Raw genomic sequence first — 113,007 nt, 5'->3', positions numbered from 1 at the left:
CCGGCAGAAAGCTGCCTGATCAACCGCTTTCCACTTTGGACGACATGTACATCAACCCCGGCGTAGCCTGACCGGGGCTTCACCGAAAGCTCTTGAAAACGCCCTCGAAAATGCCGCGGCGGATGAAAATCCGGTCCGCCCGGCAATGTCGGCCATGGCCACTCTGGTGTCGATCACCAGCCGCCGCGCAGCGCCCAGGCGCAGCCTGAGATAGTAGGCGCCGGGCGTCTCGCCGATCGACTTGCGGAAGATGCTCTCCAGTGTCCGTGCCGTCACCCCGGCGCGCTTTGCCACGGCGGCGACCGTCAACGGCTGGTCGACATGCGCTTCCATCAGCCGGATGGCTTGCGCCAGGCGCGGATCATAGCCGTCTAGCCGGCCAAGCGAGACCAGGGGCTGAGCGTCGGTGGCCGCACGGGCCTGATCGTAGATGAAGACGCTGGCCACATCGAGCGCCACGGCCATGCCGAGGCGGGTGCGAACGAGGTGCAGCATCAGGTCGAAGGTGGGCGAGGCGCCACCGGAGGTGAAGACCGGCCCGTCGATGACGTAACGGTCCGGGCGGACGTCGACGCCCGGAAAGGCCGACGAGAAATCTTCCATGTCTTCCCAATGGGTCGTGGCGCTGCGGCCTTCGAGCAAGCCGGCCCGCGCGACCAGCCATGTACCGGCCTCGACGCCGCCGCAGGCGCGCGCCGAACGGGCGGCGCGGCGCAGGCCCGAGAGCAGAGCCGACGTCGCATAATTCTGCGTGCCGAAACCGGCGACGACGACAAGAACGTCGGTCGGTTCGGCCGCGTCGAAGCGGCCGCTGACCGCCACTGGCAGGCCGCAAGTGGTGACCGGCGCCTCGCCGGTTACGGAAACCAGCTTGAAATCGAACAATGTCTCGCCGGAGATGCGGTTGGCGGCGCGCAGCGGGTCGACCGCCGAGGCCACGCACATGATGGACGAGCCGGAAAACACCAGCATCGTCACCTTGAGCGGCAGACGCTCGGCGCGAAAGATCGTCAGTTTTTCGCCTTTAGTCATGGAAGCTTCGTAAAACGCAAAGCAGTTTTCGGCAAGTCGGGCGATGCTTGGCGCCTGTTTCGACTGGGAGGAGAGTTCCATGCCGCTTGCGATGAACCGTGAGGTTTTCATTACCTGTGCCGTGACCGGGTCCGGCGGCACGCAGGACCGCAGCCCGCATGTGCCGCGCTCGCCCAAAGAGATCGCTGATTCGGCCATCGACGCGGCCAAGGCGGGGGCGGCGATCGTGCATTGCCATGTGCGCGATCCCGAGACCGGCAAGCCCAGGCGCGACGTTCATCTCTACCGCGAGGTGACCGAGCGCATCCGCGAGGCAGACGTCGACGTGGTGCTGAACCTTACCGCCGGCATGGGTGGAGACATGGTGTTCGGCTCGCCCGAAGCGCCGCTGCCGCTGAATGAAAAGGGCACCGACATGGGCGGCGCCACCAACCGCATGGAGCATGTGCGCCAGTGCCTGCCGGAGATCTGCACGTTGGACTGCGGCACCATGAACTTCGCCGAGGCCGACTATGTCATGACCAACACACCCGGCATGCTGCGCGCCATGGGCGGCATGATGACCGCGCTCGGCGTCAAGCCGGAGATCGAGGCCTTTGATACCGGTCATCTCTGGTTCGCCAAGCAACTGGTCGAGGAGAAAGTGCTGAAGCCGGATGCGCTGGTGCAGCTCTGCATGGGCGTGCCGTGGGGGGCGCCAGACGACCTCAACACTTTCATGGCGATGGTCAACAACGTGCCGTCGACATGGAGCTGGTCGGCCTTTTCGATCGGCCGCAACCAGATGGCCTATGCCGCCGCCGCGGTGCTGGCCGGCGGCAATGTCCGCGTTGGGTTGGAAGACAATCTCTGGCTCGACAAGGGCGTGCTGGCCACCAATGCGCAACTGGTCGAACGCGCGGCCAGCATCGTTACCAATCTCGGCGCCAGGATTCTCGGCCCGGAAGAGGTGCGCAAGAAGCTGAACCTGACCAAGCGGGCGCCACTAGCGGCATGAATTATTCGCAGGGAGGGTCGATATGGCTACCGTAAAATTCACGGCGATGAAGGATGGCGACAGGGAAGACTACGAATTCCTGACCGCGCACGAGATCGACTATGCAGCCAGGACCGGCGAGCGGCTGCTCGACGCGCTGGTGCAGCTCGACGAGGGCCTGTCGGGCTACAAGATCACCCGGCTCGGCCATTCGCTGCAGGCGGCGACGCGCGCCTGGCGTGATGGCGCCGACACCGACTGGATCGCCTGCGCGCTGCTGCACGACATCGGCGACATCTACGCGCCCTACAATCACGACGAATATGCCGCGTCGATCCTGAAACCCTTCGTGCGCGAGCAATGCACCTGGGTGGTGGAAAAGCACGGCGATTTCCAGCGCCTTTATTACGCCCATCATCTCGGCGGCAATCGCCACGCGCGCGACCGCTTCGCCGGCCATGCCTATTTCGACGATTGCGACCAGTTTTGCGAACGCTGGGACCAGTCGAGCTTCGACCCCGACTACGAGACGCTGCCGATCGAGTTCTTCCGGCCCTTCGCGCTCGAAGTCTTTGCCCGCAAGGCCTACGACCCATCGGTGATCCGTACGGGCGAGCGCGTGCCTCTGACGGATCCACAAACAGCCAGCAAAAGAACCGGAGCCTGACAATGAGCATCATCAACAAGGCGGCCGCCATCGGCGGCGGTGTCATCGGCGCCGGCTGGGTGGCGCGGCTGCTCCTCAACGGCATCGACGTGTCGATCTTCGATCCCGATCCCGAGGCCTCGCGCAAGGTCTCAGAAGTGATGAGGGGCGCGCGCCGCGCCTACAAGCAGATGGTTCCGGGCGGCCTGCCGAAAGAAGGCAGACTGACCTTCGCCAAGACCATTGCCGACGCGGTGGCCGACGCCGATTTCATCCAGGAAAGCGTGCCGGAACGGCTCGACCTCAAGCACAAGGTGCTGGCCGAGATCGACACTCACGCGCCGGCCAACGCCATCGTCGGCTCGTCCACATCAGGCATCAAGCCGACCGACATGCAGATTGCGATGAAGAAGCATCCGGAGCGGCTGGTCGTCGGCCACCCGTTCAACCCGGTCTATCTCCTGCCGCTGGTCGAGATCGTCGGCGGCGACCAGACCTTTCCGGAGGCGATCGAGGTTGCCCGGGAAATCTATGCCTCGATCGGCATGAAGCCTGTCGTCATCCGCAAGGAAATCGAGGCCTTCGTCGGCGACCGCCTGCTGGAAGCCGCCTGGCGCGAGGCGCTGTGGCTGATCAAGGACGGCATCTGCACCGTCGAGGAACTGGACGACATCATGCGCTATGGCTTCGGCCTGCGCTGGGCACAGATGGGCATGTTCCAGGTCTATCGCGTCGCCGGCGGCGAAGCCGGCATGCGCCACTTCATGGCGCAGTTCGGCCCCTGCCTGAAATGGCCGTGGACCAAGCTGATGGACGTACCGGAGTTCAACGACGAACTGGTCGACCTGATCGCCACGCAGTCGGACGACCAGGCGCATGGCCTGTCGATCCGCGAACTGGAAAAGATCCGCGACGACAATCTGGTCGCCATCATGGATGCGCTCTCGAAGCAGAACAAGGGCAAGGGCTGGGGAGCCGGCGCCCTGCACAGGGACTATACGAAGCAGTTGGCCAAGCTGGCGGCGAAAAAGCCGGCCGCCTCCAAGGCGGCCGAGAAGGCGAAGGCATCGAAGCCGGTGAAGAAAGCCGAAAACCCGAAGAAAAAGAAGAAAGGCTGAGACCATGGATTTCGGTCTGTCGGAGGAACAAAAGCTCATTGTCGAGACGACGCGCGCCTTCGTCGAGAATGAGCTTTACCCCCATGAGCGCGAGGTCGAGCGCACCGGCGTGCTGCGCCGCGAATTGATCGAGGAGCTGAAGGCCAAGGCGATCGAAGCCGGTCTCTATGCCGCCAACATGCCGGCCGATGTCGGCGGCGCGGGGCTCGATACGGTGACCTGGCTGCTTTACGAGAAGGAACTCGGCCGCGCCAACTACGCGCTGCACTGGACCTGCGTCGCGCGCCCCTCCAACATCCTTTTGGCCGGCACGCCGGAGCAGCGCGAAAAATATCTGTTCCCGTGCATCCGTGGCGAGAAATGGGATTGCCTGGCTATGACCGAGCCGGGCGCCGGCTCCGATCTGCGCGGCATGAAGGCGACCGCCGTGCAGGACGGCGACGACTGGGTATTGAACGGCACCAAGCACTTTATCTCCCACGCCGACCTCGCCGACTTTGCCATTGTCTTCATGGCCTCGGGCGAAGAGGATTCGCCGCGCGGCAAACGCAAGAAGATCACCGCCTTCTTCGTCGACAAGGGCACCAAGGGCTTCACGGTGCGCGACGGCTACCGCAACGTCTCGCATCGCGGCTACACCAACGCCATCCTCGAATTCGACGATTGCCGCCTTCCGGCAAGCCAGGTGTTGGGTGAAGTCCACAAGGGTTTCGACGTCGCCAATTCCTGGCTCGGCGCCACCCGCCTGCAGGTCGGCGCCACCTGCCTCGGCCGTGCCGAGCGGGCGCTTGGCCATGCGGTCGAGTACGCCGCGCAGCGTCAGCAATTCGGCCAGCAGATCGGCAAGTTCCAGGGCGTGTCGTTCAAGCTCGCCGACATGGCAACCGAACTCAAGGCCGCGGACCTGATGGTGTTCGAAGCCGGCTGGAAGTACGATCAGGGCACCGTCACCGACCAGGACATGGCCATGGCCAAGCTGAAGGCCACAGAAATGCTGGCTTACGTCGCCGACGAAGCGATCCAGATCCATGGCGGCATGGGGCTGATGGACGACCTGCCGCTGGAGCGCATCTGGCGCGACGCCCGGGTCGAGCGCATCTGGGAAGGCACGTCGGAAATCCAGCGCCACATCATTTCGCGGGCGCTGCTGCGCCCGTTCGGGGCCTGATCCATGCACAAACTTGAACGCCTTCTGCGCCCTAAATCGATCGCCGTGTTCGGCGGCGCGCAGGCCGCCGCGGTCGTGGCACAGTCGATCAAGATGGGCTTTGCCGGCGAGATCTGGCCGGTGCACCCGAGCAAGGAAGAGGTCGCCGGCCGCAAGGCCTATCGTTCGATCGCCGATCTGCCCGGCGCGCCGGACGCCGCCTTTGTCGGCGTCAACCGACACCTTACCATCGACGTGATCAAGGCCCTGGCCGAACGCGGCGCCGGCGGGGCCGTCTGCTTTGCCGCCGGTTTCCTCGAAACCGAAGCCTATGACGCGGATGGCGAGCGCCTGCAGGCCGAACTCGTCGCCGCCGCCGGCGAGATGCCGATCATCGGGCCGAACTGTTACGGCCTGATCAACTATGCCGACGGCGCGCTTTTGTGGCCCGACCAGCATGGCGGCATAAGATTGGCCGACGGCGGCAAAGGGGTGGCCATTATTACCCAGTCGTCCAACATCGCCATCAACATGACGATGCAGAAGCGCGGCCTGCCGATCGCCTTCCTGATGACCGCCGGCAACCAGGCGCAGACCGGCCTCTCCGAAATGGCGCTCGGCCTGATCGAGGACGAGCGCGTCACCTCGCTCGGCCTGCACATCGAGGCTTTCGATTCGGTAGCCGGCTTCGAGCGGCTGGCGGCACGGGCGAGGGAATTGAAAAAGCCGATCATCGCCATGAAGGTCGGCCGCTCCGAACAGGCCAGGCAAGCGACCGTCTCGCACACCGCGTCGCTCGCCGGCTCGGACGCAGCGTCCGGGGCCTTCCTGAAACGGCTCGGCATCGCGCGCGTCGATTCCATCCCCGCCTTCATCGAGGCGCTGAAGCTGCTGCATGTCACCGGTCCGCTGCCCGGCTACAGCCTGTCATCGATGAGCTGTTCGGGCGGCGAGGCTTCGGTCATGGCCGACAGCGCCGAAGGCCGCTGGGTCAACTTCCCGGTGCTGACGGAAGAACACCGTGCCCACGTCAAGTCGACGCTCGGGCCGCTGGTCGCGCTCGCCAATCCATTGGACTATCACACCTTCATCTGGAACAACGAGCCGGCGATGACCGCCACCTTCACCGCCATGGTGTCGGGCGGCTTCGACCTCAACATGCTGGTACTCGACTTTCCGCGCCCGGACCGCTGCTCGGTGACCGACTGGTGGGCGACGCTGCGCGCCTTCGAATCGGCGCTCAAGACCAACAAGGCACATGGCGCGATCGTCTCGTCGCTGCCCGAGAACCTGCCCGAGGAATACACCGCCGAGCTGATGGCGCGGGGCATGGTGCCGCTGTTCGGCATTTCCGAAGCGATGGATGCCGCCCAGGCGGCCGCCTTCATCGGCTGGGCCTGGCGCGAGCCGCAGGCGCAGCCGGTCGACACCTCAGCTTCCGGCGCTGCCGGCGGCGAGCATGTCACGCCTGACGAGGCGCAAGCCAAGGCGCGGCTGATCAAGGCCGGGCTGCCGGTGCCCAAGGGCGAGCGCGCCGACAGTGCCGTCGAGGCGGTGATCTCGTCCATGGCGCTCGGCTTCCCGGTGGCGCTGAAGGCCCTGGGTGTCACCCACAAATCCGAGGTCGGCGCTGTCAGGCTCAACCTCAGGGACGCCGAAACCGTCAGCACCGCCGCGCACCACCTTTTGCCGCTCGGCACCGGCCTTTATGTCGAGCGCATGGTGCGCGACGGCGTCGCCGAGCTGATCGTCGGCTTCACCCGCGATCCGATGTTCGGCGCTGTCATGACGCTGGGCACCGGCGGCGTGCTGGTCGAATTGCTGCGCGACAGCGTCACCTTGATGCTGCCGGCGACCCGCGACGACATCGAGGCAGCACTTCGCGGTCTCAAACTGTTCCCGCTGCTCGAAGGCTATCGCGGTCGGCCGAAGGCCGACGTCCAAGCTGCCATCGACGCCATCGCGGGCATTGCTGCCTTCGTGCAGACGAATGCCGGCGAGATCGAGGAACTCGACATCAATCCGCTGATCGTCTGCAGCGAGGGCAAGGGCGCCTGGATCGCCGATGCGCTTTTGGTGCTGGGAGAGAACAAGAATGCCTGACGTCGTTTCGACCCGCCGTGAAGGCTCGATCCTCGAGGTCACGCTCGATCGGCCCAAGGCCAACGCCATCGACCTGAAGACCTCTCGGCTGATGGGCGAGACCTTCAAGGCGTTTCGCGACGACCCCGGCTTGCGCGTCGCCATCGTCAAGACCGCCGGCGACAAGTTCTTCTGCGCCGGCTGGGACCTGAAGGCCGCCGCCGGCGGCGACGCCGTCGACGGCGACTATGGCGTCGGCGGCTTTGCCGGGCTGCAGGAACTGCGCGACTTGAACAAGCCTGTCATCGCCTGCGTAAACGGCATGGCGGTGGGGGGCGGCTTCGAGCTGGCGCTGTCCTGCGATCTCATCTACGCCTCCGATCACTCCTCCTTCGCATTGCCCGAGATCCGCGCCGGCACGCTTGCCGACGCCGCGACCATCAAGCTGCCGAAGCGCATTCCCTATCATGTCGCCATGGACCTTTTGCTCACTGGCCGCTGGATGGACGTTGCCGAGGCGCATCGCTGGGGCCTGGTCAACGAGGTGCTGCCGAAGGAGAAGCTGGAGGACCGCGTCTGGGAGATCGCCCGCCTGCTCGCCAGCGGCCCGCCGCTTGTCTTCGCCGCGATCAAGGAAACCGCGCGGGTGGCCGAAGCGCTGACTTTCCAGGACGCGATGAACAGGGTGACGCGCCGGCAGTTGCCGACGGTCGATGCGCTGTACGGTTCCGAGGACAATATGGAAGGGTTCCGTGCTTTTGCGGAGAAGCGGGAACCGGTGTGGAAGGGGAAGTGACTCTGCGGAAATGACAGCGCGAGGCACCCCCCTCTGGCCTGCCGGCCATCTCCCCCGCAAGGGGGGAGATTGGATGTCATTTCCGCTTTCGCTAATCGTCAACGCTGCAAGAAGGGCGATACCGATTGAACTGCCAATCTCCCCCCTTGCGGGGGAGATGTCCGGCAGGACAGAGGGGGGTGCCTGGGCTCGCCGTTCACAGTCGGCGCGGCCATGACCGACTACAGCAAACTTATCGATGCCGAGACCCGGGCCTTCATCGAGCGGACCAATTCCTATTACCCGCCGGATACGATCGACTACACGATTGTCGAGCAGCGCGAGATCTATGACCGCATGTGCCGGGAGTTCTTTGCCGGCTATCCCGAGGGGGTGACAGCGGAGACCACCGCTATTGCCGCACAGGCGTGCAATATCCCGATCCGCATCTATCGCAGCGCCCCGCAGGCAGCGGCGACGGTGCTCTATTGCCACGGCGGCGGGTTCATCCTTGGCGGGCTCGGCAGCCATGACGACGTTTGCGCCGAGCTTTGCGGCCGCACCGGCTATGACGTCGTCTCGGTCGACTACCGGCTGGCGCCGGAGCATCTGCATCCGGCCGCGTTTGACGATGCGATGAACGCCTTCGAGTGGGCGGCAGCCACCCGCGATCATCCCGTCCTGCTCTGCGGCGACAGCGCCGGTGGCAATCTCTGCGCCGCAGTCAGCCATGCGACGCGCGGCCATGCGAAGAAACCGATCGGGCAGGTGCTGATCTATCCCGGGCTCGGCGGCGACCGTTCGCGTGGCTCCTATCTGAAGCATGCCGAAGCGCCTATGCTGACCACGCGCGACCTCGAATTCTACAAGCACATCCGTACCGGCGGCGTGGACCAGACCGGCGACATCACGCTTCAGCCGCTGGCCGACGCCGATTTCGCCAACCTGCCGCCGACCGTGCTGATCACCGCCGAGTGCGATCCGCTGTCGTCGGACGGCGAGGCCTATCGCGACCGCATCGTGGCGGGCGGCGGGCGAGCCACTTGGTTCGAGGAAAAAGGGCTTGTGCACGGCTATCTCAGGGCGAGGCACACGGTCGGCCGCGCCCGCGCCAGCTTTACCCGCATCGTCGAGGCGGTGTCGGCGCTCGGCAAAAGCGAGTGGATCTGGTGAGGGCCTCCTCGCATGACAATCGACAGAAGATGATCAACCCAGCGACTGCCAAGCCGTTCGGCGCTCAGCCTACCGAACGAGCCGCCGCCCGGCCGGCGCTGCGGCCGGAGAAGATACAGCCGCCCAGGAACGTGCCTTCGAGCGCCGCATAGCCATGCACGCCGCCGCCGCCGAAACCGGCGGCTTCGCCGACCGCATAGAGGCCCTGAACCGGCTCGCCATCGCTCCCCAGCACGCGGCTTTCGAGATCGGTCTGCAGGCCACCCAGCGTCTTGCGGGTCAGGATGTTGAGGCGAACCGCGATCAGCGGGCCGTTCGCGGGATCGAGCATCTTGTGCGGCCTGGCCGTGCGGATCAGCCGGTCGCCGAGATAGGCCCGCGCTCCGCGCAGCGCGGTGACCTGCATGTCCTTGGAGAAGGGATTGTCGAGTTGCCGGTCGCGGGCGCGGATCTCGCGCTCGACATGGGCGACGTCGAGCAGCGGTTCGCCGCCGGCCAGCTTGTTCATGCGCGCCACCAGATCGGGCAGTTCGGCCTCGATGATGAAATCCTCGCCCTTCTCCATGAACGCCTTGACCGGGCCCGGAATGCCCGACGTGGCGCGGCCGAGCACCTGGCGCCAGCTCTTGCCGGTCAGGTCCGGGTTCTGCTCGGAGCCCGAGAGCGCGAACTCCTTCTGGATGATTTTTTTGGTCAGGATGAACCAGGAATAATCGAACCCGGTGCTCGTGATGTGGCTGAGCGTGCCGAGCGTGTCGAAACCGGGGTAAAGCGGCACCGGCAGGCGCTTGCCCCTGGCGTCGAGCCACAGCGACGACGGACCGGGCAGGATGCGGATGGCATGATCGGTCCAGATCGGCGCCCAGTTCCTGATGCCCTCGACATAGTGCCACATGCGGTCGCGATTGATGACGCTGCCGCCGGCCTGTTCCGTGATCGCCAGCATGCGGCCGTCGACATGGTCGGGCACGCCGGTGATCATGCACTTCGGCGCCGCGCCCAGACGCTTCGGCCAGTTTTCCCGGACCAGCTGGTGGTTGCCGCCGATGCCGCCGGAGGCGACGATCACGGCCTGCGCATGAACCTCGAAATCACCTGATATCTCACGCGAACTCTTGTGGCCGCGCTCGACGGTGCTTGGTTGCAGGATGTCGCCGCGCACCCCGTCGATCCTCGTGCCGGTGCGGATCAATTCGTTGACGCGGTGGCGGAACTTGAAGCGGATCAGTCCCTTCTTCTCGGCTTCGCGGACGCGCAGCACGAAGGGCTCGAGCACGCCGGGACCGGTGCCCCAGGTGATGTGAAAGCGGGGCACGGAATTGCCATGGCCAATGGCATTGCCGCCGCCGCGCTCGGCCCAGCCGACCACGGGAAAGAATTTCATCCCGCGCTCCAGCAGCCAGGAGCGCTTCTCGCCGGCGGCGAAGCCGACGTAGGCCTCGGCCCATTTGCGCGGCCAGTGATCCTCCGGCCGGTCGAAAGCGGCGGTGCCCAGCCAGTCCTCGAGCGCCAGCTCGTGCGAATCGCGGATGCGCATGCGCCGCTGCTCGGGCGAATCGACGAGGAACAGACCGCCGAACGACCAGAAGGCCTGGCCGCCCAGCGACTGCTCCGGTTCCTGGTCGACGATGACGATCTTCTTGCCGGCCTCGGCCAGTTCGGCGGCGGCGACCAGCCCGGCAAGGCCGGCGCCGACAATGATGACATCCGCGTCGTCAGCCAATTTCCCCTCCCGTTAGCTGGCTACCGTATGAATCTCGAACCGGAATATATTAATGATGGTCAGACCGCCTCCCAGCCATCCTTGCCGCCGGCGCGGAAGATGGCGTCGATGACCTTCTGGTTGAGCACGGATTCCTCCAGCGTGAAGACGCGCTCCTTACCGCCCTGGGCCGCCCGCGCGAAGGTCTCGACCTCGAGCCGGTACTGCTGCGTACCGGGAAAGCGGAACACCTGCGCCTCCGTGTGGTTCTGATTGTGCAACTCGACGCGGTGGTGATCGTAGAGCCCGGCATTGAACGGCGAGAACACCTCGATGAACCCGTTCTCGCCATGGAATACCATCACCTGGCGCGCGGCCATCTGGGTCGAGAGATAGAAGGACAGTTCGAAGTCGCCGAAATCGGCGCGGATCGAGGAATAGATGTCGGTGCCGAATTTTTTGTCGCGCTCGATCGTCGCCTGCACGCGCAGCGGCTCCTTGCCGGTGGAAAAGCGCGTCGACACGGTCGGGTAGACGCCGATGTCGGGCAGCGCGCCGCCGCCAAGGTCGAGCTGGTTGCGCATGTTGTTGGGATCGACATTGTAATAGGAGAACGCGCCCTGCACATGGCGCAGCCGGCCGATGACGCCGCTGGCGATCAGGTCGCGCACCTTGATCCATTGCGGATGGTAGACGACCATGAAGGCTTCGCAGACCAACACCTTGCTGGCATCGCGCAGCTTGATCAGCGGCGGAATGTCCTTGGCGTCGAGCGCCAACGGCTTTTCGACCAGCACATGTTTTCCCGCCTGAATGGCCTTGGCCGTCCATTCGACATGCTGCGATGTCGGCAGCGGGATATAGACGCCGTCGACCTCGTTCGAGGCGAGCAACTCCTCATAGGAACCGAAAGCATGCGGCGCGCCGAAGCGATCGGCCAACCCACGGGCCTTCGACTGATCGCGGCTGGCGATTGCGGACAGCACGCCATTTTCCGCCTCCACGATCGCAGGTAAAAGCTGCTCGCGACCGATCTTGGCCGTCGATAACACACCCCATCGGAACATCAGGCTTCTCCTCTCGATTACAGGCGAGGAGGTTTGCCTGAAATCGGGGCAAAAGCCAATGCGGGGGCCAAGTTCCTCGCCCCACGAGCGGGGAGCGATGGCTCAACCCCTCTTCCCCGTCAGCCTCATGTCGAAACCGACGACGTTGGAATAGATCGGCGTGCCGACATCCATTCCGTAGCGCGACCGCAGCACCTTGCCGGTGACGTGGAACCCGATCGTGCCGGACTTCAGGCCATCGAGCTCGGCGGTGAACTTTTCCGCAAACGTCTTGCCGCGCGCCGTCAGCCGGCCGGTGACAAGCGCCGTCGTATCGCCGGTGCGGGTCACGCTGGTCGAGCGGAACTGGATTTCGGGGCTGTTGGCCGCATCGAACACGGCGTCTGAACGCAGGAAAGCGTCGATGCGGCCCTGGCCGGTGCCGACGCTTTCGGGAAAAATGGTGAGGTTGACCTTCGAGCGGCTGACGTCGTCATTGTCGATGCGGATCGTGCCCTTGAAGTGAGCAAACGCACCATCGAAACCGCCGCCGCCGGCCTTGCCGATGGTGAAGCGGATCGAGGAGTCAGCCTGGCTGATCGTGTAACTGCCGGCGGCATCATCGAGGACAACTGCTGCCCAGACAGGCACGGCAAGGCAAGCGGCAAGGGCCGCCGATCCGAGGAGTCGCGCATACATGAGATTATTTCCTTCTTCGGAGGCAACGCTCTTCGCGTCCTCGCTTACAAACGAGGCCGAACCCCGTTCTATTCCCCGCCTGAGGAAGGCGTGACGATGCGTGTAAGCACATTGTCCCTCAGTCGGAAATGATGGCGCAGTGCCGCCGTGACATGCAGCGCCACAAGTGCTGCGCCGGCATAGGCAAGGTACCAGTGCGCTGCCGCCCAAAAACTCTCGGCGGCATCGGATTCCGCAAGCGGCAGGTTGGGCATCACGAACAGGTTGAACGGCATGCTTGGAATTTCCAGCGTCGAGACCGAAACCAGCGCCCAGCCGGACAGAGGCAAAGCGATCTGGAAGGCATAGAGCGCCAGGTGAGCGAGCGGCGCCGCCCGGCGCTCCAGGGATCCGACCGAGGATGGCAAGGCCGGCGCGGCATTGCCGAGCCGCCAGGCGATGCGCAGGATGATCAGGCCGAGCAGCAGGAAGCCCAGCGATTTGTGCAGCTGGATGAGCTCGAAAGCCGTGCGCTGGCTGCTGATGCGGACCATCGCGAAACCGAGCGCGAACTGGCCGATGAAGGCAAGGCCGATCAGCCAATGAAGCAGGATTGCCGCCCAACCGTAGCGGGTCGGGGTATTTATGATCGAAGCTCGCATGGAAGGTGAACGAATGTCGCGTCGGCTTTCTTCCACCCTCCCACAAGGGAGAGGGCAGCCTATCCGCTCACCCTGAAGAAATCGATGAAGGCCCTGAGCGCAGGCCGCATCTGGCGGCGACTCGGATAGTAGACGAAGAAACCCTCGAAGGACGGACACCAATCCTCCAGCACGCGGATCAGCCGGCCATCGCGGAGCGGCTCGCGGACATAATCCTCGAAGACGAAGGCAAGCCCGGCCCCGTCGACCGCCGCCTGGGCGATCAGATGGTCTTCGTCGAGAATCAATGGTCCTTGCGCGGCAATCTCGATCTCCTCGCCATCCCTGGCGAATTCCCAGCGGTAGAGGATGCCGCTGGAGAAGCGGAAGCGGATGCAGCGATGGTCGGACAGGTCACGCGGGTGGCGAGGCCTCGGCATGGTGTCGAAATAGGAGGGCGAGCCGACCACGGCGCCGCGGATATCGGGCCCGATGCGCAGCGCGATCATGTCGCGCTGCAGGCTTTCGCCAAGCCGCACGCCGGCGTCGAAACCGCCTTCCACGACGTCGGTGAAGCGGTCCTCGATGACGATCTCCAGCACGATATCGGGGTAAGCCGCGGCAAAGGCGCCGAGCCGCGGGGTCAGCACCAGATGGGCTGCCGTGCGCGGCACGCTGAGCCGCAGATTGCCGGCCGGCCGGTCGCGCGCCTCGACCGCCGTCTCCAGTGCCAGGTCGATCTCCGACAGCGCCGGCCGCAATCGTTCCAGCAACCGCGCGCCCTCTTCGGTCGGGGCAACGCTGCGGGTGCTGCGTGCCAACAGCCGCACGCCAAGCCGCGCCTCAAGGCTGGACACGGCATGGCTGACCGCCGACGGCGCGATCGCCAGTTCCCTGGCCGCGCCGCGAAAGCTGCCGCATTGGGCAACAGTTGCCAGCACCGCAAGCTGTGAAAGATGTGCTCGGTTCATTGATCTATTTTCTAGAACGCCCCGTGCACAGATCAGCCGATTATCGAACATAAGGCAAGGCGCTATTTCCTGGGCATCGCAACAAGGAGACGCGTGATGAAAACCCGCAAACTCGGTACTGAACTGGAAGTTTTCCCGGTCGGCCTCGGCTGCATGGGCATGAGCTTTGGCTATGGGGGCCAGCCGGAAGCCGAGGCGATCGCCACCTTGCGCCGCGCCGTCGAGATCGGCGTCAATTTCTTCGACACGGCAGAGGTCTACGGGCCCTACGAGAACGAGATCCTGCTCGGCAAGGCGCTGAAGCCGGTGCGCGATCAGGTGACGATCGCAACCAAGTTCGGCTTCAAAATCCTGGAGGAAGGCACCGGCACCGATCGCATGGCGGGCGTCGACAGCCGCCCCGAACACGTCAAGGCCGTCGCAGAGGCGTCACTGAAGCGGCTGGGCACCGACGTGATCGATCTCTATTACCAGCACCGCGTCGACCCGAACGTGCCGATCGAGGACACGGTCGGCGCCATGGCCGAGCTGGTGCGCGAGGGCAAGGTGCGCGCGCTCGGCCTTTCGGAAGCGAGTGCCGCCACCATCCGCCGGGCGCATGCCGTGCATCCGATCGCGGCCGTCCAGAGCGAATATTCGCTGTGGAGCCGTGACCCCGAAGACGAGGTGTTCGCCGTCTGCCGCGAACTCGGCATCGGTTTCGTTCCCTATAGCCCGCTCGGCCGTGGCCTCTTGACCGGCACGATCGCCAAGCCCGAAACGCTTGATGACGACGACTGGCGCCGCACCTTGCCGCGCTTTCAGGCCGACGCCATGGAAGCCAATGCCAAGGTCGTGGCCACGCTGGAAAAACTGGCGACCGAAAAGGGAGTGACCTCGGCACAGCTGGCGCTCGCCTGGGTACTGCACCAGGACGATTTCATTGTCCCCATCCCGGGCGCCCGAAAGATCCGCCATCTCGAGCAGAACACGGCGGCGGCTGATATCGAGCTGAGTGCCGCAGAGGTACAGACCATCGGCGATGCACTGTCGCCTGATAAGGTCATGGGCAAGCGCTACACAGAGGAGCTGCTGGCGCTGGTGAATGGGTGATTGGCAATCCCAAGAGAACCGAAAAGGGGTGCTCCTGCCCCCCTTTTCGATGCCGCGCGGCATAAAAGATTGCCAGACGCCCGCGTGAAACACCCCCCTCTGTCCTACCGGACATCTCCCCCGCAAGGGGGGAGATTGGCAGCTTCGCTGTCTCGTCTACCTTATGCCGTCTGTAATTCGCGAAAGCGGATCAGAGCCGATCTCCCCCCTTGCGGGGGAGATGGCCGGCAGGCCAGAGGGGGGTGTCTCGCACCCGCATTTCCTACCATGGCACGACCGTAACCTCCGGCCAGTTCTCCCGCGCCCGCTGGCCCTTCGCCTCATGCGTCCGCTGATTGTCCATCGCTCGGTTCGGCGTGACGCGGAACGAGAAGACGTCGTCGAGACCGAACGGCGCCAGCAGTTCCAGTTGACAATCCGCGTCGTATCGCACCCCGACCGCATGTGTCTTCGACGCAAAAAACCGGACCGACTCGCTCGAACTCGTGTAGCGCGGACAGGGCCGCCCGAACTTCTGCGGGTACCACAAATGCACCCGCGCTTGGTTGCGCACCTCGACCGGCAGGGGCAGCCCCTGGAAATGCTTCGCCGCCCGGCGGATGACGGCGTCCTCGGCCTCGTAGGACAGGTCGCTATCGTCGAAATAGAACAGGTCGACATCCTTGATGCCATAACCCGACGGCTTCCCCGTCAGATGGTTCCAGACCGAGTTATAGAGCACGCCGGAGACCGCCAGCCAGTCCGGAAGATCGAGCGTGCGGGCACATACCAGCGCTTGGCGCACGAGCGCATCCGACAGCAGGATGTCGAGAAACGCAGCGCGTTGTGCTTCGAACGGGAGCCCGGAATAGTGCAAATGGTCCATCGCCCTTTGGAGGGCGATTCGCCGTGCTCCCGCAATCCCGGAAAGAGGCTATGCCCTGAGCACGCCTCCAGTCTGCTTGCCGACATTCTCGACGACGCGCCTGGCCAACGCCTCGAAATCCTCGTCGGTCAGCGTCTTCTCGACCGGCTGGATCGACACTTCGATGGCGATGGACTTCTTGCCCTCGCCGAGCGCCGCACCTTCGAAAACATCAAAGACCGAGACGCCGGTGACCAGCTTCTTGTCCGCGGCGAGCGCCGCGCGTACCAGCGTGCCGGCCTCGACCGCCTTGTCGACGACGAAGGCGAAGTCGCGCTTCACCGCCTGGAAGGCGGAGAGATCCAGCCTGGGCTTGGTTTTCGTCGGCTTTGCCTTGGGCTCGGGCACGGCATCGACATACACTTCGAAGCCGCAGAGCGGGCCGGAGACGTCGAGCCCTTCCAGCGTTTTTGGATGAAATTCACCGAACGTGCCGAGCACCGTCTTCGGTCCGAGCTTGATCGTTCCGGAACGACCAGGATGGTACCAGGACGGGCCGCCGGCCTCGATCTGCAGCCGCTCGACCGGCGCGCCGCAGGCTTCGAGTGCGGCGATGGCATCAGCCTTGGCGTCGAACACGCCGACCGGACCGGAATTGCCAGCCCAGTTGCGGCCGGAACCGTCGAGCTTGGCGGTGCCGCGCCGCACGCCGGCGGCAACGCGCCGTTGCTGGTCGGCGCCGTCGCCCTCATAGGTGCCGGAGACCTCGAACAACGCCACGTCGCCAATGCCCTTGTCGGCATTGCGCTGGGCGGCTGCGATCAGGCCGGGCAGCAGCGAGGGCCGCATGTCGGACATGTCGGCGGCGATCGGGTTGGCGAGCTTGAGCGAAGCCTGCCCGCCGCCGAATAGTTCGGCGTGCCTGGCGGGGATGAACGACCAGGTGACTGCCTCCATCATGCCGCGCACGGCCAGCGCCCGCTTGGCCGCGCGGGTGCGGATCTGCAGCGTCGTCAGGATCTTGCCGTTGACCGCGTCATGCGCGCCGAGCGGCTGCGAAGCGATGTTGTCGACGCCGTGGATGCGCATCACCTCCTCGACCAGGTCGGCCTTGCCGTCGACATCGGGACGCCAGGACGGCACGGCGATTTCGACGACATCGCCCGAACCCTCAGGCTTGAAGCCGAGGCGCGTGAGAATATCGAGGCTTTCCGCCGTCGGCACTTCTATGCCGGTCAGCCGCTTCACTTCCGACAGCGGGAAGGAGACGATCTTGGGCTGATGGCCGGCATAGCCGGCCACCTCGATTTCCGTCGGCGTGCCGCCGCAGAAATCAAGCACCAGCCGGGTCGCAAGCTCAACGCCCGGCACCATGAATTCGGGGTCGACCCCGCGCTCGAAACGATAGCGGGCATCGGTGATGATGCCGAGCGCGCGCCCGGTGCGGGCCGTGGTGATCGGGTCCCAGAGTGCGGATTCGATCAGCACGTCGGTCGTGTTCTCGTCGCAGCCGGAACGCTCGCCGCCCATGATGCCGGCGATCGATTCCACGCCATTGTCATCGGCGATGACGCACATCTCCGGCGTCAACGTGTATTCGCGGCCGTCGAGCGCCAGTACCTTTTCGCCATCCCTGGCGCGACGCACGACAAGATTGCCGGCGACCTTGCCGGCATCGAAGACATGCAGCGGCCTGCCACGATCGAAGGTGACGTAGTTGGTGATATCGACCAGCGCGCTGATGGGCCTCAGCCCAATGGCGATCAGCCGCTGCTGGAGCCATTTCGGGGACGGGCCGTTCTTGACGCCGCTGACCAGATTGAGCGCGAAGCCGGGGCAGAGTTCCGGCGCTTCGATCGTCACCTTGACGGGGCACATTCCATTGCCGACATGCGGCATGATCGCGCCGCCGACGAGGCGGCCGAGACCGCTCGCCGCGAGATCCCGGGCGATGCCGTAAACGCTGGTGGCATCAGGCCGGTTTGGCGTCAGATTGATCTCGATGACCGGATCGTCGAGATGCGCGTAAGCGGCGAAGCTGGTGCCGACCGGCGCATCTTCGGGCAGGTCGATGATGCCGTTGTGCTCGTCGGAAAGTTCCAGCTCGCGCTCGGAACACATCATGCCGTGGCTTTCGACGCCCCTGATCTTGCCAACCGTCAGCGTCACATCGATGCCGGGCACATAAGTGCCGGGCGCGGCGAAGGCGCCGATCATGCCCGCCCGCGCATTGGGTGCGCCACAGACGACCTGCACCGGCGGCTTGCCGTCGCCGGTGTCGACGGTCAGCACCCGCAGCCGGTCGGCGTCGGGATGCTGCACCGCCGTCAGCACCCTGGCGATGACGAAGGGCTTCAGGCTCGCCTTGTCGTCGACATGCTCGACCTCGAGGCCGATCGAGGTCAGCCGCTCGACGATCTCGCCGAGCGAGGCGTCGGTCTCGAGATGATCCTTGAGCCAGGAGAGGGTGAATTTCATGATGCTGTTCCGTCTGGTCTTTTGACGCTTGTTTTCAGATGTCTCGGCAGGTCGTCGGACATGTGCAGGAAGGGAAGCTGCTCGCTGAGATAGGCATGCAGCGTCGGCTTGAAATCGGCCGGAATGTCCATGGCGCCGAGCATGAAATAGATGTCGTCCTCCAGCCGCTCGTCGACATAGGCGATGGGTGAGCCGCAGACGCCGCAGAACGAGCGCGTCACCGGCCCGTTCTCGAACATCTTCAGCGCCTTGCCGGTGAACGCGACCTGGCCGGCAGGGAAGCCGACAAAGGCCGACACCGGCGCGCCGGTCGCCCGCCGGCAATCGCCGCAATGACAATAACTGACGTGGTGCGGTTCGACTGACGCCTCGAACCGCACGGCGCCGCAGCGGCAGCCGCCGGCGTGGGGCGCTGTCATGCGCTCAGGCCTCCGAACAGCGTCGGCATGTCGAGCGGCCGGAAGCCGTAATGCGACAGCCAGCGCACATCGGCGTCGAAGAAGGCGCGCAGGTCCGGCATGCCGTATTTCAGCATGGCGATGCGGTCGATGCCCATGCCCCAGGCAAAGCCCTGATATTCATCGGGATCGAGCCCGCCAGCGCGCAGAACGTTGGGGTGCACCATGCCGCAGCCAAGGATCTCCATCCAGTCCGAGCCTTCGCCGAAGCGCACCTCGCCTGGCCGCGAGCGGTCGCACTGGATATCGACCTCGAGGCTTGGCTCGGTGAACGGGAAGAAGGACGGCCGGAAGCGCATCTTGACCGACGGCACCTCGAAAAAGGCCTTGCAGAACTCTTCCAGCACCCACTTCATGTTGGCGACGTTGGCCGATTTGTCGATCACCAGCCCTTCGACCTGATGGAACATCGGCGAGTGGGTGGCGTCGGAATCCTGCCGGTAGGTCTTGCCCGGAATGACGATGCGGATCGGCGGCTTCTGCTTCTCCATGGTGCGGATCTGCACCGGCGAGGTGTGGGTGCGCAGAAGCTTGCGCTCGCCCTTCTCGTCCGGCTGGAAGAAGAAGGTGTCATGCATCTCGCGCGCCGGATGGCCTTCCGGGAAATTCAGCGCGGTGAAATTGTAATAGTCGGTCTCGATGTCGGGCCCTTCGGCGATGGCGAAGCCGAGATCGCCGAAGATCGCCGCGATCTCGTCGATGACCTGGCTGATCGGATGAATGCGGCCGCGCTCGGCCGGCGACTGCCGCACCGGCAGCGTCACGTCGACCTTCTCCGCGGCGAGGCGGGCAGTGATGGCAACATCCCTGAGTTCCGCCTTGCGCGCGGTGAGCGCATCGGTGACGCGGTTCTTGAGGCCGTTGATGGCGGGGCCTTTGACCTGGCGCTCCTCAGCGCTCATCGAGCCGAGCGTCTTCAGCATTTCCGAGATCGACCCCTTCTTGCCAAGGGCTGCCACGCGCACGGCTTCTATCGCGGCCTCGTCAGCAGCCGACGCTATGTCGGCGAGCAGCGAAGCTTCCAGGCTTTCAAGATTTCCAGCGGTGGCGTTCACGGCGAAACTCTCTCGATCGGGCAACCCACCATCACCGGGCGTGTCACCAATTTGGTTACATCAGGCATAAGAAAAACCCGCGCCAGCCGTGCCAGCGCGGGTTCCCCAAATCAGAATTTCGAATGCTTGGGAAGCGCTGGTCTTAGGCGACAGCGCTTTCAAAAGCATTCGGGGTGGTGTTCTTGAGGTACTCAAGAGCAACCTTGGCCTTGGCCACGAGCGCGGCGAAAGCCTGCGGCTCGTGGATGGCCATATCCGACAGGATCTTGCGATCGATCTCGATGCCAGCCTTGTTGAGGCCGTCGATGAAACGGCCATAGGTCAGGCCGTGCTCGTGCGTCGCGGCGTTGATGCGCTGGATCCACAGCGCGCGGAACGAGCGCTTGCGGTTCTTGCGGTCGCGATAGGCGTATTGCAGCGACTTTTCCACCGCCTGCTTGGCGATGCGGATGGTGTTCTTGCGGCGGCCGTAGAAGCCTTTCGCGGCTTTCAGGACCTTCTTGTGCTTGGCGTGCGAGGTGACGCCTCTTTTTACGCGTGCCATGTCATGATCTCCTTAAAAGCAATTCCAGGAAAAGTGCCTTGCGGTTTTCCGTTCGGAATTGCGTAAAACAAATTCGTGTTCGGCCGAATGCTCAGAGGCCGTTCGGCAGAAAATTCTTGATGACCTTCTTGCCGTCCGGTTCAGCCAGAACCATCGTGCCGCGGGCATTTCGAATGAACTTGTTGGAACGCTTGATCATGCCGTGACGCTTGCCGGCCGCAGCCGACAGGACTTTACCCGTACCGGTGATCTTGAACCGCTTTTTGGCGGCCGATTTGGTCTTCATCTTGGGCATTTTGCTACTCCGTATTGTGGCGCACCATCGCGCTTCTTGTTCGCTTCGGGCCGACCAAAGCCCGAAAAGCAAATGAAACCGCCACGGCATGCCCTGCCGGGCGGTTTTCTTGGAACGGCGGTCCTATACGTCAAAGCAGGCGACTGTGCAACACCCACCGCGCCGCGCGTTTCCCCGAACGCCGGGATGCGGCGCCCGGTCCTTCTTCAAGGGAGCGTAAACAACACCGGCAGCATACCCGACTGCTGGGCGCCGTCGATCAGTTCGAAGGCCGGCAGCGCGATGAGGAACACCAGGCCGTCGAGAAGCGTGGTCAACAGCAGGCGCGGCTTGAAGCTGCCGGTGTCGCCTTCCTGGTAGAGGGAAAGCTTCGGAAAGAATCGCGGCACTCTTGCCAGATAGGCCTGATAGGGCTCGCCGAGCGTTTCCTTAAGGAATTTCTCCTCGCGCAGGATGACGATATGGAAGGCGCCCGCACACAGGACAGCGAACAGAATGATGCCGGAGAACGAGCCGATCTGCGCGCCGACGCCGGCCGCGGCCACAGTCGAGAACACATAGAGCGGGTTGCGGGTGATCGAATAAGGCCCGCCCGTCACAACTTCGGAAGATTTGCGCCCACCTATGTAGAGCGTCGACCAAAGGCGACCGCAGATACCTAGGAAAATCAGCAGCACGCCGAACATCTCGATCGTTTCATGCATCGCCGTATCAGGCGGAAAGCTCGATTGCCCGAACAGCAGGGCTGCGAACAGCACCACCACAAGCACGGCAAGCACCAGCCTGCGCGTGCGCTGGTAGCTACCCAGCCCGTATTTGAGTTTTTTGTCCAAGGGAGGAATCCGATCGTCGAGAACTTAGCCGGCGACCGCAGCTATGGCCGAGAAATGGGCGTCCCGCCGATCGCCGGGACGCCCTGTAGCACAATTCAGGCGGAATTGGAGCGCGTCGGTCGCGCTAACCTTATCGTGATCTAGCGCGGCGCCAGCACCATCATCATCTGGCGGCCTTCGAGCTTCGGCTCCGCTTCCACCTTGGCGATGGTAGCCACTTCCTCACGCACCTTGTTCAGAAGCTGCATGCCGAGCTCCATATGCGCCATCTCGCGGCCACGGAAGCGCAATGTCAGCTTGACCTTGTCGCCTTCCTCGAAGAAGCGGCGCACCGCCTTCATCTTGGTCTCGTAGTCGTGGCTGTCGATGTTCGGGCGCATCTTGATCTCCTTGATCTCGATGACCTTCTGGTTCTTGCGCGCCTCGGCCGCCTTCTTCTGGTTGGCGTATTTCAACTTGCCGAGATCGAGGATTTTTACGACGGGCGGCTGCGCGTTGGGCGATATCTCGACGAGATCGAGCCCTGCCTCTTCGGCGAGCAGCAATGCGTCGTTGATGGAAACATCGCCACGGTTCTGGCCTTCGGCGTCGATAAGCTGGACCCGGGGAACCCGGATGTCACGATTGGAGCGCGGCCCATCCTTGGTCGGCGCCGCTGCTTTGAAAGGTCTGCGAATGGTCGTGGTCTCCTTGGCCGTTTCGTTCTGGATTTGCAGGTGTTGATATGTGGACGCGCCAATGTGGTGAGCGCGCGGGCGGAGTCAATAGCACAGCATTGACAGAAAATCACCTGATCGCTGCCTGCGGCAAACAAAGAAAGATGGCGAGCACTTTTCGCCACACCACTGGCTGTGTCACAAGACCCTGCGCCGAAAGTCGGCGTGAGGAAAAAGCCATGACTGCCCCTGTCTTTCTGGATGTCGACGGATCGAGCATCGCGGTGCGCCATATTGCGGGCGCGACGCCTGGCGTCGTCTGGCTCGGCGGCTACAAGTCGGACATGCTGGGCACGAAGGCTGAAGCGCTTTCGGACTGGGCGGCAAAAGACGGCCGCGCCTTCCTGCGTCATGACTATTCCGGACACGGCGAATCCGGCGGCGCCTTTGCCGACGGCACGATCTCAAAATGGCTTTCGCAAAGCCTGGCCGTGTTCCGGCATTTCACCAGCGGCAGCCAGATCCTGGTCGGCTCGTCGATGGGCGCCTGGATCGCCCTGCGCATGGTGCAGGAATTGCGCAAGGCAGGCGACGCAAGCGTCGTCGGTCTGGTGCTTCTAGCACCGGCGCCGGATTTTACCGCAGAACTGGTCGAACCGGTGCTGACCAAAGCGCAGAAGCGCGACCTTGCCAAAAAAGGCTTCTTCGAGGAGCCGTCGGACTATTCCACCGAGCCCTACATCTACACGCGCGCGCTGATCGAGGATGGGCGCGACAACCTGGTCATGACAGGCCCGCTCGACACGCACTGCCCCGTACACGTCTTGCAGGGCCTGGCCGATCGGGACGTGCCGTCGAGCCATGCGCTGAAGCTGGTCAGCCTGCTGCCGGCCGACGATGTCACGCTGTCGCTGATCCCGGACGGCGACCACCGGCTGTCGCGGCCGCAGGATCTCGACATCCTGGTGCGGGCGGTCGGCGACATGGCTGCGCGGGGCAAGTGACGATGCGCCTTTCCATCCCGATCTCAGCCTTTGTCGCGGCCATCGTCGGTTTCGGCGGCACGCTGGCCATTGTCATTGCCGCCGCCCACGCGGTTGGCGCGACGCAAATCCAGACGGCGAGTTGGGTGACCACGATCTGCCTGGCCATGGCGGTCGAAAGCCTGTGGCTGTCCTGGCGAACGAAAATGCCAGTCATCACCGCCTGGTCGACGCCGGGCCTGGCGCTGATGGCGGCGTCGAGTGGTTTTTCGATCGGCGAGGCCGTCGCCGCCTTCATCGTTACCGGCATTCTTTTGGTCGCCACCGGGCTGTTCCGGCCGCTGACGAAACTGATCTCGGGGATACCGCCCTCGGTCGCTTCAGGAATGCTGGCCGGCATTGTCGTCACCTTCGCGCTCAATGCGGTCAAAACTGTTCCCGCCGATCCCTGGCTGATCCTGCCGTTGATCGCCGCCTTCTTCGTCATCCGCCTGTTCAATCCGGCGCTGTCGGTGCTGGCAGTGCTGGTCGGCGGCGGTCTCGCCGCGTTTCTCACCGGCCGCGTCGGCGGTTTGCCCACTCCTGAACTATCGACGCTCACTGTGATTGCGCCTGTGTTCACCGCCAAGGCGATAATCGGCCTGGCAGTACCGCTCTACCTGGTCACCATGGCTTCGCAGAACCTGTCGGGCCTCGCCGTGCTGCGTGCCGCCGGCTACCATCCGGAACCCGGTCCGCTGATCGGCATCACCGGCCTGTTTTCGCTACTTTCGGCGCCGTTCGGCGGCTCGACCACCAATCTGGCGGCAATTTCGGCGGCTATCTGCACCGGACCCGACGTTCATCCAGACCCAACGGAGCGCTGGAAGACAGGGCCGTTCTATGCCCTTGCCTATCTGATCTTCGCGATTTTCGGCGCCTCCCTGGTGGCGATCTTCGCCGTCCTGCCGCAGAGCCTGATCGTGCTGGTTGCGGGTCTTGCGCTGATGGCCTCGCTGGCCAACGCGCTGGCGATCGCGCTCAAGGACGAAAGCGAGCGCATGGCCGCCACCGTCACTTTTGTCGTCACCGCCTCCGGGCTGACCTTGTTCGGCGTCGGCGCCGCATTCTGGGGACTGATTGCCGGGCTGGTCGTGCTTTTCCTCGATATGCTCAAAAAGCGATAATCATTTCAGCAGCTTGTCCGGTTTTAGCCGACATTGTCTTGAATCGCCGTTTTTGCCTTCCCATTTCGATTCCACGCAGCCGGTCCTGGCTGTCTCCAACCGAAGGAATGGGAGAAAATGAACACATCTGCATTGATCCGCCCGGCCTGGACGCCGGCAACCATCGCGTTGATGGTGATCGGCTTCATGGTGTTCTGGCCGCTCGGCTTCGCCATGCTCGCCTACATCATCTGGGGCGACCGGCTCGAGGGCTTCAAGCGTGATGTCAACCGCGCGACCGACGGCATCTTCGCCGGCTGCCGCCGCGGTTCCGACAAAGCCGCGCGCTGGGGCCACGGCTCCGCCCGGACCGGCAACGTCGCGTTTGACGACTGGCGCGAAAAGGAGCTTGAACGCCTGGCCGAGGAACGCCGCAAGCTCGACGACATGTTGACCGAGTTCGACGACTACGCCCGCGAATTGCGTCGCGCCAAGGACCAGGACGAGTTCGATCGCTTCATGGCGAACCGCAACAAGTCGACCGCTCCGGCAAAGAGCGACCCGAGCACAGGCACGACCCCCACCAAGCGTGGCAAAGGCTCGAACCTGCTTGACGACTGAGGCTGAGCGACAGGCCCGATCGTGAAAAAACGGCGTCGCGCGAGCGGCGCCGTTTCTTTTTTGTTCTATTCGTTTTTCTCGAATCGCGTATCGTCCGGCCATGACCCTCGGATTCTTCCGCAATCTGACGAAGCCCAAGCCCACGCCTGTCGTGGAGCGAGAATACTGCGTTGCCGGCCGCACGCTGCCGCTCAAGATCGTCGAGAGCGCCAGGGCGCGGCGTCTGACGCTGCGCATCGATTCCAGCGGCCAGGGCCTGCGTATCACCGTGCCGCCGGGCCTGCGCCGCGGCGAGGTGGAGCGGTTCCTCGATCGTCATCAGGACTGGCTGGAGCAGCGGCTGGCCAAGGTGCCGACACGGCCGCAGGTACGGCCAGGCATCAAGATACCAATCCGCGGCGTGCCGCACCGCATCGTGCATGAGCCGTCAAGGCGCGGCACCGTCACCGTGTCGCGCGACGAACGCGGCCCGCTGCTGATCGTGCATGGCGAGCGCATCCACCTGCCGCGCCGCATCGCCGATTTTTTGAAGCGCGAGGCCAAGAAGGAGATCGAGAAGCTGGTGGCCAGGCACACCGAAGCGCTTGGCAAGCGCGCCAAGGCGATCCGCTACAAGGATACGTCCAGCCGCTGGGGCTCGTGCACCTCCGAAGGCAATTTGTCCTTTTCCTGGCGCATCATGATGGCGCCGCCGCCCGTCATCAACTACCTCGTCGCGCATGAAGTAGCGCATCTGAAAGAGATGAACCACGGCCCGAAATTCTGGAAATTGTGCGAAAAGCTCTGCCCCGACACCGACCGCTGCAAGGACTGGCTGAAGCGCAATGGCGGGGCCTTGCAGGCGATCGTTTTCGAGTAGCGCAATGAAGCGTCGTACGGCGCCAGAAAATAAGCTTTTCCGCGGTGATGCTTCACACCTCCGGTCCCGCCAGCGTCTACGTTCTTACTGGGCGCACGAACTCAATCGTCATTCGCGGCGTTCAACTCTTCAGGCCGCAGCCCCTCTTCGCTATGATGCGGCCACGGTAAAAAATTCCGATCGAAGGCGTCGGTGTCGAAATAATCGAGCGCCCGATGCGCCTCGGCGCCGTTGAAGGCGGCCTTGTCCATCAAATGCGCGATCACCTCGCGCGCCTGCGCGATCTTCTGCCTGAGTTCGGCAACGGTTCTGTCAGTCATGATGTTCTCCCGCCTTGCATGCTTTCCCATGATAGGTAGCGCCTTTGGCCCTGCCGGCAAACAACATGCTTTTTCTCGACTCTGCCTCGATTTCATGTCAATTCCCGCGCCATGGCACTCGACGTCAAAATCTGCGGCTTGAAGACCGACCAGGCAATGGCCGCGGCGCTGGCCGGCGGCGCCAGCCATGTCGGCTTCATTTTCTTTGCCAAGAGCCCGCGTTACATCGAACCGGCTGCAGCCGGGCGGTTGCGCGAAGCGGCGCGCGGCAAGGCTTTGGCGGTTGCCGTTACCGTCGACGCCAACGACACCTTCCTGGACGACATCATCGACAGCATGCGCCCGGACATGCTGCAGCTGCACGGCTCGGAAACGCCCGAACGGGTGGCCGAACTGAAAGCCCGCTATGACCTGCCGGTCATGAAGGCGCTGCCGCTCAGCGAAGCCGCCGATCTCGAGCGCATCAAACCGTTCGTCGGGGTCGCGGACCGGTTCCTGTTCGACGCCAAGCCGCCGAAGGGCTCCGAGTTGCCGGGCGGCAATGGCGTTGCGTTCGACTGGCGCATCCTGACCGGCCTTGACGCCGGGCTCGATTACATGCTTTCCGGTGGGCTCAACGCCGCCAATATCGGCGATGCCCTTCGGCTTGCCAGCCCGCCCGGAATTGATATTTCCTCCGGCGTGGAAAGCGCGCCGGGCATCAAGGATCCGGCGCTGATCGAGCAGTTTTTCCGGGCCGTCAAGGCAGCGCGAGACGACCGCGCCGCCTGACCGGCTCAAACCCGAGCATGTCCCGAAAGTGGAAAACGGTTTTCGACAGGACATGCTTAAGAAAATCGAGATGCCAGGAGATCGGCGATGAACAAGCCGGCGACACTCAATTCCTTCCGCACCGGACCCGACGAACAGGGCATGTTCGGCATTTTCGGCGGTCGTTTCGTGGCCGAAACGCTGATGCCGCTGATCCTCGACCTCGAACGGCACTGGAACGAGGTCAAGGACGATCCGGATTTCAGGGCCGAGCTCACCGACCTTTCGACCCACTATGCGGGGCGGCCGTCGAAACTCTATTTCGCCGATGGCCTGACGAAATATCTTCGTGAAGTTTCCTCGGCGAAGGGCCTCGGGGGCGGTGCAAAAGTCTATTTCAAGCGCGAGGACCTGAACCATACCGGTTCGCACAAGATCAACAATTGCCTCGGCCAGATCCTGCTGGCCAAGCGCATGGGCAAGACGCGCATCATCGCCGAGACCGGGGCCGGCCAGCACGGCGTGGCGTCGGCCACGGTCGCTGCCCGTTTCGGCTTTCCCTGCGTCGTCTACATGGGTGCCACGGACGTTGCCCGCCAAAGCCCCAATGTCTTTCGCATGAAGCTGCTTGGCGCCGAAGTGCGGCCGGTGACCGCTGGCCACGGCACGCTGAAGGACGCCATGAACGAGGCGCTGCGCGACTGGGTGACCAATGTCGAGGACACTTATTACCTGATCGGCACCGCCGCCGGCCCGCACCCCTATCCGGAGCTGGTGCGCGACTTCCAGTCGGTGATCGGTTCGGAGGCGCGCGCTCAGATCCTCGAGCAGGAAGGCCGGTTGCCCGACACCATCATCGCCGCCGTCGGCGGCGGCTCCAACGCCATCGGCCTGTTCCATCCGTTCCTCGACGACAAGGATGTCCGCATCATCGGCATCGAGGCCGGCGGGCGTGGCCTCGACGGCATCGAGCACTGCGCCTCGATGAACGCCGGCGCGCCGGGCGTGCTGCATGGCAACCGCACCTATCTCCTGCAAAATGCCGACGGCCAGATCATGGACGGCCATTCGATCTCGGCCGGCCTCGATTACCCCGGCGTCGGCCCGGAGCATTCCTGGCTGCGCGACTCTGGCCGCGTCGAATATGTGCCGATCCTCGACGACGAGGCGCTGGAGGCCTTCAAGCTGACCACACGCGTCGAAGGCATCATCCCGGCGCTCGAATCGGCGCACGCCATCGCCCATGCGGTGAAGATCGTGCCCGCCATGGACAAGGACCAGATCGTCATCGTCAACCTGTCCGGCCGCGGCGACAAGGACGTGCATACGGTGGCTTCGATGCTGGGCATGGAGATCTGATCATGGTGACCCGCATCGATCGCCGCATGGCAAAGCTCAAGAACGAAGGCCGCCCGGCGCTCGTCACCTATTTCATGGGCGGCGACCCGGACTATCAGACCTCGCTGTCGATCATGAAGGCGCTGCCAACGGCCGGCGCGGACATCATCGAACTCGGCATGCCGTTCTCCGATCCGATGGCCGATGGCCCGGCGATCCAGGCCGCGGGCTTGCGGGCGCTGAAAGGCGGCCAGACGCTGGTCAAGACGCTCAAGATGGCGGCTGACTTCCGCACCGGCGACAATGAGACGCCGATCGTTCTGATGGGATACTACAACCCGATCTACATCTACGGCGTCGACCGCTTTCTCAAGGACGCATTGGCCAGCGGCATCGACGGGCTGATCGTCGTCGACCTGCCGCCGGAGATGGACGAGGAGCTGTGCATCCCGGCGCTGAAAGCCGGCATCAACTTCATCCGGCTGGCGACGCCGACCACCGACGACAAGCGCCTGCCCAAGGTGCTGCAGAACACGTCCGGCTTCGTCTATTACGTGTCGATGACCGGCATCACCGGTTCCGCGCTGGCCGACACCGGCAAGGTGGCTGCGGCGGTCAAGCGCATCAAGGGCCATACCGATCTGCCCGTCTGCGTCGGCTTCGGCGTCAAGACCGCCGAACAGGCGCGCGTCATCGGCGCCAATGCCGACGGCGTCGTCGTCGGCACCGCGATCGTCAATGCGGTCGCGAATGTGCTGGGGCCGAAGGGCGAAAAGACCGCCGACCCGGCCGAGGCCGTCGCCACGCTGGTCAGCGGCCTCGCGCAGGGCGTGCGGTTGGCCCGCCTTGCTGCCGCCGAATAGTTTTCCTACCTCAGGTCTTGTGCACGTCGCCATCCCGGGCGGCATGCGCTGGATCGGTTTGCCGTTTCACGGAAACGCCGAACCGCTCTATCTTTTTGCTTTATCGCAATTCCGGTCGGAAAACCGGTTCACACTTTTCCTGGAATTGCTCTAACTCTTCGTCAGGACAGGAGCCGAAGCGATGAACTGGATCACCAACTACGTTCGCCCGAAGATCAATTCGATGCTCGGCCGGCGCACCGACATGCCCGAGAACCTGTGGATCAAGGATCCCGAGACCGGGGAGATGGTGTTCCACAAGGATCTGGAATCCAACCAGTTCGTCATCCCGTCTTCGGGCCATCACATGAAGATCTCGGCCAAGGAGCGGCTGAAATACTTCCTCGACGACGGCAAATACGAACAGCTCGAAAATCCCAAGGTCATGCTGGACCCGCTGAAGTTCCGCGACGAGAAGCGCTACACCGACCGGTTGAAGGACGCCAAGGCCAAGACCGGCCTGGAAGATGCCATCGTCAACGCGCTGGGCACCGTAGAAGGCCTGCCGGTGGTGGTGACGGTGCAGGATTTTGCCTTCATGGGCGGTTCGCTCGGCATGGCCGCGGGCGACGCCATCGTTCATGCCTTCGAGGTGGCCGTGCAGCGCAAGCGGCCGCTGATCCTGTTTGCCGCTTCCGGCGGCGCGCGCATGCAGGAAGGCATCCTGTCGCTGATGCAATTGCCGCGCACCACGGTCGGCGTCGACCGGCTGAAGGAAGCCGGCCTTCCCTACATCGTCGTGCTGACCAATCCGACGACCGGCGGCGTCACTGCCTCCTACGCCATGCTGGGCGACGTGCATATAGCCGAGCCCGGCGCACTGATCGGCTTCGCCGGACCGCGTGTCATCGAGCAGACCATCCGGGAAAAACTGCCGGACGGCTTCCAGCGCTCCGAATATCTGATGGAGCACGGCATGGTCGACATGGTGGTGTCGCGACTGGAGATGCGCCGGACCATCGCGCGGCTCTTGAAGATGCTGCTCAAGATGCCGGAAGAGCACAAGCCCCTGGAGCCGGAAATCCTGCCGCCGGCGGTGGTCGCGACGGAAGCACGGCCGCAGGCCTGACGCGACACTCTTTGCCGCGAACCGCGATTGCGCGCGATCCATCGCGCGCTTAGGACTCCTACATGACCACGCTTGCCGCCGACCGTGAAATCGAAGCGCTGATGGCGCTTCACCCGAAAGGCTTCGACCTTTCGCTCGACCGCATTTCACGGCTGCTGGAGCGGCTGGGCAATCCTCAGGACTTGCTGCCGCCGGTGATCCACATCGCCGGTACCAACGGCAAGGGCTCCTGCGCCGCCTTCTCGCGGGCGCTTCTGGAAGCGTCCGGCCGGCTCGTGCACGTGCACACCTCGCCGCATCTGGTCAGCTGGCACGAGCGCTACCGGCTGGCGGCCGATGGCGGCGGCAGGTTGGTCGAGGACGATATCTTCGCCGAGGCCATCGCCCGCGTCGCCAAGGCCAATGGCGGCGAGAAGATCACCGTTTTCGAGATCCTCACCGCCGTCACCTTCATCCTGTTTTCGGAGCATCCGGCCGATGCCGCCATCGTCGAGGTCGGTCTCGGCGGCCGCTTCGACGCCACCAATGTCATCGCCAGGCCGGCTGTCTCGGTGATCATGCCGGTGTCGATGGACCACGAAGCCTATCTCGGCGACCGCGTCGAACTGATCGCGGCCGAGAAGGCCGGCATCATCAAGCGCGGCTGCCCGGTGGTCATCGGGGCGCAGGAAACCGAGGCGGCGCAGCAGGTGCTGATCGAAACCGCCGAGCGGCTCGGCTGCCCGACCCTGATCTATGGACAGGATTTCCTCGCCTTCGAGGAGAACGGCCGCATGGTCTATCAGGACGATGATGGCTTGATGGATCTGCCGCCGCCGCGGCTGCCCGGGCGCCACCAGTTCGCCAACGCGGCCGCCGCGATCGCCGCCGTCAAGGCAGCCGGCTTCGAGATCAGCCACCGTGCCGCCGAGAAGGCGATGACCACTGTCGCCTGGCCGGGGCGGATGCAGAAGCTGTCGCAAGGCAGGCTGACGGAACTGGCGCCGAAGGGCGCCGACATCTGGCTCGACGGCGGCCACAATCCGGGCGCCGGCGTGGTCGTCGCCGAAGCGCTGGCCGAACAGGAAGAGAAGAACCCCAGGCCGCTTTTTCTCATCTCCGGCATGATCAACACCAAGGACCAGAGCGGCTATTTCCGCGCCTTCAATGGCCTCGCCCGGCACGTCTATACCGTGCCGGTGAGCCTGAGCGACGCCAGCGTGCCGAACGACGAACTGGCGGCCCGCGCCACGGAGGCCGGGCTTACGGCCGAGCCGGTGAGTTCCGTCGCCAGCGCGCTGATGTTGCTGCGCGACACCTGGGACGGCCCGCCGCCGCGAATCCTGATCGGCGGCTCGCTCTATCTGGCTGGCGCGGTGTTGGCGGAGAACGGCACGCCGCCGACGTGACGTGGCGATAATCGGAAATCTATCCTACCCGCCGCCGGAAAACGATCTCGGCTTGGGAAAACGTCATGGCACAACGTATCAAAGACGCTTCGCGTGAATCCGTTTCAACGCTAGAAATCCCACGGTGAGATCAGGTCGAGGTTGGCCGCGCCAAAATCATTGAGGTTGCGCGTCGCCAGCCGACCACCACTTACACGCACGATCGCGGCGATCATGCCATCGGGAGCCGACATTCCACGGCCCAGGCGGCTGGCGGTTCCCATAATCTCCCCGTAAGCCAGCGCAGCCTCTTCCGTCAGCCCAAAAATCCGGTCGGCGAAGCGACAGCGCCATTGAGAAAGCCCCTGCTCCAGGCGATCCGCACGCTCATCAGGTCGGATTTTGTGAATGCCGAAAGCGACTTCAGCAATCGTCACCGTGGGCCAATTCAGCATCGTTGCGGACAAGCCAGGCGAGAACGGCTTCGTCCGGTGCCTTCTTGAGTGTCTCTGACATCACATCGGTGTCGACGAAAATCAAAGCTCGGGTCCAGCATGAACCAGGCGGCCGTCGCGGATGATTTCCTTCAGATCGATATCGACGCCACAACTGGCCGTGAGGCGGGCGTAGAAGGTGGTGGCGGGCTCGCGTCCCGCCTCACGGATCTCGTACGATTCAAGCGCCCGCTCGACGACATCTGTTATCGAGCGATTTTCGCGACGAGCAAGTCTATGAGCCAGGTCGCGTGCTTTTGCGCTACGGACCGAGAGCTGAGGTTCGGCCATCTCAAACTCCGTTGTTGGAAGATATATATACCGGTTTCCGCTGCGGTATTCGAGGCGAACGCCGCTATTTCAGCTCGATCTCAATGAAGGCATATTCGCCGTCATTGGCGCTGATGACGTCGTGCTCGACGCCTTCCCTGCGGAAATAGGGCGCGCCTTTCTTCATTTCGGCGAAGGATTCGCCGTCCTTGGTCAGAAGCTTTACCTTGCCGTCCATCAGCGGCACGACAACATAGTCGTGGCCATGGCGGTGCCAGCCGGTGTTGTCGCCCGGCTGAAAGCGGTATTCCGTGACGATGACGCGCTCATTGTCGATGAAGACGGTGGCCTTGGCGGATCCGGTCATTTTTCCTCTCCCTACATCTGCTGCCAGCAGAAGACATGGAGGCCCCGGACGTCAGGGCCAGAGCGGGCGACCAATGACGCCAACAAAAAGCCCGGCGCGATTCGGCTCGGGCTTGATGTCAGGAATTTCGGATTGATCAGGCGAGATTACCGTTGATCCAGTGCGACAGCGCGGTCTTGGGCGCGGCGCCAACCTTCACGTCGGCTCTTTCGCCGCCCTTGAAGATCATCAGCGTCGGGATCGAGCGCACGCCGAATTCCGCTGCCAGTTCGGGATTCTCGTCGATATTGAGCTTGGCGATCTTCACCTTGCTGCCGAGCTCATTGGCGATGTCTTCCAGCGCCGGCGCGATCATCTTGCAGGGACCGCACCATTCCGCCCAGAAATCCACCACGACCGGCTCCTTGGCATCGAGCACAGCGGTCTGGAAATTGTTCTTGTCGACCTTGACGGTAGCCATGCGGAAATCCTTTCGAAATTTTTCGTCGCACCAAATGTGGTGGTTGCCGCGCCCTTCTTCAAGCAGTTCTTGTGTCACGCTCGCGTGAGTCGGGCAAGAGCGTCATCCATGGCCCGAGCCGGCAGTTCGATCAGCCGCGGCGCCTCCGTGAACAGCAAGGCCGCCGTGACTTCGCGGCCGGGATAGAGCGGCCGCAGCAAGGCGCGATAGAGCGCGAGCTGCAGCAGATAGGCGGGCGGAACCTCGCCCAGCGAGGCGGGCGCCGGCCGATTGGTCTTGTAATCGATGATGGATACGCGGTCCGGCGTCACCGCCAACCTGTCGATCTTGCCGGAAATCGAGCGTTTCGTGCCCTTGACGTCGAGGCTGCCCATGACCGCCACTTCGGCGCGCGAAGAGGGTCCGAAAAGCGGCGCGAAACGCGGATCGGCAAGGATCGCCATCACCGAGGCGACCGCCTTTTCGCACTCGCCGGCCGGCCATTGCGCGCCGGCGCGGGCGAGATAGCGTTCGGCTGCGCCCTGGCGTTCGTTTTGCGCCACGCCGGGCAGCATCTGCAGCAGTTTGTGCAGCGCCAGGCCTCGCATGACGGCGAAGCCGGGTTCGGCGTCGCCATCCAGCACTGGCGAGCCGGTGTCGATGACGCTTTCCTTGCCCTCGTCGATCAGGGCGGAGGCTCCGGATGGCGACAGCGGGCGCGGCAGGTCCTCGTATGGCGGCAGCGGCTTGAACAAGATTTCGGGCGGCGGCCCGAAGTCCCGCGTCTGCCTGGCTTCGCTCTCGGCGACCGGTGCAAACGGCGGCAATCCGGTCACCTGGAAGCGATGCACTGAGACGCCGCCGCCGGCCGGATGCGGATACTCGGCACTCTCCGGCGCCCCGACCAGGGCACGGCTGACGAGCGAATGCCAGGTGCCGGTGTTCGGCGCGCGCTTGCCGTGATAACCGCAGACGATCAGCCTGTCCTCGGCCCGGGTCATGCCGACATAGAGCAGCCGCCGATACTCGTCATCGGCGAGATCGCGCGCCCTTGCCGCGGCAGCCTTCGAAATGGCGTTGGCGACGTCGCTGGCCGAACGCCAGAGAAAGCCCTTGCCGCTCCAGTTCAGCCCGGAACCCTCGAACGGCATCAGGCGCGGCAGGTGCTGATCGCTGAACGGAGCCGAACCGCCATCGACCAGGAAGACGACAGGCGCCTCGAGCCCCTTGGCTGCATGCACGGTCATGACGCGGACCTCGTCGCGGGTCTGGTCCATCTCGCGCTTGATTTCTGGGCCGGCGCTCTCCAGCGTCGACAGGAAGGCTTCCAGCCCGGGCAAGCCGGTCCGCTCCTCGGCAAGGCAGAAACTCAGGAATTCGTCGAGAATGTCCCCGGCTTCCGGCCCGAGCCGCGCAACCATCTTGCGGCGCACGCCACCGCGTGCCAGCAGGCCGGCATAGAATTCGAACACCGGCTTGAAGACGGCCTCGTTGGCCCAGATGTCGAGTTGAGCGGCGACCGCCGCGAGCGCTTCGCTTTGGCTGGCATGCTGGCGCAGGGACTCGGCCAGCGACAGGCCGGATGGTCTTTGCGCGGCCAGTGTGAAAAGCATCTCTTCCGACAGATCGAAGATCGGGCTCCGCAGCACGGCGGCGAGCGACAGATCGTCCTGCGGCTGGATCAGGAAATGGCCGAGCGCGATCAGGTCCTTGACCGCGATGTGGCCGGGCAGGCTCAACCGGTCCGCGCCGGCGACCGGGATGTCACGACGTTTCAGGGCACGCGTCAGTGCATGAACGAAGCGATCGCGCTTGCGCACCAGCACCAGCACGTCGCCAGGGCGCGGCCTCTTGCCGCGGCCTTCGATGACCTCGCCATTGCCGATCCAGCCGGCAATGGTGGCGGCGACGTTTTCGGCAACCCGAACCGCCGGCGCGCGGGCATGGTCGACTGCCTGGGTCCAGTCGTCCGGCTCGTCGACGACATCGGCGCCGATGGATGGCCAGACCTCGACATAGCCCGGTGCATCGGTGCGTATCGCCTTGTGGCTCAGCGGGTCGGGGTCATGGCTGATGCCGCGCCGCACGACCGGATCGGCGAAGACACGGTCGACAGCGGCCAGAACATCGTCGGTCGAGCGGAACGACCAGGTGAGCTTCAGATCGGCGAAGGGCGCATCGGCGTCGCGCACCTTGCTTGCGAACAGGAGCCTGCTGTCGGCGAAGGAATCCGGCGCCGCTCCCTGGAAGGAATAGATCGACTGTTTTTCGTCACCGACAGCGAAGATCGTCCGATGCGCGGTGTCGCGGGCGCCGATGCCGGCGAAGAATTCCTCGGCCAGCCGCTTCACCACCTCCCACTGGTCGGGGCTGGTGTCCTGCGCCTCGTCGAGCAGGATGTGGTCGATGCCCTGGTCGAGCTTGTATTGCACCCACGGGCCGGCATCGGGCCTGGCCAGGAGACTGACGGTGCGGGTGATCAGGTCGTTGAAGTCGAGGAACCCGCGGCCACGCTTCAACTGCTCGTAGCGGGCGACCAGCCAGTCGGCCAGCGTCAGCGCGGCGCACGTGCCCTCCAGCATCCGGAACAGGGCGAGCCGGTCGACCGTCTCGACGATTGCGGTGGTCGCCGAGAGATAGCGCTCCGCCAGGTCCGGCAGCCGGTCGAGCAGCGCCTTCTTGAAGGCCTTGGCTGGATCGTAGACGTCGCCGTCGGCCTTCAGGAAAGCCCGCGAAAGCAGCTGCAGGCGGCGCACGGGGTCGGTTTCCGCGAAAGCCAGGCGCGCATGAGGCAAGATGTTGTTGAGCACCGTCCTGGCGTCGGCGGCCTCCGCCGCCTGGGCGAAGCCGGCAAAATAATCCGGCAGGAAGCCGGGCAGCGGCCAGATGGCGGCCGCTATGCCTTCGGCGGTCTGGCCGGGGCGGAATTGGAATTCGTCGAACAGCGTCTGGAAGTTCGGGCCGCCTCGATCGATTTCACCGATGAAGGCGCCCAGTTCGTCGCGCTTGCGGACGATCTCACCCAGCAAAGCGTCGAGCCCGGCCTCGCCACCGCGCTCGAGCACGGCGGCGAAAGCTTCGGCGAGGTCCGGCCGATCCGCCGCGCTGCCCGAAATCATTTCACGGCGCGCGGCGGCGAACAACGATGCCTCCATCTGCGGGTCGAGCATCTCGAAATGCGCGGGGATGTTGGCTTCCAGCGGGAACTGGTGCAGCACCGATTCGCAGAAGGCATGAATGGTCTGGATCTTCAGGCCGCCGGGCGTTTCCAGCGCCTCGGCAAACAGGCGGCGGGCGCGGCGCATGGTTTCGCGGTCGGGCCGGCGGCCATCGAGCGCCTCGACCCTCACCGCCAATTCGGCATCGCCGAGCGCGGTCCATTCCGACAATGTCGAGAAAACCCGGTTCGACATGTTGGCGGCGGCGGCACGCGTGTAGGTCAGGCACAGTATCTTCGACGGATCGGTGCCGCGAAGCAGGAGCCGGATGACGCGCTGGGCCAGCACATGGGTCTTGCCGGACCCGGCATTGGCCGACACCCAGGCGGAATTCCTCGGATCCGAGGCGCTGGCCTGCCTAGCGGCGGTTTCGCCGGGGATGGGATAGGCTTTCTTCATGCCTCCCCTGCCTCGTCATCCGCATCGCCGCCCGCCGACCATTCGAGCACGCGGGCGAGATGGTCGTAGTCGCCGTCGGTCTCGCCTTCGCGGAACGGCAGTGCCCGCGACAGATAGCCGGCCGCCGGATCGGCATAGTGGATGAGCAATTTCTCCAGCCGCGCCCAGGCCTCCTCGGCGAGGTCCGTGGCGGTGCGTGGCTGCCGGTTGTATTCGAGGATCGATTCCTCGAAAACCTCGCCATTCGGCTTCAGCCTGACGAAAGCCAATTGCGAGGGCTCGCGCGCGCCGAGTTCCTGGAAAGCGCCGCGCCTGAGCAACGCGCCCTCCAGGGCCAGTTGCGGCGACAGCAGCGTGTGCGCCTGGGCCTTGGAAGGCGAGGAGCCGGTCTTGTAGTCCAATATGTCGGCCATGCCGCCATGGAGAAGATCGACCCGGTCGGCATAGCCCGACAGGGTGATCCCGGATTGGCCGACCATGGTCTTGCCCGCTCGCGCCTCGGCGTGGCGCCGGGCCACGGCCCCAGCGCGGCCGCGTTCCCATTCGATGATGCTGGCGGCGAGTTTTTCGAAACGCGGCCACCAGACCGCCTCGACATCGGTGGGAAGTGCTGCCTCGGCGAAGCAGGTCCGGCCGGCGGCGAGCAGGCCGGCCAGCGCATCGGGAGCATGCGGATCGGCCACGCTGCCCGAGAACAGATGCAGGATGGCGTGGAACAGCGTGCCGCGCTCGGCCGCACCCGGGTCGCGGATGACCGGGTCGAGCGGCAGCAGGCCGAGGATGCGCCTGGCATAGACGGCGTAGGGATCGCGACGCAGCGTCTCGATCTCGGTGATCGAGAAATGGGTTGGACGCAGCGCGACCGGCGGCTTCGGCTGCGGGCGCGGCGCGAAGTCCCGCCGCGGGCCGGAATCGAGCGCGCGCGCCCAGGCGATGAGTTCGTCGCCACGTTCGGCAAGCCTGGCTGCCTGGTCCTTCCCGATATAAGTGAGAATGCGCTGCAGCCAGCGCGAGGGCACGGCGGGCGCGTCGCCGGCGCGTGCGGAGCGCGACAGCACCACCTTCGCCGCCCCCATGGCCATCTGGAAATCATGTGCGGCAAGCCCAATGCGCCGTTCGGGCGGCTCCAGGTCGATGCCGGTCTTCATCAGCCGCGACATGAAGCGATCGCTTTCGGGTTTGCGCGGCCACACGCCTTCGTTCATGCCGCCTATGACCAGCGTGTCGACATTCTGCAAGCGGGCTTCCAGCGCCCCCCAGATGGCAACGTTCCTGTCTGTGCCTTGCGCCGGCTTGACCGTCTCGGGCGCGATCAGCGCCGCCATGACGTCTGGCCATTCGTCGGCGGCAAACGAGAGCGGCACGGGCGCCGCGACCAGTCCGCGCAACAGCTCGGCCAGTTTCTCGCCGGCATCGCCGGCATAGAGCGCGCCAAGCCCGCCATCGGCCGCACGGCCGAGATTTTCCAACACCACGACGCTGGCCCCGACCAGCGCGACAAGACCGGCGTCGGCCTGGCCGCGAAAGGCGGCAAGCGGCGCCAGCGCTTCGTTGAGACGTCCGAGCAAATTCCGCGCGCCTTCGATGGCGCGCACGGTCAGCCGGGCAAACCAGAAAGGCCGCCTGCTGTCGGCGCCGAGGTCAATCAGGCGGGCTTCGAACAGGTCCGGCAGCGACGCGATGTCGGGGCGGCCGGTGCCGCCGCGCAGCGCCACCAGCTCGATCAGTTCCGCCGCATGGCGAACGCTCGTCCGGTCCAGGCCAAGGGCAAGCAGGGGATGCTTGAGCAACGACAGCAGGCCGACGGGGTCACCGGGGCGGAACACCGCCTGCAACGCCAGCCCAAGCAGGCCGGCGGCGGGCGTGTTGGAAAGCGGCACACCGCCGGAATCGTCGGCGACGACGCCGAAGCGGGCGAGTTCGACCGAGACGCGGCGCGCCAGCGCCCGGTCGCCGGTAACGAGAGCCGCCTTTTGGCCGGGCTGCTCGACGGCGCGCTTGAGCGCAACGGCGATCGCCACGGCTTCATCGCGCTCGCTGGCCGCTTCCAGCAGGCTCACGCCGGAGAACGCCTGCTCGATGTCGGAGGCGGAAAAGCCGCTGCGCGTCTCGGCCCACAATTCGGTGGTCTCGGCCGGCCGCAGCGCTTCGCCCACGAGGGCGGCGCGAAGCGCGAGTTCATGTCCGGCCGCGCCTATCTCCTCGACATCGCCGCGCAGCACCCCGATGGTGCCGATCAGCTTGGCGAGGCCGTATTGCGGATGGCCGAGCACGGCCGGACGTGCGCCCGGCGCCGTGATGGCCTGGAAGGACGGCTCATCCATCGTCCGGTCGAGGCCTGGCAGCACGATGGCTCCGCCCCCCAAGCGGGCGATGGCGGCCAGCAGCTCTGCCGTGGCGGGGATGGAGCCGGTGGAACCGGCGGCGATAACCGGCCCGGCGGGCGGATTGCGCCGCAACCGCGCCGCTTCCAGCCGGAGCAGGGCGCTGCGATGCGCGGCCGGGTTGGAGAGGTTCCGTTCCCCAAGGAATTTCGGCCAGGCGTCGGTGACGATGCCGAGAAAATCAAGCGTGACCTGCCACCATCCCGCGAGATTGCCGCTCACCAGGTCAGCGAGCCGCGTCCAGTCCGTGCCTTCCGTCTCGATCTCATCCATAAGCCGGGCGAGATCGCGTGCCAGCCAGATCGCATCGGCGGTGGAGGCTGGAATGACGATCTCCTCCTCGAAAAGCGCCGCCACATGCGCCGGCAGCCGGCGTTTCCAGGCACGCACCAACGGCGCCAGCAGCAACAGGCGTTCGGTCGCCGCGATCGGCGGCGCGAGGTCGATGGCCGCCGACGCTTCCGTCTCGAACGCGGCCTCGTCCTCATCGAACTCGCCGAGCGGCCGGATGACTGGCAGAATCGCCGAACCGCCGCCGCCCCTCGCCGACAGGCTGTCGACGAAGACGCCACGCAAGGCGCGCGCGGCGCGGCGCGTCGGCACATAGATGATGACATCGGCCAAAGCGAGCGGGTCGCCATCGAAGCGAAAGCCCGGAACAAGACGCCCGGCCAGCAGCGCCTCGGCAAGCGTCGGCAGAAACGGCGCACCGGGCGGAATGGAGAAAACGCGGCCCGGGCCGCTCATTGCAACTCGGCTAGCGCGTCGGCGACCGCCGCTTCCGCGCTCGCAATAGCGTCAGGCGTGCCGACGGTGATCCAATGGCCATGCATCGGCATGCCGGACAGCCGGCCGGCGGCGATCGCCTTGTCGAAGTAGGCGTTAAGCGAATGAGGTTCCGGCAGGGCACCCTTGAAGATGCGCGGATGGACGATCGCCGCCCCGGCATAGATCAGGCCCGCCGGATCGCCCTTGGAACGCCGCAGGGTGCCGTCCGGCGCCACCAGGAAATCGGTGCTGCCGCAGTGTCCGGTCGCCTGATGGAGATCCGCCAGCATCAGCAGAATATCCATTTTCGCGGCGTCCCATGCAAGGGCGAGACGGTTGAGATTGAGCGTTCCTTGGTCGATCCAGAAGGTGTCGGCGTTGAGGATGTAGAAGGGCTGTTGGCCGAGCTCCGGCAGCGCCTTGACGATGCCGCCGGCGGAATCGAGCAACCGCTCGCTCTCGTCCGAAATGACGATCCGCGGCGCATGGCGCGCGCCGAGATGGGCGACGATCTGTTCGGGAAGATAGTGCACGTTGACGACGGCCTTGCCGATGCCGGCCGCGGCGAGACTGTCGAGGCCCCAGTCGAGCAGCGTCTTGCCGGCGATCCTGACCAGCGGCTTGGGGATCGTGTCGGTGATCGGCCGCATGCGCTTGCCGAGCCCTGCGGCAAGCACTATCGCAGTTTTGGGCACTATCGCAGTTTTGGGCACGATCGCAGTTTTGGGCACGCTCGCTGCGTCCGGTATCGATGTCACGGCGTTTGCTCCTCCAGCAGACCGTGAGCGGTATAGAACTCGCGAAGGCCGGCCAAGGCAGGATGAGACAGCGCCCGGCGCAGATAGTCGCGGATACGCGGCAAGTGCTTCAGATAATAGGGCTTGCCGTCGCGTTTTTCGAGCCGGACGAAGATGCCGAGGATCTTGGAATTGCGCTGCGCCGCCATGATCGCATAGGCCTCGAGGAATGCCGCCTCGTCAAATGGGCCGGCCGCGTGGCGGGCGGCGACATAGGCATCGAGCGTGCGTTTCTCGATGCCTGGCGGGATGGTGACGCGCGCGTCCATGGCCAGCGAGGCGACGTCGTAAGCGGCGGGGCCGATCAACGCGTCCTGGATATCGACGATACCGAGCCGGTCATGGCCGGAGCGCTCAGCGCGCCAGACGATGTTCGGCGAATGAAAGTCACGCAGCATCAGCGTGTATTGGCTGTCAGCGAGCCGGTCGAGAACCGCGTTCCACTCCTTGTGGTAGCCGACGCGCAAGGCATCGCCCGCCGGAGCGCCCGTCAGCATCGGCACGTACCAATCGACCAGCAGGTCCGCCTCGATCAGCATGGCGTCGCGGTCGAAGGGCGGCACATCGTGAAACACGCCGGGCGCGGCCTCCATCCGGTGGGGCCAGGTCTTGCCATGCATCATGGCGAGCAGTTCGGCCGCCGCCTCATAGCGCTCGGCGACCGGCCTGCCATGCCCGTCCAGGAAACCTTCGGAGCCCAGATGTTCGAGCAGCAGGAATCCCTGGTCGAGATCCTGCGCATGGATTTCGGGAACGCTGACCCCGGCGGCGAGCAGCGCGCGGTCGATGGCGGCGAAGGCTGACACCGACTGGGCGGTGTGGGCGATGACGCCATAGGGCTTGCCGTCGCGCACCGGCGGGCCCAGCACCAGCCGCGGCGAGTTCATCAGCACCCTCGCGGCGTGGCCTGGAAGCGAGACAATTTCGTAGGAGCGGGCAGAGGCATCGCCGATGAAATGGCGGCGGCTGGCCTCGCCCCATCCAGCGCCTTCGAGGAAATCACGCATGGCGAGCGACCGCGCCACCCGATCGTAGGCAGCGCCTTGCCCGGACAGTCTCGCCAATCGGCCATCGCCATGCTGGACGAGTTCGATCAACACGGCGGTCCCAGGCAAATAACCCTCGGCCCGTTCCGGCCATTCGACAAGGGCCGCGCCTTGCGCCAACGCCTCGTCGAAGCCCAGTTCATCGAGCTCGGCTGCCGAGGACAGGCGGTAGAGGTCGAAATGATGGACCGGGATGCGCGTATCGTAGCTTTGCACAAGGGTGAAGGTAGGACTCGGCACGTCGAGACCGGCATCGTCGGCCAAGGCCCTGATCAGCGCCCGCGCCAGCGTCGATTTGCCCGCGCCGAGATCGCCCTTCAGCGCCAGGACGTCGCCGGCGCGCAACGCCAGCGCCAGATCCTCACCCAGCCGCGCTGTCTGTGTTTCGTCGGCGAGTAAACGCTCGAGCATCAATGCGGCCATCGTGTGCGCTACTCGGCCGCGGCGCGGATGCCCGGCATGTCGGGAAAGGTGCAGATGACGGTCGTGCCCTTGTCCTTGCCGGTTTCGATGCGGACGCTGCCGCCATGCAGCTCGACGAAGCTCTTGACGATCGACAGTCCGAGCCCGGCGCCGCGCCGGCGGCCGCCATTGGCGCGCGGCTCGAAGCGGCGGAACACCGAGTCAAGCACGTCGGGCGGCATGCCGGGTCCATCGTCATGGACCGAGAATTCCACCCCGTCCGCCAACTGACGGCAGGCGAGCCGGATGGCGCTGGCCTCCGGCGCGTAGTTGGCGGCGTTGCTGAGCAGGTTGTAGAGGATCTGGCGGATGCGGATTTCGTCACCGTGGAAGGTCTTCGGCGCCGCGGCGGCATCGACCTCGAGCCTGATTGAATGCTCTTCCAGCCGGTCGGCAACCAGCTCGGCGGCGGCGGCGATCGTGCGGTCGACATGGACCTCGGAAATGTCGAGCTGCATGATGCCGGCATCGACCGTGGCCAGGTCGAGTATGTCGTTGACGATGGTCAAAAGCACCGAGGACGACGAGCCGACATGCTCGACATATTCGCGCTGCTTCTGCGTCAGCGGACCGGTGGCCGGCAGCGACAGCAGTTCGGTGAAGCCGATGATGTTGGTCAGCGGCGAGCGCAGTTCGTAGGACACGTGCTGGACGAATTCGTTCTTGAGCTGGTCGGATTTCTCCAGCGCCTCGTTCTTGTCCTTGAGCGCGCGTTCGACACGGACGCTGTCGGTAACGTCGACGAAGGTCATCATCACCTGCCCGTTGGGCAGGGGGATCACGGCGTAGCGCAGCACGGTGCCGTTGTTGAGCTCGGTCTGGCCGTGGCGGTCGCGGCGCTCGTCGTCGAAGCCGGTGATGGCGGCGACGAAGCCGCCCCACGGGCTGTCGATCGCTTGCAGGTCGCAAAGCTCACGGATTGCGGAAACATGGACATTGGGCCGGGCGGTTTCGGCGTCCAGGCCCCACAAAGTAGCAAATGCCGGGTTCGACAGACGCAGCCTGCCGTCGGGACCGAACACCGCCACGCCTTCGGCGAGGTTGTCGAGTGTTTCGCCCTGGACTCGCACCGCGGTGCGGTAGCGGCTTTCGAGGTCCATCTTCTCGGTCAGGTTCTCGAACACCCAGGTGACGCCGCCCTTGGGCTGCGGGTTGGCGACGACGCGGATGGTCTTGCCGTCGGGCAGGTGCCACCAATGCTCCTGGGATTCCACCGCGCGGTAGGCGCCGAGCAGGCCTTCCTTCCAGCGACGCCACTCCGGCTGCTCGGCGATCTTGCCCTCGCTGCGCAGCCGATCCAGCAGCAAAGCGTTATCGGGCGCGCTGTGCAGGAAGCCTGCATCGAGGCCCCAGAGCTTCTGGAAAGCCTGGTTGAAGAAGCGCAGCTTCTCGTCGGTGTCGAAGATCGCGACCGCCGTGTTGAGCTGGTCGAGCGTGTCGGCGTGGCTGCGCACGGTGCGCTCATATTCGCTGCGGATGGTTTCGATGGCGCTGGTGTCGCAGGCAAGCCCGGCCGAACCGTCGGCGCCGGCGAAATCGGTCACCGCGAAGACGCGGCGGTCGCCCTCGATGACCGTGGAAAGCGTCTGTTCGAAGACAGGATGGGACTTGTGCTGGGCAGCGATCGCTTCGCGCGCTTGGCCGCCGAGGAATTCCTTGGCGTCGCGGACAGCCATCTCCGCGCTTTCGGCCTCGACCGCTTCGGCATAGGCCCGGTTCACCCATCTCAGGCGGCCGTCCTCGCCGCGCAGCCATGCCGGCATCTTCAGCGCCTCGAGCAGGCCGATCATCGTATCATGGTCGGCGGCCAGCCGCTGGTTTTCGATCTTCAGCCGGGCCTGGCTGCGTTGCGTCTCGGAAAGAGAAACGAACCGCACCAGCACATGCGCCGCGCTCTTGCGGCCATGCACTTCCAGCGGAGCGCCGGTCTGCGTTTCGATGACGAGGTCGAAGGACACGGCTCTTTCGCGCAGCCCCGCGACGGCATGCTCGAGTGCCGCAGCCGAGCGCGGCATCAGCCAGCGGCCGAAGGCAAGGAAGGCGGCCCGCTCCTCGGGCGCGCCGCTTTCGACCGGCAGCGTGCCGATGAGCTCGGGTTTCTTGTTCTCCGAGGCCCAGACGACGACACGCTGGTCGCGCAAGTTGAGCAGCGCCTCCGAACGGCGCAGCGCCGCGTTGATGTCCGCGATGCGGCTCCTGAGCTCGACATTTTCGGCCGAGGTGCGCGCTCTCTCCCGGATCAGAACGATGGCCGACAGGAATGCCGCTCCCATCACTCCGACAAAGACGGCAAGCTGCACGACCTCGACCGTGCTCACCGATAGGCTTGCGGCCTCCGCACCAGCAGCCTGGGCGTGGGCCACCGTGCCGGCCAAAGGCCAGCCAAGTGCGGAGCCGGCAAGGAAAAGTCCGGCGCGCGCGCGCCATGAAGGGCGCCCGCCTCGCGTGGCGGTGCCGGTAATCCTCGAATCGTCATGGCCGCCGGAAACGGCCCGTCCCGCGCAAAGCGGGTTATCCCCCGGCATGTCTTGGTCCTCTTCGCCGCCTGAATGCAAGACCGCCCTGATGCGTACGCCGGTCCTCGTCCCCGGACCGCGAATCACAACAATAGCGCCTGCTGGAATCGGCGTGAAGAATCATTCGGCGCAAAAATAAAGCCGGGCGAAAAGTCAATCGCCCGGCGTCAATATCTGGTAGTAAATTCAGCTTTGGTTAATAGCGGTAGTGTTCCGGCTTGAACGGACCCTGCGGGGTCACGCCGATATAGGCTGCCTGTTCGCCCGACAGTTCGGTCAGGCGAGCGCCGAGCTTGTCGAGATGCAGGCGCGCGACCTTCTCGTCGAGATGCTTGGGCAGCACGTAGACCTGGTTCTGGTACTGCTCGCCCTTGGTGAACAGCTCGATCTGCGCCAGCACCTGGTTGGTGAAGGACGCCGACATGACGAAGCTTGGATGGCCGGTGGCGTTGCCGAGGTTGAGCAGGCGGCCTTCCGACAGCAAGATCATGCGCTTGCCATCGGGGAAGGTGATCATGTCGACCTGAGGCTTGACGTTGGTCCATTTCAGGTTGCGCAGCGATGCCACCTGGATCTCGTTGTCGAAGTGACCGATGTTGCCGACGATCACCATGTCCTTCATCGAACGCATGTGGTCGAGGGTGACGACATCCTTGTTGCCGGTGGTGGTGATGACGATATCGGCGGTGGGTGCGGCATCTTCGAGCGTGACGACCTCGAAGCCGTCCATCGCCGCCTGCAGGGCGCAGATCGGATCGACCTCGGTGACCTTGACGCGGGCGCCGGCGCCCTTCAGCGAGGCGGACGAGCCCTTGCCGACGTCGCCATAGCCGCAGACGACGGCGACCTTGCCGGCCATCATGGTGTCGGTGCCGCGGCGGATGCCGTCGACCAGCGATTCCTTACAGCCATATTTATTGTCGAATTTCGACTTGGTGACGGAGTCGTTGACATTGATGGCCGGGAAAGGCAGCAAGCCCTTCTTCTGCAGCTGGTAGAGCCTGTTGACGCCGGTGGTCGTCTCTTCGGTGACGCCCCGGATCGCTTCCTTCTGCTTGGTGAAGAAGCCGGGCGAAGCCTTCATGCGCTTCTTGACCTGGGCATAGAAATATTCCTCCTCCTCGCTATGCGGATTGGACAGCACGTCCTCGCCGGCCTCGGCGCGCGCGCCGATCAGGATGTACATGGTGGCGTCGCCGCCATCATCGAGGATCATGTTGGAGGTGCCGCCGTCGGCCCACTGGAAAATCCTGTCGGTGTAGTCCCAGTACTGCTCAAGCGTCTCGCCCTTGACGGCGAAGACCGGGATGCCGGCCTCGGCGATGGCAGCAGCCGCATGGTCCTGGGTCGAGAAGATGTTGCAGGAAGCCCAGCGTATATCGGCACCGAGCGCCTTCAGCGTCTCGATCAACACCGCGGTCTGGATGGTCATGTGCAGCGAGCCGGTGATGCGCGCGCCCTTGAGCGGCTTCTTGGAGCCGAATTCCTCGCGGCAGGCCATCAGGCCCGGCATTTCGGTTTCGGCGATCTCGATTTCCTTGCGGCCCCAGCCGGCAAGCGAGATGTCGGCGACCACATAGTCCTTGCTACCCGTCATGGCAGTGCTCCGATGCGAATTGTTACGCTATTGAATTGTTTGCGGATGCGCCCGCGCCGGCAGGCGCGTCGAAGGGCGCGAATTGCCCGCCTGACTAGCAGATCGGCGTCAAGACGACAATGGGATATAAAGAAATCTTTATCCCTGCATGTCTTTCATGCGGAGGTAAGGGATCAGCATTCCTCGCCGAAGCGGGACGCCACCAGCTGCTCCAGCGCATTCATGACCTCAAGCGCTTCGGGACCGCTGGCGGTGACGCGAATCGAATAGCCCGGACTTGCCGCCAGCATCATCAGGCCCATGATCGAGGTGCCGCCGACCTTGACGCCGTCCTTCTCGACGTGGACCGACGCGTTGTAGCCGCTGGCGAGCTGCACGAACTTGGCCGAGGCGCGCGCGTGCAGGCCGCGTTGATTGACGATCGGAAATTCGCGGACGATCTGGTCCTTTTCCGACGACATCGTGCTCATTTGCTGCTCAGGAGCTGGCTGGCGACATTGATGTATTTGCGCCCCGCCGCCTGCGCCTCGTCGAGGGCCGCCGCCATGTTGTCGCCCTTGCGAATCGAGGAGAGCTTGATCAGCATCGGCAAATTCATGCCGGCGATGACTTCGGTGCGGCCGGACTCCATCACGGAAATGGCAAGGTTCGAAGGCGTGCCGCCGAACATGTCGGTCAACACGATCACACCCGTCCCGGTGTCGACACGGGCGACGGCATCGACGATGTCGCGCCGGCGCTGCTCCATATCGTCGTCAGCCCCGATCGCCACGGTTTCGAAATTGTCTTGTGGCCCGACGACATGTTCCACGGCATGTCGGAACTCGGTGGCCAGTTGACCGTGCGTTACAAGCACGAGTCCGATCATTCTTTGGTGGCTCCCGTCATCGCCGCTTCACAGGCGCATTTTATGCTCGCCAGCCATTCCAGGCGGCGGGAGCGCTATCTTGTCGACGCGCGGCTCGTTGACAAGCCCAAAATTGCGCCGGCCCATGCCATTTTGACGCATTGCAGCAAAAAACCCCGGTCGCATCATAGAAAAGGCGCGATCGACAGATGCGCCATCACGGCGGGCAAGGCAGCGGCAATATTGCGTTCCGCAACGTCAATCCGCGGCACCAGGCAGCCGGCGATGTTGTCGTCGGCATCCTCCTGAAAGCGTGCCACTTCGCCGGCCGGCAAAAGCCTGACATGCAGATCGATGACGGCGCCCGCCTCAAACGGCACGGGTCGCGGACCACGCCCGGGCACCTCGACCAGGCCCTCGATCGCGGCGGGCGCGCGGCACACCAGCCGTCCCGCATGTGCCATGACGAAAAGCTGGTCGTCGCCGACGAGCCGTGAGAACAAGCCTCGCGGGTGGCAATGGTCAATGAGCGCCAGCGCCAGTGTCGTCTTGCCCGAACCGGATGCGCCGCTGACGAGAACGCCGCGCTCGCCGATCAGGATGGCCGTTGCGTGGATGTTTTCAGGCTGCATGAGCGTGCCCGCTTATGCATTTCGGAAATCCTGATCCAACCCCGTCATCTCGAGAATCTGCAGGCCTTTCAATAGTGTTCGCACCATAGTCCCGCTGTGCGGCGGATCCACGGGACAAGCCCGAGGATGACGGCCGTAAGGCCGCGATATCCGGGATCATTTTTGCATGAGGCATGATCTGATCCGAAAACCGGTTCCCACTTTTCGGGATCATGCTTCGGCCGGCAGCGTAACCACGAAGCGGGCGCCCTTGATCTCGCCTGGCTTGGTGCCGGGGATGTTCTCGGCGGTCAGCGTGCCGCCATGGGCCTCGACGATCTGCCTGGATATCGACAGGCCAAGGCCTGAATTCTGGCCGAACGCCTCGCCGGCGGGCCGGTCGGTGTAGAAACGTTCGAAGATGCGGTCGATGTTGTCGGCACGGATGCCGGGACCATTGTCATCGACGGTGAGGATGTTGAACTTGCCGGTGCGCGCCAGCGACAGGATGATGTGGCCGCGCTCCTCTGGCACGAAGGAGCGGGCGTTCTCGATCAGGTTGGTGATAACCTGGCCGATGCGCAGGTCGTGGCCGACGACGAAATAGCCCTTGACGCCCTGCGGCAGCTTGGCGACCCTGAGCTCGATCTCGACCGCCTTCTTGTTGCGCGTCGTTTCACGCGAGACGGCGACGAGGTCGGTGATGAACTTCTTCAGGTCCACGGTCCCCGCGTCATCCCGCGCCAGCTCGGCGTCGAGACGGGAGGCGTCCGAAATGTCGGTGATGAGGCGGTCCAGCCGCCTGACGTCGTGCTGGATGATCTCCATCAGCCGGCTGCGCGAATTGTCGTTCTTGGCGAGCGGCAAGGTCTCCACCGCGCTGCGCAGCGAGGTCAGCGGGTTCTTCAATTCATGGGAAACATCGGCGGCGAAGCTCTCGATCGCCTCGATGCGCGCATAGAGCGCGTTCGTCATGTCGCGCACGGCAATCGACAGATTGCCGATCTCGTCCTGACGGTCGGAGAAATCAGGAATTTCCTCGCGGCTCTTGACACCGCGCCGTACCCGCACGGCCGCCGCAGACAGCCGGCGCAGCGGATTGGCGATGGTGGAGGCCAGAAGCATCGACAGGATGGCGGTGACGAGCGCCGCGATGCCAAAGACGCGCAGGATCGCCTTGCGTTCGGCGGCGACGATCTTGTCGATGTCGCCGCCTTCGGTCGACAGCATCAACACGCCGAGAACGGCGCGGAAGCGCTGGATCGGCACCGCGACGGAAACGATCTGCTCGCCCTGTTCGCTGATCCGGACGATGGTCGACGGGCTGCCGGTCAGCGCCTTGACCACTTCCGGGAAGGCGGCGCCATTGCCGCCCGGCTGCTCGTGATAGACCGGCAGATCGGTGTTGCGGAAGAAGTCGAAGATGAACTTCTGGATGCGTTCGACAAGGTCGGGCTCTTCCTCGTCGACCGGGGGCAGATCGTACCGAAGGATCTGGCCGCGCGAATAGAGATGGCGCGAATCGAGCAGCAAATTGGCGTCGCGGTCGTAGATGCGGGCGCGGGTGCGGGTCGGCGAGATCAGCCGGCGCAGCACCGGGGCGACGCGTTCAGGATTGATCGGGAAATCCAGATTGTCGAGCTGGTCGGAGCCCGGTCCCAGGCTTTCGCCGGCCTGCAGCTCAAGCAGCTTTTCCGGATCGATGCTGATCGAATCGGTCTCGACCGTCGCCGAGGCAGCGATCGCGCCGGCGATGATCTCGCCCTGGGTCATGAGGCTTTCGACGCGGGCGTCGATCAGCCCGTCGCGGAAGGTGTTGAGATAGAGAATGCCGGTGACCAGGACTGCGAGGCCGGCGAGATTGAGGAAGAGGATACGCCGCGTCAGGCTGGAAAAGATGTGATGGCCGAGGAAGCGGCGCATGGGCACGGTGAGCTTCGACAGGAACGCGGGCATGATGCGCGCCGGCCGCCTTGCAACGCCCGCCGATCTGCTCCGCTGTGCTTCCACTGCCATCGAACAGCAGTTCCCTGCTTAGTATTAGTGAGTAGCGGGTAGCGAATAGAGAAATGGTTGGCTGAGATCGCGGCGATGCACGGGTGGCCGCTCGCACCATTCAAAACTGACTACCGACTATTCTCTATTGCCTACCCGCCTATTCACGCCTCGCGGAACCGGTATCCGACTCCGTAAAGGGTTTCGATCATCTCGAAGTCGTCGTCGACGGCCTTGAACTTCTTGCGCAGCCGCTTGATGTGGCTGTCGATGGTACGGTCGTCAACATAGACCTGCTCATCATAAGCCGAATCCATCAGCGCATCACGACTTTTTACGACGCCGGGGCGCTGTGCCAGCGAATGCAGGATCAGGAATTCGGTGACGGTGAGCGTCACCGGTTCCCCCTTCCAGGTGCAGGTGTGGCGTTCCTGGTCCATGACGAGCTGGCCGCGCTCGAGCGAGCGCGCCTGCTGGCTGGGCGCTTTTGCCGCGGCCTCACGGGCGCTGGCACGACGCAACACCGCGCGCACCCGCTCGACCAGCAAACGCTGCGAGAAGGGTTTGCGGATGAAGTCGTCGGCGCCCATCTTGAGGCCGAACAGCTCGTCGATCTCGTCGTCCTTGGAGGTCAGGAAGATGACCGGCAGGTCGGATTTCTGGCGCATCCGGCGCAAGAGTTCCATGCCGTCCATGCGCGGCATCTTGATGTCGAGGATGGCGAGATTCGGCGGGCGCGCCGCCAGGCCTTCCAGCGCGGACGCACCATCCGTGTAGGTTTCGACGCGATAGCCTTCCGATTCGAGGGCGATCGACACCGAGGTCAGAATGTTGCGGTCGTCATCGACAAGCGCGATTGTTGCCATTTCAAGCGGCTCCCTCATGAGCTGTCCCTTCTTTGGTAGAGAAGGGGCTTTTGCAGGACAAATTAGGTACAAAATGTGGCATAGGCCTTCGCCGCTGTCACGGGCGGCATGCCGGCGGCCACGATCGCACCTCGATATGGATTGGACGAACCAGCGCCGCCAATCCTTTGGGCAACCACGAAACTTTTTGCACATATAAACGATTTAAACAACTTTCAAAATATTTAAATCGATTAATGATTTGATATCATTCGGCTTTTCTGGTTCTGACCATCTAAGCTCGCGTAGTGGGCGTGCCGGAAGGCGCCGGCAAAGATGCGGCAAATCGGAGAAGGGTCACCTATGTCGGAAGTCGGCAAACGCAATCCTGCCTGCGCGATCGATCGTATCGGTCTCAGAACCTCTGGCCTGGTGCGCTACAATTTCGGGGCGGCCGCCCTCTACGAGGAATCGATCAGGCGCGGCGAAGCGCGGCTGACAGCGCACGGCGCGCTGGTCGCCGAAACAGGCCAGCACACCGGCCGTTCGCCCAAGGACAAGTTCGTCGTCCGAGACGGCGCCACCGAGCATGACATCTGGTGGGACAACAACAAGGCGATCTCGCCGGACCAGTTCGAGACGCTGTTCGAAGAGTTCCGGGCGCACGCCGCGGACAAGGATCTCTACGTGCAGGACCTGGTGGGCGGCGCAGACCATGAGCTGAAGCTGCCCACCAGAGTCATCACCGAGTTTGCCTGGCATTCGCTGTTCATCCGTAACCTGCTGATCCGTCCGGAAGCCGCGGAGCTCGACCATTTCGTGCCCGAGATGACGATCATCGACCTGCCCTCCTTCCGCGCCGACCCCGCCCGCCACGGCACCCGCACCGAAACCGTGATCGCCGTCGACCTCACCCGCAAGATCGTCCTGATCGGGGGCACTTCCTATGCCGGCGAGATGAAGAAATCGGTGTTCACAATGCTGAACTACCTGCTGCCGGCCAAGGGCGTGATGCCGATGCACTGCTCGGCCAATGAGGGCCCTGGCGGCGACGCCGCGATTTTCTTCGGCCTGTCGGGCACCGGCAAGACGACGCTGTCGGCCGATCCGTCGCGCACGCTGATCGGCGACGACGAGCACGGCTGGGGGCCGCACGGCATCTTCAATTTCGAAGGCGGCTGCTATGCCAAGACCATCAAGCTGTCGGCGGAAGCGGAGCCTGAGATTTTCGCCACCACGCAGCGCTTCGGCACGGTGCTGGAGAACGTCGTTCTCGACGCCCATGGCGTGCCGGATTTCGACGACGGCCGGCTCACCGAGAACACGCGCTGCGCCTATCCGCTCGACTTCATACCCAATGCCAGCAAGACGGGGCGCGCCGGCCATCCCCGGAACATCATCATGCTGACCGCCGACGCTTTCGGCGTGATGCCGCCGATCGCACGACTGACCCCGGCGCAGGCGATGTATCATTTCCTGTCCGGCTACACGGCCAAGGTGGCCGGAACGGAGAAGGGCGTGACCGAGCCCGAAGCGACGTTCTCGACCTGTTTCGGCGCGCCGTTCATGCCGCGCCATCCCTCGGAATATGGCAATCTGCTGCGCGAGCTGATCGCGCAGCACGGTGCCGATTGCTGGCTGGTCAACACCGGCTGGACTGGCGGCGCCTACGGCACAGGCAGGCGGATGCCGATCAAAGCGACGCGCGCGCTGCTTGCCGCGGCACTCGACGGCTCTCTGAAGACGACCGGTTTCCGTACCGACGCCAATTTCGGTTTCGAGGTGCCGGTGGCGGTGCCGGGCGTCGACGCCGCCATCCTCGACCCGCGATCGACCTGGGCCGACAAATCCGCTTATGACCGGCAAGCGGCAAGGCTGGTCGGCATGTTCGCCGTCAATTTCGAGAAGTTCGAAAACCATGTCGACGCCTCCGTCGTCGGCGCGGCGCCGCACATGCGGGAAGCGGCGGAATAATCGCCCGCCAGGCTCAGCCATCCTCGCAAGGCCCGGTCCCGATCGGGCCTTTTCTTTTTTCGTGCGCCGCGCCATGACTGCGGCATGACGAGCGACGACACAATCATCATTGCCGACGATGCCGTGATCCATCCGGGTGATCTGCACGAGGATTTCATCCGCTCCTCCGGCCCCGGCGGGCAGAACGTCAACAAGGTGGCGACGGCGGTGCAGCTGCGCTTCGATGCACGCAACGCACCCGGCCTGTCGGAGCGCGTGCGCGAACGCACGATCAGGCTTGCCGGCCAGCGCGCCACCAAGGACGGCGTCATCGTCATCGAAGCCGGACGCTTCCGCACGCAGGAGCAGAACCGGGCGGATGCACGGGCGCGGCTGACGGCGCTGGTCGCCAAGGCGGCCGAGCCGCCACCGCCGCCGCGCAAGAAGACGAGACCGTCGAAAGGCGCGGTCGAACGGCGGCTGAAGAGCAAGGCCGGACGCGGCACCATCAAGAAACTGCGCGGCCGGGTAGAGAACGATTAAGCAACACACCAATCGCGCGCGTGAACCCGCTTTCAATTTCGCTTTGCAGATGCAAGGTTTACTCATTGCCACAGCAAGGAGACCTGGAGATGGGTATGTTCGATTTCGTCAAGAGCGTCGGCAAAAAGCTCGGCATAGGCGGTGACGAGGAAGCGGCACCCAGCGCCGATACGCTCAAGAAAGAACTCGATTCGCACAAGCTCGGTACCGACGGCGTGCAGGTCGTCGTCCAGGGCGACACGGCGGTGCTGAAGGGCGTGGTCAAGGACCAGTCGGTTTTCGAAAAGGCGGTCATCGCCGTCGGCAACACGCTAGGCGTCTCCAAGGTGCAGGCGGACGAGTTGCAGGTCGCGCCGGCCTCCGGTTCGGCGGCGGCCGCGGCCAAGGAACCGACTTTCTACACCGTCCAGAAGGGCGACAATCTCTGGAAGATCGCCGAGAAAAGCTATGGCAAGGGCAAGGGCGCCAAGAACACGGTCATCTTCGAGGCCAACAAGCCGATGCTGACCCATCCCGACAAGATCTATCCGGGGCAGGTCCTGCGCATTCCAGACCTCACCTGATCAAGGGAGACGCGAATTTTTCGGGAACGGCGGCTTTCGGGTCGCCGTTTTCATTTTCAGATGGCATGCTCGAACCGACGAAACGGAGCTAGCGACCGACCTCATGCTCGTTCTGCCCAAGGGCGTCCGCCACATGCCGGCCTATCTGTCCCGCGACGTGCAGGAGGCGCTGGTGGAGGATGTGAGAGGCATCGTCCAGCAGGCGCCGCTATTCGTGCCGGCCATGCCGCGCACCGGCAAGGAAATGAGCGTGCGCATGACCAATTGCGGCCCGCTCGGCTGGGTCACCGACAAGGAACGCGGCTATCGCTACCAGCCGACGCACCCCGTGACAGGGACGCCGTGGCCGCCGATCCCGGATGTGCTGATGCGGTTGTGGCGAGAGGTCTCGGCCTACCCGCATCCGCCGCAGGCATGCCTGGTCAATTTCTACGCGCCGGATGCGAAGATGGGTCTGCATCAGGACCGCGACGAGGAGGATTTCTCAGCACCCGTCGTCTCGGTCTCGCTGGGCGACGACTGCCTGTTCAGGGTCGGCCAGACGACGCGCGAGGGGGCGACCCGGTCGTTCCGGCTGAAGAGCGGCGACGTCGTCGTGCTCGGCGGCGAAGGACGCCTCTGCTTTCACGGCGTCGACCGCATCTATCCCTCGACCTCGGCGCTGCTGAAAAATGGCGGCAGGATCAATCTGACGCTGCGGCGGGTGACGAGGCCGGAGAGCCAAGCATAAGCCGATCTTAACCCCCCGCCGCTATCAAGGCCGGCAAGATCGTGGGTCCGCAGAAATGATCGCAATGGCACCGGCCAATGAGACTGCCCCCAGCCGATCCGATCTGCGGTTCGCCGCGCTTGTGGTGTGTACCGGGATCCTGATCGGGCTGCGCTACCATCTTGCCTTGTGGGTTCTCGACGAACGCGGTCTATCCGTGGTCAGCCATGGGATGCCCTATTGGGATTTCACTAATCTCTGGGCTGGTGGACGCATGACGCTTGATGGTCATATTGCGTTCCTGTTCGATCTGGACACCTACCGCGCAACTCTGCGGCAGATGTTTTCGTCCGACCTTCCCAATCAGGAGTGGAGTTATCCGCCCAGCATCCTAGCATTTGGTGTGCCGCTTTCCCTACTGCCGATATTTCCTGCCTATCTCGTGTGGACCTTTGGCACCGTCCTTTGTCTCTGGCTGGCCGTATGGCCGCTGCAACTGAGCAAGCTTGCCAAAGCAGCTATCATGCTGTGCCCAGCCGTGCTGATCAACGCGGCTTTTGGCCAGAACGGCGCCTTGACCACGGCCCTGTTCATCGGCGGATTGGCGGCGGCACCGAAGCGGCCGATACTGGCCGGGCTGTTCTTTGGCGTGCTGACGGTAAAGCCGCATCTCGGCATACTGGTCCCATTCTGTCTCCTGGCGAGTGGTAACTGGCGTGCAATTCTCGCCGCTGCGCTATCGTCCGCGGCACTCGTTATACTGACTGGCCTGCTGCTGGGTCCCGGCGCCTGGGTGTTGTTCTGGACGCAAACCCGCCCCTTGATGACCGCGATCCTTGAAGCACCTTATCCGCAGCCTTATCAGTCCAATGCGGCGACGATGTTTTTTCTGGCTCGTGCATCCGGGTTCGGACTGACGGCTGCCTATACGCTGCAAACCATTGCCACGGCGGCGGCGATCGCTGCCGCCTTCTGGATCTGGTTGCCTTGGCGGCAGGTCGAGCATCGCGAACGCGTTGTGCTGGCCGCTGTGCTGGCGACGTTGGCGACGCCTTACGGCTACAGCTACGACACGATCGGCCTGGCGGTTGCCGTCGTCTATCTGTTCTCGACGCGCAGCACCATGCCGCGGATTTATCTGACGCTGGTCTGGCTCTACCCGGCCATTGCCCATCTGATAAACAATGCAGGGCTGGGTATCGGCGTGCTGGTACCGCTGTCACTGTCGGCATGGATGCTTACCGACATAATATCCCGGGAGCGCAGAATCGCCGTTGCGGCCACGCCGGGCAGGAATACGCAACCGCCGGAAGCTTGAGCGTGTTTACTTGCAAGCGATGATATCGGCGCGGATTAACACGGTCACCGATCCATTCTGCACCAGGGGGCGATATCCACCCAGCGCCTTGGCGAATATCACGTTATCCCTCAGGGGTGTTGGCGCATGCGGCTCTGCAGTTCCGTCGTCGACAACGATGTCAGGCTGTTTCGCAGCGAGTTCGCTAGCGATCGCCATCATGTATTCCTGTCGTAAAGTCTCGAGATCCAGCCGCTGCGCAGGATCATGCGCCAACTGGATGAGTATCCCGGCATCATTGATCATCCAGGCGGAGGGATTGCGTGCCACGACACGGGCGCCAGTCATCCGGGCTAGTGGGTTGCCGGCCTGCAGCCGCGAGCCGATAGACATGAAAGTTGGATGATCGATCGCCCGAGTGACCGCAGCTGTCGCCACGTCGAGATCACTGCGTGGTTGAGCAAACGCAAGACCCTGTTGAGCTACGGCCAGCTTCACGATCGAAAACAGGCCAAGGGCAAGGCCGACCTTGGCCAGCAAGGGCAAGCTTTGCAACGATTTTAACCGGATATACTGCAGCAGCAATGCCAGTACGCCGAACGTCAGGAACGGCAGCGCCTGATAGGTCCAGCCCTTGCCCATGATAACGAAAGCGGGAACATAGGCCGCTCCTGCCAAAAGCAGTATTTTCGCATCGCGATCGCGCCGACAAGGATGGCCCATCGCCAACGTTGCGGCGGCGATTGCCGCGAACATCGTTACGGGCCACAGCTTCAATACCTCGAAGACAGGCAACCGCATCGGCAGATAAACTTGGCGCAGTAGCGGCAGGACATCGGTGAAGAAGGGCTGCATGAAAACGGCAAGCGCGATCAGATAGGCGACCGTCAAAGTGCCGCCGACAATGTTTTCCGGCGTCAACAGCGGATGCAGCGAGCGTCGTTGCAGCGCAATCGTCAGCGCCGGCACCGCCAGCGCCAGCACACTAAAGGGCGGTTTTATCATGAGGAAGATGCCCGCGCCGACACCGGCGACGATCCACTCGGCGAGGTTGCCGGCGCGAAAATCAGCCGTGCGATCGCGAGCCGAAAGCAGCGCCAGCCACGGCAGCAAGGCAATGACGGCAATCTGCTCGCGCTGGCCGAAATCCGGCGGGAACAGGAACAGGACGAAAAACGCCGCGATCGGAATGAGCCAGACGTATCGTTTCAGCGTTTCGTCGGCCCGCGCGAGAATGCGAGCCGAAAAGCAGACGGAAGCAACCACGAGCGCCACCACTCCTACGCTAACCCAGATTTCTGCTGAAAGGCCGGTCAGACGCTCCATGACGAGAAAGGGCAGATAGAGCCAAACCGAAAAAGGTGGGTTGACCTCGACAATATCGATGTAAAGGCGCTCGCCGTTCAGCACGCGCTCGCCGATCGTCAGAAGCCAGGACACATCGACGTTGGTCGGCATGACCATAAGCGAAACGACGATAGCGTATATGGCGATCAACAGTGTTGCGGTAGCCGACGTGCCGATACTGACCTCGGCTCGGGACCTCAGACCTATCGGTTTATCCGGAGCAATGAATGATGCGTCCATGTCAGCGGCAACCCAAACAGCTGTAGCGGCTGAATGTTTAGCAAGCTCACGGTTAAGGGCGTTCTAACTTGGCGGCTGAACCGCCGTCTGGCCAATAAAGCGTCTCGCTTGAAACGGATTTGGGTGAATGTGCTTTAAGTCTTTGTTTTGTGCATCTCGTTGTCCGAAAACCTACGCACCTTTGAGCGACATGGATCACAGCTTCCTGAGCGCCACTTCCTCGACCAGGTGGTCGGCGCCTTTGCGCAAAATCAAGTCGGCGCGGGCGCGTGTCGGCAGGATGTTTTCGCGCAGGTTCTTCAGGTTGATGTTGGTCCACAGGCCTTCGGCAATCGCCCGTGCCGAATCCTCCGACAGTTGCGAATAGCGATGGAAGAACGATTCCGGATTGCGGAAAGCGGTCTCGCGCAGCCGCATGAAGCGGGAAATGTACCATTCGTGGATCAGCTTCTCGTCGGCATCGATGTAGATGGCGAAGTCGAAGAAGTCGGACAGGAAAGGCACGATCTTGCCGTCCTGCGGCAGCTTGCCCGGCTGCAGCACATTGATGCCCTCGAAGATCAGGATGTCGGGCCGGTCGATGGTGACGAACTCGCCGGGGATGACGTCATAGGTGAGGTGCGAATAGACCGGCGCGCGGATATCTGGCAGCGCCGACTTGATGCCCGAGAGGAAGCGCAGCAGCGCGCCGACGTCGTAGCTGTCGGGAAAGCCCTTGCGCTCCATCAGGTTTTCGCGGCGCAGCACCTCGTTGGGCAACAGGAAACCGTCGGTGGTGATGAGATCGACCTTGGGGCTGGACGGCCAGCGCGCGAGCAGCTCCTTCAGCACGCGCGCCGTGGTCGATTTGCCGACCGCGACCGAACCGGCGATGCCGATGATGAAGGGCGTCTTGACCACGTCCGAGGCGTTGAAGAAAGCCTGGCGCTGCCGGAACAGCAGTTGGCTGGCCTCGACATGCGCCGACAGAAGCCGCGACAGCGACAGATAGATGCGCTTGACCTCTTCGAGATCGATTGGATCGTTCAGCGACCGCAGGCGGCGGAATTCATCCTCGCTCAGCGTCAGCGGCGTGTCGGCGCGGAATTGCGACCATTGCTCGGCCGAGAAGAAACGAAAAGGGGAATATTTCTCGGTCGGTGCGAGCTGATCCATCGAGATTCCTGCCCTCCTCGCGGTCAGCGCTTGGACCGTGACGCCTTCTCGGCGATACCCGAACGCCCGGTGCGGCTTTCGAGCTCCCTAAGCACGTCGTCCAGCGGCACACCCGAAATGCCGAGAACGACGAGCCAATGATATATAAGATCCGCGCTTTCCGAAACGAGATCCTGCCTGTCGCCTTTGACGGCGGCAATTACCGTCTCGACCGCCTCTTCGCCGAGCTTCTGCGCCGCCTTGTCGATGCCGAGCGCGTAAAGCTTGGCGGTCCACGAGTCCGGATCGCCGGAATGGGCGCGTTCGCTGATGATTGTCTCCAGATCGGAGAGTGAAAACCCGGTCATGGCGCCTTGGCCCTATTTCTTAGCCGCAAGCCTCTAGGGCCGATCGCCCGAGGAGTCCAGCCGCATCGGCAGGCCGGCTTGCGCCATATGGGCCTTGGCCTCGGCGATCGTATAGGTACCGAAATGGAAGATGGAGGCCGCCAGCACGGCACCTGCATGGCCGTCGCGAATGCCTTCGACCATATGGTCGAGCGTGCCGACGCCGCCCGAAGCGATCACCGGGGCGCGCACCGCGTCCGATACCGCGCGGGTCAGCGCGATGTCATAACCGGCCTTGGTGCCGTCGCGGTCCATAGAGGTCAACAGGATCTCGCCGGCACCGCGATCGACCATTTTCCGGGCGAATTCGATCGCATCCATGCCGGTTTTTTCCCGTCCGCCGTGGGTGAATATCTCCCAGCGGTCGGCCTCGCTGGCGCCCGACACTTTCTTGGCGTCGATGGCGACGACGATGCACTGGTTGCCGAACTTGTCGGCGGCCTCGGCGACGAAATCCGGGTTCTTGACCGCCGCCGTGTTGATCGACACCTTGTCGGCGCCGGCCAGGAGCAATTTCCTGATATCGGCGACCTGGCGTACGCCGCCGCCGACGGTGAGCGGCATGAAACATTGCTCGGCCGTGCGGGCGACGACATCGAAGATGGTCTCGCGATTGTCCGATGACGCGGTGATGTCGAGGAAGCAAAGCTCGTCGGCGCCGGCCGCGTCATAGGCCTTGGCGGCCTCGACAGGATCGCCGGCATCGACGAGATCGACGAAGTTGACCCCCTTGACGACGCGGCCGCCCTTGACGTCGAGACAGGGGATGACGCGGGCTTTCAGCATCAGCGGCCTTCTATCGTGGCTATGAGATCGTTGAGCAGCTGCCCGACCAGCGGCGGCACATCGGCCTGCGCATCGAAAGCCGGATCGTAGGCGGAAACGGTGATGCCGACGATCGGCACCGCAAGCGCCATAGCGCAGGTCGCGTCGCGCAATTGTTCCGGGTTCGGCCCGCCCGGCGCTACATAGCGGTTGGCCTGCAGCGCCTCAGGGTCGTGCACGTCGAGATCGAGATGCAAGTGCACGCGTTTAGCGCCGGCGACCTTGAGTTTTTCGGTTGCCGCTGCCGCTCCCGGACATTCCGTGCGGATCACCGGCAATGCCTCCAGAAGCTGTTTCTCGTCCGGGTCGAGATCGCGAGCGTTGACGAGCACGCAGCGCGACGGATCGATCGGCTGGAAGCCGGGAATAGCCGCCGCCATCGGGCGCCAGCACAGGCCAAGCACGGTGGCCAGCGCCATGCCGTCGAGAAAGCCATATGTGGATGTCTCGGGCGTGTTGAGGTCGCCATGCTGGTCGGCCCAGATGATCGCGTCCGCGCCCTCGCCGGCGACGGCGCCGGCTGATGTCAGGCAGTTTCCGGCGAGCACGATGGGAAAGCGTCCCCTGTCGCGGGCGATGCGGACCTCGCCCGAAACGGCATTGCAGACAGCGAAACCGGTGGCGATCTCACGCTCCTGGGCATCGCCGACCTTGCCGATGTCCTCGACCGCGACATCGTGGCCGGCCATGGTCAGGGCTTCGACCAGTCCGCCCGCAATCAACGCGTCCGGCCCCTGGCCCATGCCGCCATGATAATGGCCGCTGTCATAGGAGGCCAGGATGATCGAGACTTTCAAGATCGCATCTCCACCGGGGGCGCGCCTTTCAGGATCGCCAATGCTTCGGCCGGATCGATGCGGCCGTCGTAAAGGGCGCGGCCGGAGATCGCGCCTTCGAGCTTTTGCGCGTCGGGCATGGTCATGCGCACGATGTCGGCGATCGAGGCGAGGCCGCCCGACGCGATGACCGGGATCGACACGGCATCGGCGAGGCTGATCGTGGCATCCCAGTTGATGCCGGTCAGCACGCCATCGCGGTCGATGTCGGTGTAGATGATGGCGGCGACGCCCGCGCCCTCGAATTTCCTCGCCAGTTCGACGACGCCGAGGCTCGACGCCTCGGCCCAGCCCTCGACCGCCACCTTGCCGCCCTTGGCGTCGATGCCGACGGCGACCTTGCCCGGAAAGGCCTTGCAAGCCTGCCTGACAAGGTCGGGATCGCGCACGGCCACAGTGCCCAGGATGACGCGGGCCAGCCCGCGGTCGAGCCAATCCTCGATCTGCTCGAGCGTGCGGATGCCGCCGCCGAGCTGCACCGGGTTCTTGGTCGCCTTGAGGATGGCGCCGACCGCGGCGCTGTTGACGCTCTGACCCTGGAAGGCGCCGTTGAGGTCGACGACATGCAGCCATTCGAAGCCCTGTTCTTCAAATGCCTTTGCCTGGGCGGCCGGGTCGTCGTTGTAGATGGTCGCGGTCGCCATGTCGCCGTGCTTGAGGCGCACGCACTGGCCATCCTTGAGGTCGATTGCCGGAAACAGGATCATTTTTCTCAAGCGCCTTCGACAATGACAAAATGGCCGGTCGAGGCTGCAAGCCGAAACTTCGAGGCCTGCTGATATTCCGGCGAATGATAGCATTCGATGGCCTTGGCGTAGGATTCGAACTCGACCAGGACGTGGCGGTTGCCGGTTGGCCCTTCCGGGCTCTCGTGGCGTCCCGCCCGCACGACGAATTTCGCGCCATAGTTGGCGAAGGCAACGGCATTCGCCTCGATATACCGCTTGTACAGATCGGGATCGCGAACATCGATCATCGCCATCCAATAGCCCTTCTTGCTCATGGCTCCTCAAGGCCTCCAGCGCAGGAAATTGGTGATCAGGGCGAGGCCCAGCGCCTGGCTCTTCTCTGGGTGGAACTGCGTGCCGACGAGGTTGTCGCGGGCGACGGTCGCCGTTACCGGGCCGCCATAGTCGGCGACCGCCAGCACCTCGTCGGGCTTGCGCGCATCGAGATGATAGGAATGGACGAAATAGGCGTGCAGGCCGGTTGGCCCGGTTGGAACGCCGGAGAACAGCGGATGCTTGCGCATCAGCTCGATCGTGTTCCAGCCGATCTGCGGGATCTTGAGTGCCGGATCGGCCGGCGTGATCTCCTTCACGTCACCTGATATCCAGCCAAAGCCATCGGTGATCGTCTTTTCGAGGCCGCGCTGCGACATCAGCTGCATGCCGACGCAGATGCCGAGGAAAGGACGCCCCTTGGCGATGGCGACTTCCTCGACAGCTTCCCACATGCCGGGGACGGCACGCAGGCCGGCCGCGCAATCGGCATAGGCGCCGACGCCAGGCAGCACGATGCGGTCGGCCGTGCGCACCCGCTCGGCGTCGGCGGTCAGGTCGATGCCGGCGGCGATGCCCGCCTCGCGCGCCGCGCGCTCGAAGGCCTTGGTGGCCGAGCGCAAATTGCCCGAGCCGTAATCGATGATCGCAACGCGCATGTCAGCGCCTTCCCGGAATGTGGGTCAGCCCAAGCGCCATGCCCGGCTGCGCCGGGCGCGCCAGGGCGGCGTCCGGCACCATGCGCGGCGCAGGCTCGGCTCCATCCGCATGCCGCTCGGCCTCCAGGGCAAAGCGCGCATCGGCATCGTCGAGCCAACCGGCTTCGACCACCCCCCATTCGCGCCAGCCGCGGCGGCGGAGCGCCGCGATGCGCAGCGCCTGCCCTTCCAAGCCGACATAGAGCGAGACAAGCAGGGACAGCAGCGAACCGGCCAACCCGAGACCGAGCCTTTCGCCAAGCATCGAAAGCACCGCCATGACAATGAAGGTGAGTGCCGCTTCGATCCACAGCCGATGCCAGGCGAACCACAGCGGCGGCACCAGCAGGCCGAGCCAGGTAAAGCCGTCGCGGACAAGCGCCGTCGCATCGGCCTTTTCGCCAGGGCCCGGCGGTTCCATCACGACATAGCTGGCCATGACCTATCCCTTCAACGATCCCTTGGTGGAGGGAACCGCGTCCGGCTGGCGCGGATCGCGCTCCAGTGCTGTCCGCAGCGCACGCGCCACCGCCTTGAAGCAGGTTTCGGCGATGTGGTGGTTGTTGGCGCCATAGTGATTGGTGACATGCAGCGTGATGCCGGCGTTCTGTGCCAGCGCCTGGAAGAATTCGCGCACCAGTTCGGTGTCGAAGGTGCCGATCTTGGGCGAGGAAAACGAAACGTTCCACACCAGGAAGGGACGGCCAGAGACATCGATCGCCGCGCGCGTCAGCGTCTCGTCCATGGCAAGATCGATCGAGGCATAGCGCATGATGCCGCGCCGCTCGCCCAGCGCCTTGGCCAGCGCCTGGCCGAGCGCGATGCCGGTGTCCTCGACCGTGTGGTGGTCGTCTATGTGCAGGTCGCCCTTGGCCCGAACGGTCATGTCGATCAGCGAATGGCGCGAAAGCTGGTCGAGCATATGATCGAAGAAGCCGACGCCGGTCACGATGTCCGATTTGCCGGAGCCGTCGACATGGACCGACACGGCAATGTCGGTTTCCCTGGTCTTGCGGCTGATTTCGGCGGAACGGGGCGACATGGCCTTGTCCTTGTCCGTGAGTTTAAGCGCTTCAGGCGTTTCGCCTGCTTGAAAACGAAAGCCTTCTAGCAGCATGATCCGGCGATTGCCAGTTGCCATCCGGGTCGGTATCGAGCGTTTGCAATCACCGCCCCCATGCATACATATGGGCCGATCAAAGTCACTCGTACCGCGCCGATCGCCTTTTTAGGGATGGCGCGAATCGGAGCAGCAAATGTCCAATGAACTGACCATGCACGCCACGACCATCGTGACGGTACGCAAGGGCAACAAGGTGGTGATCGCCGGCGACGGCCAGGTCAGCCTTGGCCAGACCATCATGAAGGGCAACGCCAGAAAGGTGCGCCGCATCGGCAAGGGCGGAAACGTGATCGCCGGTTTCGCCGGTGCCACGGCGGACGCCTTCACGCTTCTGGAGCGGCTCGAAGCCAAGCTCGAACAATATCCCGACCAGTTGACGCGCGCCTGTGTCGAACTCGCCAAGGACTGGCGCACCGACCGCTATCTGCGCCGGCTGGAAGCGATGATGCTGGTGGCCGACAAGTCGGTCTCGCTGGCGCTGACCGGCACCGGCGACGTGCTCGAGCCCGAGCATGGCGTCATGGCCATCGGTTCAGGCGGCAACTATGCGCTGGCTGCGGCCCGCGCCCTGATGGACACAGACAAGGACGCCGAGGAGATCGCGCGCAAGGCGATGCAGATCGCCTCCGACATCTGCGTCTACACCAACAACAATTTCGTCGTCGAAACGCTCGATGCTGCCTGAACCAGGCCTGCGTCCGTGATCCCGATCCGAAAGACCGCGCAAGCGAAAAATGGAGGCCGGCTTTCGGAGAAGATCATGGAAAGACACGAAGATAGCTATGATTTTCGGCCTGTGACCGCGAAAGACCTGCCGATGATCGCCGGCTGGCTCGCCGAACCGCATGTCGCTCAGTGGTGGAACGATCCAGAGACGGAAATCGCCGAGATTCGCGATCATATCGATTCGATTTCCGTCGAGCCGCTGATCGTGGAACTCGACGGCACGCCGATCGCTTACCTGCAAAGCTACGATCCACACCTGGAAGAAGACCACCCTTATGCCGACCAGCCGTTCGGGACGCTCGGCATCGACCTGTCGATCGGCCGGCCGGAACTGGTCGGCATCGGCCATGGCTCGGCGATGGTGCGCCAGTTCGTCGAGCAGTTGTTCGAGGAAGGCGTGCCGCGCGTCATCATCGATCCCGACCCATCCAATGGCCGCGCCATCCGCGCCTATGAAAAGGCGGGATTCCGCGCAATTGATCGCCGGCAATCCAGATATGGTGATGTCGTGCTGATGGCAATCGATGCGCACGAGGCGCAAGCGGGCGACACGGAAGCGGACAACGGGGAAGCGGGGAATTAACGGATGAACGCAGTTGGCGAGGACAGCACGCTCTCGGCCTATGAAGACAGCTGGCGGATGGGGCTTCTGCTCGTGCTCGCCCTAGTCATTTTCCAGGCCGGAGCCCTCTATGGCATGGGGCATCCGCCGATCTGCACCTGCGGTTATGTCAAACTATGGCACGGCGTGGTGAACAGTTCCGAGAATTCCCAGCATATATCGGACTGGTACACGTTCTCGCACATCATCCACGGCTTCCTGTTCTATGCGCTGGCCAGGTTCCTGTTTCCGCGTTCGCCGGTCGGCTTGCGGCTGGCTTTCGCCGTCTTCATAGAAGGCGGCTGGGAGCTGATCGAGAACAGCCCGTTCATCATAGAGCGCTACCGCGCCGGCACCATCTCGCTCGACTATTACGGCGACAGCATCATCAATTCGGTGTCGGACACGCTGGCCATGGTGCTGGGATTTGTGATGGCGCGAAGGCTACCTATATGGGTGATCGTCAGCCTCGCCATCCTTTTCGAACTGGGTACGGGCTACCTTATCCGGGACAATCTGACACTCAACGTGATCATGCTGCTGCATCCGTTCGAGGCCATCAAGCAGTGGCAAAGTGGAATTTAGTGATATGAGCACATTTTCTCCCCGCGAAATCGTTTCGGAACTCGACCGCTTCATCATTGGCCAGAAAGACGCCAAGCGTGCCGTGGCCATCGCCTTGCGCAACCGCTGGCGCCGCCAGCAGCTGGAAGGCCAGATGCGCGAAGAGGTGATGCCGAAGAACATTCTCATGATCGGGCCGACCGGCGTCGGCAAGACCGAAATCTCGCGCCGCCTGGCGCGGCTGGCCGGTGCGCCCTTCGTCAAGGTCGAGGCAACCAAATTCACCGAGGTCGGCTATGTCGGCCGCGATGTCGAGCAGATCGTGCGCGACCTCGTCGAGGTCGCCATCGGCCTGGTGCGCGAGAAGATGCGTGAGGACGTCAAGGCGCGCGCCCATGTCAACGCCGAGGAACGCGTGCTGGAGGCGCTGGTCGGCAAGACTGCCAGCCCTGCGACGCGCGATTCTTTCCGCAAGAAGCTGCGCGAGGGCGAACTCGACGACAAGGAGATCGAGATCGAAGTGGCCGACACCGGCAATGGCGGCATGCCCGGCTTCGAGATTCCCGGCATGCCGGGCGCCAATATCGGCGTGCTCAATATCAACGACATGCTGTCCAAGGCAATGGGCGGCAAGAAGACCAAATTGCGCAAGACGACGGTGAAGGAATCCTACGACCTGCTGGTCAACGACGAGTCCGACAAGCTGCTCGACCAGGACGAGGTGGTTCGCCGGGCGCTGGACGCCGCGGAAAATGACGGCATCGTCTTCCTCGACGAGATCGACAAGATTGCGGCCCGGTCGGACATCTCCGGCGGCCCTTCGCGCGAAGGCGTGCAGCGCGACTTGCTGCCGCTGGTCGAAGGCACCACGGTGGCGACCAAATATGGGCCGTTGAAGACCGATCACATCCTGTTCATCGCATCGGGTGCGTTCCACGTCTCGAAGCCGTCCGACCTTTTGCCAGAGCTGCAGGGCCGCCTGCCGATCCGGGTCGAATTGCGCGCCCTGGAAAAGGAGGACTTCGTTCGTATCCTGACCGAGACGGAAGCGAGCCTCATCAAGCAGTATATCGCGCTGATGAAGACCGAAGGCGTCGACCTGACCTTCACCGACGACGCCATCGATTCGCTGGCCGGCATCGCCGTCGACCTCAACGCCAGCGTCGAGAACATCGGCGCGAGGCGTTTGCAGACGGTGATGGAGCGCGTGCTGGACGAGATCTCCTACGACGCGCCGGACCGCAACGGCACTGCGGTGACCATCGACGCCGCCTATGTGGAGAAACATGTCGGCGACTTGTCGAGGAACACCGATCTGTCGCGCTTCATTCTTTGAGCAGGCGCGCGCCGGATCGTTCCGGCGCCTGTCGGGCGAATGGATCATGTGTGGCCGGATGGTATCATTCGGCCACCTTTCGTTCTGCCGAGCGCAGGGCCGCTCTCGACTCGACCAGGAGCTTTACCTAGTTTGCGCGGCAATTCTCTAGGCGGCGGGGCGCATGAAAAAACTCATCCCAGTCATTCTCGGCTTGACGCTGGCGGCAACGCTGTTCGGCGCCGACGCGGCAACCCTGGTGCCGCCGGGAAACCGCAATGCCGAGCAGCCCAGCATTCCGGGAGCCTCGAGCCGGCGCACGCAGGCCACCAACACCACTTTCCAGGCGAAGTACCGCAAGGTCTACGCGCTGCTGCAGAACGACGCCGACCTGCGCGGCAAGATCAAGAAGGCGGCAAGCGTCTACGGCATCGATCCAATGCACATTGTCGGCGCCATCGTCGGCGAGCACACCTACAATGTCGACGCCTACGACCGGCTGCAGACCTACTACGTCAAGGCGATCTCCTATCTCTCCAGCAAGCTGTCCTTCGCCTATGACGGCGAGGACATTACGGATTTCGTGCAGCGGCCGGAATTCAGGAAATGCGCCGGAATGTCCGACAGTTACGATTTGTGGGAATGCCGCGAGCAGGTGTGGAACCGTTCGTTCCGCGGAAAGACGGTGGGCGGCGAGGATTTCCCCAACGACCGTTTCGGCGCCACTTTCTTCCAGCCCTACTATGCCGGCCAGACCTTTGGTCTCGGCCAGCTCAATCCGCTGACCGCGCTCCAGATGAGCGATCTCGTGCACAAGGTTTCCGGCCTGCCCAAGCTCGACGTCGGCGATCCCAATGCGGTCTACAAGACCATCATGGATCCCGACCTGACGCTGCCCTACGTCGCCGCGACGATCCGGAAATCGATCGACGCCTACAAGAGCATCGCCGGCTTCGACATTTCGAGCAATCCGGGCCTGACCGCCACGCTCTACAATGTCGGCAATCCCGAGCAGCGCGCCTATGCGCTGAAGGCGGAGAACGAGAAGCGCAGCGCCGCCGGCGAGCCGGTGAAGCTGCCGGAGGAGAATTATTACGGCTGGCTGGTCAATGACAAACTACCGGAGCTGAAGGCGCTGTTTTAGGGAGCTCAGGCGCGCTGACGTTAATTTGCCAACGCCTGCGCCGCAGACCCTGACAATTGGCGTTGCATCCTACGCCGCCAGCAGCGACTTCAATTTCACCGCCTGCGAACCGAGCGCTTCCGGCGCCGGCCTCGCCCGTTTGCCGATCAGCATCTCCGCCAGCCTGATATCGCGGGCGACCGCATTGCCCGGCCCGATGCCGCTGGCGGCCACCAGCCTGCCGTCCTCGGCAAGGTGAAAGAGGATGAAGGCGTCCTCGCCGAGATCGCGGCGCACCGTGCTGCGGCCTTCGTCGGAAAGCCCCGCGATCTGCAGGGACAGGCCATATTGATCCGACCAGAACCACGGCACCGCCGCATGTGCCTCGGCGGCGCCGAGCATGTTTTTTGCCGCCAGCGCGCCTTGTTCCTGGGCGTTGCGCCAGGCCTCCAGCCGCACGCGACGGCCGCCATAGACGGCAAGCGGGAACGAACAGCAGTCGCCGGCAGCGAAGATGTCGGGGTCGGTGCTGCACAGTTCGGCATCGACTGATATGCCGTTGTCGATGGCCAGTCCCGCTTCGGCGGCAAGAGCCGTCACCGGCACGGCGCCGATGCCGATGATGGCGAGATCGGCGAGGATTTCGCGGCCGCCGGCAAGCACGATGCGCACCTGCCTGCCGTCGTCGGCGATCGAGGCAATGCCTTCGCCGCACGCTATGTCGACGCCTTCGGCGACGTGGGTGTCATGGACGACCTTGGCGATCTCGGCCGGTACGCCGCGCATCAGGATGCGCGGCTGCGCCTCGATGACGGCGACCGCAGCACCGAGCTTGCGGGCCGCCGCGGCGAGCTCGAGGCCGATGAAGCCGCCGCCGATGACGGCAATGCGGTTACCCGCCTTGAGATGGGCGCGGATAGCCAGCGCATCGGCGAAGGTCCTGAGGTAGACGCAGCGCCCGCCAAGGCCGGGCATCGGCAGTTTGCGCGGCGTCGAGCCGGTCGCCAGCAGCAGCTTGTCGTAGGGCAGGACCGAACCGTCCGACAGGCGCACAGTATGCGCGGCGCGATCGATCGCTGCAGCCTGAATGGAATGGATATGCCGGATGGACTTTTCGGCGAGGATCTCGTCGCTGGCGATCGCCTTGATCTCGGGCACGCCGCCGGCCATGGCGTCCTTGGACAGAGGCGGCCGTTCATAGGGCAGATGCGGCTCGTCGCCGACCAGCGTCACCGGTCCCTCATAGCCGAGGTCACGCAATGCAAGCGCTGCCCGGCCGCCGCATTCCCCGGCGCCGATGATGACCATTCCGCGCGTCATACCGGTCATCCGATCTGGACGAGGACGCTGCCGGTGTCGACCTTGACCGGATAGGTCCTGAGATTGACGCAGGCCGGCGCGCCCTTGGCTTGGCCTGTCTTGTAGTTGAAGCGGCCATTGTGCTTGGGACATTCGATGATGTCGTCCATGACAAGCCCGTCGGCGAGATGCACCTTTTCGTGCGTACAAAGGCCGTCGGTGGCGAAATACTCATCATCGGGGCTGCGATAGATGGCGTAGCTGCGGCCGCCGTGATCGAACCGCATCACATCTTCTTCGTCGATGTCTCCCACGGCACAGGCCTCGACCCAGTCGCTCATACATTTCTCCCGCGAAATTTCCCGATCGCGCCTCACGGCGGATATCACTCCGCCGCGGCGTTGAAGGCAGCATTGTCGTTGTGCAGATCCTCGCGATACGGCCTGGCCGTTGGCGGCAGCTCGCGCTTGAGGAAATAATCCTCGTTGCGCAACTGGCGCCAGAAGACAGGCAGCATCTCGCGATAGCCGGCCAGGATCGAGGGCGTCGGCGCCGGCAAATCATGCTTGATCAGTTCATGCAGCTTCGGCAGCGCATGGTAGGGCACCATCGGGAACATATGATGCTCGACGTGGTAGTTCATGTTCCAGTAGATGAAACGGCTGATCGGGTTCATGTAGACGGTGCGGCTGTTCAGCCGATGGTCGGTGACGTTGTCGGCAAGACCGCCATGCTGCAGCAGGCCGACCATGACGTGGTGCCAGGCGCCATAGAGCCTGGGCAGGCCGACCAGCATCAAGGGCAGGAACGAGCCGGTATAGAGCGCCAGCGCGATGGTTGCGGCATAGATCGCGGTCCAGATGCGGGCGATGCGGATCGCTTTCGGCTGTTCCTGCTCGGGAATAAAGGTCTTTTCGGCCGCGCTGATGTTGCCGGCGGCGTTGCGCAGCATGTCTGACATCGCATGCCAGGCGTCGAGCACGCCGACAAAGCCGAGGATGGCGCGCACCAGGTCCGGCGGCCGCATAACCGAGATTTCCGGGTCGCGGCCGACGATGATGGTGTCGGTGTGATGGCGCGTGTGGCTCCAGCGCCAGGTCACCGGGTTGCGCATGATCATGAAGCAGGCGACCTGATAGACCCAATCATTCATCCACTGCGTGCGGAAGGCCGTACCATGGCCGCATTCGTGCCAGCGGGAATCCGTGGACGAGCCGTAGAGCACGCCATAGGCGAAGAAGAACGGCACGCACCACCAGGTGCCCCAGAACCAGGCACCGCCGGCGCCGCTGACGATGAGCGCGGCGATCCAGATCGCCGTGTCGCGGAGCGCGGGCGCGTCGGAGCGCTGCATCAGCTCCTTCATCTGCTTGCGGGGAATGTCGGTGTGATACCATTCGGCCGCCGACAGGCCGGTCTCGACGGCCAGCCTGGCGTCGCGGCCGATCAGGCTGTAGTCACGCCGGGACGGCGCAGCATGCATGGTTGCCTCCCTCGGCAAGGGCATCCGCCACGCGAATGCCCGACATTTCCTGACTTCGAGGCTGAAAATAACGCCAGCTCATGATAGACTCAACATCATAAAGATAGTTTCTATCATTTCCTATCATCAAGATGTAGGAAAGATGCACGGTCAAATGAGGACAGACATGGCGAAACGGCCGACCATATCAGATCTGGCGCGCATCTCCGGCGTCAGCGTCGCCACGGTGGACCGGGTGCTCAACAGCCGCCTGCCTGTGCGCGAGGAAACGGCGCGCCGCGTCTATGACGCCGCGACCGAGATCGGCTATCACGCCGCAGGCCTGATCAAGCAGCGTATGCGCCAGGAATTGCCCGAGTATCGGCTGGGTTTCCTGCTGCTTCGGGGCAATGACGTTTTCTATGGCGATTTCGCGCGGGAACTCGAACTCGCGGTCGCACAATCGCAGCGCTTCCGTGGCGTCGCAACCATCGATTTCGCCAGTTCCCTGGCCCCGGATGAGATCGCTGCCCAGATGCGCAGGCTGGCGGCGAAATCGCGGGCGATCGCCGTGGTCGGCCCTGACCATCCGACGCTGACGGCGGTCGTGGAGGCGCTAAAAGCCAGGGGACAGCCGGTCTTCTCCCTGCTGTCCGACTTCGCCGCCGGCATCCGCGAAGGCTATGTCGGGCTCGACAACCGCAAGGTCGGCCGCACCGCCGCCTGGATGATCTCGAAGGCTGCGAGGAAGCCCGGCAAGGTCGCCCTTTTTGTCGGCAGCCATCGCTTCCACGGCCATGAGCTGCGTGAGATCGGTTTCCGCTCCTTCTTTCGCGAGCATGCGCCGGACTTCAACGTGCTGGAGACGCTGGTCAATCTGGAGGCCAACCAGGTGACCCATGATGCGATGATCGATCTTCTGGCGCGATATCCGGATCTTGTCGGCTGCTACGTCGCCGGCGGCGGCATGGAAGGCGCCGTCTCGGCGCTGCGGACAGCGAAGCCCGCAAGCATGCCGGTGGTCGTCTGCAACGAGATCAACGCCGAATCGCGCGCCGCGCTTGCCGACAACATCCTGACGATGGTGATCTCGACGCCGCTTGCCGCGCTCTGTCGCGAGCTCGTCGATCGGATGGCGCATGCCATCGAAACCGGTGCGGCCAATGCGCCGGGCCAGACATTCCTCCCCTTCGACATCTATTTGCCGGAAAACATCTGAAGCCATTTCAGGAATGCGCGCAGCGGTTTTCCGTCCAGGTCGCGTCAGGACGGAAGGTAGAGCGTTTCCATGAAACGATAAAACCCTCGGGCAGCCCGGTCTGCCGCAAACCGGCCGCCTGAAATGATAGAATCCATCAGAGGCAGCCGAAAATCGCACGCCCGAATTCGGAATTTCCCTTGACGCCCCGATCCGAAATGGAATAAATATTTCACTGACTGTACATTTTGGTTCTTTCGTTCCGACAACATCTGGTTCGAGCAGGCAGTTCGGCGTTCCAGCCAGTGGTGAACCCCGTTGGAACGAAATGATATCAGGGAGAGATTCCCCGAGGAGATCGGGGATTCCGGATAGATCGGTGCGACCGGACACCCAAAGTGGAGGAGAGATACAATGAAGAAAATGATTTTGGGCGTCGCTTTCGCGGCGCTGATGAGTTCGTCCGCCATGGCCGCCAAGATCGGCGTGTCGATGGCCAAGTTCGACGACAATTTCCTGACCGTGCTGCGCAACGGCATGATCGAGCAGGCCAAGGGCATGAGCGGCGTGGAGCTGCAGGTCGAGGACGCGCAGAACGACGTCGCCAAACAGCTCGACCAGATCAAGAACTTCGCCGCATCAGGGGTCGACGCCATCATCGTCAATCCGGTCGACACCTCGGCCACGCAGGCGATGTCGGATGCCGCGGCCGCCGCAAAGATCCCGCTGGTGTATGTCAACCGTGAACCGGTGAATGTCGACACGCTGCCTGACAACCAGGCCTTCGTCGCTTCGAACGAGGCCGACTCCGGCACGCTCGAAACCAAGGAGGTCTGCCGCCTGTTCAAGGAAGCCGGCAAGAAGGAAGCCAATGTCTATGTGATCATGGGCGAGCTTTCCAACCAGGCAGCCGTGCAGCGCACCAAGGACATCGAGGAGGTGATCGCAACGCCGGATTGCAGCTTCATCAAGATCATCGACAAGCAGACGTCGAACTGGAACCGCGATGAGGCCCAGAACCTGATGACCAACTGGCTGTCGACCGGCAAGCCGTTCGACGGCGTCATCGCCAACAATGACGAAAGCGCCATCGGCGCCATCCAGGCAATGAAGGCCGCCAATGTCGACATGAAGACGGTTGTCGTTGGCGGTGTCGACGCCACGCAGGACGCGCTCGCCGCCATGCAGGCAGGCGACCTCGACGCCACCGTGTTCCAGGACGCGGCTGGCCAGGGCGCCGGCGCGCTCGACGCGGCACTGAAACTGTCCAAGGGCGAGAAGGTCGAACACAAGGTCTACGTGCCCTTCCAACTGGTGACGCCGGCCAACATCGACAAGTTCCTGAAGAAGAACTGAGCGGCGGAACGGTTCACCTCGGGGCGGCGCTCAAAGGACCGGGCGCCGCTCCTCCTCTCGGCGCTTTCATGGCGCCAGGAGCGACCGCGGCTGACGGAGGATAGACGAGTGGCACAGACATCTCATGGCGTCGGCGGGGTCAGCTATGATGCGAAGAAGCGCATATGGCCGGCGGAATTCAACGTCTTCCTGGCGCTCGTTATTCTTGTCGTCATCTTCGAATTGATCGGCCGCGTCTTTCTCGGCGACAGCTTCCTGTTCAACACCCGCAGCAATGTCGGCGGCCTCTTCAACGAGGCGCGGCTACAGATCATCATCCTGCAAGTATCGATCGTCGGCATCATCGCCATCGGCGTGACGCAGGTTATCATATCGGGCGGCATCGACCTGTCGTCGGGCTCGATCGTCGGCGCCACCGCCATGATCGCCATGAGCTTCGCCCAGGTGGCGACGGTCAACGGCAACCCCAATCCCAAGGCGATGTTCCTGGCTCAGGGCTGGACCGACCTGCCGGTGATCGTGCCGGTGCTGGTCGCCATCGGCTGCGGGCTGCTGGCAGGCCTGGTCAACGGCGCCCTGATCGCCTACACGCGCATTCCGCCCTTCATCGCCACGCTAGGCATGATGGTGACCGCGCGCGGCATCGCCAAATGGTGGTCCAAGGGGCAGCCCATCTCGTTCCCGACCGAGAGCTTCGCCGCCATCGGCAAGGGCCTGATGCCCGTCATCATCTTCCTGTCGCTGGCCGTGCTGTTCCAGCTGATCATGACCTACACACGATACGGCAAGCATTGCTACGCGATCGGCTCCAACGAGGACGCCGCACGCATGTCCGGCATCAAGATCGCCAACCACAAGATCCTGGTCTACGTCATCGCCGGCATACTCGCGGCGCTCGCCGCGGTGGTGCTGTCTTCCAAGAACCTCACCGCCCAGGCCGGCATGGGCGTGATGTACGAACTCGATGCCATCGCCATGGCGGTCATCGGCGGCGTATCGCTGTCGGGCGGCCGCGGCTCGATCATCGGCACGGTGATCGGCGCGCTGATCTTCGGCGTCATCATCTCCGGCTTCACCTTCCTGCGCCTCGACGCCTACTACCAGGAGATGGTCAAGGGCGTGATCATCGTCGGCGCCGTCGTTCTCGACCAGTGGCGCCAACGCCTGCGGGCATTGAGGGCTTGACCATGGCAGACATCGTCCTGAAGACCGAAAACCTGACCAAGCGCTATGGCGGCGTGCAGGCGCTGGAAGGCGCGAATTTCGAGCTGCGCAAGGGCGAACACGTCGCCATCATGGGCGACAATGGCGCCGGCAAGTCGACCTTCGTGCGCCAGATCACCGCCGTCGAGCAACCGACCAGCGGCCAGATCTGGTTCGACGGCAAGCAAGTCAATTTTTCGGGCCCTATCGAGGCGCGCGAGGCCGGCATCGAGACCGTGTTCCAGAACCTGGCGCTGGCCGACGACCTCGACGTGCCGTCGAACCTGTTCCTTGGCCGAGAAAAAGTGCTGTTCAATCTGGGACCGTTTTCGATCCTGGACCGCCGGGGGATGCGCAAGGCGACCGAAGCGGCGCTGGTGCGCACGGCGGTGAAAATCCCAAACCTGTCGAACACCATCCGCCATATGTCGGGCGGCCAGCGGCAATGCGTGGCGATCGCCAGAACCGCGACCTTCGCCTCCAAGCTGATCATCATGGACGAGCCGACGGCAGCACTCGGCGTGCAGGAGACCGCGCAGGTCGAGAACATCATCCGCACGCTGAAGGACAATGGCGAGCCGCTGATCCTGATCAGCCACAATATGCGCCAGGTGTTCGACCTTTGCGACCGCATCGTCGTCTTCCGGCGCGGCCGCATCGTCGCCAATTTGCGCAAGGAGAACACCGACGGAAACGATATCGTTTCCTACATCACCGGCGCCAAGACCGGAGAGGCCGAACTCGCGGCCTAGGCCGGGCGCGGAGGCGGCGGTCATCGCCTCCCTGTCGATCTTGTCTTGACCGGAAAAACACCTGCGCGCATGACCGGCGCCCCGCCAACCTTCGAACCATTCCCCAGAGGAAATTTCCATGACTCTCCGCTTCGCCCTCCTCGGTGCCGGCCGCATCGGCAAGGTCCACGCCCGCGCCGTCGGCTCCAATCCGCAGGCCAAACTGGTCGCCGTTGCCGACGCTTTCGAGAAGGCGGCGAGCGAACTCGCCACGGCCTACGGCGCCGAGGTGCGCACCATTGATGCCATCGAGAAATCCGGGGACATCGACGCGGTCGTCATCTGCACGCCGACCGACACCCATGCCGACCTGATCGAGCGCTTCGCCAAGGCCGGCAAGGCGATCTTCTGCGAGAAACCGATCGACCTCGACGTCAGCCGTGTCGAGCAGTGCCTGGCCGTGGTCGAGAAGGCCAAGGCGACGCTGATGGTCGGCTTCAACAGGCGCTTCGACCCGCACTTCGCCGCGGTGCGCAAGGCAATCGATGACGGCGCCATCGGCGTGGTCGAGATGGTGACCATCACGTCGCGCGATCCAGGCGCACCGCCGATCGACTACATCGCGCGCTCCGGCGGAATCTTTCGCGACATGACCATCCATGATTTCGACATGGCGCGCTTCCTGCTCGGCGAAGAGCCGGTGGCGGTCAGTGCGCATGCCTCGGTGCTGGTCGACAGGAAGATCGGCGAGGCCGGCGATTTCGACTCGGTCAGCGTCATCCTCGAAACCGCGTCGGGCAAGCAGGCCGTCATCTCCAATTCCCGCCGCGCTACCTATGGCTACGATCAGCGCATCGAGGTGCATGGCTCGAAAGGCATGGTCGCGGCCGAAAACCAGCGGCCGGTCTCAATCGAACTGGCCAATGAAAAGGGCTATACCCGCCCGCCGCTGCACGATTTCTTCATGACCCGCTACCTCGACGCCTATGCCATTGAGATTGCGTCCTTCATCGCCGCCGCGACGTCGGGCAAGAAGGCAGCACCGAGCGGGACGGACGGGCTCATCGCACTTCGGCTGGCGGATGCGGCGCTGAAATCGGCGACATCAGGCCAGACCGTCCGCCTCGACAAGTAACGACTTAAAGCACAGGAGCAGAGCGATGAGCGCATCAGCCGATCGCAATTCACAAACGCGCGCCATCGTCACCGGCGGCGCACAAGGCATAGGCTTCGCGGTCGCCGAGGCATTGGCGGACGAAGGCTGCCGGGCGCTGGCCCTGATCGGCCGCTCGCAGGAAAAGGGCGACAAGGCAGTCGCCAGCCTCAAGAAGTCGGGCGTCGACGCGATCTTCATCAGCGCCGATGTCTCCAAGGTGGCCGACTGCAAGCGCGCCGTCGCCACCGCGCTTTCGCATTTCGGCACCATCAACGCCCTGGTCAACGCCGCCGCCACATCCGCGCGCGGCTCGCTGGTGGAGACCAGCGAGGAGCTCTTCGACACCATCTTCGACACCAATGTGCGAGGACCCTTCTTCCTGATGCAGGGCGTGGTGGCGCATCTGCTTGAGAAAAAGGCCCCCGGATCGATCGTCAACGTGCTGTCGATGTCGGCGCATACCGGCCAGTCGTTCCTGACACCCTATTCGACCAGCAAGGGCGCTCTGATGACGCTGACCAAGAATGTCGCCAACGCCTATCGCTTCAATCGCATCCGCTGCAACGCCGTGCTGCCCGGCTGGATGGACACCGAGGGCGAGGACATCGTGCAGAAGAAATGGCATGACGCACCCGACGACTGGCTCGAGAAGGCCGAGGCCGCGCAGCCGATGGGGCAGTTGGTGAAGCCGGACCAGCTTGCCCGACTGATCAGCTACATGGTCAGCCCGCAATCCGGCGTGATGACCGGCTCGCTGGTCGACTACGACCAGAGCATCGCTGGGGCGTCGCCGGAATAGCGGCCGCGTAAGCGAAACCGTTAACCAGGTCCTCATCCACGGGCGGAGCAAGGAGCGCAGCGACGCGGCGCAGACCCGAGGATCCATGCCGCGACTTCCGGGCCGTCGCTACGGCGCAAGATTCTGCACCGCAGCACTCTCCCATCTAGGTCGCGGCATGGATCCCAGGGTCTCCGCGACGGAGCTTCGCTCCTGCTTCGCCCTAGAATGACGAAATCGCAAAGGCTCGGCCCTCACCTGAAATTGCTTGCTACCAGGGTACGTGACAAACGCCGCCGCTTCGACTATATGAGCCGCATGATCCACCTGACCGCCACCTATTGGTACTTTAGCAGCTCGCTGGCGGCGGGAGGATTGCGCTCGATCTGAAGATTGCAGCAAACAGTCCGACAAGCCGCCAGACCTGGCGGCTTTTTTGTTTTCAGCCGGCAGGTCTCCCAACCAGGAGCAGAAGCCGTGTTGACCACCACAGACGACCTTCGGGTCAAGGAACTGAGACTGCTGAGCACGCCGGAAGAGGTGATGCGCGAGATACCGCGCTCACTCACGGCGACGCGCACCGTTGCCGCCTCGCGCAACGCCATCCACTCCATCCTGACCGGGGCCGACGACCGACTTGTTGTCATCGTCGGCCCTTGTTCCATCCACGATCCGGTCGCGGCCGTTGACTATGCCAGCCGTCTGGCGGCGCTGCGCGAAGCTCTGTCCGACCGGCTCGAGATCGTGATGCGGGTCTATTTCGAAAAGCCGCGCACGACGGTCGGCTGGAAGGGCCTGATCAACGACCCCGACCTCGACGGCAGTTTCAACATCGACAAGGGGCTGCGGATGGCCCGCAATGTGCTGTCGGCCGTCAACAATCTGGGCCTGCCGGCGGCGACCGAATTCCTCGACATGACCACGCCGCAATACATTGCCGACCTCGTCGCCTGGGGCGCGATCGGCGCGCGCACGACCGAGAGCCAGATCCATCGCGAGCTGGCCTCGGGCCTGTCCTGTCCGGTCGGCTTCAAGAACGGCACCGACGGCAATCTCAGGATCGCTGCCGAGGCGGTGAAATCCGCCGCCCAGCCGCATCATTTCATGGCGGTGACCAAGGGCGGACGCAGTGCGATCGCGGCAACGACCGGAAACGAGGATTGCCATGTCATCCTGCGTGGCGGCGTTCAGCCCAACTATGACGCGGCAAGCGTCGAGGCCGCCTCGGTCGAACTCGCCCGCATCGGTATCGCGCCCCGCCTGATGATCGATGTCAGCCATGCCAACTCAGCCAAGAAGCCGGAGAACCAGCCCAAGGTCGCGGCTGACGTGGCAGGACAGGTCGCGGCGGGGGACGAGCGCATTATCGGCGTCATGATCGAGAGCAATCTCGTCGCCGGCCGGCAGGATGTCGTGCCGGGCAAGCAGCTCGTCTACGGCCAGAGCATCACCGATGGCTGCATCGACTGGGCGGCCACGGAGACGGTGCTGCACGGCCTTGCCGGCGCCGTGGAATGGCGCCGGTCGGCGCGCCGCGCCTTGGTGGAGAGCCGGCAGGGCGCCGCCTGATCCGGTTGGAGCATAAGGGCGGCGTTTCCGGTTTCAGCCCAGGACCACGCCGCCCTAGGGCCCGCAGCGCTCCACCTCACTTGCACGCCTCCGACCCGCGTGCTACATACTGAACCAAATGGTTCAGTATTCCGCGACCCGCCTGGATGCCTCGTTCGCCGCGCTTTCGGACGCCACCCGGCGCGGCGTTCTGGAGCAGCTCGGCCGTGCGGACGCTTCGATCACGGACTTGGCCCAGAAATTCCACATGACCCTCACGGGCATGAAGAAGCATGTCGGCGTCCTGGAGCAGGCGGGACTCGTCACGACGCGGAAGGTCGGGCGCGTGCGGACCTGCAAGCTGGGCCTGCGTCGCCTGGAGGATGAGGCGGAATGGATCGAGAGATACCGGCAGCTCTGGGCCGCACGCTTCGACGAGTTGGACAAGGTTATCGAGGAATTGAAACGCAAGGAGGAAGTCGATGGACGCAGGAAGAGCGAGTGAGGCCAAACGCACGACGGTGGAACGGAGGTCCGACCGGGAGTTGGTCGTTACGCGAAGCTTCGACGCGCCTGCGCGCATCGTGTTCGAGGCGTGGACCAAGCCTGAGCTGTTCAAGCAGTGGTGGGTGCCGAAGTCGATGGGCATGTTCCTGCGTTCCTGCGAGATGGATGTTCGTGTGGGAGGCGGGTACCGTTTGGTGTTCGGGCATGACGGCTCGAACCCTGCCGAGTTCTTCGGCAGGTATCTCGAAGTGACACCGCACTCGCGCCTCGTCTGGACCAATGACGAAGGGGGTGAGGGTGGACCCGTCACCACGGTGACCTTCGAGGAAAAAGGCGGCAAGACGCTGCTGGTCATGCGCGAGCTCTATCCCTCGAAGGAAGCCCTCGACGCCGGCGCCGGGGCGGCGGATGCGATGTCCGAGCAATTCGAGCAGCTGGACGAGCTTCTCGCCACGCTGCAGGGCGCCGCCTGATCCGGCCGGCGCCAGAAGGGCGGCGGTCCGGTCTAGCCCGGCATTACGCCGCCCTCAGCCCTTCCCATGCGGTGAACACGGACACCGCGAAGAGCAGCAGCCCGGCCGCCCGGCCGGCAAGGATGGTCGCTCGCGGATTAGCGATCAGCAGCTTGCGGCTGCGGCCGGCCGATATTGCGAGCCCGCCATAGATCGCGGCCTGCGTCAGCACGGTCAGCAGGCCCATCACCGTCGCCTGCATCCAGATCGGGCCGTAGTCCGTTTTCAGGAACTGCGGATAGACGGCAAGGACGAACAGGTAGGCCTTCGGGTTGATCAGGCAGGTCACAAGGCCTTGGCGAAACGCCTTCCATGCCGAGCGGCTGCCGGCGGGCCCGTCGCGACCGACAGTGATGGAGCTGCGCATCAGTGTGATGCCGATGAAGCCCATGTAGGCGGCGCCTGCAATCAACAGCGGCTTGAACAGGATCGGCAAAAAATGCATCAGCAGGCCGACGCCGATCGCGCCGTTCAGCGTGTGCACCATGCCGCCGACCATGATGCCGCCGGTCGCGGCAAGGCCCCTGTCGCGCCCGCCGGTCAGCGCATTGGCCAGCACGAACAGCATGTCCATGCCCGGAACGGCGATGATGCCGAACAGCAGGATAAAGAAAAGCCAGAGATTTTCAGCATAGCCCATGTCAGTTGCCTGTTGCCCGCTCGGCCCAGCCGCAGCGGAACCTGTTGATTTTCAACCTGATAGACGATCCTATACGCCGAACCAACTGACGATGGTGTGTCAGTTGTGATCGGCACCGGGGTGAGAAAATGCGCAAGGCGTCGCGCCTGTTCGAGATCATCCAGATCCTGCGGCTGGCGCGGCAGCCGGTGACGGCGGCAATGATCGCCGCGCAGCTGGAGGTGACGATACGGTCGATCTATCGCGACATCGCAGCGCTTCAGGCCATGCGCGTGCCGATCGAGGGCGGGAGGGGCATCGGCTATATCCTGCGCCCCGGCTTCGACTTGCCGCCGCTGATGTTTTCGATCGAGGAGATGGAGGCGATCGTGCTGTCACTGGCGCTGCTGGAGCGCACGGGCGACGACGAGCTCAAGCAGGCAGCCAAGCGCGTCGGCGCCAAGATCGCCGGCGCCGTACCGCCGCCTTTGCGCCAGACGCTCGACGCCAATGCGCTGCATGCGTGGGGATTCGCCGCGCCCTCTGCAGGTGCGATCGACCTGGCGCTGGTGCGCCGCGCCATACGCGACGAGGAGAAGCTCGACCTCTCCTATCGCGACGAGCTTGGCCGCGCTTCCGAGCGCCTCATCCGCCCGATCGCGCTGATCTATTACGCCGAGACCGCCAACATCGTCGCCTGGTGCGAGCTGCGCCAGGCGATCCGCAATTTCCGCAGCGACCGCATCGAGGATTGCCAGCCGACGGGACTGCGCTTCAAGGGCGAAGGCGATCGGTTGCGGCAGATCTGGGTCAATGGGTGGGAAGTCAACGCAGCGGCCGCCGGCTAAACCGACCAGCGGAGCGAACCTTACCTTACATCCACCCAGCGCTTCTCCTCGAACGATCGCGCCATCGCATGCACGGTGCGCTCGATCTCCAGACCTTCGTCGAATTCGATGAGCCGCGCCGGTCTGCCGGCGAGCCGGGTCAGCAGTTCATGGCATTCGATGATCTTGAGATCGTTGAAGCCGAGGCTATGCCCGGGCGCGGGCACGAACAGATCGTAGGGCTTGTGCTGCGGCGCCACCAGGATGGTGCGATAGCCCTGTTCGGTCGGGCGATCCGATGTGAGGTAGAGCTGGAACTCATTCATCCGCTCCTGGTCGAACAGGATCGAGCCCTTGGAGCCGAAGATCTGGACTGCGATGCGGCCCTTGCGGCCCCAGGCCGAACGGTTGACCAGAAGCGTGCCGGCGATGCCGTTCTCCAGATGCATCAGCACGGAGGCAATGTCGTAGGTCTCGACCGCGCGGCGGCCGCCGGCGGCCAGCTTGCGGTCGGCATAGGGCTTGGCCATGTCGCAGATGACGCTGGCGATGCGGCCGAACAGGGTCGACACCAGCGACAGCGGATGCACGGCGAAATCATCAAGCGCGCCATAGCCGGAAGATGCCTCGTGCTTCCAGAAGAACAGCGCCTCGGGATCGGCCATGAAATCCTCGTCCATCTCGATGCGCAGATGGTTGACCTCGCCGATGATGTTTTCGTCGAGCAGCGCGCCGATGTGGCGGATGGCCGGGCTCTGGATGTAATTGTAACCGAGCGCCGCGACCTTGCCGGATTTCTTCGCCGCGGCCGCCATCGCCTCGGCTTCGGCGAAGCTCGGCGCCATCGGCTTTTCGCACCACAAATGCTTGCCGGCCTCGAGAACTGCGATGGCCATTTCCGGATGGAACTGGTTGGGCGTGGTGAGCGAGACGACGTCCACTTCGGGATCGTTGACGACGGCGCGCCAGTCACCGGACGCCCTGGCGAAACCGAACTCGCCGGCCTTGCGCCTGGCGAGATCCTCATTGACCTCGCCGAGATGGACAAGCCGCGGTTTGGTCATTTCTGGAAAGACGGCGCCGACGGCACTCCACGCGATGGCGTGGCACTTGCCCATAAATCCCGTGCCGATAAGACCGACGCCGACCATTTTCCGTTCCTCCACCGTCATAGATGCTACGTGGATGAATTAGTCCATTTTTGTTCGGAATGGAATGTCTGCCTCATTTTTTATGGTGTTCTTGCGCAGCCTCGCTATGATGGGGCAGAGAGGACGCTTCACCGATGAGCTTGGACGGGCCGACGATGGACGAACGGGTACCTCGCGACTTCGAGACGCTGCGCGCCACGATCCTCGATCGGCGCGAAAGCCTGCCCAAGCGCATCGCCCAGATCGCCGCTTATGCGCTCGACAATCCCGACGATATCGCCTTCGGCACCGCCGCCAGCATCGCCGCCTCGGCCGGCGTGCAGCCCTCGACGCTGATCCGCTTTGCCCAGCAGCTCGGCTTTGACGGCTTCACCAGCCTGCAGCAGGTGTTTCGCGAACGGCTGCGCGAGCGCAACTCCTCCTATGACGAACGGCTGCAGGCGCTGCGCGCCAAGGCCGAGGGCGGCGCCGGCCACCGGGCGATCTTCGACGGCTTCGTCGCCGCCGCCAGCACCTCGCTCAACGACATTTCGCGCACGCTGGACGACGCGCATCTGGAAGAAGCGATTTCCCTGCTGGCCAAGGCACAGACCATCTATGTGCTGGCCAAGCGGCGCTCCTATCCGGTGGCGTCCTACATCGCCTATGCGCTTGGCAAGCTGAAGATCCGCAACCAGCTGATCGAATCAGCCGCCGGCCTCAACGCCGAGATGGTCAGCTTTGCGACGCCCGCGGATGCCGTCGTCGCCATTTCCTTCTCGCCCTATGCGCCGGCCACGATCGAGGAGGCGCGCACGATTTCCGAACAGGGCGTGCCCATCATTGCCATCACCGACAGCTCGTTTTCACCGCTTGCTCAGTTCGCCAGCGTCTGGTTCGAGGTTGCCGAGGCGGATTTTGCCGGCTTCCGCTCGCTATCGGCGACGATGGCGCTGGCCATGGCGCTGACCGTTGGCGTCGGCGAGAAGCGGCGCAACCCCGGCAAGGGGCGCAAGGCCTGAGGGGAAGGCAAAAGGCGATTTTAGATCGGGGAATGCTCATTCCATATTGACTATGGATTGGAATTATTATTTCATATTTTCGGCGCCACGCTGCCGCTCGCGCGTGTACCCCAACATAACAGGCCCGACGGGAGGTTCCAATGAGCGAAGCCGTGGACGCGAAATACGCTGCGCTCGACGTCATCACCATCGGCCGGGCTTCCGTCGACCTCTATGGCCAGCAGATCGGCTCACGGCTGGAGGACATCACCTCCTTCGCCAAGTCGGTGGGCGGCTGCCCGGCCAACATCTCGGTCGGCACGGCGCGGCTCGGCCTGCGTTCGGCGCTGCTGACGCGGGTCGGCGACGAGCAGATGGGCCGCTTCATCCGTGAACAATTGAAGCGCGAAGGCGTCAACACCGACGGGCTGACGACCGACAAGGAGCGATTGACCGCGCTGGTGCTGCTTTCGGTCGAGAGCGAAGGCGTTTCGCCGATGATCTTCTACCGCTCCGACTGCGCCGACATGGCGCTGGCCGAGGAGGACATCGACGAGGCGTTTATTTCCTCGGCTCGCGCGGTCGTCGTCACCGGCACACATTTTTCCCGGCCCAACAGCGATGCCGCCCAGCGCAAGGCGATCCGCATCATGAAGGCCAAGGGCGGCAAGGTCGTGTTCGACATCGACTACCGGCCGAACCTCTGGGGCCTGGCCGGCCACGCCGAGGGTTTTGAGCGCTACGTCAAGTCCGACCGCGTCTCGGCGCAGTTGAAGACGGTGCTGCCCGATTGCGACCTCGTCGTGGGCACCGAGGAAGAGATCATGATCGCCTCGGGCGCCGACGACTGCCTGAGCGCCCTGAAGACGATCCGTTCGCTGTCCCCGGCCACCATCGTCTTGAAGCGCGGCGCCATGGGTTGCATCGTCTATGACGGGCCTATCAGCGACGATCTCGAGGACGGCGTGGTCGGCAAGGGTTTTCCGATCGAGATCTACAACGTGCTTGGCGCCGGCGATGCCTTCATGTCGGGCTTCCTGCGCGGCTGGCTGGGCGGCGAAAGCCTTGCCACGGCGGCGACCTGGGCCAATGCCTGCGGCGCCTTCGCCGTGTCGCGGCTGTTGTGCGCGCCGGAATATCCGACCTTCGAGGAATTGCAGTTCTTCCTCGAGCACGGCAGCAGGCATCTGGCCTTGCGCAAGGACGAGGCGATCAACCACATCCATTGGGCAACGACGCGCCGGCACGACATTCCCTCGCTGATGGCATTCGCCTGCGACCACCGGGTGCAGCTCGAGGACGTGGCGGCCAAGACCGGCGCTGACGCGTCGCGCATCGAGGATTTCAAGGTGCTGACGGTGAAAGCGGCGGCAAAGGTCGCCGCCGGGCGCGACGGATACGGCATGCTGCTCGACGAGAGACATGGCCGCGAGGCGATGTTCGAATTCGCCAAGCATCCCTTCGCCTGGCTCGGGCGACCGGTGGAACTGCCGGGCTCGCGGCCGCTGCGTTTCGAATTCTCGCAGGACATCGGCTCGCAGCTCACCGAATGGCCGGTCGACCACTGCATCAAATGCCTGTGCTTCTATCATCCCGACGATCCGCCGGGCTTGAAAGAGGAACAGCAGCAGAAGTTACGCTCCCTGTTCGAGGCCGCGCGGAAAGTGGGGAGGGAGCTTCTCATCGAGATCATCGCCGGCAAGCACGGCAAGCTCGACGACACGACCATCCCGCGTGCGCTTGAGGAACTCTATGCGCTCGGCATCAAGCCGGATTGGTGGAAGCTCGAACCGCAGGCATCCGCAGGCGCGTGGACGAAGATCGAGGCCATGATCCTGAAGAACGACCCCTGGTGCCGCGGAGTCGTGCTGCTCGGCCTGGAGGCGCCGCAGGACGAGTTGGAGGCCGCCTTCGCAGCGACGGCCAAGGCGCCTATCGTGAAGGGTTTCGCGGTCGGCCGCACCATCTTCATCAACGCCGCCGAACAATGGCTTTCCGGCAAGATGTCGGACGACGAAGCGATTGCCGACATGGCATCGCGCTTCGAGCAGCTGACCGAGGCATGGCTTGCCGCGCGCGGCCGCAAAGCAGCATAAGAAGGCACGGGCACAGGGACTGCGGAGGAAACCAATGAGCAAGACAATCCGCCTGACGATGGCGCAGGCGCTGACCCGTTTCCTGAGCAAACAGAAGGCCGAGATCGACGGCGCAAAGGTACCGATTTTCGGCGGCGTCTGGGCCATCTTCGGCCACGGCAATGTTGCCGGCATCGGCGAGGCGCTCTACCAGGTGCGCGACGAACTGCCGACCTTCCGCGCCCACAATGAACAGGCGATGGCGCATGCGGCGATCGCCTATGGCAAGGCCAATTTCCGTCGCCGCTTCATGGCCGCCACCTCTTCGATCGGGCCCGGCGCGCTCAACATGGTGACGGCGGCGGCACTTGCGCATGTAAACAGGTTGCCTGTCCTGTTTCTGCCGGGTGACGTCTTCGCCAACCGCGTTCCCGATCCGGTGCTGCAGCAGGCCGAGGATTTTTCCGACGGCACGGCGACGGTCAATGACTGCTTCCGTCCGGTGTCGCGCTATTTCGACCGTATCACGCGGCCGGAGCAGATCATCCCGGCGCTGAACCGCGCCTTGGCCGTGCTGACCGATCCGGCCGAATGCGGGCCGGTGACCTTGTCGCTCTGCCAGGACGTGCAGGCCGAGGCCTATGACTATCCCGAGAGCTTCTTTGCCGAACGGGTCTGGCGCCAGCGCCGGCCGCGCCCGGATCGGGCTGAATTGGCGGCCGCGGTTGCGGCGCTGAAGAGCGCCAGCAAGCCGCTGGTGATCGCCGGCGGCGGCGTGCTCTATTCTCAGGCCTCGGACGAACTGGCGAAATTCGTCGAAGCCGTCGGCATTCCGGTCTGCGAAACGCAAGGCGGCAAATCCTCGCTGCCGGACGATCATCCGCTCAACATGGCGGCGGTCGGCGTCACCGGCACGTCGGCCGCCAACCGGCTGGCGGAAGAGGCCGATGTCGTGCTCGCCATCGGCACGCGCCTGCAGGATTTCACCACCGGCTCCTGGGCGCTGTTCAAGAATTCGGGCAAAACCATCATCGGCTTGAATGTGCAGCCTTTCGATGCAGGCAAGCATCGGGCATCGCCGCTGGTCGCCGACGCGGCCGAAGGCTTGGCCGAACTCGGTGCCGCGCTGAAAGGCTGGAAGGTGCCATCCGCCTGGACCGACAATGCGGCAGCCGGCAAGAAGGAATGGCAGGCCGAAGCCGCCAAGGTGACTGCGTCGACCAATGCCGCCTACCCTTCCGACGCGCAGGTGATCGGCGCCGTGCAACGCGCCATGGGCTCCGGCGTGACGCTGCTCAACGCCGCCGGCGGGCTGCCGGGCGAATTGCACAAGCTTTGGCAGGCCGGCGCGCCCGGCTCGTATCATGCCGAATACGGCTTCTCGACCATGGGTTACGAGATTGCCGGCGGGCTCGGCACCAAGATGGCCAAGCCCGGGGAAGAGGTCGTCGTCATGATCGGCGACGGCTCCTACCTGATGCTCAATTCCGAGATCGCCACCTCGGTGATGCTCGGCCTGAAGCTGACCATCGTGCTGCTCGACAACAGGGGTTTTGGCTGCATCAACCGGCTGCAGATGGCGATCGGCGGCGCCAACTTCAACAATCTCCTGAAGGATGCGCGCCACGAGGTGCTGCCCGACGTCGACTTTGCCGCGCACGCCGCGAGCATGGGGGCGATCGCCGAGAAGGTTTCGTCGATCGCAGGGCTGGAGACGGCGCTGGCTCAGGCGAAAGGCAACGACCGCACCACGGTACTGGTCATCGACACCGATCCGCTGGTCTCCACCGATGCCGGCGGCCACTGGTGGGACGTGGCGGTGCCGGAAGTCTCCGAGCGCAGCCAAGTGAACGCGGCGCGCAAGGTCTATGATGAAAAACGGCGGATGCAGAGCGTCGGCGATTGATCTCGGCGCTGCCCACCCCCTATCTCTCCTTGTGGGGAGGTCGGACCGAAGGTCCGGGTGGGGTCTGGCGCCGCACCCCCACCCCGCTGCTTCGCAGCGACCCTCCCCACAAGGGGGAGGGTGAACAAGAACCGGAGTGACGACTTGAAAGCCAAACTGGGCATGTCCCCCATCGCGTGGTGGAACGACGATCTTGCGGAACTCAGCGACGAGGTGTCGTTGGAGGAGTGCCTACGCCAGTCGCGTTCGGCCGGCTTCACCGGCATGGAGATGGGACGGCGCTTTCCCAAGGACCCCAAGGTGATGCTGCCGATCCTGAAGGCGGCTGACGTCACACTGTGCGGCGGCTGGTTCTCGGGCACGCTGGTCGACGAGGAGATGAGCAAGAACAAGGATCGCATCCAGCCGATGGTCGACCTGTTCAAGGCGGTCAACGCGCCTTGCATCGTCTATGGCGAGGTTGGCCGTTCGATCCAGGGCGACCGCTCGAAGCCGCTCGCCACCAAGCCGAAACTCTCGAGCGACGAGATGAAGGCCTATGCCAGGCGCCTGACCGAATTCGGCGAATGGTGCGCCGAGCAAGGCATGCCGCTTTCCTATCATCACCATATGGCGGCGGTGGTCGAGACCGAGGCGGAGCTCGACGCCTTCATGCGCCATTCCGGAGCGGGCATTCCGCTGCTGTTTGACGCTGGACATCTGGCCTTTGCCGGCGGCGATGTGCTGCGCGCCATCGACAATCACCACAAGCGCATCAGCCATGTGCATGTGAAGGACGTACGCATGGGTGTGATCGAGAAGCTCGACCGCACGAGGCAGTCCTTCCTCGATGCGGTGGCTCTCGGCGCCTTCACCGTGCCGGGCGACGGCTCGCTGGATTTCGGCGCCATCGTGCAGCGTTTCGCCGACCATGGCTATGAAGGCTGGTTCGTGGTCGAGGCCGAACAGGACCCGAAGAAGAACCCGCCGCTCAAGATGGCGCAGGTGGGCCACAAGGAGTTGATGCGGGTGATGACGGCGGCCGGCTACACGGTCGAGACCCAGGGCTTCCCCGATGTCTGATCGGGTTCTCGCCAGGCCGGGCTTGCTGTAGGTTGCCGCGATGAAAGATTCCGAGCACCCCTTCTTCCGGCCCCTATGGCGGCGTGTCGCCGTCGTCGCGGTCTGCGTCATCTGGTCGATCATCGAATTCGCGAGCGGCACGCCGTTCTGGGGCGTGATCGCCCTGGGCTTCGCCGGCTATGGCGTCTGGCAGTTTTTTTATCTCTACAAGCCGGCCGACGAGAACAAGGCGCCCGCCGAAGTCGAACCGAAGGAGTAACCGGATGTCGAAGCTGCTGGTCAAAGCCGACAAGGGCCATGGCCGTGTCGCGCATGTCACCCCGCAAAGCGCCGGGTGGACCTATGTCGGGTTCGACCTGCATCGGCTGAAATCAGGGCAAACGGCTTCGGGAACAACGGACGATCGCGAAGTCTGCCTGGTGTTCGTCACCGGCAAGGGCACGGTCACGGCCGGCGGCAAGGATCTCGGCCTGCTTGGCCAGCGCATGTCGCCCTTCGAAGGCAAACCATGGTCGGTCTATGTGCCGCAGGGATCGGACTGGTCGGTGACGGCTGATAGCGGACTGGAACTGGCGGTCTGCTCGGCGCCGGGATTGAGCGGCGGCCTGCCGGTTCGCGTCATCGGGCCTGACGACCTCGGCCAGGAGGTGCGCGGCAAGGGCACCAATACGCGCTACGTCACCAACATCCTGCCCGAGGGCAAGCCGGCCGATTCGCTGCTGGTGGTCGAGGTCATCACGCCCGGCGGCCATACGTCGAGCTATCCGCCGCACAAGCACGACCAGGACAATCTGCCTAATGAATCCTATCTCGAGGAAACCTATTATCACCGCCTCAACCCGCCGCAGGGCTTTGCTTTCCAGCGGGTCTATACCGACGCCGACAAGGACGGCTCCCGCGCGCTGGACGAGGCGATGGCGATCGAGGACGGCGACGTCGTGCTGGTGCCCAGGGGCTATCACCCCTGCGCGGCTTGTCATGGCTACGACCTCTACTATCTCAACGTCATGGCCGGCCCGAAGCGGACGTGGAAATTCCACAATGCGCCCGAGCACGAATGGCTGACGAAGGCCTGACCGTTGCGCGTTCACGGCTGAACCTGTTGGTCCAGATCAGAAAAATCGTCGGCTAAGGACCGGCGGGGTCGATTTGCCTTCGAAAACCCTTCAAAGCTTCGTCAATCCGTCATGGAAATCACCTATGGCAACGGGCTGACGAGGATTTTCGATGCGCTACGCCATCTACTTCACCCCCCGACAGGACGAAAAATTGGCGCGGATCGCCGCCAACTGGCTGGGCCGTGACCCGTTCGGCGCCGCGACGCGACCGGTGGAGGCGGTGGGCGATTTGTCGGCGGCGGAAGTCGCCTTCCACACCGCATCGGCACGGCGCTATGGTTTTCACGCAACGCTGAAAGCCCCTTTCCGGTTAGCGGCCAACGAAACCGAAGCCTCGTTGCGCGCAGCGCTCGACGCCTTTGCCGAGGCGACGCCCGTTGTGATGATCCCCCGTCTCGTCGTCAGCCAGATCGACGGTTTCTTCGCGCTGGTGCCGGAGGCGGCATTGCCTCCGCTCAATCGCTTCGCCGATGATGTGGTGCGCGATTTCGACCGCTTTCGCGCGCCGTTGACGGAGGCCGAGATCGAGCGGCGCAGTCCGGACTCGCTGAAGCCGGGCGAATTCCGCAATCTCTGCCAATGGGGCTATCCTTACGTCTTCGAGAGCTTCCGCTTTCACATGACGCTGTCCGGCAGGGCCGGGCCACAGGAAAGCCCTCGTCTTCGCCTGGCAATCGAGGGTCTGTTCGCCGAGGTGCTGCGCCAGCCGGTGCCTGTGGACGGGTTGACGCTGTTCATCGAGCCCGAACCCGGCGCCCCGTTCATGGTGCTTTCCCAGCACGCGCTCGGGTGCCGTCCGGCCAGAAAATCCGCCTGAAGCAACAAGCCGTAAAGGCCAGAAAAAACCAAGGACTGCCTGAAATGACCGCCGAGACCATTCTGAGCAACGCCCGCATCGTTCTTGCCGACGAGATCATCGACGGCTCGCTCGTGATGCGTGACGGTCTGATCGCCGACATATCCGCCGGCGCCGTGCGAGCCGGCGAGGACATGGCTGGCGACTTCATCATTCCGGGACTGGTCGAGCTGCACACCGATCACCTGGAAGGCCACTATGCGCCGCGGCCGAAGGTGCGGTGGAACCCGATCGCCGCCGTGCTCGCCCATGACGCGCAAGTGGCGACCGCCGGCATTACCACCGTGCTCGATGCCTTGCGTGTCGGCATGGACGAGGATGCCGATCTCAACGCCGCCGACATCCGCAAGCTCGCCGATGCGATCGAGGACAGCCTGCGGATGGATCGATTGCGGGCCGACCATTTCATCCATCTACGCTGCGAGGTCTCGGCGCCGGATTGCCTCAGGGCCTTCGCCAATTTCGAGACGGACGAACGGGTGAAGCTCGCCTCGCTGATGGACCATGCGCCAGGCCAGCGCCAGTTCGTCAACCTCGAAACCTATGCCTACTACTATCAACGCAAGCTGAAGCTGACCGATCGCGATTTCCAGAAATTCTGTGAGAAGCGGATGGGCGAATCGGCACGGAATTCGGGGGCGAACCGCGTCTTCATCGCCGCCGCCTGCCACGAGCGCGGCATCGTGCTTGCGAGCCATGACGATGCGACGACGGGCCATGTCGACGAAGCCATCGAGCAAGGCGTGCGCGTTGCCGAATTCCCAACCACCGAGGAAGCCGCCAGGGCTTCGAAGGATGCAGGGCTCGGCGTGCTGATGGGCGCGCCCAATGTCATGCGGGGCGCCTCGCATTCGGGCAACGTCTCGGCGCGCACGCTGGCCAGCGACGGCCTGCTCGACATATTGTCGTCCGACTACATCCCCTTCAGCCTGATCCAGTCCGCCTTCTTTCTCGGCGACGTCGTCGATAGCATTTCCCTGCCGCAGGCGGTGGCAATGGTGTCCAAGAACCCGGCCGAGGCCGTCGGTCTTTCCGATCGCGGCGTCATCGAAGAGGGCCGCCGGGCCGACCTGGTGCGCGTGCGCCTCGACGACCACGTTCCAGTGGTGCGCACGGTCTGGCGGCAGGGGCGGCGGGTCGCGTGATGGCTTCGGCATTGATCGAGCGTGAACTGTCGGCCGAGGCGTTTCCGATACGCGACGGCGTCTTCGTTGCCGTGGTGGGCCCGAGCGGCGCCGGCAAGGATACGATCATCGGCCATGCCAAGGCGCTTTTCGCCGACGAGACGCGGCTGGAGTTCGTGCGCCGCGTCATCACCAGACCGAGCGACACGGCAAGCGAGGATCACGACACGCTGGCCGATGCCGCCTTCATCGAGGCCGAAGCCGACGGCGCCTTCGCCGTCTCCTGGGAGGCGCACGGCCTGCGCTACGGCCTGCCGGCCGAGGTCGATTGGGCAGTGGCCAACGGCCATGTCGCTGTCGCCAACGTATCGCGCGCGATCATCCCTGCCTTGCGAAAGCGCTATGCCAATCTGGTCATCGTCGAGATCACCGCTTCGCCCGATGTGCTGGCCGGGCGGCTGGCGATGCGTGGCCGCGAGTCGCGCCGGGAGGTTCTGGCACGCCTGGCGCGCAGCGCCCCTGTGACGCTCTCCGGACCCGGCGTCACCTCGATCGACAATAGCGGTTCGCGCGAAGCGGCAGGCGAGCGCTTTGCCGAGGTGCTGCGCAAGGCGATGGCGTTCTCCGACATGTCGGGGCTGATCGACTAAAGGTGTTGATGGTCAGGTGGCGCTCGCCTGACCTGAACATCGAAACACCTTCCTTTTATGCCGCGTGCCGGTCGTGATCGGCACGACGCGTGCTGGCCGACGGCGTTGCCGAAGGTTGTGTCGGCGCGTCCAGAACCGCGACGTGATGGCGGTACACCATTTCCCAGCCTTTCCAGCCGGTAAACAGCAGGATGCAGACAACGATCAATGAAAGCAGCACTCCCCATGGGCGAACTGCCGCTTCGGCGCCTTGGCTGTAGCGAAGATAGAAATTGATCAGCGCCAGAACGACGGCGGTCAAATTGCCGACCATGTGATACCAGGCGTCCGTCAGAGCGCGGATGCGCGGCTCGCTCAGGAAATCGATAAAGCCGGCAATCGCCGCCAGGAGAGCCATGACGATGGCTGCTCCAATCAGCCACATCGACGCGCGTGCCCAAAAGACGTCGGCAGTGCCCCAGAACATCAGATCGGTGAGAAACGCGCCGACAAGGAACGCGACAGGAAAGGGAATGAGCATCGGATGGATGGGATGACCTCCCACCTTGGCGGTGCTTAGCGGATTCGCAGCCATGACCATGCCTCCGAATAGAAAAGCTTTGAACAACGCCCAGATAAGGGTTTCGTTCCAATCCGGATGGAAGCTCGCAAGACCGTTTTCGCGATGCCGCCCCCCTTTTGCACTCAAGTCACTTGGGGCCGCACAGATACGGCCGACAACAGATCGAGCGGAATTGCGGGGCGGGCGAGATAGAGCGAAGTTATCTTTCGACGGCCACGGCGGACGGCGGCTTTTTGCCCCTGACTATTCCGCCGCTGCCCCGGCGATGCTCTTGCGGCTGGCGTCGACCATGCGCCGCCGCGCGCGGAACACGCCCCACTGCTGGTCGATCAGCACGCCGATGAGGATGACGCCGCCCATCACCGCGAAGTTGAGCGAGGACGGGATGCCGAGCAGATTGACGAGGTTCTGCAGCTCCTGCAGCAGCACGGTGCCGAGGATGACGCCGATCAGCGAGCCCTCGCCGCCGCGCAGCGAGAAGCCGCCGAGCACGGCCGCGGCAATGGCGTAAAGCTCGTAGAACTGGCCGTGGCTGGCCGGCGAGATGGAGCGCGTGTACATGGCGAAATAGATCGCCGACAGCGCCGTCAGTACGCCGCAGATGACGTAGGCGGCCATGACGACACGCCCGGTGCGGATGCCGGAATATTTCGCCGCCTCCTCGTTCTTGCCGATGGCGTAGAGATAGCGGCCGAACACCGAGCGGTGCAGCACCACCCACATGACGATGGCGATGACGATCAGGGCGAAGAAGGAGTTCGGCACGCCCCAGGAGCGGCCGGCGGTCAAGAATTCGAGCTCCGGGAAATTCTGGCCGAAGGCGAAGCCGGCGGTGCCGTCGGCGGTGTAGAAGCGGGCGACGCCGCGATAGATCAAAAGGCCGCACAAGGTCACCACGAAGGGCTGCAATTTGAGCCGCGTGATCAGCCAGCCATGCGCCAGGCCGATGATGGCACCGAGCACCAGGATGAGCACGAAGGCCAGCGGCCATTCCATGCCGCGCACGGCGATGAAGTCGATGAACAGCGTTCCCAGCAGCGCCACCAGCGAGCCGACCGACAATTCGATGCCGCCGGTGATGATGACGAAGGCCTGGCCGATCGACAGGATGCCGAACAGTCCGATCAGGTTCGAGGTGTTGGCGAGATTGATCGGCAGCAGGAAGCGCGGATTGATGATGGCGACGATGGCGCCGACCACCAGGATCAGGATCAGCAGGCCGAGATCTTTCTTGCTCATCATCTTCTCCCCAATGCCGGCCCGAGCGCTTCCGCGGCGCGGCGGCAGAATTATTTCGGCTGCTTGCCTACCGCCAGCAGCAGCACGTTTTCCTGGCTGAACTGGTCCTTGTCCAGAATGCCCGAGATCTGGCCCTCATGCATGACGGCGATGCGGTCGGACACGCCGATCACCTCCTCCATGTCGCTGGAGATCATCAGCACGGCGACGCCGGCGTCGGCCAGCGCACGCATCAGCCCGTAGATCTCCGCCTTGGCGCCGATGTCGATGCCGCGCGTCGGCTCATCGAGGATCATCACCTTGGGGTTCATCGCCAGCCATTTGGCCAGCACGACCTTCTGCTGGTTGCCGCCCGACAGCGTGCCGGTGCGCGTCTGAACCGAGGGCGCCTTGATGCCGAGATCTTTTTTCTGCTTCTCGGCGGTTGCCGTTTCGGCGCTGGTCGACACCAAGGAGCGCTTGGCATGCGCCGGCAGGTTGGGCAGCGAAATGTTCTGGGCGATCGAAAGGTCGAGCAGGATGCCGGTCAGCTTGCGGTCCTCCGGCACCAGGAAGATGCCGTGCGCGACGGCATCGGCCGCCGAGCCCAGGGAGAGCGGCTTGCCGGCGAGCTCGAGCGTGCCGCCGAGGCTGCTTTCGATGCCGAAGAACACCCGCGCCAGCTCGGTGCGGCCGGAACCGACAAGGCCGGCAAGGCCGAGGATTTCACCGCGCCTGACGTCGAGATCTACCGGCCGGCCTGGATAGGTCGGGGTACGGATGGCCTTGGCCGACAGGGCGACGGCGCCGGGGGCGCGGGCCGCCTCGGAAGCCTTCTCGCGCTCCTTCAGCATGCGGCCGATCATCAGCTTGACCATCTGGTCGTGGTTGATGTCGCGCTTGGGCAAGGTGCCGGCCAGCATGCCGTCGCGCAGCACGATGACGCGGTCGGCGACGCGCTCGACCTCGTGCAGGCGATGCGAAATGAAGATGACGCTGATGCCGTCCGCCTTCAGCGCCTTGATGACGTCGAGCAATTTGTCGGTCTCGGCGATCGGCAGGCTCGACGTCGGTTCGTCGAGGATGACCAGCCTTGCCTTGATCGACAGCGCCTTGGCGATCTCGACCATCTGCTGCTGGGCGAGCGACAGTTCCGCGACAGGCGTGTCGGCGGAGAAATTGGCGCCGACGCGCTTCAGGAGCGGCGCCACCATGGCCCGCAGCCTGGCGCGGTCGACGAGCCTGAGCGGCCCGGCGCGCAGCGGTTCGCGGCCGAAGAAGATGTTGGCTGCGACATCGAGGTTCTCGAACAGGTTGAGTTCCTGGTGGACGAAGGCGATGCCGGAGCCAAGGCTGCCCTCGACGCTCAGGCCGTCATGGGCGGTGCCGTCGACGGTGACGGTGCCGCTGTCGGGCCGCGTCACGCCGCCGAGGATCTTCATCAAGGTGGATTTGCCGGCGCCGTTCTCGCCGACGAGGCCGATGACCTCGCCCGGCCTGACCTCCATCGAGAAGCCATCGAGCGCGACGACGCCCGGATAGGTCTTGCGCACGTTCTCGAGGCTGAGGAACGGGGTGGTCGCCGCGATGGATGTGTCGGAATAATTCATCATGCCTGACAGCGTTGGCGGGCCGACCTCTTGGCAGACTGACTGGCCTCGAAGGTTTCGTCAATGCGAGAGCAGCCGGCCCAAGCGACGTTGAGCCGGCTGAACTGCCTTCGGTCTTAGTTTCCAGCCATCGCCTTCAGATTGGCGGCGTAGGCGTCGACGTCATCCTTGCCGATGATCTTGGTCGGGATGATGATGAGGCCGTCGGCCGGGATGCCCGACTTGTCGCCCTTGAGATAGGATGCCATCAGCTTCATGCCCTGATAGGCCCACTCGAAGGGCTGCTGCACGACGGTGGCGGCAATGGTGCCTTCCTTGACGCCGCCCAGGGTGATCGGATCGTCATCGAAGCCGACGACGGTGATCGAGCCGAGCTTGCCGGCATCGCGCAGCGCTTCATAGATGCGCGGCGTGTTGTAGGAGTAGAAGCCGACCATGCAGGTGACGTCGGGGCTGGCGACGAGCGCGTCCTCGACGTTCTTCTTGGCGCGGGCCTGGTCGATGTCGTCGCCGCGCACGTCGACGAGCTCGATCTTGGTGCCGGCCAGGCCATCCTTCATGCCCTGGATGCGCTCCTTGGCATTGTCGGCGCCGAGCAGGCCGACGAAGCCGAGGCACTTGCCGCCGTCCGGCATCGCCTTCTTGGCGATTTCGGCCGCCTGCTTGCCGGCATCGACATTGGACGAGCCGATATAGGCGACGCGCTTGGTCTGCGGAGCGTCGCTGTCGGTGGTGAACAGCGCCGTTTCCGAGGCGATCTTGTTCAGCCCGTCGGTAGAGGTCTTGGGATCGACGGCCGAAACCATGATGCCCTTGACGCCGGCGGTGACCAGATCGTCCATCAGCCGCTGCTGGATGGCGACCGAGGACTGCTCGGGATATTTCAGCTCGAGATTGTAGTCGGGCAGTTCGCCCTGCGCCTTCTTGACGCCGGCTTCGGCCGCCTTCCAGAAGTCGGAAGCGCCGTTGACGACGAAGGCCAGCGTCGGCTTGTCGTCGGCGCGCGCGATCGTGCTCGCCGTCAGGCCGAGCAGCAGCGCCGCGGTGGCCACGGATGCATTGCGTATCAAGGATTTCATGTTCAACCTCCCGTTTTGGCCGGTCGTCGGACCGGCCGATCCTGCACTTGTCTGATTTGCCGTTCGCGGCTTGGACGCCCTCCTCCTCAAGGGTTCCCGGCACTGAAGATGGCGTCGTTCCAGCCACGGCGACGGACTTTAGAGACTCATCCCCCGTTCGTAAATAGTCCGATTTGTCTGACATATCACATGTCCGCGACAAGGCTTCGCGGGGGTACTATCCGCTTGCCATCGGACCATTCGCATGCACCGCGCCCCAGGGAAAACGGACGCGACGGACCGACGTTACAGCGCATTTTCGTATTAGTAAACGGTATTAGTTGCGTTCGATGGCGACCACGCCGGCGATGACGCCGTTGGGTTTGCCTGGAACGCAAGGGTTTGGCGCAAAAGGGACAATCGGCTCATATGCTGTGATTTTAAGCTGCCCGAGCCCCTTAGCCAGTAGACCGGTCGCCCGCTAATAGATATAAGTCAGCCGATATTTCTATAAACCGGCGCGGCCTTGATGGTCGCCGGGCAGGCCGGACAGGCCGGGGAACACGGACAGCATGAGCGAGACCACCGATATCGCGACGGCAAGGCGCCGCAAGGCGCCGGTGAAGCCCAAGGGCCGGGTCACCATGACCGACATTGCGCGCGCCGCCGGCTGCTCGCAGGCGACTGTTTCCTTCGTGCTCAACAATTCGCCTGGCATAAAACTGTCGCGACAGACGCGCGAGCGGGTGATCGAGGCGGCGCGCGCGCTGGGCTATAGTGCGCCGGCCTTTTCGGCGCTGAAGGCGCCGGCCGCCGCCTTCGACGGGCTGGACGGGGTGATCGGCTTCGCCGTCGACCAGCTCGCCACCAGCCCGGAAGCCGTCGTCGCCATCGAGGGCGCGCGCCAGGCCTCGTGGAACGCCGGCAACGTGCTTCTGGTGGCGCAGACCATGGGCGATGCCGTGATGGAGCCGCGCGCCATAGAGGCGCTGACCAGGCGGGGCATTTCGGCGCTGATCTACATGACCATCTTCACCCGCGAGATCACGGCGCCCGACTTCCTCTACAGCCTCGACATCCCGGTGATCCTGCTCAACTGCTACACGTCGGATTACGCCTTCCCCGCCGTGGTGCCCTCCGAGATCGCCGGCGGCCAGAACTCCACCCGGCACCTGATCAGCCATGGCCACCGCCGCATCGCCACCATCACCGGCGAGCCCTGGATGCAGGCGGCGCAGGACCGCCTGAAAGGCTACCGCCGCGCGCTTGCCACCGCCGACATCCCTTTCGATCCCGAACTGGTGGTCGAGGGCGACTGGTCGGCAAGTGCTGGCTATGCCGCGACCGTCAAGCTCCTGGCGCTGAAGGACCGCCCGACCGCCATCTTCTGCCAGAACGACCGCACCGCGATCGGCTGCTACGAAGCGCTGAAGGAAGCCGGCCTGCACATCCCGCAGGACATCTCCGTGGTCGGCTACGACGACGAGGAAATCGCCAGGCATCTGTTCCCGCCGCTGACCACCTCGATCCTGCCGCATATGGCGATGGGCCAATGGGCGATCGAACAGCTCGAGGCGCCGGCGACGGTGGGACGGGGGCGCTATCCCATCACCAAGCTGGAATGTCCGCTGGTGGAGAGGGAGAGCGTGCGGGCCGTGGCAGGCTGACCGACCGGCCGACAAGGCAGGCATTTGGGTGATGAAAGCCGGCGCCGCGAGCGCCGGCCGGCCACGGACGTTCCCGCTGCCGGGGCAGCCAGGCGTGCCCTTTCAATTGGCACAGCAAGCGGTCTGGCCGCCGGCCCCGAGGCCGCGAAGGCGTGAAAAATGCCGGCCAGCGACGCCGCGAGAGCCCTATTGCGCCAAGATTCGAGGACATTTGTTCCAAGCGCGGCGTGTTGGTTGAACAGATTGGGTTGCAGGCATAGCCTTGCGTCGTCCACCGGGGCTCGCCTCGAGCTTGCGGGGGCAACAGGCGGCGGATCGCGGCGTGCCGCTGATCGAGGAGACGAACATGCAGCTCGAACAATCCCTTGCCGGCATGCGCCGGCGCGACCTTCTCAAAATGATCGGCATTACGGCGGGCAGCGCCGCAATGTACCAGGCCATGACCAGCATGGGGCTGGCGGCAGAGTCCGATTACAAGGGACCGATCAAGCTCGAAGGCGACCCGAAGGGCGCTTCGGTGCTCGTCCTGGGCGCCGGCCTTGCCGGCATGCTGGCGGCGCTGGAACTGCGCCAGGCCGGCTACAAGGTGAAGATCCTCGAATACAATGCCCGCGCCGGCGGCCGCAACTGGACGATACGCGGCGGCGACACCGTCACCGAACTCGGCGGCTACACGCAGAAATGCGAGTTCGACGAGGGGCTCTACCTCAATCCCGGCCCCTGGCGCATCCCCTACCATCACAACGGGCTGTTGGCCTACTGCCGGAGGCTCGGGGTGACGCTGGAGCCGTTCCAGCAGACCAATCACAACGCCCTGCTGCACTCGACCGAGGCCTTCGGCGGCAAGCCCAAGCGCGTGCGCGAGATCGAGACCGACTTCAAGGGCCACACGTCGGAGTTGCTGGCCAAGGTGGCCAAGAAGGGCCAGTTGGAAGGGCTTGTCTCCAAGGAGGACCAGGAGGTGCTGCTCGAGGCGCTGCAGTCCTGGGGCGCGCTGGACAAGGACTACAGCTACAAATCCAGCCTCGCGACCGCCGAATTCCGCGGCTACGAGAAGGAGCCGGGCGGCGGCATCGGCGCCGAGCCGGTGGCGGGTCAGATCATCGGCGCGTCCGACGTGCTGAATTCGCGCCTGTGGGGCAGCCTCGCCAACTTCTCGCTCTACGAATTCCAGACCACCATGTTCCAGCCGGTCGGCGGCATGGGCAGGATCGGCGAAGCCTTCGCCAAGCAGGTCGGCGACCTCATCACCTACAATGCCAAGGTCACCAAGATCGCCCAGAACGACAAGGGCGTGACGGTGACCTATGAGGACGCGAAAAACCCCGGAACCGCCCAGGAAGCCAGCGCCGACTGGTGCGTGTGCACCATTCCGCTCACCATCCTCAGCCAGATCGAAATCCAGGTCGGCGGCGCCATGCAGGCGGCGATCGGGGCGGTGCCCTATGCGTCCTCGGTCAAGGTCGGCCTGCAGATGAAGCGCCGTTTCTGGGAGGAGGACGAATCGATCTTCGGCGGGGTCAGCTACACCAACCTGCCGATCTCGCAGATATCCTACCCCAGCACCGGCTTCAACGCCGGCGGCAAGGGCGTGCTGCTCGGCTGCTACACATGGAACGGACCGAACTCCTACGAATTCACCGCCATGACCCCGCAGGAGCGCGTGCAGAAGGCGGTGGAATACGGCGCGCAGCTTCACCCGCAATACAAGCAGGAATTCGAGACCGGCGTTTCCTGGGCATGGCACCGCTCGCCCTTCACGCTTGGCTGCGCGGGCGACTGGACCGAGGAGGCACGCAAGGAGCATTACGACAATCTGTGCCAGATCGACGGCCGCATCGTGCTGGCCGGCGAGCATGCCTCCTACATTCCCGCCTGGCAGGAGGGCGCGATCCTGTCCTCGCTCAACGCCATCACCCGCCTGCACCAGCGCGTCATGCAAGGATGAGGTCATGCCGATCCCTTCGTTCACCCCGTATCCCGCGAGGCATCCCATCATGAGCAGCTCCTTCAAAAGACCCTGCGGTCTCATCGCCGCCATGGCCGCCGCCATGGCGTTCACGGCTCCCGGCGCGTTCGCCGATTCGGCCGGCGTCACGTTCAGCCAGGGCGATACTTTCACCGAAAAGGACGGCGCGGCGCTCTATGCCAATGTCTGCGCCGCCTGCCACCTGGACAAGGGGCAAGGCGCGGTCGGCGCCGGCCACTATCCGGCGCTGGCCAAGAACAAGAACCTGGAGACCGGCGGCTATCCGGTAAGCCTCGTCCTGCACGGGCAAAACGGCATGCCGCCGGTGGGGCAGATGATGAGCGACGACCAGGTCGCGGCCGTGGTCAACTATGTCAGGACGCATTTCGGCAACGACTACAAGGATGCCGTGACGGCGCAAGACGTGAAGGATGTCCGCTGATTGCGGATGTCGCCCGCACATGCGGCACCGCAAACCGCGCGGCGGGCATTTTGGCGCTCGCCGCCCTCTCGAATGGAAGGAAACGGGTCATGAAACCATCGATCGGGAAATCATGGATTGGGGCCGCCGTGCTGGCGGCGGGAATGCTGGCGGCCGGCGCGGCCGTGGCCGACGACGTCGTTCGCCACAAGATTCCGAATTCGGATTTTCCGATCCTGCGCGCCGTCGAGGTGCCGGCCGGCAAGACCACGGTCTATCTCAGCGGCGCCGTGCCGTCGGTCATCGACGAGAAGGCGGACAAGGCGACGGTCGCCGCCTATGGCGACACCGAGGCCCAGACCGGCTCGGTGCTGAAGTCGATCGACAAGACGCTGGCCGATCTCGGCCTGAAGATGGGCGACGTCGTCAAGATGCAGGTCTTCCTGGTCGGCGATCCCGCCAAGGGCGGCAAGATGGATTTTGCCGGTTTCATGAAAGGCTACACGAAGTTTTTCGGCACAAAGGACCAGCCGAACCTGCCGACGCGTTCGGTGGTGCAGGTCGCGGGCCTCGCCGGCCCCGGCTTCCTGGTCGAAATCGAAGTGACCGCCGTGCGGCCCTGAAGCCGGGGCGTTCGGCCAGCCCGTCGAGCCAGGATGCCGAACGGGCTGGCGAGGCGCGGATCTGGCGGGCCGCGAACCGGGGCGGCTGAAGCGGCCTCGCTCGCCCAGGCACCCACCGAAAGGCGGAGCCGGGCGATGTTGACCCGCCAGTGAGGGCTAAACCGCGCGGAGCCCACGCCCAGGCACTAGCCATTCGTCGAAGGCAGGTTGCGCGATCGCGGACGGAAAACCGCCTCACACCTTTCCCGGAATTGCCCTAGCCTCGCCTCTTCAGCGCAGGGAGAGCGAGATGACCTCAAGTTTCACCGTTCATGACGCCAGCGGATATGAGCAGCTCATGGGCCGCTGGAGCCGCAAGCTCGCGCCCAAATTCATCGACTTCGCCGGGCTTGCCGGTGGCGAAAAGATCCTCGACGTCGGCTGCGGCACCGGCAGCCTGACGTTCGAGCTGGCGAAATCCGCCGAGCTCGCGGCAATCGCGGCAATTGACTTTTCGCCCGTCTTCGTCGAGGCGGCGAAGCGGCGCAACACCGACCCGCGCATCGAGATCCAGCAAGCCGACGCCACCGCCTTGCCGTTCGCCGACGATGGTTTCGACCGCGCGCTGGCGCTGCTCGTGCTCCACTTCGTGCCGGAGGCCGGCAAGGCGGTGGGCGAGATGCGCCGCGTGGTGCGGCCGGGCGGCGTGGTGGCGGCCGTCGTGTGGGATCATCTCGGTGGCATGCCCGGCATGCGCATGATGATCGACACGGTGGCCGCGCTCAGCGAAGGCGGACGCCAGATGCGCAGCCGCTATTGCTTCCAGCCGATGATGCAGCCGGGCGAAATGAAGCGGACTTTTGTCGAGCAGGACCTGGCCGACGTGACCGAAACCGAGCTGATGATCCGCATGGACTACCGGGACTTCGACGACTATTGGGCGCCGATAGCGGCCGGCGAAGGCCCGCTCGGCAAATACATGATGACGCTCGATCCAGCCGAGCGGACGCGCAGCGAGGCCGCCGTCCGCGATGCCTATGAGGCCGGCCGGCCGGATGGCGCGCGGTCGTTTGCGAACGTTGCCTGGGCTTGCAGGGGCGTGGTGCGGTAAGGGCGCCGAAGAACCGCCCGTCCGCCATCTGCCGCCCAGGCCGGTCTCCATGAAGACGCACCGGCGCTATTGCGGCAGACCGGCGGCCTGCAGCGCCTCGCCGAGGCATTGCGCGACCGCCGGGGCGCAATGTACGGCGGCGAACTGCCGACCGTAGCGAAACGTCGGATGCAGCTCACGCACCCGCGCCGCTGCCGCCATCGCCTCGTCCAGCCGGCCGAGCTTGGCCAAGGCGGCGGCCAGTTGCACATAGGTGATGCTGTGGGCGGGATTGGCCTGCACCGACCTGTATGCGGCACGGCAGGCCTCGCCGTAGCGGCCGCGCAGCAGATGGCTCATCGCCTGCGCGTCGAAGGCGGCGAAGGCCCAGGGGTCGAAGGGGCTGAGCCGCATCCCGCGCTCGCTCCACGCGATGGCCTGCTCCGCTTCGCCGCTCCAGCCGAGGATGACGCTGCCCAGAATGTAGGTCAGGGCGGATGACGGGCTGACGGCAAGCGCGGCTTCCAGGGCGGTGAAGGCGGCCTTGCGGTCATGTCCATCCATGCCGATCGAAAACCCCGCAAGGGTAAGCGCGGCCGCGTCGTCCTGTCCGTGCAGGATGGCCAGCCGGGCATGGCGTACCGAAGCCTCGCGATCGGCTTCCTGCAAGCCGGCGCGAAGGAACAGGCAATGGTGGCACATGGCGGCGTTGCCATGGGCAAGCGCATAGGTCGGCTCGAGTTCGATGGCGCGTTCGAGCAGCACGAGCGCCTGCGTCACCCGCTCGGGCATGCCGGAATCCACGTCCGGCTGGGCGCGCAGCACGAGGTCGTAGGCATCGAGACTGTTGGGGCGCTTGCGCCTCACCCTCTCGATTTCGACACGCCGCAGGCTGGGCGCGATCGCGCCGACGGCCGCCAGCGCGATCTCGTCCTGCAGCGCGAAAATATCGGCGGAGGCGCGGTCGAAGCGCTCGGCCCATATGTGGGCGCCGGTCGAGGTGTCGATCATCTGGCCGGTGACGCGCACGCTGCCGCCGGCCCTGCGCACGCTGCCTTCGAGCACATAGTGGACGCCGAGCTCGCGGCCGACCTGCTTCACGTCCACCGCGCGCCCCTTATAGGTGAAGGAGGAGTTGCGCGCGATGACGAACAGCCAGTTGATGCGCGCCAGGCCGGTGGTGATGTCGTCGACGATGCCGTCGGCGAAATAGTCCTGCTCCGGATCACCGCTCAGGTTCGAGAACGGCAGAACCGCGATCGAAGGCTTGCCGGGCCATGTCAGCGTTGCCGCCTCGGGGCCGAGACCACCGATCGCGACCTCGGGCCCGACATAGCGATAGCCGTGCCGCGGCAGCGTCTCGATCCAGCTTCCGCCGCCGGCCGCGCTCTCCAGCATGCGCCTGGCCGCCGCGATCTGCACCGTCAGATTGCTGTCCTCGATCGCTTGGCCCGGCCATGCGGCGTCGATCAGCGCCTGCTTGGGAACCGGCTTGCCCGTGCGTTCGACAAGCAGCGCCAGCAGCGCGACGGCCCGTTGGCCGAGCGGCGTCGGCTGGTCACCGTGGAACAGGATCCCGGCTTCGCCGTCGATGCGAAAGGGGCCAAAGGCGAGGCTCGTTGCCATTCCCGAAGGAGATACCGTTTGCAATCTTTTCGCAATGATTTCGCAACGGCTTCACGACTGGCCGGCCGGGTAGAGGCATCCTGTGCCGGTGGCTGCGGGAAAAAGCAGCGAACCGATGGAGGATCAAATGAGCGCCGCCCCTGTCATCCGGATGCCCGACGAGAACAAGGGGGTCATGCTGCGTGGCCAGCCGATGGTGTTTCTCGTCACCGGCAAGGATACCAGACACACGAGCATGTTCGACTGGACCATACCGGCCGGCTTCGCCACCGGCCTGCATATCCATCGCGTGCAGGAAGAGACCTTCTATGTGCTTGACGGCGAATGTGTCTGGCACGTCGGCGCGCAGGTAATCCGGGCGACGCCGGGCACCTTCCTGTTCATTCCGCCCGGCGTGCAGCACAACATCACCAATGTCGGCGAAAAACCGGCCCGCGTGCTGATGACCGTCTCGCCGCCCGGGCATGAGCACTATTTCGAAGATCTTGCGAGGCTCGCCGCAAAGGGCTCCCCGGATCCGAAGGCGGTTGCCGCGCTGCGGAACCGCTACGACACCGACCAGATTTCTACGTTGACGACGAGTGCATAGGCGCAGTTGGTCGACAGGCGTAGTTGGCCTGCCTCCGGCGCAACTGTGACCTCCGGTGGCTGCGATGTCCGGACACAGCGAAGATGATCTCCACGGCCGAGAGGTGGCCCTCCAACGCGGGGAACCCTGCATCTGGATAAAAGCGAGCAGTGGTCTAATCTCCCTCGGGATTCCGACGTCTTTCGCAGGGGATACCCGAATGGCACTTGGCGGACCGCGCCCGACTTGGCTTACTTTCGACTGCTACGGCACGCTGATCCAATGGGATGAAGGGCTGATGGCCGCGATGGAGACGATCCTGTCGCGCAAGGGCCGCAGGATCGAGGCGCAGACATTCATCCCGGTCTACGACCGGCACGAACACCAGCTCGAGCATACCAGGCCGCACCTCTCCTTCGCCGAGGTGACGGCCAAGGCGCTGCAGCTGGCGATGCGGGATTTTTCGCTGGAAGCGGAAGCCGGCGACGCCGAACTGCTGACATCCTCGATCGGCCGCATGCCGCCCTTTCCGGAGGTCGTCGCGACGCTGCAAAAGCTGAAGCAAGCCGGCTTCAAGCTGGCGATCATCTCCAACACCGACGACGCCATCATCGCCGGCAATGTCGCGCAGCTGGGCGGCGCCATCGACCGGGTCATCACCGCGCAACAGGCGCAGGCCTACAAGCCGTCGCGGCAGATCTTCGAACACGCCTGGCGCACCCTTGGCGTGACCAGGGACGAGCTGGTCCACATCTGCGCCAGCCCGCACCTCGACCTGACCGCCGCACGCGACCTCCACTTCCGCGCGGTCTGGGTCGATCGCGGGACGGGACGACGCCCGCCGGCGGATTATGAGCCGGACGCGGTGGCGCGGGGGCTGGATGATGTGCCGGGGGTTTTCGGGCAGGCTGGGTGGGTTTAGGGGGTAGCTGCCTCTCGTTGTCGGTCGAGGTGATGAGGAAATTGCCCGCTACCTCTTCCCACCGCCTCGTTCATGTCCCATAGGCCAATGGCAATCTAACAACTGGAAACGCCGGCAGCACCCTGGATACGGGCGCTATCCGATCACCAAGCTGGAGTGCCCGCTGGTGGAGCGGGAGCGCGTCCGAGGTGGAGATTAACCGCGAAAAGATGGCAGCGCACGGGCCGCAGAGCGCGTCAAAATTCGGTAGCTTCATACCAGTCGACGCCTTGACTTGTTGGCCGGCGGTGGATTCTACCTTCAAACTCAGGGGAGCATGCAACCCTGAGTTCGAGAAATCCGAAGGCGAATCTCTGATATGAATATCCAGGCCCACGAGAATCTGAAGGCTACCATTTTGGAAATCGCCAATCGGCTGCGCGGCCCATATCGCCCGCCACAATACCGGCTCGTCATGTTGCCGATTGTCGTGCTGCGCCGACTGGATTGCGTTCTGGAGCCGACCAAGAACGCCGTGCTCAAGGAACACGCCAAGCTCACCGCGCAGAAGAAGCCGGAAAGCGCGATGGACACCCTCCTCAGCAAGGCGGCGGACCCGAAGCGCAAGAAAACGAGGCTTTACAATACCAGTCCGTTCACCTTCCAGCGGCTGCTCGGCGATCCCGAGAATATCGCGCCCAACCTAGTCTCCTACATCAACGGCTTTTCGCCCACCGCACGCGCCATCTTCGAGCGGTTCAAGTTCACCGACCAGATCGAAAGGCTCGACGCCAGCAACCGGCTGTTCACCATCGTAAAGGCGATGGCCGATGTGGACCTGCACCCCGACCGCATCGACAATTTGCAGATGGGATATCTCTTCGAGCATCTGGTAATGCGCTTCAACGAGCAGGCCAACGAAGAGGCCGGCGACCACTTCACCCCGCGCGAGGTCATCCGGCTGATGGCGAACCTCGTCTACACAGGCGAGCAGGACGTCTACACGCCCGGTATTTATCGAGAAATCTACGATCCAGCCTGCGGCACCGGCGGTATGCTGTCGGAATCCGAGAAGTTTATCGTTGGTGGCCCAGAAGACAATCTTGGCCAGAATAAATCGGCTAACCTCGCCCTATTTGGACAAGAGTACAATGACGAGTCCTGGGCCATCTGTTGTTCGGACATGCTCATCAAGGACGAGGACACGAAGAACATCGTGCTTGGCGATACGCTGGGCGACGGCAAGACCCGCGATGGCTTCGAGGGTAGGCAATTTCACTACCTGCTGGCCAACCCGCCATTCGGCGTGGAGTGGAAGGACCAGCAAAAGGTCGTCGAAAAGGAACACAAGGAGTTGGGCTTTGCGGGACGCTTCGGCGCCGGGCTGCCTGCGATCAATGACGGCTCGCTGCTATTCCTCCAGCACATGATTTCCAAGATGCACCCTTACAAGGAAGGGGATGAGAACGCCGTCGGCTCCAAGATCGCCATCGTCTTCAACGGCTCGCCGCTGTTTTCTGGCGACGCCGGGTCCGGCCCATCGAACATCCGCCGTTGGATCATCGAAAACGACTGGCTCGACGCCATCGTGGCGCTGCCCGATCAGCTTTTCTACAATACCGGCATCTTCACCTATGTCTGGCTTGTCACCAATCGCAAGGCCCCGGAGCGGCGCGGCAAGGTGCAGTTGATCGACGGCACCCGCTTTTTCAAGCGGATGACGAAGAGCCTCAACAACAAGCGCAACGAGATCACTGACGATCAGATCAGCCAGCTCACCCGCATCTATGGCAATTACCGGGATGGCGAGATGGCGGACGTGCGGATCAACGGCGATACCGAAAAGCGCGTCGTTTCCCGCGTCTTCGACAACCGCGAGTTCGGCTTCCTCAAGGTAACGGTAGAGCGCCCGTTGCGCATGAACTTCGAGGCAACGGCGGGGCGTATAGCCAAGCTGGACGGCCAGAGCGCCTTCATCAATCTCGCCACCTCGAAAAAGCGCAAGGATGAAAAGGCTGCCGCGCGCGAGATCGCGGAAGGGCGCGAACAGCAGGATGCCATCCGCGTCGCGCTGGCAACGCTCGAAGCCAAGGGCCGCTATATGGATCGTGAGGCATTCGAGGCCGACCTTGACCGCGCCGCCCAGCGCGCCGGGATCAAAGTTCCCGCGTCGGTCAAGAAGGCCATCTTCGCCGCGCTGGGCGAGCGCGACCCGGATGCAAAGGAATGCCGCGACAGCAAGGGCAGACCGGAGCCGGATGCCGAGCTACGCGACACCGAGAACATCCCGTTGCCTAAAACATTCAAGATGCCAAGGGCATTTTTGGAAGCGGTTGGAAAGCTCGGGAACTCCGAACATAAAGGGGCGAAGCTCCCCATGTTCTTTGGGCCGGATAAGCCAAACGAACACCTTGTCACGGCGATGACGCCGGCGATCGATGCCTATATGGCGCGCGAGGTGTTGCCCCATGTGCCCGATGCCTGGGTGGATTACGACAAGACCAAGATCGGCTACGAAATTCCCATCAACCGGCATTTCTACGTCTACGAGCCGCCGCGCCCGCTGGATGAGATCGAGACCGGCATCACCGTGCTGGAAGGCGAGATAGCTGGGCTGCTGAAAGGGCTGGTTGCATGACAACCGTGCCCGAAAAAGTGGAGCAGGCATACGGTCGCCTCCCTGCTGGATGGCGGCTTGAGAAGCTCAAGTTTTTCGCAGATGTGCGCAACAGCAACGTGGACAAGACTATTGCCGATGGCGAAGAGCCGGTTCGCCTCTGCAACTACACGGACGTCTACTACAACGACCGGATCACTCCTGACCTGGAGTTCATGCAAGGGTCCGCAACCGAAGCGGAAATCGAGAAATTCCAACTCAAGCGCGGTCAGGTGATCGTCACCAAGGACAGCGAGAGCTGGGACGACATCGGTATTCCGGCACTCGTTGCCGAGGACATGCCGGGTGTTGTCTGCGGCTATCATCTTTCGGTCTTTGAGCCGAATGGCGTCGATCTCGACGGCGGCTATCTCGCATGGCTTTGCCGTTCCGAACCGCTGAACGATCAGTTCAAGCTTGGGGCAAATGGCGTCACGCGCTTCGGGCTCGGACAATATCCGATGAAGAATGCCCTTGTCGCGCTCCCACCCCTCAAAACCCAGCAGCGGATTGCGCGGTTTCTGGATGAGAAGACGGCGCGGATCGACGGACTGATCGAAAAGAAGCGCGCTCTTCTGGACCGACTGACCGAAATGCGTCAGGCCCTCATCACCCGCGCCGTCACCAAGGGCCTCGACCCCGACGCCCCGATGAAACCCTCCGGCATCGACTGGCTCGGCGACATCCCGGCGCATTGGGACGTCAAGCGGCTGCGTTTCCTGGGTTCCACTCGTTATGGCCTCGGAGAACCCCCCGCGCAGGATGCCGATGGTATACCATTTATTCGAGCTACCGATATCTATCGCGGAAAGGTCGACCTAACGAGCGTACAACGTGTTGCACGCGATGACGTCCCTTGGCAGCGAAACCCGATTCTTAAGGCGGGCGAAATTCTGGTCGTAAGAAGCGGTGCCTACACCGGCGATAGTGCGCTCGTGACTGACGATATAAGCGGTTTTCTAGCCGGCTATGACATGGTCTTCACGCCTCTGACGGTGCGTCCCGAGTTCTTGGCCTTTACACTGCTCGCAAAGTTTATGGTTGAAGGTCAAATACTTCTCGCTAGACAACGGGCCGCACAACCGCACTTGAATGCGGAAGAGCTAGGCAACTTCATCTGTGCGGTTCCACCAATCGACGAGCAGGTAACTATGTCTGAACGCTTGCGCAGACATGTCGACGATATCGAGAAAACTTCGTCAAAAATCTCCAGCTCTATAGACAGTCTTCATACTTACCGGTCCGCAGTCATCACGGCCGCCGTCACTGGACAGATCGCAGATTTGGCATGACACTCGACGCATCCAGTTACTTCGACCACATCAAGGCCTACATCAGCGACGAATACATCATTCATCGCGGCGATGGGGGCGAGATCGTCCTTCGTGAAAAGTACTTCCGTGAAGGCGAAACCAAGAAGACGACACGGATCGTGCGGTTGCACTACAAGGGCAAGGCCTTTGCCATCAAGCTCGATGGCCGCAACAATCCGCTTTTCCACTTCCTTGATGACAACGGCAAGGAATGGTCGAAGCGATGCGACTTCGTCGTCTTCCAATGCTTCAACCGGAAGGTGATAGCGTACTTGTTCGAGTTCAAGACGAAGAGTCTGGATCCAGGTTCGATCATCGACCAATTAAAGTCTGGCGCGCATTGGTGCGCCTGCCTGCGTAAGGTCGTAGCTCAATACACCGGTGACAGCAGGCCGCTGAAGGTCAAAAAATTCGTGCTGACAGAAAACAATAACCCGGACAAATACCTAGATGCGGCCAATAAGTATCTCGCTCGCGATCCGTCTGTTCGTCACTATCATTATGATGACGTCGAGGCGCTGGGGCTCGACGAACTTGAGAATGAGTCCATAAATACGGTTTGAGGGGCGGTATGTCGGGGCACACCGAACATGATTTCGAGGCGGCGATTGAAGCCGGGCTGATCGGCGCGGGCGGCTATGCCAAGCGCGCGCCTGCTGCCTATGACGAGGCTCTGGCGCTGTTCCCCGACGATGTCACCGGCTTTCTGAAAGACAGTCAGGCGGCAAAATGGGGGCAGCTTGAAGCGCTGCTAGGAGCCAAAACCGAAGCGACGGTGCTCGATAGCCTCACCAAGGAACTCGACATCAAGGGCACGCTGCACGTTTTGCGGCACGGCTTCAAATGCTACGGCAAGACCTTCCGGCCGGCCTATTTCCGCCCGAACTCGGCAATGAACCCCGAGGCGGCCCAGAACTATGCCCGCAACCGACTGACCATCACACGGCAGGTGGCCTTCACCTCGGCGATGAAAAAGGCGGACGGCAAGAACCGGCGCTGCATCATCGACGTGACTTTGGCCGTCAACGGCCTGCCGGTGGCGACGGCCGAACTGAAGAACCCGTTTACCAACCAGCGCGCGGCCGACGCCGTGCGCCAATATTGCGATGCCCGCGACGAGCGCGATTTGCTATTCGCCTTCAAGAAGCGCGCGCTGGTGCATTTCGCGGTGGACCCTGACGAGGTGTGGATGACCACACGGCTGAAAGGCAAGGAAACGGTGTTCCTGCCCTTCAATCGGAGCAATAGTCACGGTGCTGGGAATCCGGCCGTCGAGGGCAACTGGAAGACCCATTATCTTTGGGATGAGGTTCTGCAGGCCGATAGCCTATTGGACATCCTCCAACGCTTCATGCACCTGGAAGTGAAGGAGCGGCAGGTCAAGACCGACAAGGGCGCGCGCACCATCACCAAGGAAACCATGGTCTTTCCGCGCTATCACCAACTCGACGCGGTGCGGAAGCTTGTCTCTCATGCACAAGCTAACGGATCGGGGCGAAACTACCTTGTCCAGCACTCGGCGGGATCGGGCAAATCCAACTCCATCGCATGGCTGGCGCACCGGTTGTCGAGCCTCCACGACGCCAACGACGAGAAGGTGTTTCATTCGGTGGTGGTCGTCACCGACCGGCGCGTTCTCGACCAGCAATTGCAGAACACGATCTATCAGTTCGAGCACAAGACCGGCGTGGTCGAGAAGATCGACGAGGACACCCAGCAACTTGTTCGCGCCCTATCGAGCGGTACACCCATCGTCATCACGACGATCCAGAAATTCCCCTTCATCGCGCAGGCGCTCGCCACGCTGGAAAAGAAGGGCAGCGCCGTGAAGATCGACACGGCGGGCAAACGCTTCGCGGTGATCGTGGACGAGGCGCATTCCTCACAGAGCGGGGAGACGGCGACCGCGCTGCGCGGGATGCTGAACAGGGAAGGCATCGAGGCGGCGATTGCCGCGCAAATGTCGGACGAAGAGGATGACGACCTGTCCGAGGAGGCAAAGGAGGCGATCCTGCGCGCCTCTCTGAAACGGGCGCGTCAGCCGAACCTTTCCTTCTTCGCCTTCACCGCCACGCCGAAATTCAAGACGAAGACGCTCTTCGACGAGCCGGGGCCATCCGGCACATCGCCGTTCCATGAATACACCATGCGGCAAGCCATCGAAGAAGGCTTCATCATGGACGTGCTCCAGAACTATACGACCTACAAGCGCTTCTTCGGCCTCATCAAGCAAGTGGAGAACGACCCGGAAGTGCCCCGCAAACAGGCGGCCAAGGCGCTAACACGGTATTTGGAATTGCACCCGGTCAATATCGAGCAGGTGGTTTCTGTCATCGTCGAGCACTTCCGCCTCTACGTCATGCACGAGCTTGGCGGGCGCGCCAAGGCGATGGTTGTCACCGGCTCGCGCCTTGCCGCCGTCAAGTACAAGCTGGCCTTCGACCGCTACATCAAGGATCACGGATACTCTGGCATCCGCTCGCTGGTTGCCTTCTCCGGCAGCGTGGAAGACCCGGACGATCCCGGCTCATCCTATACCGAAGTATCGATGAATGATGGTCTCGCCGAAAGCGAGTTGCCGGAAGCCTTCGAGCGCGACGACTACCGTGTGCTTCTGGTCGCTGAGAAATATCAGACGGGCTTCGACCAGCCGCTTTTGCAAACGATGTATGTGGTCAAGCGGCTCGCCGGCGTGCAAGCTGTGCAGACGCTCTCCCGGCTCAATCGCATGGCCCCCGGCAAGGCGCGTACCTTCGTGCTCGACTTCGCCAACGAGGAAGATGACATCTACAAGGCGTTCAGGCCCTATTATGAGGCGACGCCCATCGGCGAGAATGCCGATCCGCACCGCCTGTCGGAATTACAGCACAAGGTATTGGAATGGGCGATCTTCTCACCCGACGACGTCAATGCCTTCGCCGAGGTTTGGTATCGGGGCAAGCGCGATCATTCCGCCACCGACCATCGATTGATGAACGCTGCCCTCGACATCGTGTTGCAACGGTTCCTCGAAAAAGACGAGGGGGAACAGGACGAATTCCGGGGCCAACTCACCGCTTATCGCAATCTCTATGCCTTCCTCTCGCAGATCATCCCCTATCAGGACAGCGAGCTTGAAAAGCTCTACGCCTTCGTTCGCAACCTGATCGCCAAGCTGCCCCTGCCCGGCGATGGGCGGGGGTTCGCGCTGGACGACGAGGTTGCCCTCCGCTTCTTCCGGCTCCAGCAGATGACCGAAGGCTCAATCAACCTGGACTATGGCGAGGCCGATCCTCTGAAAGGCCCGACCGACGTGGGCACCGGGGGGTTCTCGGAAGATGGGGTGACGCTTTCCTCCTTGGTCGCGAAACTGAACGAGCGCTTTGGCACTGATTTCACCGGCGCCGATCAACTCTTCTTCGACCAGATACGCGCCAGCGCGGAAGAGGACGAAAAGATCGTGGAAGCCGCCAAGGCCAACACCCTCGCCAATTTCTCATCGTATCTGGAGCGGATGCTCGACGAGCTTTTCATCGACCGCATGGAAGGCAACGAGGAAATCTTCTCGCGCGTGATGACCGACAAGGAATTCCGCTCGGCAGCACATGAACACCTTGCAATGGAAATCTTCAAGCGCGTGCGCGACCGGAAAACGGCAGAGTGACGCGGGAGGGGAATGGCGCACCCGACAGGATTCGAACCTGTGACCTCTGCCTTCGGAGGGCAGCGCTCTATCCAGCTGAGCTACGGGTGCTTCCCGGCGGGCCGGAAAACGAACCGGGTGAACCGGCAAGTCACGGCTTCTTAGCGGAAGCGGGCGCGGGCTTCAACGGGCAATTGGAGATTGGCGGTTTCCAAAGGTTCGCCTCGCGGGTGGTGCCCCGTCGCGTGCGGCGTTCCCCCTCTCCGTCTCGGCTTCGCCGAGCCATCTCTCCCCCGCCCTTGGCGGGGGCGAGGAACTTGAGCCCCTCACTGCCCCGTCTCACCCTCACC

Annotated in this window: 108 protein-coding genes, 1 tRNA gene and 1 pseudogene (1 of these 110 only partly in view); 59 read left to right on the top strand and 51 right to left on the bottom strand. The window is 63.8% G+C overall.

Going from position 1 to position 113,007, the window contains the following annotated elements; all coding sequences use genetic code 11:
- A protein-coding gene (locus FJ951_RS24425; RefSeq protein ID WP_140517775.1) for a hypothetical protein crosses the window boundary here: on the top strand, positions 1–19 show its final stretch. 191 nt of this gene lie to the left of the window's left edge; the window shows 19 of its 210 coding nt (coding positions 192–210); its start codon lies off the left edge, out of view; it ends in the stop codon at positions 17–19.
- Between the two features lie 32 nt (positions 20–51).
- Here FJ951_RS24425 and FJ951_RS24420 read toward each other — a convergent pair whose 3' ends face one another.
- The gene (locus tag FJ951_RS24420) at positions 52–1,032 is read right to left on the bottom strand and encodes a GlxA family transcriptional regulator (RefSeq protein WP_140491100.1); all 981 of its coding nucleotides are present in this window, start codon (positions 1,030–1,032) and stop codon (positions 52–54) included.
- Positions 1,033–1,111: 79 nt separating this feature from the next.
- Between FJ951_RS24420 and FJ951_RS24415 the strand changes: the two genes are divergently transcribed.
- The 7 genes from FJ951_RS24415 to FJ951_RS24385 all read left to right on the top strand — a co-directional run bounded on the left by FJ951_RS24415 (position 1,112) and on the right by FJ951_RS24385 (position 8,949).
- Positions 1,112–2,029, top strand: coding sequence for a 3-keto-5-aminohexanoate cleavage protein (locus FJ951_RS24415; protein WP_140517774.1), 918 nt, complete (start codon positions 1,112–1,114; stop codon positions 2,027–2,029).
- A gap of 22 nt (positions 2,030–2,051) precedes the next feature.
- A complete protein-coding gene (locus tag FJ951_RS24410; protein ID WP_140517773.1) occupies positions 2,052–2,675 on the top strand; it encodes an HD domain-containing protein in 624 nt (207 codons plus the stop codon).
- A gap of 2 nt (positions 2,676–2,677) precedes the next feature.
- Positions 2,678–3,772 (top strand): carnitine 3-dehydrogenase, encoded by a 1,095-nt coding sequence (locus FJ951_RS24405; RefSeq protein ID WP_140517772.1) that lies wholly within the window; start codon positions 2,678–2,680, stop codon positions 3,770–3,772.
- Positions 3,773–3,776: 4 nt separating this feature from the next.
- Positions 3,777–4,940, top strand: a complete 1,164-nt coding sequence (locus tag FJ951_RS24400) for an acyl-CoA dehydrogenase (RefSeq protein ID WP_140491110.1) — start codon at positions 3,777–3,779, stop codon at positions 4,938–4,940.
- Between the two features lie 3 nt (positions 4,941–4,943).
- On the top strand, positions 4,944–7,022 hold the full coding sequence (locus FJ951_RS24395; RefSeq protein WP_140517771.1) for an acetate--CoA ligase family protein: 2,079 nt from the start codon (positions 4,944–4,946) through the stop codon (positions 7,020–7,022).
- Positions 7,015–7,797, top strand: coding sequence for a carnitinyl-CoA dehydratase (locus FJ951_RS24390; RefSeq protein WP_140517770.1), 783 nt, complete (start codon positions 7,015–7,017; stop codon positions 7,795–7,797). The genes FJ951_RS24395 and FJ951_RS24390 overlap by 8 nt, the downstream gene beginning before the upstream one ends.
- A 213-nt stretch (positions 7,798–8,010) precedes the next feature.
- Positions 8,011–8,949, top strand: coding sequence for an alpha/beta hydrolase (locus FJ951_RS24385; protein ID WP_140517769.1), 939 nt, complete (start codon positions 8,011–8,013; stop codon positions 8,947–8,949).
- Positions 8,950–9,013: 64 nt separating this feature from the next.
- On the opposite strand, the gene FJ951_RS24380 is transcribed toward FJ951_RS24385, so the two are convergent.
- From FJ951_RS24380 to FJ951_RS24360, 5 genes are all read right to left on the bottom strand, one after another.
- A complete protein-coding gene (locus tag FJ951_RS24380) occupies positions 9,014–10,672 on the bottom strand; it encodes an FAD-binding dehydrogenase (RefSeq protein ID WP_140491118.1) in 1,659 nt (552 codons plus the stop codon).
- A gap of 59 nt (positions 10,673–10,731) precedes the next feature.
- Positions 10,732–11,718 carry a Gfo/Idh/MocA family oxidoreductase gene (locus FJ951_RS24375; RefSeq protein WP_140491121.1) on the bottom strand — a complete coding sequence of 329 codons (987 nt, stop codon included), beginning with the start codon at positions 11,716–11,718 and terminating at the stop codon, positions 10,732–10,734.
- A 102-nt stretch (positions 11,719–11,820) separates the two neighbouring features.
- Positions 11,821–12,396: a YceI family protein gene (locus FJ951_RS24370; protein WP_140491123.1), complete on the bottom strand. Its 576-nt coding sequence runs from the start codon at positions 12,394–12,396 to the stop codon at positions 11,821–11,823.
- Between the two features lie 68 nt (positions 12,397–12,464).
- Entirely contained in the window at positions 12,465–13,037 is a 573-nt protein-coding gene (locus FJ951_RS24365) for a cytochrome b (protein ID WP_140517768.1), read from the bottom strand.
- Between the two features lie 59 nt (positions 13,038–13,096).
- Positions 13,097–13,987, bottom strand: coding sequence for a LysR family transcriptional regulator (locus tag FJ951_RS24360; RefSeq protein ID WP_140517767.1), 891 nt, complete (start codon positions 13,985–13,987; stop codon positions 13,097–13,099).
- Positions 13,988–14,083: 96 nt separating this feature from the next.
- Between FJ951_RS24360 and FJ951_RS24355 the strand changes: the two genes are divergently transcribed.
- Positions 14,084–15,079, top strand: coding sequence for an aldo/keto reductase (locus FJ951_RS24355; protein WP_140517766.1), 996 nt, complete (start codon positions 14,084–14,086; stop codon positions 15,077–15,079).
- Positions 15,080–15,341: 262 nt separating this feature from the next.
- Here FJ951_RS24355 and FJ951_RS24345 read toward each other — a convergent pair whose 3' ends face one another.
- From FJ951_RS24345 to infC, 8 genes are all read right to left on the bottom strand, one after another.
- Positions 15,342–15,944, bottom strand: coding sequence for a nucleotidyltransferase family protein (locus FJ951_RS24345; RefSeq protein WP_140517765.1), 603 nt, complete (start codon positions 15,942–15,944; stop codon positions 15,342–15,344).
- A 48-nt stretch (positions 15,945–15,992) separates the two neighbouring features.
- The gene (gene pheT / locus FJ951_RS24340) at positions 15,993–18,401 is read right to left on the bottom strand and encodes a phenylalanine--tRNA ligase subunit beta (protein ID WP_140517764.1); all 2,409 of its coding nucleotides are present in this window, start codon (positions 18,399–18,401) and stop codon (positions 15,993–15,995) included.
- On the bottom strand, positions 18,398–18,820 hold the full coding sequence (locus tag FJ951_RS24335; protein WP_140517763.1) for a GFA family protein: 423 nt from the start codon (positions 18,818–18,820) through the stop codon (positions 18,398–18,400). The genes pheT and FJ951_RS24335 overlap by 4 nt, the downstream gene beginning before the upstream one ends.
- A complete protein-coding gene (gene pheS, locus FJ951_RS24330) occupies positions 18,817–19,914 on the bottom strand; it encodes a phenylalanine--tRNA ligase subunit alpha (protein ID WP_140491135.1) in 1,098 nt (365 codons plus the stop codon). Before pheS ends, FJ951_RS24335 begins: the two co-directional genes overlap by 4 nt.
- A gap of 142 nt (positions 19,915–20,056) precedes the next feature.
- A complete protein-coding gene (rplT, locus tag FJ951_RS24325; protein WP_006201247.1) occupies positions 20,057–20,458 on the bottom strand; it encodes a 50S ribosomal protein L20 in 402 nt (133 codons plus the stop codon).
- A gap of 91 nt (positions 20,459–20,549) precedes the next feature.
- Positions 20,550–20,753, bottom strand: a complete 204-nt coding sequence (gene rpmI, locus FJ951_RS24320) for a 50S ribosomal protein L35 (protein ID WP_006201248.1) — start codon at positions 20,751–20,753, stop codon at positions 20,550–20,552.
- A 206-nt stretch (positions 20,754–20,959) separates the two neighbouring features.
- Positions 20,960–21,586: an isoprenylcysteine carboxylmethyltransferase family protein gene (locus FJ951_RS24315; RefSeq protein WP_140517762.1), complete on the bottom strand. Its 627-nt coding sequence runs from the start codon at positions 21,584–21,586 to the stop codon at positions 20,960–20,962.
- A 140-nt stretch (positions 21,587–21,726) separates the two neighbouring features.
- Positions 21,727–22,263, bottom strand: coding sequence for a translation initiation factor IF-3 (gene infC / locus FJ951_RS24310; RefSeq protein WP_140491142.1), 537 nt, complete (start codon positions 22,261–22,263; stop codon positions 21,727–21,729).
- Between the two features lie 218 nt (positions 22,264–22,481).
- Between infC and FJ951_RS24305 the strand changes: the two genes are divergently transcribed.
- From FJ951_RS24305 to FJ951_RS24290, 4 genes are all read left to right on the top strand, one after another.
- Positions 22,482–23,246: an alpha/beta hydrolase gene (locus FJ951_RS24305; protein ID WP_140517761.1), complete on the top strand. Its 765-nt coding sequence runs from the start codon at positions 22,482–22,484 to the stop codon at positions 23,244–23,246.
- 2 nt (positions 23,247–23,248) lie between these two features.
- Positions 23,249–24,391 (top strand): benzoate/H(+) symporter BenE family transporter, encoded by a 1,143-nt coding sequence (locus tag FJ951_RS24300; RefSeq protein ID WP_140517760.1) that lies wholly within the window; start codon positions 23,249–23,251, stop codon positions 24,389–24,391.
- Between the two features lie 117 nt (positions 24,392–24,508).
- Positions 24,509–24,991 carry a DUF2852 domain-containing protein gene (locus tag FJ951_RS24295; protein ID WP_140491148.1) on the top strand — a complete coding sequence of 161 codons (483 nt, stop codon included), beginning with the start codon at positions 24,509–24,511 and terminating at the stop codon, positions 24,989–24,991.
- 100 nt (positions 24,992–25,091) lie between these two features.
- Positions 25,092–25,850, top strand: coding sequence for a M48 family metallopeptidase (locus FJ951_RS24290; protein WP_140491150.1), 759 nt, complete (start codon positions 25,092–25,094; stop codon positions 25,848–25,850).
- Positions 25,851–25,951: 101 nt separating this feature from the next.
- Here FJ951_RS24290 and FJ951_RS24285 read toward each other — a convergent pair whose 3' ends face one another.
- Entirely contained in the window at positions 25,952–26,170 is a 219-nt protein-coding gene (locus tag FJ951_RS24285) for a hypothetical protein (RefSeq protein WP_140491152.1), read from the bottom strand.
- Between the two features lie 111 nt (positions 26,171–26,281).
- On the opposite strand from FJ951_RS24285, the gene FJ951_RS24280 reads away from it, so the two are divergent.
- The 5 genes from FJ951_RS24280 to FJ951_RS24260 all read left to right on the top strand — a co-directional run bounded on the left by FJ951_RS24280 (position 26,282) and on the right by FJ951_RS24260 (position 31,617).
- Positions 26,282–26,941, top strand: coding sequence for a phosphoribosylanthranilate isomerase (locus FJ951_RS24280; protein ID WP_140491154.1), 660 nt, complete (start codon positions 26,282–26,284; stop codon positions 26,939–26,941).
- An 87-nt stretch (positions 26,942–27,028) separates the two neighbouring features.
- Complete coding sequence (trpB, locus tag FJ951_RS24275; protein WP_140517759.1) at positions 27,029–28,279, top strand: tryptophan synthase subunit beta; 1,251 nt, start codon at positions 27,029–27,031, stop codon at positions 28,277–28,279.
- Between the two features lie 2 nt (positions 28,280–28,281).
- Positions 28,282–29,121, top strand: a complete 840-nt coding sequence (gene trpA, locus FJ951_RS24270; RefSeq protein WP_140491158.1) for a tryptophan synthase subunit alpha — start codon at positions 28,282–28,284, stop codon at positions 29,119–29,121.
- 181 nt (positions 29,122–29,302) lie between these two features.
- Positions 29,303–30,229 carry an acetyl-CoA carboxylase, carboxyltransferase subunit beta gene (gene accD / locus FJ951_RS24265; RefSeq protein WP_140491161.1) on the top strand — a complete coding sequence of 309 codons (927 nt, stop codon included), beginning with the start codon at positions 29,303–29,305 and terminating at the stop codon, positions 30,227–30,229.
- A 62-nt stretch (positions 30,230–30,291) separates the two neighbouring features.
- Entirely contained in the window at positions 30,292–31,617 is a 1,326-nt protein-coding gene (locus FJ951_RS24260; RefSeq protein ID WP_140517758.1) for a folylpolyglutamate synthase/dihydrofolate synthase family protein, read from the top strand.
- Positions 31,618–31,727: 110 nt separating this feature from the next.
- Here FJ951_RS24260 and FJ951_RS24255 read toward each other — a convergent pair.
- The 15 genes and pseudogenes from FJ951_RS24255 to FJ951_RS24180 form a co-directional block, all read right to left on the bottom strand.
- Positions 31,728–32,136 (bottom strand): annotated as a pseudogene (locus FJ951_RS24255) (PIN domain-containing protein).
- Entirely contained in the window at positions 32,133–32,381 is a 249-nt protein-coding gene (locus tag FJ951_RS24250) for a type II toxin-antitoxin system VapB family antitoxin (RefSeq protein WP_140517757.1), read from the bottom strand. The pseudogene FJ951_RS24255 and the gene FJ951_RS24250 overlap by 4 nt, the downstream one beginning before the upstream one ends.
- Positions 32,382–32,445: 64 nt before the next feature.
- Positions 32,446–32,727 (bottom strand): cupin domain-containing protein, encoded by a 282-nt coding sequence (locus FJ951_RS24245; RefSeq protein ID WP_140491165.1) that lies wholly within the window; start codon positions 32,725–32,727, stop codon positions 32,446–32,448.
- Between the two features lie 136 nt (positions 32,728–32,863).
- A complete protein-coding gene (trxA, locus tag FJ951_RS24240; protein ID WP_140491167.1) occupies positions 32,864–33,187 on the bottom strand; it encodes a thioredoxin in 324 nt (107 codons plus the stop codon).
- Positions 33,188–33,261: 74 nt separating this feature from the next.
- The gene (gene addA / locus FJ951_RS24235) at positions 33,262–36,783 is read right to left on the bottom strand and encodes a double-strand break repair helicase AddA (protein ID WP_140517756.1); all 3,522 of its coding nucleotides are present in this window, start codon (positions 36,781–36,783) and stop codon (positions 33,262–33,264) included.
- Positions 36,780–39,914, bottom strand: a complete 3,135-nt coding sequence (addB, locus tag FJ951_RS24230) for a double-strand break repair protein AddB (RefSeq protein WP_140517755.1) — start codon at positions 39,912–39,914, stop codon at positions 36,780–36,782. Before addB ends, addA begins: the two co-directional genes overlap by 4 nt.
- Positions 39,911–40,615, bottom strand: coding sequence for a nucleotidyltransferase family protein (locus FJ951_RS24225; RefSeq protein WP_140517791.1), 705 nt, complete (start codon positions 40,613–40,615; stop codon positions 39,911–39,913). The genes addB and FJ951_RS24225 overlap by 4 nt, the downstream gene beginning before the upstream one ends.
- Before the next feature lie 74 nt (positions 40,616–40,689).
- A complete protein-coding gene (gene tsaE, locus FJ951_RS24220; RefSeq protein WP_140517754.1) occupies positions 40,690–42,201 on the bottom strand; it encodes a tRNA (adenosine(37)-N6)-threonylcarbamoyltransferase complex ATPase subunit type 1 TsaE in 1,512 nt (503 codons plus the stop codon).
- Positions 42,202–42,209: 8 nt separating this feature from the next.
- Positions 42,210–44,765: a PAS domain-containing sensor histidine kinase gene (locus FJ951_RS24215; protein WP_140517753.1), complete on the bottom strand. Its 2,556-nt coding sequence runs from the start codon at positions 44,763–44,765 to the stop codon at positions 42,210–42,212.
- Between the two features lie 187 nt (positions 44,766–44,952).
- Positions 44,953–46,353, bottom strand: a complete 1,401-nt coding sequence (gene ahcY / locus FJ951_RS24210; protein WP_140517752.1) for an adenosylhomocysteinase — start codon at positions 46,351–46,353, stop codon at positions 44,953–44,955.
- A gap of 173 nt (positions 46,354–46,526) precedes the next feature.
- Complete coding sequence (locus FJ951_RS24205) at positions 46,527–46,823, bottom strand: HPr family phosphocarrier protein (protein ID WP_140491179.1); 297 nt, start codon at positions 46,821–46,823, stop codon at positions 46,527–46,529.
- The gene (locus FJ951_RS24200; RefSeq protein WP_027032585.1) at positions 46,820–47,221 is read right to left on the bottom strand and encodes a PTS sugar transporter subunit IIA; all 402 of its coding nucleotides are present in this window, start codon (positions 47,219–47,221) and stop codon (positions 46,820–46,822) included. Before FJ951_RS24200 ends, FJ951_RS24205 begins: the two co-directional genes overlap by 4 nt.
- Before the next feature lie 164 nt (positions 47,222–47,385).
- The gene (locus tag FJ951_RS24190; protein WP_140491183.1) at positions 47,386–47,832 is read right to left on the bottom strand and encodes an HPr kinase/phosphorylase; all 447 of its coding nucleotides are present in this window, start codon (positions 47,830–47,832) and stop codon (positions 47,386–47,388) included.
- Positions 47,833–48,042: 210 nt separating this feature from the next.
- Complete coding sequence (locus tag FJ951_RS24185) at positions 48,043–49,827, bottom strand: sensor histidine kinase (protein ID WP_140491185.1); 1,785 nt, start codon at positions 49,825–49,827, stop codon at positions 48,043–48,045.
- A gap of 143 nt (positions 49,828–49,970) precedes the next feature.
- Positions 49,971–50,672: a response regulator transcription factor gene (locus tag FJ951_RS24180; protein WP_010912942.1), complete on the bottom strand. Its 702-nt coding sequence runs from the start codon at positions 50,670–50,672 to the stop codon at positions 49,971–49,973.
- Between the two features lie 342 nt (positions 50,673–51,014).
- Between FJ951_RS24180 and FJ951_RS24175 the strand changes: the two genes are divergently transcribed.
- From FJ951_RS24175 to FJ951_RS24155, 5 genes are all read left to right on the top strand, one after another.
- The gene (locus FJ951_RS24175) at positions 51,015–52,625 is read left to right on the top strand and encodes a phosphoenolpyruvate carboxykinase (RefSeq protein WP_140517751.1); all 1,611 of its coding nucleotides are present in this window, start codon (positions 51,015–51,017) and stop codon (positions 52,623–52,625) included.
- Between the two features lie 84 nt (positions 52,626–52,709).
- Complete coding sequence (arfB, locus tag FJ951_RS24170) at positions 52,710–53,147, top strand: alternative ribosome rescue aminoacyl-tRNA hydrolase ArfB (protein ID WP_140491189.1); 438 nt, start codon at positions 52,710–52,712, stop codon at positions 53,145–53,147.
- Between the two features lie 89 nt (positions 53,148–53,236).
- The gene (lysM, locus tag FJ951_RS24165; protein ID WP_140491191.1) at positions 53,237–53,710 is read left to right on the top strand and encodes a peptidoglycan-binding protein LysM; all 474 of its coding nucleotides are present in this window, start codon (positions 53,237–53,239) and stop codon (positions 53,708–53,710) included.
- Between the two features lie 103 nt (positions 53,711–53,813).
- Positions 53,814–54,440: an alpha-ketoglutarate-dependent dioxygenase AlkB gene (locus FJ951_RS24160; protein WP_140517750.1), complete on the top strand. Its 627-nt coding sequence runs from the start codon at positions 53,814–53,816 to the stop codon at positions 54,438–54,440.
- A gap of 55 nt (positions 54,441–54,495) precedes the next feature.
- The gene (locus FJ951_RS24155; protein WP_140517749.1) at positions 54,496–55,737 is read left to right on the top strand and encodes a glycosyltransferase family 87 protein; all 1,242 of its coding nucleotides are present in this window, start codon (positions 54,496–54,498) and stop codon (positions 55,735–55,737) included.
- A 6-nt stretch (positions 55,738–55,743) separates the two neighbouring features.
- Here FJ951_RS24155 and FJ951_RS24150 read toward each other — a convergent pair whose 3' ends face one another.
- From FJ951_RS24150 to hisB, 10 genes are all read right to left on the bottom strand, one after another.
- Complete coding sequence (locus tag FJ951_RS24150) at positions 55,744–57,303, bottom strand: hypothetical protein (protein ID WP_140517748.1); 1,560 nt, start codon at positions 57,301–57,303, stop codon at positions 55,744–55,746.
- Between the two features lie 195 nt (positions 57,304–57,498).
- Positions 57,499–58,458: a type I pantothenate kinase gene (gene coaA / locus FJ951_RS24145; protein WP_140491197.1), complete on the bottom strand. Its 960-nt coding sequence runs from the start codon at positions 58,456–58,458 to the stop codon at positions 57,499–57,501.
- Positions 58,459–58,481: 23 nt separating this feature from the next.
- A complete protein-coding gene (locus FJ951_RS24140) occupies positions 58,482–58,805 on the bottom strand; it encodes a phosphoribosyl-ATP diphosphatase (RefSeq protein ID WP_140517747.1) in 324 nt (107 codons plus the stop codon).
- Positions 58,806–58,838: 33 nt separating this feature from the next.
- A complete protein-coding gene (hisF, locus tag FJ951_RS24135; RefSeq protein ID WP_181170860.1) occupies positions 58,839–59,633 on the bottom strand; it encodes an imidazole glycerol phosphate synthase subunit HisF in 795 nt (264 codons plus the stop codon).
- Entirely contained in the window at positions 59,630–60,466 is an 837-nt protein-coding gene (locus FJ951_RS24130) for an arginase family protein (protein WP_140517745.1), read from the bottom strand. Before FJ951_RS24130 ends, hisF begins: the two co-directional genes overlap by 4 nt.
- Positions 60,463–61,212 (bottom strand): 1-(5-phosphoribosyl)-5-[(5-phosphoribosylamino)methylideneamino]imidazole-4-carboxamide isomerase, encoded by a 750-nt coding sequence (hisA, locus tag FJ951_RS24125; protein WP_140517790.1) that lies wholly within the window; start codon positions 61,210–61,212, stop codon positions 60,463–60,465. The genes FJ951_RS24130 and hisA overlap by 4 nt, the downstream gene beginning before the upstream one ends.
- Positions 61,213–61,217: 5 nt before the next feature.
- Positions 61,218–61,508 (bottom strand): DUF1330 domain-containing protein, encoded by a 291-nt coding sequence (locus tag FJ951_RS24120; protein ID WP_140517744.1) that lies wholly within the window; start codon positions 61,506–61,508, stop codon positions 61,218–61,220.
- Between the two features lie 6 nt (positions 61,509–61,514).
- Positions 61,515–62,165, bottom strand: a complete 651-nt coding sequence (hisH, locus tag FJ951_RS24115) for an imidazole glycerol phosphate synthase subunit HisH (protein WP_140517743.1) — start codon at positions 62,163–62,165, stop codon at positions 61,515–61,517.
- 1 nt (position 62,166) lies between these two features.
- Positions 62,167–62,643, bottom strand: a complete 477-nt coding sequence (locus FJ951_RS24110) for a DUF2628 domain-containing protein (RefSeq protein ID WP_140517742.1) — start codon at positions 62,641–62,643, stop codon at positions 62,167–62,169.
- 3 nt (positions 62,644–62,646) lie between these two features.
- Complete coding sequence (gene hisB / locus FJ951_RS24105; protein WP_140491213.1) at positions 62,647–63,246, bottom strand: imidazoleglycerol-phosphate dehydratase HisB; 600 nt, start codon at positions 63,244–63,246, stop codon at positions 62,647–62,649.
- A 214-nt stretch (positions 63,247–63,460) separates the two neighbouring features.
- On the opposite strand from hisB, the gene hslV reads away from it, so the two are divergent.
- The 5 genes from hslV (at position 63,461) to FJ951_RS24080 (ending at position 67,677) form a co-directional block, all read left to right on the top strand.
- Positions 63,461–64,012 carry an ATP-dependent protease subunit HslV gene (hslV, locus tag FJ951_RS24100; RefSeq protein ID WP_140517741.1) on the top strand — a complete coding sequence of 184 codons (552 nt, stop codon included), beginning with the start codon at positions 63,461–63,463 and terminating at the stop codon, positions 64,010–64,012.
- Between the two features lie 75 nt (positions 64,013–64,087).
- Positions 64,088–64,636 carry a GNAT family N-acetyltransferase gene (locus tag FJ951_RS24095; protein WP_140517740.1) on the top strand — a complete coding sequence of 183 codons (549 nt, stop codon included), beginning with the start codon at positions 64,088–64,090 and terminating at the stop codon, positions 64,634–64,636.
- A 3-nt stretch (positions 64,637–64,639) separates the two neighbouring features.
- Entirely contained in the window at positions 64,640–65,239 is a 600-nt protein-coding gene (locus tag FJ951_RS24090) for a DUF2585 domain-containing protein (protein WP_140517739.1), read from the top strand.
- A 4-nt stretch (positions 65,240–65,243) separates the two neighbouring features.
- Complete coding sequence (hslU, locus tag FJ951_RS24085; protein WP_140517738.1) at positions 65,244–66,554, top strand: ATP-dependent protease ATPase subunit HslU; 1,311 nt, start codon at positions 65,244–65,246, stop codon at positions 66,552–66,554.
- 163 nt (positions 66,555–66,717) lie between these two features.
- Positions 66,718–67,677: a DUF1402 family protein gene (locus tag FJ951_RS24080; protein WP_140517737.1), complete on the top strand. Its 960-nt coding sequence runs from the start codon at positions 66,718–66,720 to the stop codon at positions 67,675–67,677.
- Positions 67,678–67,746: 69 nt separating this feature from the next.
- Here the strand turns inward: FJ951_RS24080 and FJ951_RS24075 are convergent, their stop codons facing one another.
- From FJ951_RS24075 to FJ951_RS24065, 3 genes are read right to left on the bottom strand one after another with little or no spacing between them, the layout of a single operon-like run.
- Positions 67,747–68,985 carry an FAD-dependent oxidoreductase gene (locus FJ951_RS24075; protein WP_181172275.1) on the bottom strand — a complete coding sequence of 413 codons (1,239 nt, stop codon included), beginning with the start codon at positions 68,983–68,985 and terminating at the stop codon, positions 67,747–67,749.
- Entirely contained in the window at positions 68,982–69,296 is a 315-nt protein-coding gene (locus tag FJ951_RS24070) for a MocE family 2Fe-2S type ferredoxin (RefSeq protein WP_140517735.1), read from the bottom strand. The genes FJ951_RS24075 and FJ951_RS24070 overlap by 4 nt, the downstream gene beginning before the upstream one ends.
- A gap of 44 nt (positions 69,297–69,340) precedes the next feature.
- On the bottom strand, positions 69,341–70,438 hold the full coding sequence (locus tag FJ951_RS24065) for a fatty acid desaturase family protein (protein ID WP_140491229.1): 1,098 nt from the start codon (positions 70,436–70,438) through the stop codon (positions 69,341–69,343).
- Between the two features lie 166 nt (positions 70,439–70,604).
- Here FJ951_RS24065 and FJ951_RS24060 point away from each other — a divergent pair, with 166 nt between their 5' ends.
- The 10 genes from FJ951_RS24060 to FJ951_RS24020 all read left to right on the top strand — a co-directional run bounded on the left by FJ951_RS24060 (position 70,605) and on the right by FJ951_RS24020 (position 79,367).
- Positions 70,605–71,636: a LacI family DNA-binding transcriptional regulator gene (locus FJ951_RS24060; protein ID WP_140491231.1), complete on the top strand. Its 1,032-nt coding sequence runs from the start codon at positions 70,605–70,607 to the stop codon at positions 71,634–71,636.
- Between the two features lie 393 nt (positions 71,637–72,029).
- Complete coding sequence (locus FJ951_RS24055; protein WP_140491233.1) at positions 72,030–72,971, top strand: sugar ABC transporter substrate-binding protein; 942 nt, start codon at positions 72,030–72,032, stop codon at positions 72,969–72,971.
- A gap of 108 nt (positions 72,972–73,079) precedes the next feature.
- Complete coding sequence (locus FJ951_RS24050; RefSeq protein ID WP_140517734.1) at positions 73,080–74,156, top strand: ABC transporter permease; 1,077 nt, start codon at positions 73,080–73,082, stop codon at positions 74,154–74,156.
- Between the two features lie 2 nt (positions 74,157–74,158).
- Positions 74,159–74,926, top strand: coding sequence for an ATP-binding cassette domain-containing protein (locus FJ951_RS24045; RefSeq protein ID WP_140517733.1), 768 nt, complete (start codon positions 74,159–74,161; stop codon positions 74,924–74,926).
- 118 nt (positions 74,927–75,044) lie between these two features.
- Positions 75,045–76,040, top strand: a complete 996-nt coding sequence (iolG, locus tag FJ951_RS24040; protein ID WP_140517732.1) for an inositol 2-dehydrogenase — start codon at positions 75,045–75,047, stop codon at positions 76,038–76,040.
- 25 nt (positions 76,041–76,065) lie between these two features.
- Positions 76,066–76,860 (top strand): SDR family oxidoreductase, encoded by a 795-nt coding sequence (locus FJ951_RS24035; RefSeq protein ID WP_140517731.1) that lies wholly within the window; start codon positions 76,066–76,068, stop codon positions 76,858–76,860.
- 207 nt (positions 76,861–77,067) lie between these two features.
- Positions 77,068–77,229: a hypothetical protein gene (locus FJ951_RS28535; protein WP_181167258.1), complete on the top strand. Its 162-nt coding sequence runs from the start codon at positions 77,068–77,070 to the stop codon at positions 77,227–77,229.
- Positions 77,230–77,316: 87 nt separating this feature from the next.
- Positions 77,317–78,408, top strand: coding sequence for a 3-deoxy-7-phosphoheptulonate synthase (locus tag FJ951_RS24030; RefSeq protein WP_140517730.1), 1,092 nt, complete (start codon positions 77,317–77,319; stop codon positions 78,406–78,408).
- Between the two features lie 118 nt (positions 78,409–78,526).
- Positions 78,527–78,892 carry a metalloregulator ArsR/SmtB family transcription factor gene (locus tag FJ951_RS24025; protein WP_140491248.1) on the top strand — a complete coding sequence of 122 codons (366 nt, stop codon included), beginning with the start codon at positions 78,527–78,529 and terminating at the stop codon, positions 78,890–78,892.
- A complete protein-coding gene (locus FJ951_RS24020) occupies positions 78,870–79,367 on the top strand; it encodes an SRPBCC family protein (RefSeq protein ID WP_140517729.1) in 498 nt (165 codons plus the stop codon). The genes FJ951_RS24025 and FJ951_RS24020 overlap by 23 nt, the downstream gene beginning before the upstream one ends.
- 43 nt (positions 79,368–79,410) lie before the next feature.
- On the opposite strand, the gene FJ951_RS24015 is transcribed toward FJ951_RS24020, so the two are convergent.
- Positions 79,411–80,046 carry a LysE family translocator gene (locus FJ951_RS24015; RefSeq protein WP_140517728.1) on the bottom strand — a complete coding sequence of 212 codons (636 nt, stop codon included), beginning with the start codon at positions 80,044–80,046 and terminating at the stop codon, positions 79,411–79,413.
- Between the two features lie 128 nt (positions 80,047–80,174).
- Here FJ951_RS24015 and FJ951_RS24010 point away from each other — a divergent pair, with 128 nt between their 5' ends.
- Complete coding sequence (locus tag FJ951_RS24010; RefSeq protein WP_140491254.1) at positions 80,175–80,873, top strand: YafY family protein; 699 nt, start codon at positions 80,175–80,177, stop codon at positions 80,871–80,873.
- 20 nt (positions 80,874–80,893) lie between these two features.
- Here the strand turns inward: FJ951_RS24010 and FJ951_RS24005 are convergent, their stop codons facing one another.
- On the bottom strand, positions 80,894–82,003 hold the full coding sequence (locus tag FJ951_RS24005) for a Gfo/Idh/MocA family oxidoreductase (RefSeq protein WP_140517727.1): 1,110 nt from the start codon (positions 82,001–82,003) through the stop codon (positions 80,894–80,896).
- 155 nt (positions 82,004–82,158) lie between these two features.
- On the opposite strand from FJ951_RS24005, the gene FJ951_RS24000 reads away from it, so the two are divergent.
- From FJ951_RS24000 to phnN, 9 genes are all read left to right on the top strand, one after another.
- On the top strand, positions 82,159–83,004 hold the full coding sequence (locus FJ951_RS24000) for a MurR/RpiR family transcriptional regulator (protein ID WP_181165350.1): 846 nt from the start codon (positions 82,159–82,161) through the stop codon (positions 83,002–83,004).
- Between the two features lie 140 nt (positions 83,005–83,144).
- Entirely contained in the window at positions 83,145–85,079 is a 1,935-nt protein-coding gene (gene iolC, locus FJ951_RS23995) for a 5-dehydro-2-deoxygluconokinase (protein WP_140517725.1), read from the top strand.
- Positions 85,080–85,113: 34 nt separating this feature from the next.
- Complete coding sequence (gene iolD, locus FJ951_RS23990; RefSeq protein ID WP_140517724.1) at positions 85,114–86,964, top strand: 3D-(3,5/4)-trihydroxycyclohexane-1,2-dione acylhydrolase (decyclizing); 1,851 nt, start codon at positions 85,114–85,116, stop codon at positions 86,962–86,964.
- Between the two features lie 144 nt (positions 86,965–87,108).
- Positions 87,109–88,026: a myo-inosose-2 dehydratase gene (iolE, locus tag FJ951_RS23985; RefSeq protein WP_140517723.1), complete on the top strand. Its 918-nt coding sequence runs from the start codon at positions 87,109–87,111 to the stop codon at positions 88,024–88,026.
- 40 nt (positions 88,027–88,066) lie between these two features.
- On the top strand, positions 88,067–88,285 hold the full coding sequence (locus tag FJ951_RS23980; RefSeq protein ID WP_140491266.1) for a DUF3329 domain-containing protein: 219 nt from the start codon (positions 88,067–88,069) through the stop codon (positions 88,283–88,285).
- A gap of 4 nt (positions 88,286–88,289) precedes the next feature.
- The gene (gene iolB, locus FJ951_RS23975) at positions 88,290–89,102 is read left to right on the top strand and encodes a 5-deoxy-glucuronate isomerase (RefSeq protein WP_140517722.1); all 813 of its coding nucleotides are present in this window, start codon (positions 88,290–88,292) and stop codon (positions 89,100–89,102) included.
- A gap of 151 nt (positions 89,103–89,253) precedes the next feature.
- Complete coding sequence (locus tag FJ951_RS23970; protein ID WP_140517721.1) at positions 89,254–89,961, top strand: DUF1045 domain-containing protein; 708 nt, start codon at positions 89,254–89,256, stop codon at positions 89,959–89,961.
- A gap of 44 nt (positions 89,962–90,005) precedes the next feature.
- Positions 90,006–91,145 (top strand): alpha-D-ribose 1-methylphosphonate 5-triphosphate diphosphatase, encoded by a 1,140-nt coding sequence (locus tag FJ951_RS23965; RefSeq protein ID WP_140517720.1) that lies wholly within the window; start codon positions 90,006–90,008, stop codon positions 91,143–91,145.
- Complete coding sequence (gene phnN, locus FJ951_RS23960; RefSeq protein WP_181172274.1) at positions 91,142–91,774, top strand: phosphonate metabolism protein/1,5-bisphosphokinase (PRPP-forming) PhnN; 633 nt, start codon at positions 91,142–91,144, stop codon at positions 91,772–91,774. The genes FJ951_RS23965 and phnN overlap by 4 nt, the downstream gene beginning before the upstream one ends.
- A gap of 55 nt (positions 91,775–91,829) precedes the next feature.
- On the opposite strand, the gene FJ951_RS23955 is transcribed toward phnN, so the two are convergent.
- The 4 genes from FJ951_RS23955 to FJ951_RS23940 form a co-directional block, all read right to left on the bottom strand.
- Positions 91,830–92,348, bottom strand: coding sequence for a DUF2231 domain-containing protein (locus FJ951_RS23955; protein WP_140517718.1), 519 nt, complete (start codon positions 92,346–92,348; stop codon positions 91,830–91,832).
- Between the two features lie 231 nt (positions 92,349–92,579).
- The gene (locus tag FJ951_RS23950) at positions 92,580–93,575 is read right to left on the bottom strand and encodes an ABC transporter permease (RefSeq protein WP_140517717.1); all 996 of its coding nucleotides are present in this window, start codon (positions 93,573–93,575) and stop codon (positions 92,580–92,582) included.
- A gap of 50 nt (positions 93,576–93,625) precedes the next feature.
- Entirely contained in the window at positions 93,626–95,164 is a 1,539-nt protein-coding gene (locus FJ951_RS23945; protein ID WP_140517789.1) for a sugar ABC transporter ATP-binding protein, read from the bottom strand.
- A 116-nt stretch (positions 95,165–95,280) separates the two neighbouring features.
- Positions 95,281–96,243 (bottom strand): sugar-binding protein, encoded by a 963-nt coding sequence (locus FJ951_RS23940; RefSeq protein WP_140491278.1) that lies wholly within the window; start codon positions 96,241–96,243, stop codon positions 95,281–95,283.
- Positions 96,244–96,794: 551 nt separating this feature from the next.
- Here FJ951_RS23940 and FJ951_RS23935 point away from each other — a divergent pair.
- The 5 genes from FJ951_RS23935 (at position 96,795) to FJ951_RS23915 (ending at position 101,992) form a co-directional block, all read left to right on the top strand.
- A complete protein-coding gene (locus FJ951_RS23935) occupies positions 96,795–97,889 on the top strand; it encodes a LacI family DNA-binding transcriptional regulator (protein ID WP_181168534.1) in 1,095 nt (364 codons plus the stop codon).
- 346 nt (positions 97,890–98,235) lie between these two features.
- Positions 98,236–99,837: a flavin monoamine oxidase family protein gene (locus tag FJ951_RS23930; protein ID WP_224681940.1), complete on the top strand. Its 1,602-nt coding sequence runs from the start codon at positions 98,236–98,238 to the stop codon at positions 99,835–99,837.
- Positions 99,838–99,886: 49 nt separating this feature from the next.
- On the top strand, positions 99,887–100,300 hold the full coding sequence (locus FJ951_RS23925) for a cytochrome c (protein WP_140517716.1): 414 nt from the start codon (positions 99,887–99,889) through the stop codon (positions 100,298–100,300).
- Positions 100,301–100,389: 89 nt separating this feature from the next.
- Positions 100,390–100,902 carry a RidA family protein gene (locus tag FJ951_RS23920; RefSeq protein WP_140517715.1) on the top strand — a complete coding sequence of 171 codons (513 nt, stop codon included), beginning with the start codon at positions 100,390–100,392 and terminating at the stop codon, positions 100,900–100,902.
- A 289-nt stretch (positions 100,903–101,191) separates the two neighbouring features.
- On the top strand, positions 101,192–101,992 hold the full coding sequence (locus FJ951_RS23915) for a class I SAM-dependent methyltransferase (protein ID WP_140517714.1): 801 nt from the start codon (positions 101,192–101,194) through the stop codon (positions 101,990–101,992).
- 66 nt (positions 101,993–102,058) lie between these two features.
- Here the strand turns inward: FJ951_RS23915 and FJ951_RS23910 are convergent, their stop codons facing one another.
- Entirely contained in the window at positions 102,059–103,597 is a 1,539-nt protein-coding gene (locus tag FJ951_RS23910; RefSeq protein WP_140517713.1) for a winged helix-turn-helix domain-containing tetratricopeptide repeat protein, read from the bottom strand.
- A 127-nt stretch (positions 103,598–103,724) separates the two neighbouring features.
- Between FJ951_RS23910 and FJ951_RS23905 the strand changes: the two genes are divergently transcribed.
- The 6 genes from FJ951_RS23905 to FJ951_RS23880 all read left to right on the top strand — a co-directional run bounded on the left by FJ951_RS23905 (position 103,725) and on the right by FJ951_RS23880 (position 112,678).
- The gene (locus FJ951_RS23905; RefSeq protein ID WP_140517712.1) at positions 103,725–104,186 is read left to right on the top strand and encodes a cupin domain-containing protein; all 462 of its coding nucleotides are present in this window, start codon (positions 103,725–103,727) and stop codon (positions 104,184–104,186) included.
- A 199-nt stretch (positions 104,187–104,385) separates the two neighbouring features.
- On the top strand, positions 104,386–105,087 hold the full coding sequence (locus tag FJ951_RS23900; protein ID WP_140517711.1) for a haloacid dehalogenase type II: 702 nt from the start codon (positions 104,386–104,388) through the stop codon (positions 105,085–105,087).
- A gap of 358 nt (positions 105,088–105,445) precedes the next feature.
- Positions 105,446–107,704 (top strand): class I SAM-dependent DNA methyltransferase, encoded by a 2,259-nt coding sequence (locus FJ951_RS28905; protein ID WP_140517710.1) that lies wholly within the window; start codon positions 105,446–105,448, stop codon positions 107,702–107,704.
- Complete coding sequence (locus tag FJ951_RS23890; protein ID WP_140517709.1) at positions 107,701–109,014, top strand: restriction endonuclease subunit S; 1,314 nt, start codon at positions 107,701–107,703, stop codon at positions 109,012–109,014. The genes FJ951_RS28905 and FJ951_RS23890 overlap by 4 nt, the downstream gene beginning before the upstream one ends.
- Positions 109,011–109,598: a hypothetical protein gene (locus FJ951_RS23885; protein ID WP_140517708.1), complete on the top strand. Its 588-nt coding sequence runs from the start codon at positions 109,011–109,013 to the stop codon at positions 109,596–109,598. The genes FJ951_RS23890 and FJ951_RS23885 overlap by 4 nt, the downstream gene beginning before the upstream one ends.
- An 8-nt stretch (positions 109,599–109,606) precedes the next feature.
- Entirely contained in the window at positions 109,607–112,678 is a 3,072-nt protein-coding gene (locus FJ951_RS23880) for a type I restriction endonuclease (RefSeq protein ID WP_140517707.1), read from the top strand.
- A 13-nt stretch (positions 112,679–112,691) separates the two neighbouring features.
- Here the strand turns inward: FJ951_RS23880 and FJ951_RS23875 are convergent.
- Positions 112,692–112,768, bottom strand: a tRNA-Arg gene (locus FJ951_RS23875).
- Positions 112,769–113,007 lie beyond the last annotated feature (239 nt).

The organism is Mesorhizobium sp. B2-2-3 (assembly GCF_006442405.1).
In the GTDB taxonomy this organism is placed as follows: Bacteria; Pseudomonadota; Alphaproteobacteria; order Rhizobiales; family Rhizobiaceae; genus Mesorhizobium.
This window is presented reverse-complemented; position numbering and strand designations above follow the sequence as displayed.

What these genes read in the sequence shown, in the direction of transcription:
- FJ951_RS24090 (WP_140517739.1), top strand. Translation starts at nt 64,640, where the DNA reads ATGAACGCAGTTGGCGAGGACAGCACGCTCTCGGCCTATGAAGACAGC.
- FJ951_RS24375 (WP_140491121.1), bottom strand. Translation starts at nt 11,718, where the DNA reads ATGTTCCGATGGGGTGTGTTATCGACGGCCAAGATCGGTCGCGAGCAG.
- FJ951_RS24365 (WP_140517768.1), bottom strand. Translation starts at nt 13,037, where the DNA reads ATGCGAGCTTCGATCATAAATACCCCGACCCGCTACGGTTGGGCGGCA.
- iolG (WP_140517732.1), top strand. Translation starts at nt 75,045, where the DNA reads ATGACTCTCCGCTTCGCCCTCCTCGGTGCCGGCCGCATCGGCAAGGTC.
- FJ951_RS24005 (WP_140517727.1), bottom strand. Translation starts at nt 82,003, where the DNA reads ATGGTCGGCGTCGGTCTTATCGGCACGGGATTTATGGGCAAGTGCCAC.
- FJ951_RS23955 (WP_140517718.1), bottom strand. Translation starts at nt 92,348, where the DNA reads ATGGCTGCGAATCCGCTAAGCACCGCCAAGGTGGGAGGTCATCCCATC.
- FJ951_RS24120 (WP_140517744.1), bottom strand. Translation starts at nt 61,508, where the DNA reads ATGAGCAAGAAGGGCTATTGGATGGCGATGATCGATGTTCGCGATCCC.
- FJ951_RS23970 (WP_140517721.1), top strand. Translation starts at nt 89,254, where the DNA reads ATGCGCTACGCCATCTACTTCACCCCCCGACAGGACGAAAAATTGGCG.
- FJ951_RS24280 (WP_140491154.1), top strand. Translation starts at nt 26,282, where the DNA reads ATGGCACTCGACGTCAAAATCTGCGGCTTGAAGACCGACCAGGCAATG.
- FJ951_RS24035 (WP_140517731.1), top strand. Translation starts at nt 76,066, where the DNA reads ATGAGCGCATCAGCCGATCGCAATTCACAAACGCGCGCCATCGTCACC.
- FJ951_RS24395 (WP_140517771.1), top strand. Translation starts at nt 4,944, where the DNA reads ATGCACAAACTTGAACGCCTTCTGCGCCCTAAATCGATCGCCGTGTTC.
- hslU (WP_140517738.1), top strand. Translation starts at nt 65,244, where the DNA reads ATGAGCACATTTTCTCCCCGCGAAATCGTTTCGGAACTCGACCGCTTC.
- FJ951_RS24415 (WP_140517774.1), top strand. Translation starts at nt 1,112, where the DNA reads ATGCCGCTTGCGATGAACCGTGAGGTTTTCATTACCTGTGCCGTGACC.
- FJ951_RS23940 (WP_140491278.1), bottom strand. Translation starts at nt 96,243, where the DNA reads ATGAAATCCTTGATACGCAATGCATCCGTGGCCACCGCGGCGCTGCTG.
- FJ951_RS24140 (WP_140517747.1), bottom strand. Translation starts at nt 58,805, where the DNA reads ATGACCGGGTTTTCACTCTCCGATCTGGAGACAATCATCAGCGAACGC.
- tsaE (WP_140517754.1), bottom strand. Translation starts at nt 42,201, where the DNA reads ATGGCCGCATTGATGCTCGAGCGTTTACTCGCCGACGAAACACAGACA.
- FJ951_RS24065 (WP_140491229.1), bottom strand. Translation starts at nt 70,438, where the DNA reads ATGCATGCTGCGCCGTCCCGGCGTGACTACAGCCTGATCGGCCGCGAC.
- FJ951_RS24020 (WP_140517729.1), top strand. Translation starts at nt 78,870, where the DNA reads ATGGACGCAGGAAGAGCGAGTGAGGCCAAACGCACGACGGTGGAACGG.
- FJ951_RS24015 (WP_140517728.1), bottom strand. Translation starts at nt 80,046, where the DNA reads ATGGGCTATGCTGAAAATCTCTGGCTTTTCTTTATCCTGCTGTTCGGC.
- rplT (WP_006201247.1), bottom strand. Translation starts at nt 20,458, where the DNA reads ATGGCACGCGTAAAAAGAGGCGTCACCTCGCACGCCAAGCACAAGAAG.
- trpB (WP_140517759.1), top strand. Translation starts at nt 27,029, where the DNA reads ATGAACAAGCCGGCGACACTCAATTCCTTCCGCACCGGACCCGACGAA.
- FJ951_RS24355 (WP_140517766.1), top strand. Translation starts at nt 14,084, where the DNA reads ATGAAAACCCGCAAACTCGGTACTGAACTGGAAGTTTTCCCGGTCGGC.
- FJ951_RS23910 (WP_140517713.1), bottom strand. Translation starts at nt 103,597, where the DNA reads ATGGCAACGAGCCTCGCCTTTGGCCCCTTTCGCATCGACGGCGAAGCC.
- lysM (WP_140491191.1), top strand. Translation starts at nt 53,237, where the DNA reads ATGGGTATGTTCGATTTCGTCAAGAGCGTCGGCAAAAAGCTCGGCATA.
- FJ951_RS24215 (WP_140517753.1), bottom strand. Translation starts at nt 44,765, where the DNA reads ATGCCGGGGGATAACCCGCTTTGCGCGGGACGGGCCGTTTCCGGCGGC.
- FJ951_RS23930 (WP_224681940.1), top strand. Translation starts at nt 98,236, where the DNA reads ATGCAGCTCGAACAATCCCTTGCCGGCATGCGCCGGCGCGACCTTCTC.
- iolB (WP_140517722.1), top strand. Translation starts at nt 88,290, where the DNA reads ATGTCGAAGCTGCTGGTCAAAGCCGACAAGGGCCATGGCCGTGTCGCG.
- FJ951_RS23980 (WP_140491266.1), top strand. Translation starts at nt 88,067, where the DNA reads ATGAAAGATTCCGAGCACCCCTTCTTCCGGCCCCTATGGCGGCGTGTC.
- FJ951_RS24360 (WP_140517767.1), bottom strand. Translation starts at nt 13,987, where the DNA reads ATGAACCGAGCACATCTTTCACAGCTTGCGGTGCTGGCAACTGTTGCC.
- FJ951_RS24285 (WP_140491152.1), bottom strand. Translation starts at nt 26,170, where the DNA reads ATGACTGACAGAACCGTTGCCGAACTCAGGCAGAAGATCGCGCAGGCG.
- FJ951_RS24175 (WP_140517751.1), top strand. Translation starts at nt 51,015, where the DNA reads ATGTCGGAAGTCGGCAAACGCAATCCTGCCTGCGCGATCGATCGTATC.
- FJ951_RS24080 (WP_140517737.1), top strand. Translation starts at nt 66,718, where the DNA reads ATGAAAAAACTCATCCCAGTCATTCTCGGCTTGACGCTGGCGGCAACG.
- FJ951_RS23935 (WP_181168534.1), top strand. Translation starts at nt 96,795, where the DNA reads ATGAGCGAGACCACCGATATCGCGACGGCAAGGCGCCGCAAGGCGCCG.
- FJ951_RS24370 (WP_140491123.1), bottom strand. Translation starts at nt 12,396, where the DNA reads ATGTATGCGCGACTCCTCGGATCGGCGGCCCTTGCCGCTTGCCTTGCC.
- FJ951_RS23885 (WP_140517708.1), top strand. Translation starts at nt 109,011, where the DNA reads ATGACACTCGACGCATCCAGTTACTTCGACCACATCAAGGCCTACATC.
- FJ951_RS24420 (WP_140491100.1), bottom strand. Translation starts at nt 1,032, where the DNA reads ATGACTAAAGGCGAAAAACTGACGATCTTTCGCGCCGAGCGTCTGCCG.
- FJ951_RS24000 (WP_181165350.1), top strand. Translation starts at nt 82,159, where the DNA reads ATGGACGAACGGGTACCTCGCGACTTCGAGACGCTGCGCGCCACGATC.
- FJ951_RS24155 (WP_140517749.1), top strand. Translation starts at nt 54,496, where the DNA reads ATGATCGCAATGGCACCGGCCAATGAGACTGCCCCCAGCCGATCCGAT.
- FJ951_RS24150 (WP_140517748.1), bottom strand. Translation starts at nt 57,303, where the DNA reads ATGGACGCATCATTCATTGCTCCGGATAAACCGATAGGTCTGAGGTCC.
- FJ951_RS24335 (WP_140517763.1), bottom strand. Translation starts at nt 18,820, where the DNA reads ATGACAGCGCCCCACGCCGGCGGCTGCCGCTGCGGCGCCGTGCGGTTC.
- trxA (WP_140491167.1), bottom strand. Translation starts at nt 33,187, where the DNA reads ATGGCTACCGTCAAGGTCGACAAGAACAATTTCCAGACCGCTGTGCTC.
- trpA (WP_140491158.1), top strand. Translation starts at nt 28,282, where the DNA reads ATGGTGACCCGCATCGATCGCCGCATGGCAAAGCTCAAGAACGAAGGC.
- FJ951_RS23905 (WP_140517712.1), top strand. Translation starts at nt 103,725, where the DNA reads ATGAGCGCCGCCCCTGTCATCCGGATGCCCGACGAGAACAAGGGGGTC.
- FJ951_RS24055 (WP_140491233.1), top strand. Translation starts at nt 72,030, where the DNA reads ATGAAGAAAATGATTTTGGGCGTCGCTTTCGCGGCGCTGATGAGTTCG.
- arfB (WP_140491189.1), top strand. Translation starts at nt 52,710, where the DNA reads ATGACGAGCGACGACACAATCATCATTGCCGACGATGCCGTGATCCAT.
- FJ951_RS24110 (WP_140517742.1), bottom strand. Translation starts at nt 62,643, where the DNA reads ATGGCCAGCTATGTCGTGATGGAACCGCCGGGCCCTGGCGAAAAGGCC.
- FJ951_RS23925 (WP_140517716.1), top strand. Translation starts at nt 99,887, where the DNA reads ATGAGCAGCTCCTTCAAAAGACCCTGCGGTCTCATCGCCGCCATGGCC.
- FJ951_RS24345 (WP_140517765.1), bottom strand. Translation starts at nt 15,944, where the DNA reads ATGGACCATTTGCACTATTCCGGGCTCCCGTTCGAAGCACAACGCGCT.
- FJ951_RS23965 (WP_140517720.1), top strand. Translation starts at nt 90,006, where the DNA reads ATGACCGCCGAGACCATTCTGAGCAACGCCCGCATCGTTCTTGCCGAC.
- FJ951_RS24290 (WP_140491150.1), top strand. Translation starts at nt 25,092, where the DNA reads ATGACCCTCGGATTCTTCCGCAATCTGACGAAGCCCAAGCCCACGCCT.
- FJ951_RS24400 (WP_140491110.1), top strand. Translation starts at nt 3,777, where the DNA reads ATGGATTTCGGTCTGTCGGAGGAACAAAAGCTCATTGTCGAGACGACG.
- coaA (WP_140491197.1), bottom strand. Translation starts at nt 58,458, where the DNA reads ATGGATCAGCTCGCACCGACCGAGAAATATTCCCCTTTTCGTTTCTTC.
- FJ951_RS24070 (WP_140517735.1), bottom strand. Translation starts at nt 69,296, where the DNA reads ATGAGCGACTGGGTCGAGGCCTGTGCCGTGGGAGACATCGACGAAGAA.
- FJ951_RS24410 (WP_140517773.1), top strand. Translation starts at nt 2,052, where the DNA reads ATGGCTACCGTAAAATTCACGGCGATGAAGGATGGCGACAGGGAAGAC.
- FJ951_RS24190 (WP_140491183.1), bottom strand. Translation starts at nt 47,832, where the DNA reads ATGCAGCCTGAAAACATCCACGCAACGGCCATCCTGATCGGCGAGCGC.
- iolD (WP_140517724.1), top strand. Translation starts at nt 85,114, where the DNA reads ATGAGCAAGACAATCCGCCTGACGATGGCGCAGGCGCTGACCCGTTTC.
- addB (WP_140517755.1), bottom strand. Translation starts at nt 39,914, where the DNA reads ATGAGCGGCCCGGGCCGCGTTTTCTCCATTCCGCCCGGTGCGCCGTTT.
- FJ951_RS24200 (WP_027032585.1), bottom strand. Translation starts at nt 47,221, where the DNA reads ATGATCGGACTCGTGCTTGTAACGCACGGTCAACTGGCCACCGAGTTC.
- FJ951_RS23945 (WP_140517789.1), bottom strand. Translation starts at nt 95,164, where the DNA reads ATGAATTATTCCGACACATCCATCGCGGCGACCACCCCGTTCCTCAGC.
- FJ951_RS24260 (WP_140517758.1), top strand. Translation starts at nt 30,292, where the DNA reads ATGACCACGCTTGCCGCCGACCGTGAAATCGAAGCGCTGATGGCGCTT.
- FJ951_RS23915 (WP_140517714.1), top strand. Translation starts at nt 101,192, where the DNA reads ATGACCTCAAGTTTCACCGTTCATGACGCCAGCGGATATGAGCAGCTC.
- FJ951_RS24185 (WP_140491185.1), bottom strand. Translation starts at nt 49,827, where the DNA reads ATGGCAGTGGAAGCACAGCGGAGCAGATCGGCGGGCGTTGCAAGGCGG.
- FJ951_RS24250 (WP_140517757.1), bottom strand. Translation starts at nt 32,381, where the DNA reads ATGGCCGAACCTCAGCTCTCGGTCCGTAGCGCAAAAGCACGCGACCTG.
- FJ951_RS23950 (WP_140517717.1), bottom strand. Translation starts at nt 93,575, where the DNA reads ATGAGCAAGAAAGATCTCGGCCTGCTGATCCTGATCCTGGTGGTCGGC.
- FJ951_RS24060 (WP_140491231.1), top strand. Translation starts at nt 70,605, where the DNA reads ATGGCGAAACGGCCGACCATATCAGATCTGGCGCGCATCTCCGGCGTC.
- hisB (WP_140491213.1), bottom strand. Translation starts at nt 63,246, where the DNA reads ATGTCGCCCCGTTCCGCCGAAATCAGCCGCAAGACCAGGGAAACCGAC.
- FJ951_RS23890 (WP_140517709.1), top strand. Translation starts at nt 107,701, where the DNA reads ATGACAACCGTGCCCGAAAAAGTGGAGCAGGCATACGGTCGCCTCCCT.
- pheT (WP_140517764.1), bottom strand. Translation starts at nt 18,401, where the DNA reads ATGAAATTCACCCTCTCCTGGCTCAAGGATCATCTCGAGACCGACGCC.
- addA (WP_140517756.1), bottom strand. Translation starts at nt 36,783, where the DNA reads ATGAAGAAAGCCTATCCCATCCCCGGCGAAACCGCCGCTAGGCAGGCC.
- FJ951_RS24075 (WP_181172275.1), bottom strand. Translation starts at nt 68,985, where the DNA reads ATGACCGGTATGACGCGCGGAATGGTCATCATCGGCGCCGGGGAATGC.
- FJ951_RS24305 (WP_140517761.1), top strand. Translation starts at nt 22,482, where the DNA reads ATGACTGCCCCTGTCTTTCTGGATGTCGACGGATCGAGCATCGCGGTG.
- FJ951_RS24095 (WP_140517740.1), top strand. Translation starts at nt 64,088, where the DNA reads ATGGAAAGACACGAAGATAGCTATGATTTTCGGCCTGTGACCGCGAAA.
- FJ951_RS24010 (WP_140491254.1), top strand. Translation starts at nt 80,175, where the DNA reads ATGCGCAAGGCGTCGCGCCTGTTCGAGATCATCCAGATCCTGCGGCTG.
- FJ951_RS28905 (WP_140517710.1), top strand. Translation starts at nt 105,446, where the DNA reads ATGAATATCCAGGCCCACGAGAATCTGAAGGCTACCATTTTGGAAATC.
- accD (WP_140491161.1), top strand. Translation starts at nt 29,303, where the DNA reads ATGAACTGGATCACCAACTACGTTCGCCCGAAGATCAATTCGATGCTC.
- FJ951_RS23880 (WP_140517707.1), top strand. Translation starts at nt 109,607, where the DNA reads ATGTCGGGGCACACCGAACATGATTTCGAGGCGGCGATTGAAGCCGGG.
- FJ951_RS24300 (WP_140517760.1), top strand. Translation starts at nt 23,249, where the DNA reads ATGCGCCTTTCCATCCCGATCTCAGCCTTTGTCGCGGCCATCGTCGGT.
- FJ951_RS24025 (WP_140491248.1), top strand. Translation starts at nt 78,527, where the DNA reads ATGGTTCAGTATTCCGCGACCCGCCTGGATGCCTCGTTCGCCGCGCTT.
- FJ951_RS24295 (WP_140491148.1), top strand. Translation starts at nt 24,509, where the DNA reads ATGAACACATCTGCATTGATCCGCCCGGCCTGGACGCCGGCAACCATC.
- FJ951_RS24045 (WP_140517733.1), top strand. Translation starts at nt 74,159, where the DNA reads ATGGCAGACATCGTCCTGAAGACCGAAAACCTGACCAAGCGCTATGGC.
- FJ951_RS23920 (WP_140517715.1), top strand. Translation starts at nt 100,390, where the DNA reads ATGAAACCATCGATCGGGAAATCATGGATTGGGGCCGCCGTGCTGGCG.
- ahcY (WP_140517752.1), bottom strand. Translation starts at nt 46,353, where the DNA reads ATGACGGGTAGCAAGGACTATGTGGTCGCCGACATCTCGCTTGCCGGC.
- iolC (WP_140517725.1), top strand. Translation starts at nt 83,145, where the DNA reads ATGAGCGAAGCCGTGGACGCGAAATACGCTGCGCTCGACGTCATCACC.
- rpmI (WP_006201248.1), bottom strand. Translation starts at nt 20,753, where the DNA reads ATGCCCAAGATGAAGACCAAATCGGCCGCCAAAAAGCGGTTCAAGATC.
- hisH (WP_140517743.1), bottom strand. Translation starts at nt 62,165, where the DNA reads ATGCGCGTTGCGATCATCGATTACGGCTCGGGCAATTTGCGCTCGGCC.
- FJ951_RS24180 (WP_010912942.1), bottom strand. Translation starts at nt 50,672, where the DNA reads ATGGCAACAATCGCGCTTGTCGATGACGACCGCAACATTCTGACCTCG.
- FJ951_RS24160 (WP_140517750.1), top strand. Translation starts at nt 53,814, where the DNA reads ATGCTCGTTCTGCCCAAGGGCGTCCGCCACATGCCGGCCTATCTGTCC.
- FJ951_RS24390 (WP_140517770.1), top strand. Translation starts at nt 7,015, where the DNA reads ATGCCTGACGTCGTTTCGACCCGCCGTGAAGGCTCGATCCTCGAGGTC.
- FJ951_RS24385 (WP_140517769.1), top strand. Translation starts at nt 8,011, where the DNA reads ATGACCGACTACAGCAAACTTATCGATGCCGAGACCCGGGCCTTCATC.
- FJ951_RS24245 (WP_140491165.1), bottom strand. Translation starts at nt 32,727, where the DNA reads ATGACCGGATCCGCCAAGGCCACCGTCTTCATCGACAATGAGCGCGTC.
- hisA (WP_140517790.1), bottom strand. Translation starts at nt 61,212, where the DNA reads ATGATCCTGTTTCCGGCAATCGACCTCAAGGATGGCCAGTGCGTGCGC.
- FJ951_RS23900 (WP_140517711.1), top strand. Translation starts at nt 104,386, where the DNA reads ATGGCACTTGGCGGACCGCGCCCGACTTGGCTTACTTTCGACTGCTAC.
- FJ951_RS24405 (WP_140517772.1), top strand. Translation starts at nt 2,678, where the DNA reads ATGAGCATCATCAACAAGGCGGCCGCCATCGGCGGCGGTGTCATCGGC.
- hslV (WP_140517741.1), top strand. Translation starts at nt 63,461, where the DNA reads ATGTCCAATGAACTGACCATGCACGCCACGACCATCGTGACGGTACGC.
- FJ951_RS24205 (WP_140491179.1), bottom strand. Translation starts at nt 46,823, where the DNA reads ATGAGCACGATGTCGTCGGAAAAGGACCAGATCGTCCGCGAATTTCCG.
- FJ951_RS28535 (WP_181167258.1), top strand. Translation starts at nt 77,068, where the DNA reads ATGACGAAATCGCAAAGGCTCGGCCCTCACCTGAAATTGCTTGCTACC.